The organism is Hyphomonas oceanitis (assembly GCF_036964545.1).
Lineage (GTDB): Bacteria > Pseudomonadota > Alphaproteobacteria > Caulobacterales > Hyphomonadaceae > Hyphomonas > Hyphomonas oceanitis.
The window spans coordinates 111347-221250 of sequence record NZ_JBALTL010000003.1; the positions used below are offsets into that span (position 1 = coordinate 111347).

Annotated in this window: 121 protein-coding genes (2 of these 121 running past the window's edge); 60 read left to right on the forward strand and 61 right to left on the reverse strand. The window is 61.4% G+C overall.

Features of this window, described 5'->3' with window-relative positions; genetic code table 11:
• From V7651_RS09660 to V7651_RS09700, 9 genes are all read left to right on the forward strand, one after another.
• On the forward strand, positions 1 to 205 hold the 3' portion of the coding sequence (locus V7651_RS09660) for a VOC family protein (RefSeq protein WP_335613067.1). It extends 179 nt beyond the left edge of the window; the window shows 205 of its 384 coding nt (coding positions 180–384); its start codon lies beyond the left edge, outside the window; its stop codon occupies positions 203 to 205.
• An 11-nt stretch (positions 206 to 216) separates the two neighbouring features.
• Positions 217 to 705 carry a 5-(carboxyamino)imidazole ribonucleotide mutase gene (gene purE, locus V7651_RS09665; RefSeq protein WP_035536434.1) on the forward strand — a complete coding sequence of 163 codons (489 nt, stop codon included), beginning with the start codon at positions 217 to 219 and terminating at the stop codon, positions 703 to 705.
• Positions 702 to 1781: a 5-(carboxyamino)imidazole ribonucleotide synthase gene (locus tag V7651_RS09670; protein WP_335613068.1), complete on the forward strand. Its 1080-nt coding sequence runs from the start codon at positions 702 to 704 to the stop codon at positions 1779 to 1781. The genes purE and V7651_RS09670 overlap by 4 nt, the downstream gene beginning before the upstream one ends.
• A gap of 4 nt (positions 1782 to 1785) precedes the next feature.
• Positions 1786 to 2541, forward strand: a complete 756-nt coding sequence (locus V7651_RS09675; protein WP_335613069.1) for a creatininase family protein — start codon at positions 1786 to 1788, stop codon at positions 2539 to 2541.
• 92 nt (positions 2542 to 2633) lie between these two features.
• Positions 2634 to 3365 carry an ABC transporter ATP-binding protein gene (locus V7651_RS09680; protein WP_335613070.1) on the forward strand — a complete coding sequence of 244 codons (732 nt, stop codon included), beginning with the start codon at positions 2634 to 2636 and terminating at the stop codon, positions 3363 to 3365.
• Complete coding sequence (locus tag V7651_RS09685; protein WP_335613071.1) at positions 3362 to 4120, forward strand: ABC transporter permease subunit; 759 nt, start codon at positions 3362 to 3364, stop codon at positions 4118 to 4120. Before V7651_RS09680 ends, V7651_RS09685 begins: the two co-directional genes overlap by 4 nt.
• A gap of 1 nt (position 4121) precedes the next feature.
• Positions 4122 to 6020 (forward strand): GldG family protein, encoded by a 1899-nt coding sequence (locus tag V7651_RS09690; RefSeq protein WP_335613072.1) that lies wholly within the window; start codon positions 4122 to 4124, stop codon positions 6018 to 6020.
• Entirely contained in the window at positions 6017 to 7066 is a 1050-nt protein-coding gene (locus V7651_RS09695) for a DUF4340 domain-containing protein (RefSeq protein ID WP_335613073.1), read from the forward strand. Before V7651_RS09690 ends, V7651_RS09695 begins: the two co-directional genes overlap by 4 nt.
• 80 nt (positions 7067 to 7146) lie before the next feature.
• On the forward strand, positions 7147 to 8445 hold the full coding sequence (locus tag V7651_RS09700; protein ID WP_335613074.1) for a sensor histidine kinase: 1299 nt from the start codon (positions 7147 to 7149) through the stop codon (positions 8443 to 8445).
• Here V7651_RS09700 and V7651_RS09705 read toward each other — a convergent pair.
• Together V7651_RS09705 and acnA are read right to left on the reverse strand one after the other, a co-directional pair.
• Complete coding sequence (locus V7651_RS09705; RefSeq protein WP_335590326.1) at positions 8442 to 9119, reverse strand: DUF1223 domain-containing protein; 678 nt, start codon at positions 9117 to 9119, stop codon at positions 8442 to 8444. The two genes, V7651_RS09700 and V7651_RS09705, sit on opposite strands and share 4 nt — an antisense overlap.
• A gap of 120 nt (positions 9120 to 9239) precedes the next feature.
• Positions 9240 to 12011, reverse strand: coding sequence for an aconitate hydratase AcnA (acnA, locus tag V7651_RS09710; RefSeq protein WP_418887237.1), 2772 nt, complete (start codon positions 12009 to 12011; stop codon positions 9240 to 9242).
• Between the two features lie 127 nt (positions 12012 to 12138).
• Here acnA and ccmA point away from each other — a divergent pair, with 127 nt between their 5' ends.
• The 5 genes from ccmA to V7651_RS09735 are packed head-to-tail and all read left to right on the forward strand — an operon-like array spanning position 12139 to position 14796.
• Complete coding sequence (ccmA, locus tag V7651_RS09715) at positions 12139 to 12699, forward strand: heme ABC exporter ATP-binding protein CcmA (RefSeq protein WP_335613076.1); 561 nt, start codon at positions 12139 to 12141, stop codon at positions 12697 to 12699.
• On the forward strand, positions 12696 to 13361 hold the full coding sequence (gene ccmB / locus V7651_RS09720; RefSeq protein WP_335613077.1) for a heme exporter protein CcmB: 666 nt from the start codon (positions 12696 to 12698) through the stop codon (positions 13359 to 13361). The genes ccmA and ccmB overlap by 4 nt, the downstream gene beginning before the upstream one ends.
• Before the next feature lie 21 nt (positions 13362 to 13382).
• Entirely contained in the window at positions 13383 to 14114 is a 732-nt protein-coding gene (gene ccmC, locus V7651_RS09725; RefSeq protein ID WP_418887238.1) for a heme ABC transporter permease CcmC, read from the forward strand.
• Positions 14111 to 14278 (forward strand): heme exporter protein CcmD, encoded by a 168-nt coding sequence (gene ccmD, locus V7651_RS09730; protein WP_335613079.1) that lies wholly within the window; start codon positions 14111 to 14113, stop codon positions 14276 to 14278. Before ccmC ends, ccmD begins: the two co-directional genes overlap by 4 nt.
• Entirely contained in the window at positions 14275 to 14796 is a 522-nt protein-coding gene (locus tag V7651_RS09735; protein WP_035536456.1) for a redoxin family protein, read from the forward strand. The genes ccmD and V7651_RS09735 overlap by 4 nt, the downstream gene beginning before the upstream one ends.
• Before the next feature lie 10 nt (positions 14797 to 14806).
• Here the strand turns inward: V7651_RS09735 and V7651_RS09740 are convergent, their stop codons facing one another.
• The gene (locus V7651_RS09740; RefSeq protein WP_335590319.1) at positions 14807 to 15436 is read right to left on the reverse strand and encodes a MarR family winged helix-turn-helix transcriptional regulator; all 630 of its coding nucleotides are present in this window, start codon (positions 15434 to 15436) and stop codon (positions 14807 to 14809) included.
• A gap of 125 nt (positions 15437 to 15561) precedes the next feature.
• Here V7651_RS09740 and V7651_RS09745 point away from each other — a divergent pair, with 125 nt between their 5' ends.
• On the forward strand, positions 15562 to 16116 hold the full coding sequence (locus V7651_RS09745) for an NUDIX hydrolase (protein WP_335613321.1): 555 nt from the start codon (positions 15562 to 15564) through the stop codon (positions 16114 to 16116).
• Here the strand turns inward: V7651_RS09745 and V7651_RS09750 are convergent.
• Both V7651_RS09750 and V7651_RS09755 read right to left on the reverse strand, forming a co-directional pair.
• Positions 16113 to 16751, reverse strand: a complete 639-nt coding sequence (locus V7651_RS09750) for an inner membrane-spanning protein YciB (RefSeq protein WP_335590317.1) — start codon at positions 16749 to 16751, stop codon at positions 16113 to 16115. The two genes, V7651_RS09745 and V7651_RS09750, sit on opposite strands and share 4 nt — an antisense overlap.
• 80 nt (positions 16752 to 16831) lie before the next feature.
• Positions 16832 to 17692 (reverse strand): DMT family transporter, encoded by an 861-nt coding sequence (locus V7651_RS09755; RefSeq protein WP_335613080.1) that lies wholly within the window; start codon positions 17690 to 17692, stop codon positions 16832 to 16834.
• 109 nt (positions 17693 to 17801) lie between these two features.
• Between V7651_RS09755 and V7651_RS09760 the strand changes: the two genes are divergently transcribed.
• Positions 17802 to 19541 carry an N-acyl-D-amino-acid deacylase family protein gene (locus V7651_RS09760; RefSeq protein WP_035538571.1) on the forward strand — a complete coding sequence of 580 codons (1740 nt, stop codon included), beginning with the start codon at positions 17802 to 17804 and terminating at the stop codon, positions 19539 to 19541.
• Positions 19542 to 19544: 3 nt separating this feature from the next.
• Here the strand turns inward: V7651_RS09760 and ftsY are convergent, their stop codons facing one another.
• From ftsY to V7651_RS09800, 8 genes are all read right to left on the reverse strand, one after another.
• The gene (gene ftsY / locus V7651_RS09765; RefSeq protein ID WP_335613081.1) at positions 19545 to 20933 is read right to left on the reverse strand and encodes a signal recognition particle-docking protein FtsY; all 1389 of its coding nucleotides are present in this window, start codon (positions 20931 to 20933) and stop codon (positions 19545 to 19547) included.
• Positions 20930 to 22204 carry a tRNA (N(6)-L-threonylcarbamoyladenosine(37)-C(2))-methylthiotransferase MtaB gene (gene mtaB, locus V7651_RS09770; RefSeq protein WP_335613082.1) on the reverse strand — a complete coding sequence of 425 codons (1275 nt, stop codon included), beginning with the start codon at positions 22202 to 22204 and terminating at the stop codon, positions 20930 to 20932. Before mtaB ends, ftsY begins: the two co-directional genes overlap by 4 nt.
• 66 nt (positions 22205 to 22270) lie before the next feature.
• Entirely contained in the window at positions 22271 to 23080 is an 810-nt protein-coding gene (gene dapF, locus V7651_RS09775) for a diaminopimelate epimerase (RefSeq protein ID WP_035538566.1), read from the reverse strand.
• Between the two features lie 51 nt (positions 23081 to 23131).
• On the reverse strand, positions 23132 to 23548 hold the full coding sequence (locus tag V7651_RS09780) for a hypothetical protein (protein ID WP_335590312.1): 417 nt from the start codon (positions 23546 to 23548) through the stop codon (positions 23132 to 23134).
• Between the two features lie 46 nt (positions 23549 to 23594).
• Positions 23595 to 24644, reverse strand: coding sequence for a MaoC family dehydratase (locus V7651_RS09785; protein ID WP_335613083.1), 1050 nt, complete (start codon positions 24642 to 24644; stop codon positions 23595 to 23597).
• Positions 24645 to 24687: 43 nt separating this feature from the next.
• Positions 24688 to 24969, reverse strand: a complete 282-nt coding sequence (locus V7651_RS09790; protein ID WP_156950469.1) for a hypothetical protein — start codon at positions 24967 to 24969, stop codon at positions 24688 to 24690.
• Positions 24970 to 25041: 72 nt separating this feature from the next.
• On the reverse strand, positions 25042 to 25389 hold the full coding sequence (locus V7651_RS09795; protein WP_335613084.1) for an ArsC/Spx/MgsR family protein: 348 nt from the start codon (positions 25387 to 25389) through the stop codon (positions 25042 to 25044).
• A complete protein-coding gene (locus tag V7651_RS09800) occupies positions 25389 to 26276 on the reverse strand; it encodes an HpcH/HpaI aldolase/citrate lyase family protein (protein ID WP_335613085.1) in 888 nt (295 codons plus the stop codon). Before V7651_RS09800 ends, V7651_RS09795 begins: the two co-directional genes overlap by 1 nt.
• Before the next feature lie 82 nt (positions 26277 to 26358).
• On the opposite strand from V7651_RS09800, the gene V7651_RS09805 reads away from it, so the two are divergent.
• Both V7651_RS09805 and V7651_RS09810 read left to right on the forward strand, forming a co-directional pair.
• The gene (locus V7651_RS09805; protein WP_335613086.1) at positions 26359 to 27483 is read left to right on the forward strand and encodes a serine hydrolase domain-containing protein; all 1125 of its coding nucleotides are present in this window, start codon (positions 26359 to 26361) and stop codon (positions 27481 to 27483) included.
• 1 nt (position 27484) lies between these two features.
• Positions 27485 to 28099 (forward strand): LysE family translocator, encoded by a 615-nt coding sequence (locus V7651_RS09810; RefSeq protein WP_335613087.1) that lies wholly within the window; start codon positions 27485 to 27487, stop codon positions 28097 to 28099.
• 391 nt (positions 28100 to 28490) lie between these two features.
• Here V7651_RS09810 and rarD read toward each other — a convergent pair whose 3' ends face one another.
• Entirely contained in the window at positions 28491 to 29405 is a 915-nt protein-coding gene (gene rarD / locus V7651_RS09815; protein WP_335613088.1) for an EamA family transporter RarD, read from the reverse strand.
• Positions 29406 to 29758: 353 nt separating this feature from the next.
• On the opposite strand from rarD, the gene V7651_RS09820 reads away from it, so the two are divergent.
• The gene (locus V7651_RS09820; protein ID WP_335613089.1) at positions 29759 to 30664 is read left to right on the forward strand and encodes a hypothetical protein; all 906 of its coding nucleotides are present in this window, start codon (positions 29759 to 29761) and stop codon (positions 30662 to 30664) included.
• A 21-nt stretch (positions 30665 to 30685) separates the two neighbouring features.
• Here the strand turns inward: V7651_RS09820 and V7651_RS09825 are convergent, their stop codons facing one another.
• Positions 30686 to 31729, reverse strand: coding sequence for an aspartate-semialdehyde dehydrogenase (locus tag V7651_RS09825; protein ID WP_335613090.1), 1044 nt, complete (start codon positions 31727 to 31729; stop codon positions 30686 to 30688).
• A 128-nt stretch (positions 31730 to 31857) separates the two neighbouring features.
• Between V7651_RS09825 and V7651_RS09830 the strand changes: the two genes are divergently transcribed.
• A complete protein-coding gene (locus V7651_RS09830; RefSeq protein ID WP_034737783.1) occupies positions 31858 to 32229 on the forward strand; it encodes a nuclear transport factor 2 family protein in 372 nt (123 codons plus the stop codon).
• Here the strand turns inward: V7651_RS09830 and V7651_RS09835 are convergent.
• From V7651_RS09835 to leuC, 8 genes are all read right to left on the reverse strand, one after another.
• A complete protein-coding gene (locus tag V7651_RS09835; RefSeq protein ID WP_335613091.1) occupies positions 32226 to 33416 on the reverse strand; it encodes an amidohydrolase family protein in 1191 nt (396 codons plus the stop codon). The two genes, V7651_RS09830 and V7651_RS09835, sit on opposite strands and share 4 nt — an antisense overlap.
• 75 nt (positions 33417 to 33491) lie before the next feature.
• Complete coding sequence (leuB, locus tag V7651_RS09840) at positions 33492 to 34550, reverse strand: 3-isopropylmalate dehydrogenase (RefSeq protein ID WP_335613092.1); 1059 nt, start codon at positions 34548 to 34550, stop codon at positions 33492 to 33494.
• Between the two features lie 130 nt (positions 34551 to 34680).
• The gene (locus V7651_RS09845; RefSeq protein WP_335590301.1) at positions 34681 to 34977 is read right to left on the reverse strand and encodes a putative quinol monooxygenase; all 297 of its coding nucleotides are present in this window, start codon (positions 34975 to 34977) and stop codon (positions 34681 to 34683) included.
• Positions 34974 to 35141 (reverse strand): hypothetical protein, encoded by a 168-nt coding sequence (locus V7651_RS09850; protein ID WP_335613093.1) that lies wholly within the window; start codon positions 35139 to 35141, stop codon positions 34974 to 34976. Before V7651_RS09850 ends, V7651_RS09845 begins: the two co-directional genes overlap by 4 nt.
• 22 nt (positions 35142 to 35163) lie before the next feature.
• Complete coding sequence (gene leuD, locus V7651_RS09855) at positions 35164 to 35793, reverse strand: 3-isopropylmalate dehydratase small subunit (protein ID WP_335613094.1); 630 nt, start codon at positions 35791 to 35793, stop codon at positions 35164 to 35166.
• Between the two features lie 9 nt (positions 35794 to 35802).
• On the reverse strand, positions 35803 to 36651 hold the full coding sequence (locus V7651_RS09860; protein ID WP_335590298.1) for a VOC family protein: 849 nt from the start codon (positions 36649 to 36651) through the stop codon (positions 35803 to 35805).
• Complete coding sequence (locus V7651_RS09865) at positions 36648 to 37283, reverse strand: glutathione S-transferase family protein (RefSeq protein WP_335613095.1); 636 nt, start codon at positions 37281 to 37283, stop codon at positions 36648 to 36650. Before V7651_RS09865 ends, V7651_RS09860 begins: the two co-directional genes overlap by 4 nt.
• Before the next feature lie 84 nt (positions 37284 to 37367).
• Positions 37368 to 38765 carry a 3-isopropylmalate dehydratase large subunit gene (gene leuC / locus V7651_RS09870; RefSeq protein WP_335613096.1) on the reverse strand — a complete coding sequence of 466 codons (1398 nt, stop codon included), beginning with the start codon at positions 38763 to 38765 and terminating at the stop codon, positions 37368 to 37370.
• Between the two features lie 217 nt (positions 38766 to 38982).
• Between leuC and V7651_RS09875 the strand changes: the two genes are divergently transcribed.
• A complete protein-coding gene (locus V7651_RS09875) occupies positions 38983 to 40134 on the forward strand; it encodes an ATP-grasp domain-containing protein (RefSeq protein ID WP_335613097.1) in 1152 nt (383 codons plus the stop codon).
• Between the two features lie 2 nt (positions 40135 to 40136).
• On the opposite strand, the gene V7651_RS09880 is transcribed toward V7651_RS09875, so the two are convergent.
• Positions 40137 to 41132 carry an NAD-dependent epimerase/dehydratase family protein gene (locus tag V7651_RS09880; protein ID WP_335613098.1) on the reverse strand — a complete coding sequence of 332 codons (996 nt, stop codon included), beginning with the start codon at positions 41130 to 41132 and terminating at the stop codon, positions 40137 to 40139.
• A gap of 91 nt (positions 41133 to 41223) precedes the next feature.
• On the opposite strand from V7651_RS09880, the gene V7651_RS09885 reads away from it, so the two are divergent.
• Positions 41224 to 42132 carry a LysR family transcriptional regulator gene (locus V7651_RS09885; RefSeq protein ID WP_335613099.1) on the forward strand — a complete coding sequence of 303 codons (909 nt, stop codon included), beginning with the start codon at positions 41224 to 41226 and terminating at the stop codon, positions 42130 to 42132.
• A gap of 60 nt (positions 42133 to 42192) precedes the next feature.
• On the opposite strand, the gene rplS is transcribed toward V7651_RS09885, so the two are convergent.
• Complete coding sequence (rplS, locus tag V7651_RS18685) at positions 42193 to 42780, reverse strand: 50S ribosomal protein L19 (protein ID WP_035538521.1); 588 nt, start codon at positions 42778 to 42780, stop codon at positions 42193 to 42195.
• Positions 42767 to 43492, reverse strand: a complete 726-nt coding sequence (gene trmD, locus V7651_RS09895; protein WP_418887239.1) for a tRNA (guanosine(37)-N1)-methyltransferase TrmD — start codon at positions 43490 to 43492, stop codon at positions 42767 to 42769. Before trmD ends, rplS begins: the two co-directional genes overlap by 14 nt.
• A gap of 104 nt (positions 43493 to 43596) precedes the next feature.
• Here trmD and V7651_RS09900 point away from each other — a divergent pair, with 104 nt between their 5' ends.
• Positions 43597 to 44091, forward strand: coding sequence for a hypothetical protein (locus tag V7651_RS09900; protein ID WP_035538519.1), 495 nt, complete (start codon positions 43597 to 43599; stop codon positions 44089 to 44091).
• On the opposite strand, the gene V7651_RS09905 is transcribed toward V7651_RS09900, so the two are convergent.
• Positions 44088 to 44846, reverse strand: a complete 759-nt coding sequence (locus V7651_RS09905) for a GGDEF domain-containing protein (RefSeq protein ID WP_051624786.1) — start codon at positions 44844 to 44846, stop codon at positions 44088 to 44090. The two genes, V7651_RS09900 and V7651_RS09905, sit on opposite strands and share 4 nt — an antisense overlap.
• Before the next feature lie 214 nt (positions 44847 to 45060).
• Here V7651_RS09905 and V7651_RS09910 point away from each other — a divergent pair, with 214 nt between their 5' ends.
• Positions 45061 to 45498 (forward strand): hypothetical protein, encoded by a 438-nt coding sequence (locus V7651_RS09910; RefSeq protein ID WP_335590291.1) that lies wholly within the window; start codon positions 45061 to 45063, stop codon positions 45496 to 45498.
• Positions 45499 to 45554: 56 nt separating this feature from the next.
• Here V7651_RS09910 and V7651_RS09915 read toward each other — a convergent pair whose 3' ends face one another.
• Positions 45555 to 46166 carry a hypothetical protein gene (locus tag V7651_RS09915; RefSeq protein ID WP_335613101.1) on the reverse strand — a complete coding sequence of 204 codons (612 nt, stop codon included), beginning with the start codon at positions 46164 to 46166 and terminating at the stop codon, positions 45555 to 45557.
• Between the two features lie 263 nt (positions 46167 to 46429).
• On the opposite strand from V7651_RS09915, the gene V7651_RS09920 reads away from it, so the two are divergent.
• Entirely contained in the window at positions 46430 to 47179 is a 750-nt protein-coding gene (locus tag V7651_RS09920; protein WP_335613102.1) for a glycosyltransferase family 2 protein, read from the forward strand.
• A gap of 12 nt (positions 47180 to 47191) precedes the next feature.
• Here V7651_RS09920 and V7651_RS09925 read toward each other — a convergent pair whose 3' ends face one another.
• From V7651_RS09925 to V7651_RS09960, 8 genes are all read right to left on the reverse strand, one after another.
• Positions 47192 to 48808, reverse strand: coding sequence for a beta/gamma crystallin-related protein (locus V7651_RS09925; RefSeq protein WP_335613103.1), 1617 nt, complete (start codon positions 48806 to 48808; stop codon positions 47192 to 47194).
• Between the two features lie 77 nt (positions 48809 to 48885).
• Positions 48886 to 49422, reverse strand: a complete 537-nt coding sequence (rimM, locus tag V7651_RS09930; RefSeq protein WP_035538513.1) for a ribosome maturation factor RimM — start codon at positions 49420 to 49422, stop codon at positions 48886 to 48888.
• 42 nt (positions 49423 to 49464) lie between these two features.
• Entirely contained in the window at positions 49465 to 50181 is a 717-nt protein-coding gene (locus V7651_RS09935; RefSeq protein ID WP_335613104.1) for a beta/gamma crystallin-related protein, read from the reverse strand.
• A gap of 161 nt (positions 50182 to 50342) precedes the next feature.
• On the reverse strand, positions 50343 to 50813 hold the full coding sequence (gene rpsP, locus V7651_RS09940) for a 30S ribosomal protein S16 (RefSeq protein ID WP_035538511.1): 471 nt from the start codon (positions 50811 to 50813) through the stop codon (positions 50343 to 50345).
• Between the two features lie 33 nt (positions 50814 to 50846).
• Positions 50847 to 51161 carry a chorismate mutase gene (locus V7651_RS09945; protein WP_034737740.1) on the reverse strand — a complete coding sequence of 105 codons (315 nt, stop codon included), beginning with the start codon at positions 51159 to 51161 and terminating at the stop codon, positions 50847 to 50849.
• Entirely contained in the window at positions 51162 to 52640 is a 1479-nt protein-coding gene (ffh, locus tag V7651_RS09950) for a signal recognition particle protein (RefSeq protein WP_035538508.1), read from the reverse strand.
• 188 nt (positions 52641 to 52828) lie between these two features.
• Positions 52829 to 53419, reverse strand: coding sequence for a GNAT family N-acetyltransferase (locus tag V7651_RS09955; RefSeq protein WP_335613105.1), 591 nt, complete (start codon positions 53417 to 53419; stop codon positions 52829 to 52831).
• Positions 53420 to 53523: 104 nt separating this feature from the next.
• Entirely contained in the window at positions 53524 to 55686 is a 2163-nt protein-coding gene (locus tag V7651_RS09960; RefSeq protein WP_335613106.1) for a prolyl oligopeptidase family serine peptidase, read from the reverse strand.
• Between the two features lie 106 nt (positions 55687 to 55792).
• Here V7651_RS09960 and V7651_RS09965 point away from each other — a divergent pair, with 106 nt between their 5' ends.
• On the forward strand, positions 55793 to 57532 hold the full coding sequence (locus tag V7651_RS09965) for an amidase (protein ID WP_335613107.1): 1740 nt from the start codon (positions 55793 to 55795) through the stop codon (positions 57530 to 57532).
• Here V7651_RS09965 and V7651_RS09970 read toward each other — a convergent pair.
• Positions 57529 to 58125, reverse strand: coding sequence for a hypothetical protein (locus V7651_RS09970; protein WP_335590282.1), 597 nt, complete (start codon positions 58123 to 58125; stop codon positions 57529 to 57531). The two genes, V7651_RS09965 and V7651_RS09970, sit on opposite strands and share 4 nt — an antisense overlap.
• Before the next feature lie 131 nt (positions 58126 to 58256).
• Here V7651_RS09970 and V7651_RS09975 point away from each other — a divergent pair, with 131 nt between their 5' ends.
• The 3 genes from V7651_RS09975 (at position 58257) to V7651_RS09985 (ending at position 60635) form a co-directional block, all read left to right on the forward strand.
• Positions 58257 to 59399, forward strand: coding sequence for an AGE family epimerase/isomerase (locus tag V7651_RS09975; protein WP_335613108.1), 1143 nt, complete (start codon positions 58257 to 58259; stop codon positions 59397 to 59399).
• A gap of 70 nt (positions 59400 to 59469) precedes the next feature.
• The gene (gene gpmA / locus V7651_RS09980; protein ID WP_335613109.1) at positions 59470 to 60183 is read left to right on the forward strand and encodes a 2,3-diphosphoglycerate-dependent phosphoglycerate mutase; all 714 of its coding nucleotides are present in this window, start codon (positions 59470 to 59472) and stop codon (positions 60181 to 60183) included.
• A complete protein-coding gene (locus V7651_RS09985) occupies positions 60180 to 60635 on the forward strand; it encodes a bifunctional diaminohydroxyphosphoribosylaminopyrimidine deaminase/5-amino-6-(5-phosphoribosylamino)uracil reductase RibD (protein ID WP_335613110.1) in 456 nt (151 codons plus the stop codon). The genes gpmA and V7651_RS09985 overlap by 4 nt, the downstream gene beginning before the upstream one ends.
• Here the strand turns inward: V7651_RS09985 and V7651_RS09990 are convergent.
• On the reverse strand, positions 60632 to 61681 hold the full coding sequence (locus tag V7651_RS09990; RefSeq protein WP_335613111.1) for a glycosyltransferase: 1050 nt from the start codon (positions 61679 to 61681) through the stop codon (positions 60632 to 60634). The two genes, V7651_RS09985 and V7651_RS09990, sit on opposite strands and share 4 nt — an antisense overlap.
• 133 nt (positions 61682 to 61814) lie before the next feature.
• Between V7651_RS09990 and V7651_RS09995 the strand changes: the two genes are divergently transcribed.
• Positions 61815 to 62816: a glutathione S-transferase family protein gene (locus tag V7651_RS09995; protein WP_335613112.1), complete on the forward strand. Its 1002-nt coding sequence runs from the start codon at positions 61815 to 61817 to the stop codon at positions 62814 to 62816.
• Positions 62817 to 62870: 54 nt separating this feature from the next.
• On the opposite strand, the gene V7651_RS10000 is transcribed toward V7651_RS09995, so the two are convergent.
• Positions 62871 to 63353, reverse strand: a complete 483-nt coding sequence (locus V7651_RS10000; RefSeq protein ID WP_035538490.1) for an Hsp20 family protein — start codon at positions 63351 to 63353, stop codon at positions 62871 to 62873.
• Between the two features lie 176 nt (positions 63354 to 63529).
• Here V7651_RS10000 and V7651_RS10005 point away from each other — a divergent pair, with 176 nt between their 5' ends.
• The 5 genes from V7651_RS10005 to V7651_RS10025 all read left to right on the forward strand — a co-directional run bounded on the left by V7651_RS10005 (position 63530) and on the right by V7651_RS10025 (position 66736).
• Positions 63530 to 64438 carry a class I SAM-dependent methyltransferase gene (locus V7651_RS10005; protein ID WP_241766984.1) on the forward strand — a complete coding sequence of 303 codons (909 nt, stop codon included), beginning with the start codon at positions 63530 to 63532 and terminating at the stop codon, positions 64436 to 64438.
• A 99-nt stretch (positions 64439 to 64537) separates the two neighbouring features.
• The gene (locus V7651_RS10010) at positions 64538 to 65152 is read left to right on the forward strand and encodes a TIGR02466 family protein (protein WP_335590276.1); all 615 of its coding nucleotides are present in this window, start codon (positions 64538 to 64540) and stop codon (positions 65150 to 65152) included.
• 24 nt (positions 65153 to 65176) lie between these two features.
• Positions 65177 to 65476 carry a putative quinol monooxygenase gene (locus tag V7651_RS10015; protein WP_335613113.1) on the forward strand — a complete coding sequence of 100 codons (300 nt, stop codon included), beginning with the start codon at positions 65177 to 65179 and terminating at the stop codon, positions 65474 to 65476.
• A gap of 114 nt (positions 65477 to 65590) precedes the next feature.
• The gene (ppa, locus tag V7651_RS10020) at positions 65591 to 66121 is read left to right on the forward strand and encodes an inorganic diphosphatase (RefSeq protein WP_035538484.1); all 531 of its coding nucleotides are present in this window, start codon (positions 65591 to 65593) and stop codon (positions 66119 to 66121) included.
• Between the two features lie 21 nt (positions 66122 to 66142).
• Positions 66143 to 66736, forward strand: a complete 594-nt coding sequence (locus tag V7651_RS10025; RefSeq protein ID WP_335613114.1) for a LysE family translocator — start codon at positions 66143 to 66145, stop codon at positions 66734 to 66736.
• A gap of 6 nt (positions 66737 to 66742) precedes the next feature.
• On the opposite strand, the gene V7651_RS10030 is transcribed toward V7651_RS10025, so the two are convergent.
• Positions 66743 to 67369 (reverse strand): carbonic anhydrase, encoded by a 627-nt coding sequence (locus V7651_RS10030; protein ID WP_335590273.1) that lies wholly within the window; start codon positions 67367 to 67369, stop codon positions 66743 to 66745.
• A 149-nt stretch (positions 67370 to 67518) separates the two neighbouring features.
• Between V7651_RS10030 and V7651_RS10035 the strand changes: the two genes are divergently transcribed.
• Entirely contained in the window at positions 67519 to 68118 is a 600-nt protein-coding gene (locus V7651_RS10035) for a TetR/AcrR family transcriptional regulator (RefSeq protein WP_034737708.1), read from the forward strand.
• A 68-nt stretch (positions 68119 to 68186) separates the two neighbouring features.
• Positions 68187 to 69236 carry an acyltransferase family protein gene (locus V7651_RS10040; protein ID WP_335613115.1) on the forward strand — a complete coding sequence of 350 codons (1050 nt, stop codon included), beginning with the start codon at positions 68187 to 68189 and terminating at the stop codon, positions 69234 to 69236.
• 3 nt (positions 69237 to 69239) lie between these two features.
• Here V7651_RS10040 and V7651_RS10045 read toward each other — a convergent pair whose 3' ends face one another.
• Together V7651_RS10045 and V7651_RS10050 are read right to left on the reverse strand one after the other, a co-directional pair.
• Positions 69240 to 69788, reverse strand: a complete 549-nt coding sequence (locus V7651_RS10045) for a DUF1465 family protein (protein ID WP_035538476.1) — start codon at positions 69786 to 69788, stop codon at positions 69240 to 69242.
• Positions 69789 to 69851: 63 nt separating this feature from the next.
• Positions 69852 to 70031: a DUF1192 domain-containing protein gene (locus tag V7651_RS10050; protein WP_034737702.1), complete on the reverse strand. Its 180-nt coding sequence runs from the start codon at positions 70029 to 70031 to the stop codon at positions 69852 to 69854.
• Between the two features lie 101 nt (positions 70032 to 70132).
• On the opposite strand from V7651_RS10050, the gene V7651_RS10055 reads away from it, so the two are divergent.
• Both V7651_RS10055 and V7651_RS10060 read left to right on the forward strand, forming a co-directional pair.
• Positions 70133 to 71107 (forward strand): NAD(P)H-quinone oxidoreductase, encoded by a 975-nt coding sequence (locus tag V7651_RS10055; RefSeq protein ID WP_035538471.1) that lies wholly within the window; start codon positions 70133 to 70135, stop codon positions 71105 to 71107.
• Between the two features lie 136 nt (positions 71108 to 71243).
• Entirely contained in the window at positions 71244 to 71918 is a 675-nt protein-coding gene (locus V7651_RS10060; RefSeq protein WP_335590269.1) for a DUF1013 domain-containing protein, read from the forward strand.
• 12 nt (positions 71919 to 71930) lie between these two features.
• On the opposite strand, the gene V7651_RS10065 is transcribed toward V7651_RS10060, so the two are convergent.
• From V7651_RS10065 to V7651_RS10075, 3 genes are all read right to left on the reverse strand, one after another.
• Positions 71931 to 72479, reverse strand: a complete 549-nt coding sequence (locus tag V7651_RS10065) for a Smr/MutS family protein (RefSeq protein ID WP_035538468.1) — start codon at positions 72477 to 72479, stop codon at positions 71931 to 71933.
• A gap of 9 nt (positions 72480 to 72488) precedes the next feature.
• On the reverse strand, positions 72489 to 73703 hold the full coding sequence (gene mltA / locus V7651_RS10070; protein WP_335613116.1) for a murein transglycosylase A: 1215 nt from the start codon (positions 73701 to 73703) through the stop codon (positions 72489 to 72491).
• 67 nt (positions 73704 to 73770) lie between these two features.
• On the reverse strand, positions 73771 to 74388 hold the full coding sequence (locus V7651_RS10075; protein WP_335613117.1) for a Tim44/TimA family putative adaptor protein: 618 nt from the start codon (positions 74386 to 74388) through the stop codon (positions 73771 to 73773).
• A gap of 133 nt (positions 74389 to 74521) precedes the next feature.
• On the opposite strand from V7651_RS10075, the gene secB reads away from it, so the two are divergent.
• A complete protein-coding gene (gene secB / locus V7651_RS10080) occupies positions 74522 to 75025 on the forward strand; it encodes a protein-export chaperone SecB (RefSeq protein ID WP_335613118.1) in 504 nt (167 codons plus the stop codon).
• 3 nt (positions 75026 to 75028) lie between these two features.
• Here secB and dnaQ read toward each other — a convergent pair whose 3' ends face one another.
• Genes dnaQ through V7651_RS10105 form a run of 5 tightly spaced genes read right to left on the reverse strand, consistent with a single transcriptional unit; the run spans position 75029 to position 78576 of the window.
• Entirely contained in the window at positions 75029 to 75727 is a 699-nt protein-coding gene (gene dnaQ, locus V7651_RS10085) for a DNA polymerase III subunit epsilon (protein ID WP_335613119.1), read from the reverse strand.
• A complete protein-coding gene (coaE, locus tag V7651_RS10090) occupies positions 75724 to 76332 on the reverse strand; it encodes a dephospho-CoA kinase (protein ID WP_035538463.1) in 609 nt (202 codons plus the stop codon). The genes dnaQ and coaE overlap by 4 nt, the downstream gene beginning before the upstream one ends.
• Positions 76329 to 77144, reverse strand: coding sequence for a shikimate dehydrogenase (gene aroE, locus V7651_RS10095; protein ID WP_335613120.1), 816 nt, complete (start codon positions 77142 to 77144; stop codon positions 76329 to 76331). Before aroE ends, coaE begins: the two co-directional genes overlap by 4 nt.
• Positions 77141 to 77737 carry a Maf family protein gene (locus tag V7651_RS10100; protein ID WP_335613121.1) on the reverse strand — a complete coding sequence of 199 codons (597 nt, stop codon included), beginning with the start codon at positions 77735 to 77737 and terminating at the stop codon, positions 77141 to 77143. Before V7651_RS10100 ends, aroE begins: the two co-directional genes overlap by 4 nt.
• Positions 77734 to 78576 (reverse strand): pyruvate, water dikinase regulatory protein, encoded by an 843-nt coding sequence (locus tag V7651_RS10105; RefSeq protein ID WP_035538458.1) that lies wholly within the window; start codon positions 78574 to 78576, stop codon positions 77734 to 77736. Before V7651_RS10105 ends, V7651_RS10100 begins: the two co-directional genes overlap by 4 nt.
• A gap of 326 nt (positions 78577 to 78902) precedes the next feature.
• On the opposite strand from V7651_RS10105, the gene hemE reads away from it, so the two are divergent.
• The 9 genes from hemE to V7651_RS10150 all read left to right on the forward strand — a co-directional run bounded on the left by hemE (position 78903) and on the right by V7651_RS10150 (position 88555).
• Positions 78903 to 79958 carry a uroporphyrinogen decarboxylase gene (gene hemE, locus V7651_RS10110; RefSeq protein ID WP_335613122.1) on the forward strand — a complete coding sequence of 352 codons (1056 nt, stop codon included), beginning with the start codon at positions 78903 to 78905 and terminating at the stop codon, positions 79956 to 79958.
• Positions 79959 to 79964: 6 nt separating this feature from the next.
• Complete coding sequence (hemH, locus tag V7651_RS10115; RefSeq protein WP_335613123.1) at positions 79965 to 81038, forward strand: ferrochelatase; 1074 nt, start codon at positions 79965 to 79967, stop codon at positions 81036 to 81038.
• Positions 81039 to 81049: 11 nt separating this feature from the next.
• Positions 81050 to 81478 (forward strand): CopD family protein, encoded by a 429-nt coding sequence (locus V7651_RS10120; protein WP_335613124.1) that lies wholly within the window; start codon positions 81050 to 81052, stop codon positions 81476 to 81478.
• Positions 81479 to 81641: 163 nt separating this feature from the next.
• Positions 81642 to 82919 carry a transcription termination factor Rho gene (gene rho, locus V7651_RS10125; RefSeq protein WP_034737674.1) on the forward strand — a complete coding sequence of 426 codons (1278 nt, stop codon included), beginning with the start codon at positions 81642 to 81644 and terminating at the stop codon, positions 82917 to 82919.
• Positions 82920 to 82935: 16 nt separating this feature from the next.
• Complete coding sequence (mnmE, locus tag V7651_RS10130; RefSeq protein WP_335613125.1) at positions 82936 to 84270, forward strand: tRNA uridine-5-carboxymethylaminomethyl(34) synthesis GTPase MnmE; 1335 nt, start codon at positions 82936 to 82938, stop codon at positions 84268 to 84270.
• A 76-nt stretch (positions 84271 to 84346) separates the two neighbouring features.
• Positions 84347 to 86206 (forward strand): tRNA uridine-5-carboxymethylaminomethyl(34) synthesis enzyme MnmG, encoded by a 1860-nt coding sequence (gene mnmG, locus V7651_RS10135; protein WP_335613322.1) that lies wholly within the window; start codon positions 84347 to 84349, stop codon positions 86204 to 86206.
• 3 nt (positions 86207 to 86209) lie between these two features.
• The gene (gene rsmG, locus V7651_RS10140; protein WP_335613126.1) at positions 86210 to 86833 is read left to right on the forward strand and encodes a 16S rRNA (guanine(527)-N(7))-methyltransferase RsmG; all 624 of its coding nucleotides are present in this window, start codon (positions 86210 to 86212) and stop codon (positions 86831 to 86833) included.
• Positions 86820 to 87626 (forward strand): ParA family protein, encoded by an 807-nt coding sequence (locus V7651_RS10145; RefSeq protein ID WP_035538452.1) that lies wholly within the window; start codon positions 86820 to 86822, stop codon positions 87624 to 87626. The genes rsmG and V7651_RS10145 overlap by 14 nt, the downstream gene beginning before the upstream one ends.
• Positions 87627 to 87631: 5 nt before the next feature.
• Positions 87632 to 88555 (forward strand): ParB/RepB/Spo0J family partition protein, encoded by a 924-nt coding sequence (locus V7651_RS10150; RefSeq protein ID WP_418887231.1) that lies wholly within the window; start codon positions 87632 to 87634, stop codon positions 88553 to 88555.
• On the opposite strand, the gene holA is transcribed toward V7651_RS10150, so the two are convergent.
• From holA to V7651_RS10170, 4 genes are read right to left on the reverse strand one after another with little or no spacing between them, the layout of a single operon-like run.
• A complete protein-coding gene (holA, locus tag V7651_RS10155) occupies positions 88556 to 89590 on the reverse strand; it encodes a DNA polymerase III subunit delta (protein ID WP_335613129.1) in 1035 nt (344 codons plus the stop codon).
• Complete coding sequence (lptE, locus tag V7651_RS10160; RefSeq protein WP_051624780.1) at positions 89590 to 90063, reverse strand: LPS assembly lipoprotein LptE; 474 nt, start codon at positions 90061 to 90063, stop codon at positions 89590 to 89592. The genes holA and lptE overlap by 1 nt, the downstream gene beginning before the upstream one ends.
• On the reverse strand, positions 90060 to 92627 hold the full coding sequence (leuS, locus tag V7651_RS10165; protein WP_335613130.1) for a leucine--tRNA ligase: 2568 nt from the start codon (positions 92625 to 92627) through the stop codon (positions 90060 to 90062). Before leuS ends, lptE begins: the two co-directional genes overlap by 4 nt.
• 36 nt (positions 92628 to 92663) lie before the next feature.
• On the reverse strand, positions 92664 to 93089 hold the full coding sequence (locus V7651_RS10170; protein WP_084146269.1) for a DUF3576 domain-containing protein: 426 nt from the start codon (positions 93087 to 93089) through the stop codon (positions 92664 to 92666).
• 116 nt (positions 93090 to 93205) lie between these two features.
• Between V7651_RS10170 and V7651_RS10175 the strand changes: the two genes are divergently transcribed.
• The 3 genes from V7651_RS10175 to V7651_RS10185 all read left to right on the forward strand — a co-directional run bounded on the left by V7651_RS10175 (position 93206) and on the right by V7651_RS10185 (position 96252).
• On the forward strand, positions 93206 to 94372 hold the full coding sequence (locus tag V7651_RS10175; protein ID WP_335613131.1) for a porin: 1167 nt from the start codon (positions 93206 to 93208) through the stop codon (positions 94370 to 94372).
• Between the two features lie 78 nt (positions 94373 to 94450).
• Complete coding sequence (locus tag V7651_RS10180) at positions 94451 to 94903, forward strand: NtrZ family periplasmic regulatory protein (RefSeq protein WP_156950466.1); 453 nt, start codon at positions 94451 to 94453, stop codon at positions 94901 to 94903.
• A 143-nt stretch (positions 94904 to 95046) separates the two neighbouring features.
• Complete coding sequence (locus V7651_RS10185) at positions 95047 to 96252, forward strand: APC family permease (protein ID WP_418887232.1); 1206 nt, start codon at positions 95047 to 95049, stop codon at positions 96250 to 96252.
• A gap of 6 nt (positions 96253 to 96258) precedes the next feature.
• Here the strand turns inward: V7651_RS10185 and V7651_RS10190 are convergent, their stop codons facing one another.
• Positions 96259 to 96831: a thiamine phosphate synthase gene (locus V7651_RS10190; RefSeq protein WP_335613133.1), complete on the reverse strand. Its 573-nt coding sequence runs from the start codon at positions 96829 to 96831 to the stop codon at positions 96259 to 96261.
• 43 nt (positions 96832 to 96874) lie between these two features.
• Here V7651_RS10190 and V7651_RS10195 point away from each other — a divergent pair, with 43 nt between their 5' ends.
• Entirely contained in the window at positions 96875 to 97534 is a 660-nt protein-coding gene (locus tag V7651_RS10195; RefSeq protein WP_418887240.1) for a YggS family pyridoxal phosphate-dependent enzyme, read from the forward strand.
• Here V7651_RS10195 and V7651_RS10200 read toward each other — a convergent pair.
• Positions 97531 to 98046: a L,D-transpeptidase family protein gene (locus V7651_RS10200; RefSeq protein ID WP_418887233.1), complete on the reverse strand. Its 516-nt coding sequence runs from the start codon at positions 98044 to 98046 to the stop codon at positions 97531 to 97533. The two genes, V7651_RS10195 and V7651_RS10200, sit on opposite strands and share 4 nt — an antisense overlap.
• A 97-nt stretch (positions 98047 to 98143) precedes the next feature.
• On the opposite strand from V7651_RS10200, the gene V7651_RS10205 reads away from it, so the two are divergent.
• On the forward strand, positions 98144 to 98830 hold the full coding sequence (locus tag V7651_RS10205; protein WP_035538430.1) for a response regulator transcription factor: 687 nt from the start codon (positions 98144 to 98146) through the stop codon (positions 98828 to 98830).
• A gap of 189 nt (positions 98831 to 99019) precedes the next feature.
• Here the strand turns inward: V7651_RS10205 and V7651_RS10210 are convergent, their stop codons facing one another.
• From V7651_RS10210 to V7651_RS10220, 3 genes are all read right to left on the reverse strand, one after another.
• The gene (locus tag V7651_RS10210) at positions 99020 to 99616 is read right to left on the reverse strand and encodes a hypothetical protein (protein ID WP_335613136.1); all 597 of its coding nucleotides are present in this window, start codon (positions 99614 to 99616) and stop codon (positions 99020 to 99022) included.
• Positions 99617 to 99949: 333 nt separating this feature from the next.
• Entirely contained in the window at positions 99950 to 100753 is an 804-nt protein-coding gene (locus tag V7651_RS10215; RefSeq protein ID WP_335613137.1) for an exodeoxyribonuclease III, read from the reverse strand.
• A 304-nt stretch (positions 100754 to 101057) separates the two neighbouring features.
• Positions 101058 to 101720 carry a LolA family protein gene (locus tag V7651_RS10220; protein WP_035538422.1) on the reverse strand — a complete coding sequence of 221 codons (663 nt, stop codon included), beginning with the start codon at positions 101718 to 101720 and terminating at the stop codon, positions 101058 to 101060.
• A gap of 245 nt (positions 101721 to 101965) precedes the next feature.
• Between V7651_RS10220 and trxA the strand changes: the two genes are divergently transcribed.
• The 4 genes from trxA to V7651_RS10240 are packed head-to-tail and all read left to right on the forward strand — an operon-like array spanning position 101966 to position 104104.
• Positions 101966 to 102853: a thioredoxin gene (trxA, locus tag V7651_RS10225; RefSeq protein ID WP_035538421.1), complete on the forward strand. Its 888-nt coding sequence runs from the start codon at positions 101966 to 101968 to the stop codon at positions 102851 to 102853.
• A gap of 51 nt (positions 102854 to 102904) precedes the next feature.
• The gene (locus V7651_RS10230; RefSeq protein WP_035538419.1) at positions 102905 to 103558 is read left to right on the forward strand and encodes an LON peptidase substrate-binding domain-containing protein; all 654 of its coding nucleotides are present in this window, start codon (positions 102905 to 102907) and stop codon (positions 103556 to 103558) included.
• Between the two features lie 10 nt (positions 103559 to 103568).
• On the forward strand, positions 103569 to 103802 hold the full coding sequence (locus tag V7651_RS10235) for a Trm112 family protein (RefSeq protein WP_035538418.1): 234 nt from the start codon (positions 103569 to 103571) through the stop codon (positions 103800 to 103802).
• The gene (locus tag V7651_RS10240; protein WP_035538415.1) at positions 103799 to 104104 is read left to right on the forward strand and encodes a gamma-butyrobetaine hydroxylase family protein; all 306 of its coding nucleotides are present in this window, start codon (positions 103799 to 103801) and stop codon (positions 104102 to 104104) included. Before V7651_RS10235 ends, V7651_RS10240 begins: the two co-directional genes overlap by 4 nt.
• Here V7651_RS10240 and V7651_RS10245 read toward each other — a convergent pair.
• The gene (locus tag V7651_RS10245; protein WP_335613138.1) at positions 104101 to 105339 is read right to left on the reverse strand and encodes an FAD-dependent monooxygenase; all 1239 of its coding nucleotides are present in this window, start codon (positions 105337 to 105339) and stop codon (positions 104101 to 104103) included. The genes V7651_RS10240 and V7651_RS10245 overlap by 4 nt on opposite strands.
• A 213-nt stretch (positions 105340 to 105552) precedes the next feature.
• Here V7651_RS10245 and V7651_RS10250 point away from each other — a divergent pair, with 213 nt between their 5' ends.
• A complete protein-coding gene (locus tag V7651_RS10250) occupies positions 105553 to 106911 on the forward strand; it encodes an ammonium transporter family protein (protein WP_035538413.1) in 1359 nt (452 codons plus the stop codon).
• A 140-nt stretch (positions 106912 to 107051) separates the two neighbouring features.
• Here V7651_RS10250 and V7651_RS10255 read toward each other — a convergent pair whose 3' ends face one another.
• The gene (locus V7651_RS10255) at positions 107052 to 107945 is read right to left on the reverse strand and encodes a fasciclin domain-containing protein (RefSeq protein WP_335613139.1); all 894 of its coding nucleotides are present in this window, start codon (positions 107943 to 107945) and stop codon (positions 107052 to 107054) included.
• 270 nt (positions 107946 to 108215) lie between these two features.
• On the opposite strand from V7651_RS10255, the gene V7651_RS10260 reads away from it, so the two are divergent.
• Positions 108216 to 109904: the 5' portion of a DNA translocase FtsK gene (locus V7651_RS10260; protein ID WP_335613140.1), read on the forward strand. The gene runs 771 nt beyond the window's last position; the window shows 1689 of its 2460 coding nt (coding positions 1–1689); it begins with the start codon at positions 108216 to 108218; its stop codon lies off the right edge, out of view.

The following is a 109904-nucleotide window of genomic DNA, read 5'->3' on the forward strand; positions in this document are numbered from 1 at the left end:
CTCACCCCATACAGGCTTGCATGTAGCGTTCGTCGCGGACAGGCGGATCGACGTGGACGCTTTTTATAAGCGGGCACTTGAAGCAGGTGGCCGTGACAATGGCACACCGGGACTGCGTGCCCATTACCACCCGAACTATTACGCAGCTTTCGTATTCGACCCCGACGGGAACAATGTCGAAGCAGTCTGTCATTTACCGGAGTAACCACGACCAGAATGACCACATCCCCAACAGTCGGTATCATCATGGGCAGTCAGTCGGACTGGCCGGTCATGCGCCATGCCGCCGCCATTCTTGAAGAGATGGGCGTGCCCCATGAGGCGAAGATTGTCTCGGCCCACCGCACACCTGACCGCCTGACGGAATATGCCAAGGCCGCCAAGGCCCGCGGCCTGAAAGTGATCATTGCAGGCGCGGGCGGCGCAGCACACCTGCCCGGCATGACGGCAGCCATGACGCCACTGCCTGTTCTGGGTGTGCCGGTCCAGTCCAAGACCCTGTCGGGTCTCGATAGTCTTCTTTCCATCGTGCAGATGCCGCGCGGCGTGCCGGTCGGTACACTGGCCATTGGCGAGGCTGGCGCAGTGAATGCTGGCCTGATGGCTGCAGCCATCATTGCCCTCAATGATGACGCGGTCGCAGCAAAACTTGACGCCTATCGCGCAGCCCAGACTGATGGCGTCGCCGAGGTTCCCGAGGGATGACTGGCTTGCCACCCGGCGCCGTGATCGGGATTCTTGGGGGCGGACAATTGGGCCGGATGCTGGCCAGTGCGGCCAGCCAGCTCGGTTTTGATGTGCATGTCTTCTGCCCGGAAGACGGTGCGCCTGCTGCGCGCGTTGCCATGAAGCACTGGCAGGCTGACTATGACGACGACGATGCGCTTTCAGGCTTTGCCCGTGCCTGCGATGTGGTCACGCTCGAATTCGAGAATATCCCGGTCAGCGCCGTGGAAGCGATTGCCGCCACCGGCACCCCGCTGCACCCCGGCGCAAAATCGCTCGCCGTGTCGCAGGACAGGGCTGACGAGAAGGCTTTCCTCAACAGTATCGGCATCGCGACGGCGGATTACCGGACGATTGATGCCGAGACTGACATCGCCGCGGCCCTTTCGACACTGGGCGGCAAGGGCGTCCTGAAAACGCGGCGGGATGGCTATGATGGCAAGGGCCAGGCATGGCTCAATGCGGAAAGTGATATCTCAGTCGGATGGCAAGCTGTTGGCGGCGCGCCGTGCGTGCTGGAAGCCGCCGTGGCCTTCGAACGCGAAATCTCTGTCATCGTGGCCCGGTCCAGTAGCGGCGAGACCGCCAGCTGGGCACCGCCCCGCAATGTGCATGAAGAGGGTATCCTGGCCCGCTCAATCGTCCCGTCCGGTCTTTCGCTTGAGGTTGAGGTGGAAGCGCGCCGACAGGCCGTGTCGCTGGTCGATGCGCTGGGTCATGTCGGGGTTCTGGCGCTCGAATTCTTTGTCATGGCGGATGGCAGCCTGATCGCCAATGAGTTTGCCCCGCGCGTTCACAATTCCGGCCACTGGACACCGGAAGCTTGCCAGACGGGCCAGTTCGAACAGCACATACGCGCCATTGCGGGCTGGAAGCTGGGCGACACGCATCGGCTTTTCGATGCGGAGATGCTAAACCTGATCGGTAAGGCAGGCCTGATTGATCCGGCCATGCTGGCCCCGAACGAGACGCTGACACTCTATGGCAAGCGCGAAGCGCGCGCCGGACGCAAGATGGGCCATATCACCACGCGCCTCGGACCGCGAAAGGACTAAGCCCATGCTGCTTCCCGTATCGACCTGGCAGGACATTGAACGCTGGCTCACAAAGTCGCGCACCATTGTCATCCCGATCGGCTCGATGGAACAGCACGGGCCGAACGGCTTTATCGGCACAGATGCCCTTTGCCCCGAAATCATCGCGCGCCATGCCGAAAGCCTCGCGCCGGACGACATACTCGTCGGGCCGACCTTCAATGTGGGCTGCGCGCAGCACCATCTCGGCTTCCCGGGTACGATCACGCTGCGGCCGACGACCATGATCGCAGCCATGACGGACTGGACCGAGAGCCTGATGCGGCATGGCTTCGAGCGCCTCTACTGGTACAATGGTCATGGCGGCAATATCCACACGATCGAGGCGGCGTTCAGCGAGATCCACGCCCGGCGCAGTTTCGACCCGCGCGGGGCGGACAATCGCCCCGGTCTGTCACTGAAGCGGCGCGACTGGTGGGATTTCCGTGACGTGATGGGCCTTTGCAACAAGCTCTATCCCGTCGGCCATGGCAGCCACGCGACGGCATCGGAAGTGTCGGTGACCTACCATGCTTATCCGGATCGGGCCCGGCCTGAGGTCGAAATGAGCCCGAAAATCGCCCCCAATGGCAAGATTGGCGACGCCGTACAGTATCGCCGCGATTTCCCGGATGGCCGGATTGGGTCTGACCCAACGCAGTCCAATGCCGAAGATGGTGGCAAGATTGTCGAGGCCGCCGCCAAGGCCATGCTGGAAGACGTCGCCCGCTTTTCTGCGTAAAATGACACGGCCGACTACAGCAGGGAGACTGGCCACGCGCAGCGAAGGGCGGTATCAAAGTATGCTTCCAGAAAGGCGTGCGAACCAGATACATGCTCGACATTCAGAGGCTGGAAAAATCATTTGGCGCAAAGCATGCTGTGCGTGGGGTGTCCTTCCGGCTTGAGAAGGGCACGGTGCTCGGCTTTCTCGGGCCGAATGGCGCAGGCAAGTCCACGACAATGCGTATGATTGCCGGGGTGCTTGAGCCCGACAGCGGCGACGCACTGATTGATGGCAAATCCATTCTTTCCAATCGGCGCGAGGCGCAGCGGGCGCTCGGCTACCTGCCCGAAGGCGCGCCCCTCTACGAAGACATGACGCCGCCCGAGTTCCTGGTCTTCATGGCATCCGCGCGCGGCATGAACGGCATTGCGCGCAAGAATGGCGTGGAGCGCGCCATCGCAGACGCGCGCATTTCCACGGTGTGCGATCAGCGTATCGGCTCGCTTTCCAAGGGCTATCGCCGCCGCGTGGGCCTTGCCGGGGCTATCCTTCATGATCCGCCGGTCTTGCTGCTGGACGAACCGACTGACGGCCTGGACCCCAATCAGAAACGCGCCGTGCGCGCGCTGATTGCCCGCATGGCCCCTCACAAAGCCATCCTGATCTCGACGCATACGCTGACCGAAGTGCCGGCCATGTGTTCGCGCGCCATCGTTGTCGACCGGGGCTTGGTGATTGCCGATGACACGCCGGAAGCGCTGGCCCGGCAATCCGAGGACGGGACGCTGGAGGGCGCTTTCACCCGCCTGACCGATCAGGCCGAGGCGGAATCGGCATGATGATGTGGCTGCGCGAACAATTCGGGGGGTTCACCGCCACCTATCGACGCGAACTGGGCGCCTATTTCGCGACGCCCATGGCCTATGTCTTCCTCGCTGTTTTCCTGCTCGCATTGGGAGTCTTCACCTGGGAAGCCTCCCGCTTCTTCGATACCGGTTCAGCCGATCTCGCGCCCTTCTTCGTCTGGCATCCGTGGCTCTACATGATCTTCCTGCCCGCCCTCGCCATGCGTCTCTGGGCAGACGAGCGATCGGCCGGCACCGATGAATTGCTGCTCTCCCTACCACTGGGCATGCCGGGGCTCGTGCTCGGCAAACTGCTGGCGGCATGGACCGTTGCCGGTGTCGGCCTCGCGCTGACGGCGCCCATGTGGGTGACAGTCAATGTACTCGGCAGCCCGGACAATGCGGCCATCATGCTGACCTATCTGGTGAGCTTCCTGATGGCCGGCGCGTATCTCTCAATCGGCGCCGCCATATCAGCCCTGACAGGCAGCCAGGTGACCGCCTTCGTGATCAGCGTCGTCATCGCCTTCGTGTTCACGGCAGCTGGCTGGCCGCTCGTCCTGTCAGGCGTGAAGTCCGTATTCGGAGCGGGCGGCGCTGAACTCGTTGCCTCATTCTCCTTCCTGACCCAGTTTGAAGGTGCGCAGCGCGGCGTACTGGAGCTGCGCGCCGTAGTTTTCTTTCTTGGCTTCACAGCCTTCTGGGCCACGCTGAACGGCCTCTGGGCGACGCGGCAGAGGCTCGGATAGGATGAAGGCGAAGCATTACATGTTCGCCGCCACGGCCCTTGCCGCCACGATCTTCGTGTCGGGCAACCTGGTTATGCAAAAGCTGCTGTCCGGCGCCCGCGTGGATTTCACACAGAACAATCTCTACACGCTGTCGCAGGGCACGAAGGACACGCTGAGAGGCGTCGCCGAGCCGGTCGAAATCACCTTTGTCTATACCCGCGGTGTGGGGCAGGAATATCCAGCCGTGCGGGCCTATGCAGCACGCGTGCGCGAATTGCTGGAAGCCTATCGCAGCCAGTCCCATGGTCAGGTGATCGTTCGCGAGATTGATCCTTCGCCTTTTTCCGAGTCTGAAGACGAGGCGCTTGCTGCAGGCATAACGGCGGTGAGCACAACTGGCACCGACCCGCTCTATTTTGGCATTATCGGGCGCAACGCCATAGACGACCAACGCGTCATTCCCTTCCTGGCGCCCGAGCACGAAGTCACACTCGAATATGACCTGACGCGCATGGTCGCGCGTCTGGATGATCCGGATCCGCCGCGTGTAGGCATTCTCTCCTCCCTGCCGGGCATGACGGCGCCTGGCGGCGAAGGTGGCTATACGCTCCTGTCCGACATTGCGAAATCATTCGAAATCGTTCCGATATCGGAAGAGTTCCAGTCCCTGCCGGAGGATCTGGATGTCCTCTTCCTTGCTCACCCACCTGAATTGGCGCCGCGTCAGGAATGGCTGATCGACCAGTATGTCCTGCGTCATGGCCGGGCCGTCATCATGGTGGACCCAGCCGCCAAGACCGCTGTCGGCAGCAGCATGTTCGATAGGGGCAATGATCACCCCCGCTCCGATCTTGGCGTTCTGGGCAAAGCCTGGGGCGTAAGCCTGTCAGAAGGCGCGGTTGCGGATGCGGCAAACGCATTGCCGGTGCCGGTCGATACAGGCAATGGCCGCACTGAAGAACTTGCACACCCCCTGTTCATCGGCGCGCCGTCGGCAGACATGAACCGGGACGACCTCGTAACGGCAGACCTTACGCGGACGGTCAATTTCGGCGCACCGGGCGCATTCGTTACGGGCACGTTGCCGGACGGGGTCAGTTTTTCCCCCCTCATCGAGACCGGACCCAGCCCCTCCTATATGGATGCAGCCAAAGCCGTGCGCGACATGACGCCTGGCGATGTTCTTAAATCCTACAAGACGGCGCCGGAGCCGCTGGTTCTGGCGGGGCGTCTTTCAGGACCACTTGTCACGGCCTTTCCTGCAGGGGCGCCCGCCTTGGACGAACCCTCCGATCCGACACTGGCCGATTTGATGCGCGCAGAGGCGGCCAACGCACCGCCGCATATCAGCGAGAGCGAGACGGATGCAGAGATTGTCCTGATTGCCGATGTCGACACGATTGCGGATGATTTCTACATCGTGCCGGGGCGTGGCACGGTCGTTGCCGATGACGGCGCATTGGTGCTGAATGCGCTTGATGCCCTTTCCGGTGGCGGTGAGCTGTCACGTCTTCGCTCGCGCTCACCGAGCCTGCGCCCGATGACCCGCATCGACAAGATGCGCGAAAGCGCCGAAGCCAAATATTTCCGCCAGCAGTCCGAGCTGGAAAGCCGCCTGGAGACGGCGCAGGCCCGGCTGGAAGAGCTTCAGGAAATTGGCGCTGCAGATGGTTTCTTCTCTGGTGACCTGGAGGCAGATCTCAGCGATTCCGAGCGTGCTGAGCTGACGAAGTTGCGAGCCGACATTATCGAGCTACGCGGCCGCCTGCGCGGAATAGAGCGCGATTATCGCCGCGAGATCGACCGGCTTGAAGGGACACTGAAGGTCATCAATATCTGGGGTGGCCCTCTCTTCGTTGGTCTGATCGGCCTGCTTGTCTGGCGCCGCCAGCGTCATCGTCAGGGGCGCAGCACATGATCGACATTCGCCACGGTCAACGCGTGCGACGGCTTCAGGTGCTCGCCGTACTGGGGGGCCTGCTCACCGTGCTGGCCATCTTTCTGAATATCGGCGGAAACGAAACACCGCAGACGACGGGACGCATGGGCAAGCCGGTCTTGCCTGACTTTGCGGAGGCGCGGGCCGATGCGGCAGAAATACGGATCACCCTGGCAGATGAGTCCTATAGCCTGATCAATGGGCCCGACGGCTGGACGCTCAAAGGGTCGGGCGGCTACCCGGTGCGGGCCGACCGGCTGGCGAGCCTTGCCGGGGGCCTCGGCGATCTCACATGGGGCGAAGGCCGCACGCGCGACCCTGGCAAGATGAACCGGATCGGCCTTGGCGATCCGCGTGACGGGGGTACCGGCGCCCTGATCGAGATCATCAACGAGGCGGGCACTGTTACCGCCTCCCTTATCACGGGCCGCAAGGGTTCGATTGTGTATGCCCGCCTGCCCGGCGAAGAGCAGGCCTTCCGCGTGAATGGCGACCTGCCACCGCTTTACAATCACGACGCTTGGCTGGACCTCGACATAATCGACATCCATTCAGACGCGGTATCGGCCGTCCGCCTGTTTGATGCGCGCGGCAACAGTCTCTACCTGCAACGCTCTGTCGGTAGCAGTGATCGCAGTTTCCGGCCCGCTCCGCCCTATCAGGACTACCGTCTCGTTAGCCGGATTGCAGCCTCTACGCCCGCACTGGCGCTGACGCGCTTTCAGCCCATAGGCGTCAAGCCCGCCAGCAAACTGACAACCCGGCCGGTCGCGCGGCATATCACGGAAACACATGACGGGCTGGAGGTTGACCTACAGGCCTATAGGGAGCCGGACGGGTATTTCGTCACGCTGCGTGCAATCGAAGCCGGCGAAGGCGCACAGCGGGGCAGTACGATCAATCAGAAAGCCTCCGGCTGGGCCTTCGAGCTGACCGAATTTGACTGGAATGAACTCACGCCGAGCATTTCATCCATCGTCAGGCCACCGCAACCAAGCGACCCGGCCTCTCCAGCCCAGCCGTGAAAATCAACTTGAGCAGCTCCATCAAGTAACAGTAATATTTGCGGTGGGCCCAATCCGGTCACGTAAAGAGAAATGGACCCATGGCCATAGATCGCCTTCAGAGCGCCGCCCGGTGGATCCTTCTACTCTTGGGCGCCCTCATCGCGGGCATGATCTTGGTAGGTTATCTTACATTACAGGCCTTCTCGGCCGGCATTGAAAGCCGGGATCAGGCTGTCCTCAGTTCTGAGCGTACGATGCAGATCCGGCGTATCCTGCTGTCGGCTATCAACGCCGAAACAGGTCAGCGCGGCTATCTTCTGACGCAAGACCTCGACTATCTCGAGCCATATATTGAAGGCCACAAGACCTATGGCGCCGCCTTGGCCGCCTATTATGAAGCCAAGGATGGCGAATTGAATGCCTTGCAGGCAGAGCTTTTACCTCAGTTGACGGCATTGCTGGACCAGAAATTTTCTGAGCTTGACCGTACCGTGGATCAAGCCCGAAATGGTGACCGCGAGCTTGCCATAGCGGCACTGGGAACAGATAGGGGGAAGGTCCTCCTTGACGACGCAAGGAAGATCGCCGCGGTTCTCGAGGAAGAAGAAATTCGCATCTTGGCAGATGCGATGGGCCGGGCGGAGGCGACCGAGAAACGCGCGCGGGCTTTGCTCCTGTTTCTCGGACTGGCCGCCTTCGCCGTCGTGCCTGGCATGATTTACCTGTTCTGGCGTGCCATGCGCTCGGAGCGGGCTGAGCGCTCCCTTGCGCTGACCCGGGCCGCCAAGGCGCAGACGGATTTGCTCGCCCATGAACTCAATCATCGCGTCAAAAACCTTTTCACTATCGTGCTGTCACTGGTCCGGCAGTCAGGCCGCACAACGCCGGAACATGCCGCAGCATGTGAAGTCATCCATGACCGCATTCACGCCCTGTCCCTGGCGCATGCCGCTGCGTTGCGTAGTGAAAAGGATAACAGTCCCGTCAAACTGAACGATCTTATCGGCGTGCTTCTTGAGCCCTATGCCATGGGCCAGAATGTCTATGAAATCGAAGGTGCAGACATTGCTCTCGCACCGGCTGTGGTTACGCCGCTCAGCCTTATCATTCATGAACTTGCCACCAATGCCGTAAAATACGGCGCATGGTCGACGGATCAGGCGGGCGTGGTTCGCACGCTCTGGCATACCGAACATGATGCTGAAACTACAGCTGAACGCATTGTACTGAGTTGGGAAGAAATAGGGGGACCCGAGACTGATGCAGCCCATATTGGCAAGGATGGCTTCGGATCCCGCATGATCAATCTCAGCTGCCGCCAGATCAATGGCGAACCATCAAGTGAATGGTTGTCAGGTGGGCTGCATTTCAGGCTGTCATTCGACAACAATTTCTAGCGCGCAGACAGGTCCATCGCAGCAAGGACACGGCCAAATCCGGCTTCCTGAACGACCAGGGCGCAGGTCGATTTACAAACGGATGGATCGATCTCGACCCGGCCACCCAGCCAGGGGCCGATTGAGGTCACATGGGTTACCGGATGAACCATATCGGTCGGATTGGCATCGCCGTCGAGATAATCAATGACGAATATGTCCGTCAGCTCTTTCACATTGCCGGTGAGCTCGATCTTGCCGCCCTTGCGTTTGAGGTGGGCCGGGGACGGCGCGATCCGGTTTGTCCGCTCCAGCGCGGACTCGACCTGCGGCAGCTTGTTACCCGGGCATTGCTCAACGCCATTATAAACGGTCTGGGGCGTATAGGGTCCGCGCAACCGGAAACGGTCGACATAGGCGCGCTGGCGATCCTTGGACTCGGACATGGCCATCGGATCTTTTTCACCGAGGTAATCCCAGTAATCGACAGACCATGTCAGGATCAGCACGTCATCCCGCTGAGAATCCACCTCTGCCAGCGTGCGGTGCGCTTTCGGGCACGCCCGGCAATTATGCGACGCAAACAACTCCACCAGCACCGGCGAGGTATCAGCGACAGACATCGGCTGGCGCGCTGCAGCAGGCAGGGCAGCGAACAGCGAGATGGCGAGGATAAGGATGCGGGCGTGTTTCATGACAGTCTCGTTATAGGCCCATGCCAAATCGCATGACAATCACAGGGGTGTGAGGACTGTTAAAAGCCCCCCGCGTGCGAACGCGGAGGGCTTTTGAAGATCAGATTGTGCAAAACAGGCCTAGAGCGCCTCACGGGCCAGGTTGCGCAACACATAGTGAAGGATGCCGCCATTGCGGTAATAGTCGAGCTCGTTTTCCGTATCGATACGCACACGGCACTCGATGCTCTCGGTCGAACCATCGGCCTTCGTGATGGTCACCGGCAGCATCATGCGCGGCGTGATATCGCTGATACCCGCGATGGAGACCTGCTCGTCGCCTTTCAGGCCAAGCGATTCCCAGGTCGTATCACCGGTGAATTCCAGCGGCAGGACGCCCATGCCGATCAGGTTCGAGCGGTGGATACGCTCGAAACTGCCCGCGATAACCGCGCGAACGCCAAGCAGGATCGTACCCTTGGCAGCCCAGTCACGCGACGAGCCGGTGCCGTATTGCTGGCCAGCAAAGATGACCAGCGGAACACCTTCATCCTTGTACTTCATCGCAGCATCATAAATCGGCAGTTCTTCGCCGCCCGGATAATGCTTGGTCACGCCACCTTCAACGCCCGGCACCATCTGGTTTTTGATGCGGATATTGGCGAACGTGCCGCGCATCATGACCTGGTGGTTACCCCGGCGTGCGCCGTAGGAGTTGAAGTCCAGCACGGGAACCTGATGCTCGCGCAGATAGTCGCCTGCCGGGCCATCCGTCTTGATGTTGCCGGCCGGTGAGATGTGGTCTGTCGTGATCGAGTCGCCGAAGAGGCCGAGGACACGGGCATTCTTCACATCTTCAGGTGCTTCAGGCTCAAGACCCATGCCGTCGAAATAAGGCGGGTTCTGAACATAGGTCGACGCCATTGGCCAGTCATAGGTCTGGCCGCCGGACACCTTGATGCCCTGCCAGTTCTCATCACCCTTGAACACGTCCGCATAACGGCTGCGGAACATTTCCGGCGTCACAGAGGCGCGCATGACTTCGGCGATCTCTTTCGAGCTTGGCCAGATGTCTTTCAGGTAAACCGGGTTGCCGTCCTGATCCATGCCGAGCGGGTCGGTGGTCAGGTTCTTGTGCAGCGAACCGGCGATCGCATAAGCGACGACCAGTGGCGGCGAGGCCAGATAGTTCGCCCGGATGTCCTGGCTGATACGGCCTTCAAAGTTGCGGTTGCCGGAAAGAACCGAGCAGGCCACGAGATCGTTCTCGTTGATCGACTTCGCGATTTCCGGCGGAAGCGGACCCGAGTTACCGATACAGGTTGTGCAGCCATAGCCGACGAGGTTGAAGCCCATGGCATCAAGATCGTCCTGCAGGCCAGCGCGCAGCAGGTAGTCTGTCACAACCTGCGAGCCCGGTGCGAGTGATGTCTTCACCCACGGCTTGGACACGAGGCCCTTTGCGCGCGCATTGCGGGCCAGCAGGCCAGCGGCGAGCATGACGGACGGGTTCGACGTATTGGTGCAGGACGTGATGGCCGCAATGACCACCGAGCCGTCATGCAGGTGATACTCGCTGCCTTCGACGGCAAATGTGGGAACGCCATAATCGTCCGGGATGGTTTTGTTCATCGTGGCGCCTTCGTCGGCGAAACGCGACTCGCCTTCGCTATCTGGCACCTTGTCCTTGTCGACGCCGCCGCCCTTGATGCCGCGCACGTCTTTCTTGAACTGCGCCGCCGCATCCGTCAGCAGAACGCGGTCTTGCGGGCGCTTCGGACCGGCCAGCGAGGGAACAACGTCGCCGAGGTCCAGTTCCAGCGTGTCAGTGAAGACCGGGTCAGCCATGTCAGGACGCCAGTAGCCTTGCGCCTTGGCATAGGCTTCGACAAGCGCCACACGGTCGGGTTCACGACCTGTGTCTGTGAGATAGGTGATTGTCTCATTGTCGACCGGGAAGAAGCCGCAGGTCGCGCCATATTCCGGCGCCATGTTGGAAATCGTCGCTTCATCTTCCAGCGTGAGATTGGCGAGGCCCGGGCCGAAGAATTCGACGAACTTGTCGACAACGCCTTTCTTGCGCAGCATCTGCACCACGGTGAGCACGAGGTCGGTCGCCGTTGCGCCCTCTGCGAGCTTTCCCGTAAACTTGAAACCAACCACCTGCGGGATGAGCATGGAGACAGGCTGGCCCAGCATGGCCGCTTCGGCCTCGATACCGCCGACACCCCAGCCGAGAACAGACAGGCCGTTGATCATGGTCGTGTGGCTGTCCGTGCCAACGCAGGTATCAGGATAGGCAACCGTTTCGCCGTCTTCCTCTTTCGTCCAGACCGTCTGGCCGAGATATTCGAGGTTCACCTGGTGGCAGATGCCCGTGCCCGGTGGCACAACGCGGAAGTTCTTGAAGGCCGACGAGCCCCAGCGCAGGAACTCGTAGCGCTCGCCATTGCGCTCATATTCGCGCTCGACGTTCTTCTCGAAGGAATTGGCGTGGGCAAAGTTGTCGACCATGACCGAGTGGTCGATCACGAGGTCGACAGGTACCTGCGGGTTGATGGCATCCGCCGCAGCGCCGAGTTTCTTGGCAGCGTCGCGCATGGCAGCAAGGTCAACAACGGCCGGAACGCCGGTGAAATCCTGCATCAGGACGCGGGCGGGACGGTAGGCAATCTCGTGGCTTGTGGCGCCCTTGTTGTCGAGCCAGGCCTTGAAGGCCATGATGTCGTCCTTGGTGACCGTCTTGCCATCTTCGAAACGCAGCATGTTCTCGAGGAGAACTTTCAGCGAAGCCGGGAGGCGCGACACATCGCCAAGGCCGTTTTCAGAGGCTGCGGCGAGCGAATAATAAGTGTACGTCTTGCCAGCAGCGGTAAGCGTGCGTTTTGATTTAAAGCTGTCGAGAGACGGCATGCGGGAGACCTCGCGTCTTGATGTGTACATGTGGGTGCCGCGTCGGGCGGCGCGTTGCCTCGTGTCATATAGAGGGTAAGCACCTGATGCAATTGGGACAAAGGGTCTATTCCAAGGGGAATTACTGTTGCTGAGCGCCAACAATCTCGGGATTCTGCGGGGCGAGCGCGTCCTGTTCGAGGGCGTGTCGCTGAGCGTTGCGCCCGGCGAAGCGGTCGTTCTGCGGGGCGCGAACGGGGCAGGAAAGACCACTTTGCTGCGCATTCTGGCCGGTTTGACGCGTCCTGAGGCCGGTCATGTAGACCGCCAGGCCACCCATCACTGGATCGGACACCGCGAAGGACTGAAACCCCACGAGACGCCACGGGCGCACCTGAAACTCTGGGCGCAGGCCTGGGGCTCTGACGCCGATATTGATGCCATTCTCGGGGAAATGGGGCTTTCTCGTCCTTCTGAAGTGGCCGCACGCTATCTCTCCGCCGGCCAAAGACGGCGCACTGCGCTCGCGAGGTTGATGCTGGATCAGCGCCCGCTTTGGCTGCTCGACGAGCCGTTCACGGCACTGGATGCCGAAGGACGTGAGCAATTGCTCGCATTGGTGGCGAACCATCGCCAGAGCGGAGGCGCCGTTATTGCGGCCATCCATGGCGACGCAGGTTTTGCGGCGAGCCGGGAGGTCACTCTGTGAGCCCGAAACCCATCCTCTCTGCTTTCCGGCAAGCGCTCAGCGAATCCTGGGCCGGTGGCGCAGGTGCGCTGCTTCCGCTTGGATTTTTTGCTGGCGCGGCAGTTCTTGTGCCTCTGGGTATCGGAACTGAACCCGGCATGCTGCGCGCCGTCGGCCCCGGCATACTCTGGGTATCATTAGCGCTATCCAGCCTTGTGACTCTGGAGCGCATTTTCCAGTCGGATGTTGAAGACGGCGCACTGGACCTCTGGCTTCAGGCAGGTACGCCCGTCTCAGCGATCGCGGCGGCCAAGACATTTGCGCACTGGCTGACAGCGGGCCTGCCGCTGGCGCTTATGAGCCCGGTCCTGGCCCTGATGTTTCAGGCGGAAGCGGGCATCGGTCTCCTGACAGGTGCTTTGATCTACGGTCTTGGCGGGCTGGCCTTCTTCTTCTGGGGCGGCGTTGGCGCCGCGCTCTCAGCCACGGTACGCCGCGGAGGATTACTTATAGCGCTCATCGCCCTGCCGCTTTATGTGCCAACGGCGATTTTCGGATCAATGGCGATGCGCGGGGCAGCCCTCGGCGATACCGCGCCACTATTGCTGGCCGCATCGACATTGTTTGCGCTGGCGGCGGCGCCATTTGCCATGGCTGCGGCCCTGCGCTTGGCGGCAGATTGAGGGGATAGTATCTGAATGGGCATGTTGTCAGCCTTTGCAAATCCGCACCGCTTTCTCGCCTTGTCGCGCTGGCTCGCCCCGCTCTTCTATGCGGCTGGCGGCGCCTTGATCGCGTGGGGCCTATGGCAGGGGCTCTGGATTGTGCCGAAGGATGACTATCAGGGCGGCGACATCATGCGCGTGATGTTCATCCACGTCCCTGCGGCATGGCTCGCCATGGCGAGCTATTCGGCCATGGCGGCAGCCAGCTTCGTCTGGTTCATCTGGCGCCACGAACTGGCTGACATTGCCGCCAAAGCCATTGCCCCGCTTGGAGCAGTATGGACCGCGCTCTGCCTTGCGACCGGATCGATCTGGGGCAAACCGACCTGGGGAACATGGTGGCAATGGGATGATGCCCGCATGATGAGCGTCTTGTTCCTCTTCTTCCTTTTCCTCGGCTACATGGCCCTGCGCGCGGCGATGGACTCTCGGCAGAAAGCGGCCCGCGCCGGCGCCATCCTTGCCATGGTCGGTGCGCTCAATGTGCCGCTGATCAAGTTCTCGGTCGACATGTTCACCTCGCTTCATCAGGACGCCAGCGTGATAACGGCTGACGGCCCCAAGATGGCCGCCGTCTATCTCTGGCCGCTGATGATGAGTGGCCTTGGCCATTCCCTGCTGTTCGGAGCATTGGTCATGACCCTGATGCGGGCAGAAATCTGGACCCGGCGCGCAGCGCGCCAGCGGGCCCGTTTGTTGGCAGGCGCATGATGGAACTCCTCCCCGACCTCGGAAAGAACGCGGCTTATATCTGGGCCTGCTACGGACTGGGCGCTTTTCTCATCGGCGGCGCCGTTGTCGGCACTGTCCTGAAGGCACGCGCCGCCAAGGCTGCGCTCGACCGAATGCAGGCAAGCGATGAGGACGCAGCATGAAACGCTGGCTCGCCGCCATCCCGGTCGCTCTGCTTGTCCTCTTTGCGGGCCTGGCCCTGTCTCAATTGTTGAGCCCCAAGAAAGGCGAGTTCGAACGTGTGTCCCGGGCAGCGCCTGACCGTCAGTTCGCTGCGCTTGATGGTGGAGACATCGCCTTTGCACCGCCCCCCGGTGATGAAACCATTATCGTGAACCTGTTCGCCAGCTGGTGCGCCCCATGTGAGGCCGAGCACCCGCAGCTGATGGAGCTGTCAGAGCGCTTCCCGGGCCGGGTGTACGGTGTTCTCTACAAGGACACGGCCGAGAATGGCGCTGAATTTCTTCAGCGCATGGGCAATCCTTTCACCAGGGTAGCGGAGGATCCTGATGGGCAGGGCGGACTGGATTTTGGATTGACCGGCGTACCGGAAACATTCGTGATCTCAAGCGATGGCGAGATCCTGTTACATGTCGCAGGGCCACTCGGCCCGGACGATGTGAAAGAGGTGAGCGGGGCGCTGGACGCGCCCCGCAACTGACCCCGAAGTCTTACTTCTTTTTCTTGGCGGCAGGCTTGGCCTTGGCTTTTGGCGCAGGCTTCGACTTGATCACCGGCTTGGATTCAGAAGCGGCCTTGGCTTTCGCTTTTGGCTTGGCTTTTGCCTTCGGCTTGGCTTTCGCTTTTGCTTTCGGCACGATCACAGGCGCTGGCTCAGCCGTTGCCTTGGCGGTCGGCGCAGGCGCTTCAGCATCATCAACCAGTTTGGTGAGACCAGAGAGCAGAGCGTCCTGCTTTGTTTTCGGCATGGCGTCGAACAGTGCAGCATCCGCAGCATCTACAGCCGGCTGGGCTTTTTCGAGCGCCTTGCGGCCCTTTGCCATCAGCGAAACAGACTTGGCGCGGGCATCTGTCTTGGACGCGACGCGCTTGATGAGGCCGGCCTGCTCCATGCGGGCAACCATGTCAGCAAGGGTCGAACGGTCGATGCCGGTGGCGTTGACGAGGTCGGACTGGCTGACGCCTTCATTGCCGGAGAGCGCAGCAAGCACCGAAAACTGGCGCAGCGTGACGCCTGCGGCCTTCAGCGCAGAGGCAGAATGGTTTGCAGCGATCTGCTGCGCGCGGTGCAGCAAATGGCTTGGGGATTTGTTAAGATTGAAACTGGTTGTGGTTGCCATTGGAATGTCTACTTTCAGGGTTTGACGCGGTTTCCCGCTGGAAATGGGTTGGTGGCCCGCTTAAAGCAGCTGGCCCGTGTGCGGATCAACAGTTTTCTCCATAAGAGACATAGGTTGAAGATTTGATGACGGATGAGTTAGCAATTAGTTCCATAACACCTGATTTCAGTACAGCTGTGCCGGATGGCGACGACCGCGAACGGCGCATTTGCAACACGTGCGGTTTCGTAGACTACGTGAATCCGAAAATCGTCGCCGGATCGGTGGTGACCGACAAGGACGGAAAAGTGCTTTTGTGTCGCCGGGCGATCGAACCGCGCAAGGGGTTCTGGACCCTGCCGGCAGGCTTCATGGAAGAGAATGAAACGGTCGAGCAAGCCGCACAGCGCGAGGCAAAGGAAGAGGCCTGCGCCGATATCCGCATTCAGCAAATGCTCGCCGTTTATTCAGTTCCACGCATAAGTCAGGTGCAGATCATGTTCCGTGCCACGCTGGAATCTTCAATAGATTCAGGGCCTGAGAGCCTTGAGGTGGGTATGTTTGACTGGAAAGACATTCCCTGGTCCGAGCTGGCATTCCCAACCGTCATCTGGGCGCTGACACATTATGCCGCTACACGGCACCTGCAGGCTTTCCCACCTTTTACCAATCCACCGGGAACGGAAAAGATAACCCGCTAGGCGGCTTCGTCGGCGTCCTCGGATGGCAGCATGTGCTTGAGTGTGTAAGGCACATTTGCGAGCGCAAAGACAAAGCCGATTGCCATATTGCCAAGCCGCCAATTGGCCCAGGTTTCCTCTGAGAAGAACTGCCACAAAATAATATTCCAGATCGCCAGAGCGACAAAATAAAGACCCCAACGGATCGCAAGCGTCCGCCATGCAAAGTCGGGTAGCTGGAATGCACCATCAAAAAACATCTTCCAGACGTTCCGGCCGACCGCGAGGCCGCCGAAGATCACCCCGGCGAAGAGAAGGTTTATGATTGTCGGCTTGATGAAGAGGAATGTTTTCGACTGCAGCACGATGCCGATCGTGCCGAATGTTCCGATCAGGACAGACGAAACAATCAGGAAAGGCGGGATACGTTCCTTCTTGACCAGCTTCTGCGCGATCACGCCGATCGTCATGACAATCAGCGCCCCAGTCGCCCAATAGAGCGCCGTGTCTTTCGTGAGCAGGCCGTCGCCTTCCGGGAAGCGCAGCAGCACATTGTAGATCAGGACAAAGACGAGCGTCGGGCCGAGCTCGGCCCAGACATTGCCGGCCTTGCGGGTTGCCGCTGGCGCGGTCTTCTGTTCAGGCGTGTCAGTCATGAATATCTATACGCGGCGTGGCCGCTCCCGGATGTTTCTAATTCTGTGGCATACACCGCGCCCCGGGGCCAGACCTGCGTTCAGGCACCCGCCTGCATCAGCAGGAGCCCGCACGCCAGAACAGCGGCGGCAATCGTACGCCTTCGCCCGAATCCTTCGTGGAGAAGAAAAGCACCGAACGCCGCCGCGAACACGACCGATGTCTCCCGTAACGCCGTCACAATCGCCGTGTCGGTCAGCGTGTAGGCGAAGATGGCGAGGCCGTAGGAGAAAGTGCCCAGCACGCCCGCGACAATTCCTCCCCGTATTTGAGGACGGACCGCATTCATGATGGCGCCCTTGCGCTGCCAGAGCGTTACGGTCGTGACGCCAATCCAATCGATGAGAAAAAGCCACACGATGAAGGTCATCGGTGTTGGTATCTCTCTCACCGCGCGTGCATCTGCGACCGCGTAGAGGCCGACCCCCGCCGCCGTCATCACTGACCAGAAAAGCGCAGCCCGGTCGAGCCGGCGGGCATCCAGTGTGGCGCCGGTTGGCATGGCAAAGACGATGATGGATGCGCTGGCAGCGACGAGACCAACGATCTGCCACGGCGACAAGCTCTCGTGCAGAACAAGGCTCGCGATCAACGCCGTCGCCAATGGTCCGAGCCCACGCATGACCGGAAAGACCAGCGAGAGGTCACCGCGATGTAGCGCGCGAATAGCGCTGAACTGATAGAACCAGTGCACCACCATAGAGATGACAAAAAAGGGCAAGGTCTCGCGTGGCGGGAAAGGAACGAAAAACGCGAATGGCAGAACGCTCAGTGCCATCACGATGGACAGCACCATGCGGGCCGTCAGGATATCACCACCGCGCTTCACCAGAACGTTCGACGCTGCCAGCGACACGGCAGACATCAGGCAAATCGCGACGGGAAGGAGCGTGCTGGTCATGGCGGCCGGTGTATGCGCGGGTTTGGCGCGCCGGGGAAGCCCGACGCGGCGTCAGGGTTTGACTATTCACTGCCCGCCTTCATTCTGAATCCAAAAGAGGAAGAAACGCATGGCCACTCACGACATTATCCTGCGCGGCGGGCTCGTATTCGATGGTAGCGGCGCTGCTCCCCGCGAGATGGACGTTGCCGTCGATGGCGGCGTCATTACAGGCATGGGCAAGGTAAACGGAAAGGGGCGAGAAGAAATCGACGCCCGCGGCCAGATCGTGACGCCAGGCTTTGTCGACGTGCATACACATTATGATGGTCAGGCCACATGGGGCAGCGAGATCAGCCCCTCATCCCTCCATGGAATCACGACCGCCGTTATGGGCAATTGCGGTGTCGGCTTTGCGCCCTGCCGCACCGAGGATCATGACCGGCTGATCCGTCTGATGGAAGGCGTGGAGGATATCCCCTTCCCGGTCCTCACCGAGGGCCTGCCCTGGGCTTGGGAAAGCTTCCCGGACTATCTCGACTTTTTAGGCGAGCGCGAATTCGATGTGGACCTTGCCGCCCAGCTCCCCCACGCGGCCCTGCGCGTCTATGTCATGGGCGACCGGGGCGCCAATCGCGAGGATGCGACGCCAGCCGAGATCAAGGAGATGGCGCGCCTCGCCAAAGAGGCCGTCATGGCCGGCGCCATTGGCTTCTCCACATCGCGCACGCTGAACCACCGCACCTCCGACGGCCAGCCAACACCGACCCTGACAGCCAGCGAGGCAGAACTCACCGGCATTGCCATGGGCCTCGCCGAAGCAAAGCGCGGCGTGTTGCAGTTCGTCTCGGACTTCAACGACCCGCGAAAGGAAGCGGCCATGCTGCGCCGGATCGTCGAGGCGTCGGGCCGACCACTCTCTGTCTCCCTCGCGCAGGCCGATGTTGCGCCGGAAGGCTGGCGCGCCTTGCTAGGCGCCATTGAAGAGGCAGTCGATGACGGCCTGCCAATGGCCGCACAGGTCGCCCCCCGCCCGGTGGGCGTATTGCTGGGTCTTGAATTGACACTCAATACATTCAGTGCGCATCCCGTGTTCAGGGAAGTTGCAAACCTGCCTTTTGAAGAAAAAGTGCGCCGCCTGAATGATGCGGACTTCCGCAAACGCCTGCTCGCCGACAAGCCCGACACCGACAATCCGTTCCTGCAGGTCATGCTGCGCAGCTTCGGCAAGATCTTCCAACTCAGCGACCCGGTCGATTACGAGCCAGGTCCGGAGCGCACGATTGAGGCTATCGCGGCGCAGCGCGGCGTCAGTAATGAAGAGGCGGCCCTCGACCTGATGCTGGAACGCGACGGCCACGGCATGCTCTACCTGCCCTTCCTCAATTATGCGCAGGGCAGCCTCGAGCCGATCCGCGCCATGATGGAGAGCACGGCGACCCTGCCCGGCCTCTCCGATGGCGGCGCGCATGTCGGCATGATCTGCGATGGCAGCTTCACCACGACCATGCTGACCCATTGGGCCCGTGATCGTTCACGCGGGCCGAAACTGCCACTGGAATACCTGATTCACCGCCAGACTCAGAAAACGGCCCGCTGGATGGGCTTCAATGATCGCGGCCTTATTGCACCCGGGTATCGCGCTGACCTCAATGTCATCGATGCCAGCAACATGAAGCTCCACCTGCCGGAAGTCATTCATGATCTTCCCGCCGGTGGCAGGCGCCTGATGCAACGTGCGAGCGGCTATACGGCCACGATCCTGGCCGGCCAGGTGACACACCGCGATGGCGATCCAACCGGCGCCAAGCCCGGACGGCTTGTGCGCGGCGCACAAGCCGCGCCCACACGTGCAATGGCGGCGGAATAGAGTTTACTCAATCGCTCCGACCAGCGCCTGCGAAAACGCGTGGGCGCTGAAAGGACGCAGGTCATCGGCGCCTTCGCCAACCCCGATAAAATGGATCGGCAGGTCATGCGCTTCGGCGATGGCAACAAGCACCCCGCCTTTGGCGGTCCCGTCGAGCTTGGTCATCACAAGGCCCGTCACCCCGGCCGTGTGCCGGAAGGCCTCGACCTGGCTAAGCGCATTTTGTCCAACCGTCGCATCGAGAACGAGAATGACATCATGCGGCGCATCGGGATCCATCTTGCGGATGACACGCACCACTTTGGCCAGTTCCGCCATCAGTTCGGCCTTGTTCTGAAGGCGCCCGGCCGTATCGACGAGGACAAGATCGAGGTCTTCCTCACGCGCCCGTTCGATGGCCTCATAGACAAGACCCGCCGCATCAGCGCCTGTCGGCTTGGACATGACCGGAATACCCGCCCGATCGCCCCAGACGGTCAGTTGCTCAATCGCGGCCGCGCGAAACGTGTCCCCCGCCACGAGCAGCGCCTTCGCGCCCTGATCCTTCAGCTTCGAGGCAATCTTGCCAATGGTCGTCGTCTTGCCGGACCCGTTAACGCCGACAAACAGAACAACACGCGGACGAGGCCCATCCGAGAAGTCGACGATCTTCTCGCGCGGGGCCAGAACTTCCTCAATTTCGGTCGCGAGGGCCTGTTTGATCTCGTTTTCTGTGATTTCCCTGTCGAACCGCTCTTTCGACAGGTTCTTCGTCACCCGGCGCGCTACGGCGGCGCCGAGGTCTGACGTGATCAACAGGTCTTCGAGATCTTCAAGCGTTTCATCATCAAGCTTGCGCTTGTTGAACGCCGCAAGGCCCGAACCGAGCCGCGACGAGGAGCGCGCAAGACCGGAACCGAGCTTGGCCACAAAACCCGGATCATTGGCTTCCGCCTCCAGCGCAGCGCGCGCAGCCGCTTCGCGTTCTTCGCGCAGACGGACCGCTTCGCGCCGGTCTTCCAGAATTTTAAGTTCGGCAGCCGCCTTGGCGCGAGCAATCTCCCGCTCTTCGCGGGCACGCCGTGCCGCTTCCGCCTCAGCTTCAAGACGCTTGGCCTCTTCGGCATCAGCCCGGGCAAGCGCCTCGGCCCGCGCGGCGTCCGCCTTCCGGGCTTCTTCCTCAAGGCGAGCAGATTCAGAAGCGGCTTCACGCGCTTCACGTGCCTGACGATCTTCCCAGGCCTTGTTCGCTTCGGCAACAACACGCTCGATTTCGGCCTTTTCAGCCTCTTTCGCCGCGATTTCAGCATCGCGGGCGGCCATTTCGTCAGCTGAGAGTTCCGGCGCGTCCATCGCCGCGCCAGCCGCCTTCGCCTCGTCCTGCTTCTTCTTTTTCCCGAACCACAGGATCATGCCAAAGTCCCAACCAGATGCGTATTATTGTGCCCGGTTATATGGGTACGCGCGATGCGTCCAGCAGGCGGCAAGTCGCCCTCAATCTGCAAAGGCGTAAAGTCGGGCAGGCGGGCGATCTCGCCGCGCTCTACCAACGCGTCTGCGACTGTCCCGACATGGCGGGCGAGATGGGCCGCGAGCGCCGCCTCCCCAGCCGCACGCAGCCTCGCTGCACGCGCCTTGATCTCAGCCTTCGCCACCTGCGGCATGCGCGCAGCAGGCGTTCCAGGCCGTGGGCTATAGGGAAAGGCATGCAGGAAACTGATGCCGCACTCTTCCACAAGGCGCAGCGAATTCTCGAAATGCGTTTCAGTCTCGGTCGGGAAACCGGCAATCAGGTCCGCGCCGAAGGCCATGTCGGGCCGCGCGTCTCGCAGGCGCTGCGTCAGCGCAATCGCCTGATCGCGCGAATGACGCCGCTTCATGCGCTTGAGGATCAGGTCATCGCCGTGTTGCAGCGAGAGATGCATGTAGGGCGCCAGCCGCACATCCGACAATGCCTCGACAAGCGCGTCGTCAATCTCGATCGCGTCGATGGAGGAAATGCGCAGCTGCGCCAGATCCGGCACCAGTTTCAGGATACGCTGCACCAGATTTCCCAGTTGCGGCGCGCCCGGCAGGTCTGCGCCCCAACTTGTCAGGTCAACACCGGTCAACACGACCTCATGATGGCCCGTCTCCACGAGCCGACGCACCTGCGCCACGACCTCGCCAGCGGGCACCGAGCGTGAATTCCCCCGGCCATAGGGAATGATGCAGAATGTGCAGCGATGGTCACACCCGTTCTGCACCTGAACATAGGCGCGCGCACGGCCTTCCATCCCGTCGATCAGGTGGGCCGCCGTCTCGCGCACCGACATGATGTCATTGACGCGAACCTTTTCGTGACCACCCAGGAGCGTCGCCGGTTTCCAGGTCTCGGCCTGCATCTTCTCATGATTGCCGATCACACGGGTCACTTCCGGCATGGCCGCAAACATCGCCGGGTCCACCTGGGCGGCACACCCCGTCACGAGGATCGGCGCGCCCGGATGGTCCTTCGCCGCGCGCCGGATGGCCTGGCGGGCCGAGCGAACGGCTTCTGACGTCACAGCGCACGTATTGATGATGACAGCATCGTTCAGCCCCGCCTCTGAGGCATGGCTGCGCATCACCTCCGATTCATAGGTGTTGAGGCGGCATCCGAGCGTTATCAGCGTCGGGCTGGGAGGCGTGGTTGCGTCAGTCATGGCAGGTTCGATGGGCCACATCGCGCCGTCTGGACACAGAATCAAGCCCAATGGGCCAGTGAACGGTCAGATAACGGTCTCGAATTCCATCTCGACTGGTCCGGTCATGTACACATGGTCGTCGCTTTCGCGCCAGTCGATGATCAGCGTGCCGCCATCGAGCACAAGCCGTGCCTTGCGCCCGGTGAGCTTTGCCCGCGCCGCGCACACAAGCGCCGCGCAGGCCCCGGTGCCGCAGGCCTTGGTCAGGCCAGCGCCGCGTTCCCACACCCGCAGGCGGATGGTTTCGGTGTCGATTACCTGCGCAAAGCCGACATTGGTGCCTTCCGGAAATAGCGGATGCCATTCCACGAGCGGGCCCAGCGCCGGAATGTCATAGGCATCGACATCCTTCACGAAGAAAACCGCGTGCGGGTTGCCCATGGAGACAACGGCCGGGCGGGACAGGGTCGGATTGTCCATCGGGCCGACTTTCACATCCACACCGCGCACATCCATTTTCTCGGCCAGCGGAATGTCTTCCCAGCCCATCAGGGGTGAGCCCATGTCGACGGTGACGAGGCCGCCCTCGGCCTTGTAGCCCTTCAGCATGTCGGCCTCGGTCTGGATCGTGACCATCGGCTTACCGGTTTCCTCAAGGATGAGATGCGCCACCGCGCGGGCGCCATTGCCGCAGGCCGCCACTTCCCCGCCATCGGAATTCCAGATGCGCATGAACACATCCTTGGTGGCATCGCGCTCCAACGCGATCACCTGGTCGGCCTGCAGGTCCGCCGCGATCTGACGCACCTGATCTGCCGTCGGCGCAAAGGGCGTCGAGCGGGCATCGAACACGGCAAACGCATTGCCGGCGCCATTCATCTTCCAGACTCTCATCGCGCGTGTGTATTCCGTTTTTGGCCGGCGGCAAAGCTGGCGATTGAAAGCCTATTTCGGCAGCCGGGTGGAGACGACCCAGCCACCGATCTGCACGCACAGCGCAAACAGCAATGCCCCGTACACAAGCGGGTGCGACACGAAAAACGCAAGCACGGCAACCCCGGCGCAGCCGTAATCCACAAGATCGCTCGACATGAGCCACCCCTGCGGCTGGCGGGCCTTGCGCACGTCCAGGAGCGTGACCGTGCGCCAGACGCGCCCCATGTCGGGCGGACCAAAGGCGGCCAGCAATTGTTTGGGGTCGATAATGCCGGTCATTTCGGCCAGATCCTCGGCCTTCGCCTCGCCGAGCGCGACTGTGCGCTTGCGCGCGGATGTGCCGATCAGGCTCACCAATGCTGACAAGATGACGGCCACCGAAATGGCCGCAATCGTGAAACCGTCAAAGGGGCCATATCCGCTCATACCGCCTATATAAGCATGGCGCGCGCGGACGGAAGCGGCGATCGTCTCAGCGCTTGGGGATGGCGGCCCAATAGTCGAAGTCCAGCAGGACGCCAGCAGCATATTTGCCTGCATCGTCCTTGTAGGCGAAGGCGCCGGGGTCCTGGTCCTTCACGGCGACAAGGCGCAAGCGCAATGCCCCGCACGTGTCAGACAGCTCGGCCTTGTCCAGCACTTCGCTCCAGGCATAGATCGTGTCGCCTGCGAACAGCGGGCTGGCATGCGTGCCGGCATTGATCGCGAGCATCTGGCCTGCATTGGCGAGGCCGTTAAAAGCCAGAGACCGGGCAATCGAGATCACGACACCGCCATAGATCAGGCGCTTGCCGAACCGGCTGTCCTTCTGGCCGTGTGCATCGAAGTGTACCTTGGCTGTGTTCTGGTAGAGGCGTGTGGCAATCTGATGCTCGGCCTCTTCAACGGTCATCCCGTCGACATGGTTGATCTTCTCGCCAACCGCATAGTCGTCAAACGTATAGGGGCTGCCCGCCAGCGCCATGTCCCAAGCCTTCATGTCGGGATAGCCGACCAGTTCGGCGGCTGGCACGGCCTCGGGCAAGTCCGGCACGACTGGCTCGGGCGCCGGATTGTCCATCTCGTATTTGTTGACCATGACCCAGCGCACGAAAGACATCACCGTCTCGCCGCGCTGGTTGAAGCCGGTCGTGCGCACCCATACGACGCCCGTCTTGCCGTTCGAGTTCTCTTTGACGCCGATCACTTCCGATACCGTGTTCAGCGTATCGCCCGGCATGACCGGCAGGAAGAAGCGACCATCGGCATAGCCAAGGTTGGCCACGGCATTGAGGGAAATATCGGGCACCGATTTGCCGAACACGACATGAAACGCGTGCACCGGATCAATGCAGAGGCCCGGAAAGCCCGCTGCCTTTGCAAACTCCGACGAGGAATATTGCGCGAACCGGTTGCCCGTCATTGCCCGATAGAGGGCGACATCGCCCTCGGTCAGCGTTTGCGGCGTCGCGTGAATGATTTCCATGCCGACATGGAAGTCTTCGAAATAATTTCCGGGATTGGATTTCTGTACGCTCGCCATTTGCCGCCTCGCTCAATGAGGCTCCAGCGGCGGCGCAGAGGTATCAGGCGCGGTCGATGAAGCCAGTCAGGGTTTCGGCCATCACCTGCACGCGGCCTGCATCCGAAATCAAGCCAGTAGCGAAAAAAGGCGCCAGAACGAGCGAAATCGCCGCAGCCAGCAAGAGGCCCGCCATAAGTTGCTGTTCCCGTCGTTCAGCCAGCTGGTCAAACACGCGCGGCCCCATCAGCATGTAGGGCAGGCCAAACATGCAGAAGGTGGCAAAAGCCAGAAACAGGGCAGCAAGGGTGAACAGGATCAAAATCATGATCCGCTTATCACCCATCAAGGCTGATATTCCGTCGCCTGAATCGATGAAATTCAATCGAATCGGCGCGTTTGGCGCCGATTTCAGTGTTCAGGCCAGAGCAAGCATCAGGTCGATGGGGCGGCCCAACACAGCCTTGCTCCCCTTGATGAGGATTGGGCGCTGGATGATCTTCGGGTTCTCCGCCATGGCGGCATAGACGGCCTCATCCCCGGCATCCTCGGCGAGGCCCGCCTCAGCCGCATTCTTCTCCCGCAGGAAGGCGCGCGGGCTGACACCGCCCATCTTCTTCGCAATATCCTTCAACTCCGCCACGCTGAGCTGTTCGGAAGCATTCATGTACTTGCGCACGTCAGGCTTGATGCCCTTGGACTCAAGCAGTTCGAGTCCTTTCCGCGATGTGCTGCAGCCCGGATTATGAAGATAGGTATGGGTCATCACGCGGCCTCGAATGCCTTGATCGCGTCATGCATGGCGACTGTGCGGCGCGCTTCATCCAGATGCAGCAGCTCGGTCATCTTGCCATTCACCTTGAGCACGCCTTTTCCGGCATTTTCAGGATCAGCGAACGCCTCGATCACGGCTTGTGCCTGTTCAACCTCATGCGGGCTGGGCGCGAAGATGCGATTGGTGGATTCAAGTTGCGATGGATGGATCAGCGTCTTGCCGTCAAATCCCAGCGTGCGGCCCTGTTCGCACTCATCGATCAGGCCATGCTCGTTCTTGATATCATTATAGACGCCATCAATTGCGATCAGGCCGTAGGCTCGTGCCGCCGCAATGCTGAAGCCCAGCGCTGTCTGGAAGGCCAGCCGATCTGGCGTTGGGCGCGCGCGATATTCCTTGGCCAGGTCATTCGTGCCCATGACGAATGTCGTGAGCCGCGTGCGATGGGCCGCCTCGGCAATTTCCTGAATGTTGAGAATCGCGAGCGGCATTTCGATCATCACCCAAAGGCCGAAATCATCGGACGCACCGGCCGCCGTCAGCGCCTTGTCCAGACGGTCAATGTCTGCGCCGGAGACCACTTTCGGCGCGAGAATGGCATTTGCGCCAGACTTTGCCGCCATTTTCAGGTCATCCGCGCCCCATTCCGTGTCCAGCCCGTTGATCCGCACGACGATCTCTCGCGGGCCATAGCCGCCACCCTGCACGGCGCTGAGGATGGCGTCGCGTGCCTCGGCCTTGGCCTCAGGGGCAACGGCATCTTCCAGATCGAAGATCAGCGTATCGGCGGCCAGGCCCTTGGCCTTTTCCAGCGCGCGGGTATTTGCGCCCGGCATGTAGAGGCATGAGCGGCGCGGACGATGGGCTTGGGCTGACATGGACGGTCCTTGACGGTTGACTTGCGATTGGGGAAGGGGTGGCCTCATTGTTCCAAAAGATCAAGATGACCAAAGGGCCGCCATGACAGAGTTTCCGCTATCAGGACATGTTGCCACCGGTTTCGAGCCGGTTCGCGACGCTTTCGAAGCGAATTTCGACGGTGATGGCGAGCTTGGCGCCGGTTTCGCTGTGCTTCTGGATGGCGAACCAATTGTTGACCTGCTCGGCGGCTGGGCTGACCGGAAGATGGAGAAACGCTGGGATGAGCGCACGCTGGTGCCTGTCTACTCAACGACAAAAGGCATTTCCGCGCTCGTGCTTGCTGCTGCCATTGCAGGTCTCGATGACGGATATGAAACACCGATCTCCGAATTCTGGCCGGAATTCGCCGCCGAAGGCAAAGGCGCCGTCACGATCGGCCAGTTTGTCAGCCACCAGGCAGGCCTGCCCGGCTTCATCAACGAAATCGACCCGGAAATCTGGCTCGATCCGCCCGCCTGCGCCGCCGCACTGGCCGCCCTGCCCCCCATGTGGCCACCCGGAACCGCCCACGGATATCATCCGACGACCTGGGGCTATGTCGTCGGCGAGATGTTCCGGCGCATCAGCGGCGTAACGCTCGGCACATGGCTGCGTGATAACGTGTGCTCACCTGCCAACATTGATTTCCATATCGGCCTTCCGGCCAGCGAACATGATCGCTGCGCCGATATAAAACGGCCAACAGCGCTTCCCGCGATCGGTGAGATGACGGACCCCAAGAAAGCCGCCTTCGGTACCAAATGGTCCTCGCCCAATCGCGGCGGCGCCATCTGGCGCGAGATCGAGATTCCCTCGGCCAACGGCCACGGAACCGCTGCCAGCGTCGCTGCGCTCTATGACGCCTATGCCCATCGCGGCGCAGTGGCCGGCAAGGCGCTGATGCCCGACGATGCCTTTGCCAGTCTCATTCGCTCGCGCGTCGACGGCCCTGACCTTGTTCTCAACATGTCGACCAGTTTCGGCGCCGGCATCATGCGCAACACGCATGGATTCTTCGGGCCAAACCCGGACACTATCGGTCATTGCGGTTGGGGTGGCTCCATGGCTATCGGTGACCCCGACCGGCGCCTCACCTGCGCCTATGTCATGAACAAGCAGTCCAACGTGCTTGTCGGCGATCCTCGCGCCGTCGCGCTGGTCAACGCCGTCTACGGTTGCCTCTGACATGCTCGGGCACGTTAACTGGCCCGCTTTCCTCATCGCCATGGCGGCTGTCGAACTGACACCCGGTCCCAATATGGGCTGGCTTGCGGCGCTATCCGCCCGGCTCGGCTGGCGGGCAGGATTGATGGCCGTCGCTGGTGTAACACTCGGCCTGCTCATCCAGCTGATTGCGGCGGCCACAGGCGCCTCCGCGCTTCTGGCGGAATCGCCTCTTCTCTATGAATCCCTGCGGTGGGCCGGCGTTGCCTTCATGCTCTATCTCGCCTGGGAAGCCTTTGCCGATACCGGATCAGCGTCCGCCGTGAGGGGTGGAGGCAAGGAAGGCTTTCGCCGGGGCCTCATCGCGAACATCCTGAACCCCAAGGCCCTGCTGTTTTACATCATAGTCGTCGGCCAGTTCGTCGATCCGACCTCCGGCGCCATCTGGAGCCAGATCGTCCTGCTCGGCCTCATTCATCTGACTGTCGCCATACTCGTCCATGTCGGGATCGTCTTTCTCGGCGCAAGTCTCGGCGCCGCTCTGGAACGGTGGCGCACGTCGCTTCTGGCCAGAATCGGGTTTGCCCTGACACTCGCCGCAATCGCGGTCTGGATTGGCGTATCCACGCATCGGTGAACAGGCCGCCATCTGGCACAAGCATTGCAGGATGCAGGTGGGGCACTCGCGTGCTCCCACATGCAAATCCTGCCCCGGCGCCTGTTTGGCGCTCGGGGCTTTTTTGTCTGTGCCGCTTTGAGGCACTCATTCCAATTTCATTTTGACCCTGAGCGGCGCATTTACGGTCGCTATGTCTGTCACTGACACAGGATGAGACAGGCGCTACGGCCTCCGCCCTGAACCAGCACCATATATCTCACTGAATTATAACGGCTTTTCAAATTACCCCACACAGGCGAGTTAATTCGCAGGCAAACGGCACGGAAGTTGCATAATCTGTGCCAGGTGCTTTTGCACCTCCTAGTGAACAATACCACTTCCCCGGCAGCCTTTGGCTGTCGGGGTTTTTTCAGGCGGGCCGCGCCGTCCGAGCAAGGCGACGCGCCTTGGCCTCACCCAGAACGCTATCCGTCGTGAAAATCGCCAGTGCCGCCCAGATACATCCGAAGGCCACCGCATGCGTCCATCCGAACGCCTCGCGGAAGACCAGCGTCGCAATCAGGAACTGAAGTGTCGGCCCGATATATTGCATCATGCCGATGGTGGAGAGCTTCAGCCGCTTTGCCGCGAGCCCGAACAGGATCAGCGGCGTCGCCGTGATCGGCCCGGCGAGAACCAACAGCAGATTGTCCCAGCCGCCTTCGCCCATCAACCGGCCGTCCGGCTGTTGCAGGAACCATGCGAACCAGGCGAGCGCGAGCGGCGCAAGCACCACGACCTCGACCAGAAAGCCCGCCCGGCTGTCGATCGCCACCTTCTTCCGGATCACCGAATAGAAGGCGAACGAGAAGCACAGGCCCAGCGCGACCCAGGGAATATGACCAAAAGCCACGGCCATCACGCCAACCCCAATCGCCGCGATCACGACGGCCACCCACTGCGCGGGCCGCAGGCGCTCAGAGAAAATCAGCATGCCGAACAGCACATTGACCAGTAGGTTGATGTAATAGCCGAGCGAGGCTTCCATCGTCCGGCCCTGGTTCACCGCCCAGATATAGATCAGCCAGTTCACACCGATCAGGATGCCCGACAGGGCCAGCCATTTCAGGTTCTGCCATTTGAACGCCGTGCGAATGTCGCGCCAATTGGCGGCGACCGCGATCAACAGGATGGCTGTCGGGATCGACCAGATGATCCGGTGCGCCAGCAGCTCCACCGCGCCGACATGGCTCATCGCGCGGATATAAAGCGGCAGCGACCCCCAGATGACATAGGCACCAAGGGCAGCCGGAAATCCGAGGCGAAGGGAGGAGGAAGTGCTCATGCGCCGCGATGTACGCGCAGCCGCCATGCCGCGCCACCCAAATCTTGCTGAGCGCCCTGCCTCCACAAATTCGGACCTCTGATTGGATGGCCCATATCTCGTAAAATAAAATTCTACCCTAGGGAGAAACCCGATGGAAAGGACTGCGTGCGATACCGGGCTTGGACAAGGAGCTGACCATGAACCGATCTTACGCGCTACGGGCGCTCATCGCATCTTCCATGCTCGCGGCCTGCACTAAGCCATCTGGCCCGCTTGTCCCTCCGCTCGGAATGACTGTGCCCGTTCAAACAGCAGAAGACGCCCTTCCGCGTGGCCGTATGCTCATCTCCCGTAGCTCAGCATCATGCAACATGCCGATTCCAAGCCCAGATGCCGAGGTTCTCGCGATCATCGGTGGCCGAGGAAAAGCCGCCACCAATATTGCCGTGACCGGGGTGGACAATGAAACAACGGCTGCAACCATATTCATCGAACCCGGCGACGCACCGGTCTACGTGTTCGCGTTGAGCAGCGGTGCAATCGTCTGGAACGTCGTTGGAGCGACTGAACGGGTTGAGCATCTCGTGGTCCAGCCCGCCTCAGAACGGGAAGGTCCAGGTGTCGCCGTCGCCGGATTGCAGACAAAACAGGTCCGCGCCTTGACAGAAAATGCCTGCGGATCCGCTTACACCTACACCCGAGACGAGACGCACGCACTGATCAAGAAACTGCTCTCCGCCCTGAGGCGCTCCGAGCTTCGCGTGGTCGACATCGATTCTATGGGTACCGCAAACGTCCCCTCCGGGAAGGGGGGACCGCCCGACCGAACTGCCGGAGGCGGCATGATCACAGGTCCCGAAGGCACTTTCATTATCGAGAATGGCAAGCCGAAGCGAGTCAATACGCGTGCGCGCAATTATCCCGAGCGCCAGTTCAAGCACTTCTATCCAGCTGGCGTCGTCATGCTTGATCCGGCGACCGTCATCTCGACCCGCCCTGTCGCCGTCTATGACGTTCTTCCGAGCAAGGCGGGACTCCTCCAGCTACTCGGAGCGGGCCTGATAAGCTTCACGGCAGACGGAAACTATCTAATCGAAGGCTCGATACCGCGCATACCCGCAAGCCTTTCTGGCGCACATAGCGTTAACTTCGTCCTTAAAGAGGGCGTCTCCCGGCCGAAGGGCGACCTCGGCCATTCGAATCTGTTCGACCAAAGGACCGGGAATTGTCTCGAAGGCATATGCAAGACGCTGGAAGAAATGTCGAAGATGAGGTGACCCCGGGGGGCAGAACCCCGATCAGCCGGTCGTGACGGGCTGTTTCTCGGCTTTCAGCACGCCGCGGTTCAGCAATTCTTCCGCAATCTGAACAGCGTTGAGCGCTGCGCCCTTGCGAAGGTTGTCTGAAACGCACCAGAACGCGAGGCCGTTCTCGACGGTCGGGTCCTTGCGCACACGGCTGATGAAGGTCGCCCAGTCACCGACGCATTCCTTCGGCGTGATGTAGAGCTCTTCCTTCGGATCATCGACCAGCATGATGCCGGGGCTTTCGCGGAGCAGGCGCTTGGCCTCGGCGGCGCTCATCGGGCCAGCCATCTCGATATGAACCGCTTCGGAATGGCCCACAAAGACAGGCACGCGCACGCAGGTCGCGACGAGTTCAATGGCGGGATCGAGGATCTTTTTCGTCTCCTCACGCATCTTCCACTCTTCCTTGGTGAAACCGTCATCCATGAAGACGTCGATCTGCGGGATCACGTTGAAGGCGATATCCTTCTGGAATACCTGCGGCGTCGGCTCGTCATTGACGAAGATGCCCTTGGTCTGGTTCCAGAGTTCGTCCATGCCATCCTTGCCGGCGCCGGACACCGACTGATAGGTCGCAACCACGACACGCGTGATGCCAACTGCATCATGGATGGGCTTCAGCGCCACAACCAGCTGCGCCGTTGAGCAATTCGGGTTGGCGATGATGTTTTTCTTGGCATAGCCCATGACCGCATCGGCGTTCACTTCCGGCACGACCAGCGGCACGTCCTTGTCCATGCGCCAGGCAGACGAGTTATCGATCACGATGGCACCGGCCGCCGCAATTTTCGGCGCCCATAGTTTCGAGATCGTGCCACCGGCCGACATGAGCACGAGGTCAACGCGCTTAAAGTCAAAAGATTCAAGGTCGTGGCACTTCAGAGTCTTGTCGCCATAGCTGACTTCCTTGCCAATCGAGCGCCGGGACGCGACAGCAAAGACTTCATCTGCGGGGAAGAGGCGCTCATCCAGAATGTTCAGAAGTTCGCGTCCGACATTCCCTGTTGCACCGACAACTGCAATCCGCGTGGCCATGATATTAAACTCCGTTGTGTAAGCCGCAGGCTTATGACGCATTCTTGTCCCATGTGCAAAGCCTGTTGCCATCGTGTTATGTGTTATGCAGCACTTTATCCCTGCCCCAGGCCCAAGGAGACCCATGCGTGCTTGACGACATAATCGCCCGCTACATTGCCAGCTACAACGCCCGCGACATTGACGGCATGATCGACTGCGTGACCGATGATGTCGTGTTCGAGAACATTTCGAACTCGGGCCAGTCCATGCGGCTCGATGGAAAGGACATGATGCGTCAGGTGGCAGACCTGTCGGGCAATGCCTTTTCCTATCGCCGCCAGCGTCTGGTCAATGTTGTCACCGGGGCCGGCAAGGCCGCCGCCGAGATCGAGTTCGAAGGCAAGGCCGCCGTCGACCTGCCCAACGGCGTGCGCGCTGGCGAAACGGTCAAGATCCGCGGCGCGAGCTTCTTCGAATTCCGCGGCAACCTGCTCTGCCGCATAGCCGACTATAGCTAGCCGGCTTGCTGGTAGGTTTCCCGACGCAGGTCCGGCGCGAGGCCTTCGCCCATCAGGTCGATGAAATTGCCCGAATAGAAGGCCTCGACAGCGCGTGTGGAGGCGCCCTTCAGGCTCTCGTCAAAACGCTTCAGCGGATTGCGGCCCCCTTCAACATGCGGATAGTCCGACGAAAAGAGACAAACCTCCTCGCCTGCATTCGCAATGATCCAGCCAGCATCCTCATGCGGATAGGGCGTTACACGCAATTGCCTGCGTACAATCTCTGACGGTTTCGCCGACAGGTTCTGCAGCCGCGTTTCGTTTCGCATAAAGGCGTGGGCCGCCGAATCCATCGACCGCATCCACCCCGGCACCCAGGCCGCGCCAAGCTCGATCGCGCCAAATTTCAGGTTCGGGAAACGGTCGAACACGCCGTCAAAGATCATCGTGGCGAGTGTCTGCATCACGGCCGACGGGATCGGCATGTAACTGACAGACGTGAAATTATCATCGCCGCCATGGAAATCCGGCACCGGCGGCAGGCCGTTCTCCTTGTAGACCGGGTTCAGCTTGTCCTCACCGCCAACATGGAAAAGGATCGGCAGGCCCGCCTCCTCCGCCATCGCCCAGACCGGATCGAGCCCGACATGGCTCGGCGCATGATGCTGCGGGCATTTTGACGGAACCATCAAGGCCTTCGCCCCCATCTCGATGGCATTGCGCGCCGTCTGAACCGCCCGCTCGATATCCTCAAGCGGCACATAGGCCGTGGCCAGCAGGCGCCGGTCGACCGCGCAGAAATCGGTCATCATCCGGTTGTGCGCCTCGGCGGCCGCATAGCAGAGCTCCATATCGTCGCCCTCATCCAGCCCGAAATTGCCGAGGCAGAATGTGGTGAATACAAGCTGGCTGGCAAAGCCGAGAAGATCGAGCACATCGGGGCGGTCTTCCCGGCGAAAGGCGCCGTGCGCCTCATAATTCTTCCGCAGGAGAATGTTCTCCGCAACACCGGCGCGAAAAGCAGCATCATCATGCGCGGCCAGCTGGCCATTGACGAACTTGTCGAAGGATTTCTTCGCTTTGTAGACCGGAAGGTCGTGATAGCGCGCCAGCAGCTTGCGATCAAAATAGGGATCGAGACAGTTGCTCGGCTCCATCAAATGGCTGTCAGCATCATGTACAAGGCGGCTGCCTGCATAGGTCATCGTGTTTCCTCCAAGTCTTCTTTTTGGAGGAAGATGTCACAGCCGCAGGTCAGCGGCAATTGCGATGGCAGGCCCTTAAAGCGCCGCGATGATCGCGTCGGCCATGCCCTCGGTGCTGAGATTGCCGCCGAGATCCTTGGTTCGCGCGCCATTTTCCAGCGCCTTGCCAACCGCCGCGAACAGCACGTCTGCCGCCTTCTCGCGGTCCAGCGACCAGCGCAGCGCCATTTCCAGCGACAGGATCATGGCGCACGGGTTGGCAATGCCTTGCCCCGCAATATCCGGCGCGGACCCATGAACAGGCTCGTAAAGCCCCGGCGTGCCGGGGCCGCCCAGCGAGGCAGATGGCAGCATGCCGATCGAGCCCGTCAGCATCGAGGCCTCGTCCGACAGGATGTCGCCGAACAGGTTGCCTGCAAGGATCACGTCGAACTGTTTCGGCGCGCGCACCAGTTCCATCGCGCAGGCGTCCGCATACATGTGTTTGAGCTCAATTCCCGCGCCGAATTCCGCATGCGCGAGCGTCACTTCCTGACGCCAGAACAGGCCGGATTCCATCACGTTCGACTTCTCGACCGAACAGACCTGCCCCTTGCGGCCGCGTGCAATGTCAAACGCCACGCGCGTCACCCGCTCGATTTCCGGATGCGTATAGAGCGCCGTGTCATAGCCGCGACGATAGCCGTTTGCGTCGGTATCAATGCCACGCGGCTCGCCAAAATAGACGTCGCCGGTCAGCTCGCGAACGATCATCAGGTCGAGGCCTTCAATGATCTCGCGCTTCAGGCTGGAGGCATCGACCAGCGCCGGGAAGCAATAGGCCGGCCGCAGGTTCGCAAACACGTCGAGCCCCTTGCGAATGGCCAGCAATCCCGCCTCGGGCCGCTTGTCGCGCGCAACATTGTTCCACTTCGGTCCGCCAACCGCGCCGAGCAGGACGGCATCAACATGCCGCGCTTTATCAAGCGTCTCGTCGGCCATCGGCGTGCCGTGCATGTCAAAGGAAGCGCCGCCGACAAGGCCCGTCTCGAACTTGAGATCGGGGACGAGAATCTCGGCCACGCGGCGCGCCTGCGCCATCACTTCGGGGCCAATACCGTCTCCGGGCAGAAGCAAGACTGTTTGCGATGACATGGGCGCGGGTCTCCTGGATATGCGTCTTTGCCGCGCGGGCGCAGCAGAAGACACGCCTCTAACGCCCCGGACCCGGTCACGCAATCAGCAGATTGCCCATGAATGGTCCCGGACTGGGCCGGGAATGGTCTCAGATGGGTTCGGCATCGGCCTCGTAAAGACGCAAGGAACGGTCCGTAATGCCCAGCTCCGGGAAGAAGGCGCGCCATGCCGCCATGTGCGCCGTCTTGAAATGCGCCGCCAGCGCGTCCCGGCTTTCCCAGCGCTCATTGACGCGGATCAGGCCGGGATCCAGCACATCGACACTATAGGCATAATCGAGACACCCGGCCTCGGCCCGGCTCGCCCGGATCATCTGCTCCATCACGGCCTGCGCCTTGTCCAGATTGGCTGGCGGGATGCGAACAGTCCCTTCGATCACGATCATTGGGGCGCCTCGGAATCCTGCGTGTCATCAACAGGCTCGACCGGCGGCGCCTTCTTCGGCAGCGTCGCGTTCGTCTCGGGTTTCATGCTGAACGGGTCATTGTGACAGCCGCCGAGCATGGTCAGGCATGCCGCAGACAGAAGAACCAATTTCCAGCGCGCCATGACTTTCTCCTGTTCGCTCGTGTCAGCTCGCGCGTTCGAGCCAGGGCGTCATGTGACGCCGCTTGGCCTCAAACGCATCAATCTCTGCCGCTGATGTCAGCGACGCGCCAATCTCGTCGAGACCCGCCATCAGGTTCGACTTCCGGCCCGGATCGACATCAAATTTATGCACCACGCCATCCGGCGTCGTCACCGTCTGCGTCTCAAGGTCGACCGTGAACACATGGTTCGCCCCGCCGGCCTGCGCCGCAAGTTGCGCACATACGTCCACCGGCAGGCGGACGGGCAGGATGCCGTTCTTGTAGCAGTTATTGTGGAAGATATCGGCAAAGCTCGGCGCGATGACACAGGTGATGCCCTGGTCCAGCAGCGCCCAAGGCGCATGCTCACGTGACGAGCCGCAGCCGAAATTCTCGCCCGTAATCAGGATGTTCGCCTTGGCATATTGCGGCTTGTTGAGCACGAAATCCGGGTTTTCCGACCCATCCGCCTTGGTTTTCAACTCGTGGAACAGGCCTTTCGACAGGCCGGTGCGGGTCGTGGTCTTCAGGAACTGTTTCGGAATGATCATGTCGGTGTCGACATTCGACATCAGCTTGCCCTTCTCCATGAGAGGAGCGGCAGTTCCGGTGAGGGTCTGGAAGGCTTTCATCTTGATATCCTAATGCGGGTCATGCGCGATGAACAGGGTCGGCACATTCAGCGTGCCATTGCGAAGGGTGAAGACAGTGCTGCCCGGCTTGCGGCCCTTGCGCTGTTCGGACACGTCAAAGCCCGCATCCAGCAGGCGCTCATGGGCGGCGGCCAGATCCGCCACTTCCCATGTCAGGCCCCAGATGGAATCCGGACCGGCAGGGTCTGGTGTCTCGCCAAGCCGGTTGATCACCTCGAAGGTCAGCCCGCCGGTGCGGAAGAACAGGAAGCGCGTCTTCCATTCGGGCGCCGTGCGATCAAGCGCCAGATCGAGTCCCAAGCGCGCGCCATAGAGCGCTGCCGCCCGGTCGGGATTGGGCGTGTTGATGACGATATGGTCCAGCCCCGACACGGCATCATCCGGCGCATCCATGGGCTCCAGCTCGCCGGTCTGATGCTCGATCAGGAACGTGCGTATGCCGCCTGTCTCATCATCGGAACACCGAAACCGCCGCCAGTTGCGCGTTTTGCCTGCAATGTCGCTCGTGCTGTCGCCCGGCATGATCTCGTGCGGCTTCAGTCCGCGCCGGGTCAGGCGGTGATGGGCATGCTCGATATCGCCGGTGCGGAAGGCAAGGCTCTTCAGGCCCGGCCCGTCGTCGGAAATGATTTCACCGAGCCGCTGCGCCAGTGGCCCGTCGCCATGCGGCGCCATCAATTCCAGCGCCGTATTGTTTACGCGGAAGATCGCCGTCGCCGCCCCATCTGCAGAGACCGCCTCCCAATCCGGCGCGCGGCCAAGCAGCGCCGTATAGACGGCGGCGCCCGACGCAATCTCCGGGCAGACCAGAACAATATGGTCCAGCCCCGTGATCATGCCTTGGCGCTTTCCTTCGGCAGGGCCGCGTCAACGCTCTTGAAACGGGGCAGGGCCTCAACGCGCGACATCCAGCGGCGCACGTGCGGATAGGCGCCGAGATCGATTTGCGCCTGCGGTGCATAGGCGACAATGCCGTAGATATCGAGGTCCGCGATGGTCACGCCGCCGCCAACCAGCCAATCGCGTCCGTCCAGCAGGCCGTTCAATTCCTTCAGCGCACCATTGGCCGCGTTGAGATTCGCTTCGGCGACCTGCTCGGGGAAGGTGAAGAAGCCGAGCTTCATGGCGCGCGTGCGGTAGATGCCGGTCGTCAGCTGGCCTGCGCCCCAAAGCTGCCACTCGCGGGCGCGCAGGCGCTCTGCCCGGTCCTTGCCACCGAACTGGCCCGTTTCGTCGGCCAGATAGTCTAGAATGACGGATGACTGGCAAAGGCACATATCCTTCTCGTGATCTTCCAGAACCGGCACCTGACCGTAGCGATTCTTCGCAAGAAAAGCGTCGGCCTTGTGGGCGCCGGAGCGCAGGTCGACATGGACATAATCATAGGGCGTACCCGTCAGGTTCAGCATCAGGCCGACTTTATAGGTCGGGCCGGAGGCGAAGATGCCGTGCAATGTGTATCGGGTCATGTCGCGTTTCCTCGCTTGAGTGGCCTCATTATGTGCGAGGACCGTGCACTTTGAAATCGCATTATCCGGGTGTTGCCCGAGCGTTTAGCCGAGCACGCCATTGATCGCAGCCCGCGCCGCCAGCGCCGGACTCATCAAATGCGTCCGACCACCTCGGCCCTGACGGCCTTCGAAATTGCGATTCGAGGTCGATGCGCAGCGCTCGCCCGGCGACAGGATATCCGGGTTCATGCCGAGGCACATGGAACAGCCCGGCTCACGCCATTCAAATCCGGCTTCCATCAGGATAATATCAAGCCCTTCGGCTTCGGCCTGTGCCCGCACGAGACCAGAGCCTGGCACGACCATGGCGCGCACGCCCTCGGCCACATGATGGCCCTTGGCGACATCGGCCGCCGCGCGCAGGTCTTCGATCCGGCTATTCGTGCACGAGCCGATGAAGACACGCTGCACCGGCGTCCCGGCAATCGGCACGCCCGCCTCAAGGCCCATATAATCCAGCGCCCGCTCGGCGGCAGCCCGCTTCACAGGATCAGCAATCTCTTCCGGCACAGGTGTCTTGCCTGACAGAGGAATCGCCTGTTCCGGGCTCGTGCCCCAGGTAATCGTGGGCTCAACCGACGCGCCATCAATCCGGATCACTGTGTCCCAGGTCGCATCATCATCGGAATGGAGCGTCTTCCAGTAGCTTTCGGCCACGTCCCACGCGCCAGCTTTCGGGCTCGCCGGGCGGCCCTTCATGTAGTCGAATGTCTTTTCATCCGGCGCGATCAGGCCGGCGCGCGCGCCGCCTTCAATGGCCAGGTTGCACAGCGTCATCCGCGCTTCCATCGACAGGGCCTTGATCGCCTCGCCGCGATACTCGATCACATAGCCTGTGCCACCGGCTGTACCGGTCTGCGCAATAATGTGCAGCGCGAGATCCTTCGCCGTTACGCCATCGCGCAGCTTGCCCGTCACTTCCACGGCCATGTTCTGCATCTTGCGGGCCCGCAACGTCTGCGTGGCCAGTACGTGTTCGACTTCAGACGTACCAATGCCGTGCGCCAGCGCACCGAAGGCGCCGTGCGTGGATGTATGGCTGTCACCGCACACGATGGTCATGCCGGGCTGCGTGCGCCCCTGCTCAGGGCCAACAACATGGACGATACCATTGCGGATATCGCCCATGGGAAAATATTCGATGCCATATTCGGCCACGTTCCGCGTCAGCGTCTCCAGCTGGTTGCGCGCTTCGGGGTCTTTCACGCCGGCAAGACCCGCCGCCTGGTTCTCGGTCGGCGTATTGTGGTCGGCCACGGCCAGCGTCAGGTCGGTCCGGCGCACCTTGCGGCCAGCGAGCTTCAGCCCGTCAAAAGCCTGCGGGGTGGTCACTTCATGAATAAGGTGCAGGTCGATATAGAGCATGCTCTCGCCCGACGCTGCATCCGTGTGGACGACATGCGCGTCCCAAATCTTGTCATAAAGTGTCTTGCCGGCCATTGATCCTGCCTATCCTCGTGTTCGCGGCGCACCATAGCGATAGATATGTACGATGGAAGCCCGGTCTACTGCCGGGCTGAGCCTGATATATCCCCAAACGCGAAAAATTCGCCGAATCTGTAGTATTGGCACGCAGTTTGTAGAGACAGCCGGGAGCGCTTTGTCCTTTGTCTCGAATTGGACCTAAGCAAATTCAGTCTGATCCCGAGGCCAAAGCATGCCGTCTACCCACACGCCCGCCAGCAACGTCCTGTCCCTTCGTGCGAAGGCCCCTGCATCACCGTGCAAGATCGTTTTTGTCACACATGGCGAAGGGCGCGGCCGCACTGTCGCGACAGACATGGCCTTCATGGACCGCCTGCGCGAGAACGACCCCGAAATGGTCAGCCAGATCCGCACCCACCGGACAGGCAGCGGCCCTTTTGACTTCCGGGACGTCGGCCTGATCGTGTTCTGGCTGGGTGACCCGCTGCGCCAGAAATACCCGCAATGCTATGCCGAAGCTGTCCAGATCGAAGCGACCGCCAGCATTTACGGCATCCGCGTCATCAACTCGCCCTTCGGGCTCAGCAACACATCCAAAGCCGACCAGGCCCGGATCTGGAACCCCGCTGGCTTGCCCAGCGCCAAGGCAGAGCGGGCCGACTGCGCCGAAGACCTGCCTGCCACAGCCAGCAAAGTCGGGTTTCCGTGCATCATCCGGTCAGACGATGTCCATTGCCAGCGCGGCGTCGCGATCGCCCATTGCGCGGAAGACGTCGCCCGCGTCGCCGCCACGATCTCATTCCCGGCCGCCGTGATCGCTTTTATTGACGTGCAAGCCAGCTGGCGCGCGACAGGCGATGAAACCAGCCTGTTCAGCCGCTACCATCACAAGGCCCGCGCCATCGTTTTTGGCGGTGAGGTCAAAGCGAGCCATCTCTTCTTCTCGACTGACCGCATTGTCGGCCTCTCGAACTCGGTCTTTGCCCGCGAGGATACACTGCGCCGCAATTTCGCCCGCCGTTTCGGTCTTGGCGCCCGCGTCGTCAGTGAAATGATCGATGCAGACCTCGCGCATTTCGACGCGCCAGTCGCCCACGCCGACCAGCTTGTCAAAGCCGTCGCCGCACTGGGCCTCGATTTTGCGGCCGTCGATTACAGCATCATGCCGGATGGTCAGCCCGTCATCTGGGAGGCAAACCCCTATTTCTACCTCCCCTCAGGCCAGCAAAGTGTCTTTTCCGCCGAACGCCAGGCCGTGCGACGCGTCGATGAGACATTCGACTGGATGGCCGCCCGCCTGAAAGCCGAATTCGAAGGCGCCCTCAGCGCAGGTGACAAATCCTATGCGGAGCCTGAGATGGTCCTGCTCAGCGCCGCCAACTGACATCAACCCGCGGCCAGGCTCACAGCCTGCGAGGGGGCGGCAGGCAGACATTTCAAGCCCCGCAACGTCTCCCGCAGCGCCTCATCCAGAGGCGTGTGAGGTTCGCTGCCAAGCCGGCTGACCAGCTTTGAATTGTCGAGCCGGACCGGGACAGTCCAGAGATACTGCATCTCGGCCATTTCCCGGAGCAGTGACACGAATGGCTTCAGCAAATGCAGCACCGGCCATGGGAAACGCTTGATCGGCGCATCCGGCACGCCCGCGACAATCCTCAAACGTTCCGCCATCTCACGTCCATCCTCGAACCAGTGACCGTTGAAGTGGAAGGCTTCGAATGCGGCTAGTTCGCCACCTCGGTCGACAAGGCGAGCCACCGTCTCTGCGAAATCGGGCAGGTAGGCCCAGGCATGGCCGACCCCCGGCTTGCCGGGCTGGGTAATTGAACGGACGGGCTGTCCCGGCTTGATCATGCCCTGGGCGAGCCAGGAATTGCCGGTATTGGGTCCAAAAAAGTCCCCGGCACGCACCACAAGGACATTCACACCGGTCTCACCCGCCCGGCGAAGGCGCGCCTCCATCTCCACACGTATCGCCCCTTTGCGGGTTTTCGGATTCTGCGGGGACATTTCGCGAAGCAGCGGGAAAGCATCAGGCCCGTAATTATAGACCGTGCCTGGCAGCACGATCCGCGCATTGTTCGCCCGGGCGGCCGCGATCGTATTATCAATCATGGGCAGGACAAGCTTACCCCAATTGCGATATCCCGGCGGGTTCACTGCATGCACGATCAGGTCGGCATTTGTTGCCGCCATCATCACGTCTTCCGCCTTCATGGCATCGCCCTGGATCCAGTCGGCATCCGGAATGAGCGAGGACACATCGTCCGGGCGGCGATGCATTGCGCGTATCTGCCAGCCATGCGCCCTTAGCGCGCGGGCAATTTCAAATCCGGCGCCACCCGTTGCGCCAAGTATCAGGGCTGTTCGTGTGTGGGTCATGTCGATCTCCTGTTCTGGTGTCAGTCAGAAGATGAGGCCACGCTGCACTAAAAGAAATTGCGGTAATATCTATAGTCGCTAAACATTATTTATGGATCAGGCTTCTCTCTCGTGGGATCATTGCCGCTCCCTGCTCAGCGTGTACCGCACAGGCAGCCTGTCAGCGGCCGCCCGCACCTTGGGCGTGACGCAGCCAACGATTGCCCGCCATATCGAACAGCTCGAAAGCGTGCTTGGCGGCGCCGCCCTGTTCACCCGGTCGCCACAGGGTCTTGCCCCGACAGATGCAGTTGAAGCCCTGATGCCCCATGCGCTCTCCATGGAAGCCTCTGCCGCCGCCATGGTCCGCGCCGCGTCGGGTCCGGATGACGCCCTGACAGGCGCAATCCGGATCACCGCGAGTGAAGTAATCGGCATTGAAGTCCTGCCACCGATCCTTGCCACTATCGGCGCCGAGCACCCCGGGCTTGCCTTCGAGCTGGTGGCCTCAAATGAAACGGCTGACCTGCTGCGCCGCGACGCCGACATTGCCGTGCGCATGGTGCAGCCGAGCCAGGGCGCGCTGATCGCGCGCAAGATTGGCGATATCGAACTCGGCATGTTTGCCCGCCGCGACTATCTGGAACGGCGCGGCACACCCGCTTCCCTGAATGACCTATCTGACCATGCGCTGATCGGCTTTGACCATGAAACAACCGGCGTCCAGAGCCTGCGCGCCAAAGGACTGGCCCTCCATCGCGACATGTTTTCCCTGCGCACCGACAGCGACGTCGCCCAGTTCACTTCCCTTCGCGCCGGGCTCGGCATCGGTATTTGCCAGGTCGGGCTGATCGCGCATGATACGCGCTTTGTCCGCCTGTTTCAGGGCGACATGACATTCTCACTCGAAACCTGGGTCACCATGCATGAGGACCTGCGCGGCAGCAGGCGCATACGTCTCGTCTTCGATCATCTTGTCGAAGGGCTCACCCGCTACATGAAGCACGGGGCAGGGGCCTGAACGAAAAACGCCCCTGCCGGAAGGCAAGGGCGTTTTTGAAATCGTGAAAAGACGAGAAGCCTATTCTTCCGGAGCGGCCTCTGGAGCTTCAGCAGCAGCGGCAGCTTCTTCAGCGGCCTTGGCTTCGGCTTCTGCGGCAGCAGCAGCGGCCTTTTCGGCCTCAAGCTTTGCCTTGGCAGTGGCTTCGCGCTCGGCAGCAGCGGCTTCCTTGCGGGCAACCTTTTCTGCGTCCTTCTGACGGCGGCGCTCGGTTTTCGAGACAGCGATCTCGACAGCCTCGATGCCGTGACCGGTTGTACGCTCGGCAATACGGGCCGATTTACCGCGACGGTCGCGCAGGTAGTAAAGTTTCGCACGGCGCACGCGGCCCTTGCGCTTCACTTCGATCGACTCGATCAGTGGCGAGACCAGCGGGAAAACCCGCTCGACGCCTTCACCGAAGGAAATCTTGCGAACCGTGAAGCTTTCGCTCAGGCTGCCGCCCGAACGGGCAATGCAGACGCCTTCGAAGCGCTGGACGCGCTCGCGGTCGCCTTCCTTGATCTTTACGTTCACGGCAAGCGTGTCGCCTGGCGAGAAAGCCGGGATTTTTTTGTCACCGAGGACGCGGACGCGTTCTTCCGCCTCAAGCTGCTCAATCATGTTCATCGCCATTCTCCGGCGGTTGGAATTCGGGGGTCTTGGAGTAAGCGGCGTATAAATCGGGACGGCGCTGCTTTGTCAACGCCTTTGCGCTGTTGCGACGCCATTCTTCTATACGTTTATGATCGCCAGACAGGAGAACTTCCGGCGTAGGGCGTCCTTCCCACTCGCGCGGCATTGTATAGTGCGGGTGTTCCAGCAGGCCGTGCTCGAAGGATTCCTCCGTCAGCGACGCTTCATTCCCCGCCACACCGGGCAGCAAACGCACCGTCGCCTCGATGAAAGCCATGGCCGCAACCTCGCCCCCGGCCAGGACAAAATCGCCGAGCGACACTTCTTCCATGCCGCGCGCTTCAATCACGCGCTCATCCAGGCCTTCAAACCGTCCGCAGAAAAACACGACGCCGGGCCCCCTCGCCCATTCATGCGCCTTTGTCTGGTCAAACGGCTTGCCGCGCGGCGAGAGATAAACCAGCGGCCGCCCCTCCAGCGCTACGCTGTCGATCGCTGCGGCGGCGACATCCGGCCGGAGCACCATGCCGGCCCCGCCGCCCGCCGGCGTATCATCCACATTCCGGTGCTTGCCGACGCCAAAACTGCGCAGGTCTACCGTCTCGTGCGCCCACAGGCCCTTCTCCTCGGCGCGCCCCAGAATGGAGACGCCGAGCGGCCCGGGAAAGGCATCCGGTACAAGCGTGATGAGCGTGGCTTTGAACATGGGCCGCATCTAGCCCACTCCCGCCACCCAAGTCACCCCGCTTGGCCCGTTGACGCACGCACCCGCCCGGCGCTTGATGCCACTCAAATAACGGGGGGATACAGATGACACTCGACACCATCGCCACCATTGCCAACATCATGGCCTCCTGCGCCGTGGTCCTGACACTGGTATTCATCGGCCTGCAGCTGAACCAGAATGCACATCTGACGCGCATGGCCGCAGCGCAGACCTCCGCCCAGCTCCTGTCAGCCAATATGGGCCGCGTCACCGAAAGCGCCGACCTTGCCGAACTGCTCACGCGCGAGGATACCCCGGAAAGCTGGAGCCGCCCGGAATTCCTGCGGGTATCCAACTTCCTCAGCATTTCCTTCCGCCATTTCGAAGTCCTCCACACCCATCGCCGCTTCGGCGTCTTCGAGGATGAATTGTGGGAAGGCTCGGAGGCCCGCCTCAGGGAATCGCTAAGCGATGCGGGCATCCGCGCGTGGTGGGCCGAAAGCCGTATCGTTTATGCCCGCAGTTTCGTAAAATATGTCGACAGGCTCGCCGCAGAGCTCGAGGTCGCGCAGGCCATGTCCACAATGGGCCAGGACTAGGCCGCCAGCTCCACCGCGCGGCGGGACGTCACCTTGTTGCGACCGCCATTCTTTGACTGGAAGAGCGCCGCATCGGCGGTTTCAAGCACCATGTCGATCTGCGCGCCGGGTTTCATCAGGCAGGTCCCGAAGCTCGCCGTGATCGAGAAGGCTTCGCCCTTGCACTCCAGGTGGAGCGACGCGATACGCTCGCGGATGCGCTCACACACAAGAGCGGACTGTTCCAGTGTCACATTGCTGAGCAGGATCACGAATTCCTCCCCGCCCCAGCGCCCCAGCCGGTCGAAAGGCCCGCGCAGTTCAGCGAAAGCCGCCGCCGCAACTTCCTGCAGGACCAGATCGCCCGACTTGTGGCCGAACCTGTCATTGACGCGCTTGAAGTGGTCGAGATCGAACAGGACCAGGCCGGCCGTCTCATGTGTACGCCGCATGCGCTGGATCTCGTCTTCCAGCGCCTGCTTGAAGAAACGCCGATTATACAGGCCGGTCAGCGGATCGGTCGCCGCCAGCGCCTCAAGCCGCCGCTGATAATGCTTCAGGCGAAACTCATGCTGAGAGGCGATAACGCCGGTTGGAAGCGCCACGCAGGCTGAGATGAGAAGGTTGGTTAAAACGAACGCACGTGGATTGGTCGGCACGCCCAACTGGTACATAAGCATCGAGAACGTGAACGACAGACACAGGGCCGTAATTGCGACGAACGCAAAAAACAGCAATGAATCAAAGACGTCGCGTGAACGATTTGAGATGGGCATACTGACCTCCTCGTTTACATGCTTCTACATGTTACAAGCGAACATCCCGCGAATCCGGGCCCCGGATTTGCCGCTGCGGCGTTTACCATCTGGAAATCTTTGGCGCGCGATCTTGATCGCTCAACGGAAATCGGGGGAACCTGATGCGGGTTGAGGGCTTACGCGTCCAGCCGCCGCATATTCTTTGTCAGGCTGGCTTTCAGGAGAATACGAAATGGATACGACGAAGCGACACTTGCTGATGGGTGGCTCTGCCGCCATCCTCGCAACCGCGCTCAGCGGCTGCGGCACCCTTCTTTACCCGGAACGCAAGGGACAGAGCGGCGGTCGGATCGACCCTGCCGTGGCCATCCTGGACGGCGTCGGCCTGCTCCTGTTCCTCATCCCGGGCCTGATCGCCTTCGCCGTCGACTTCTCGAACGGCACGATCTACCTGCCGGGTGGTCGCCGCGCCGAAAAGGCCGATGATCTCTCGGAAGTGAAAGTGACCGCCGCGCTGACCAAGCCGGAAGTCGACCGAATCTGGACCGAAACCTATGGCCACGCCGCGCCCTTCGAGCTGTCCGAGCTTGAGCGCCGCCGCCTCAGCGACAAGTCGATGACCCTCGACACGGTCGCCAGCCTCGCCCGCAACGATTTCGCGCGCATCTGATCTGGTCAGGAAGCTGCGGATTCGTCTGCAGCTTCCGCCGCCCCCCAGCCATCCGCTCAGTCGCCCAGGGGCTCGCCGGGTTCCTGCGCCTTGCGGATGTCGGCCTGCAAGGCCTTGAGCCGCTCGTGATAGTGCTCGCCTTCCCCGAATTCCTCGAACCCGGCATAGCGTGCATGCGCGCCGATCACGCGCCGCGCCTGCTTGATCGGGCACCAGTATTGTTCCGTGCGGGATCCGACCTCGCGGACATAGGCGATGACGCCGTTCACATAGGAACAATAAGCGCAGTTCAGCTTTTCGATCATGTTCAGGTAGGCGAGGCCGCTTCGGTCGAACACGAGGTAGCGGTGGCGCCTAACCTGCGGGATGCCGTAAATACGAAAGCAGATGGCCTGGTAGATCGACACCCAGAGGTCGACGATCACAAACGGCACGATCAGGGAATAGATCACCGGCGCTGACAGCCAGACCAGCGGCCGCGCACTGAACAGGTAGCGCGCCACATGCGTGCGCAGCTCGCGATGGCGCCGCACCACTTCCTGTTCGAACAAGACCTTCCCGCGCTCAAGGCCGTACTGCAGCCCCGCCCGTTTCTTGGCCATTTCGGCTTCCAGCTCGATTTCGAGCGCGTGAAGTTTCGCGGAGATCTGCTCTATCGGGTTTGTCATGCCCACTTCGTTGCGCTCATCCCGCGATACTGACAAGCACAGGCTTGGCGCATTTGAATGCGGCCAGTCGCGAAACAGGCCGAACTTCCCATTCGTCACCATCGCATTCCCCCTGAAGTGCAGTGTGGTCGTCTCGCCTTTCGGGCTGTTCGGGTTGGCTACGTAGTGTCACCGGGGTGTTTACGGGCATTTTCCGGACTTTTATCCGTGCATTCTGAGGGCGTAAATTGCGCTGGAAGGACATGTTCTATACGTGAGGAGAGATGGCAAACACTCCGGCACTTTCTGTCCTGATTCCCTTCTTCAATGAGGAAGGCAACGTGCATCCCGTGATCGACGAGATTCACGCGGCGCTGGCCGGAATCGATTTCGAGATCATCTGCGTCAATGACTGTTCCGCTGACGCAACCAGCATGGAACTCGCCGAAGCCAAAGCCCGCCACCCGCATACGGTCGTGGTGCTCAATCATGTCGCCCGGCGCGGCAAGTCTGCCGCCCTCTTCAGCGGCCTGAGATCGGCACGCGGCGAATGGGTCCAGCTGCTGGATGGCGACGGTCAGAACGACCCGCACGACACGGCCCGCCTCTGGGCCGAGATTATCGCGCCCGGCGCCCCGGCGCGGCTCGGCATCATTGCCGGCAAGCGTAACAGCCGCAACGATTCAGGCTTCAAGTGGCTACAGTCGCGTGTGGCCAATGGCGTGCGCCGTTTCGTGCTGCGCGACGATGCGACAGACACAGGCTGTGGCTGGAAGCTGATCCGCACGCGGGCCTTCCGCGACCTGCCGTTTTTTGCCTCCATGCACCGTTTCCTGCCGGCCCTCATCAAGCGCGCCGGATGGGATGTCCGCGAGGAACTGGTCAATGACCGCGAGCGCCTGGCCGGCGTATCGAAATACGGATTTCTCGGCCGTCTCGGCGCAGGCGTGTTCGACCTTATCGGCATGTTCTGGCTGACGCGGCGCGGTGGCTACGGCATCCCGGCCGAATGGAACGACCCGCGCGCCAACTAGCCCATCAACGCCTTAGCGCTTGTCACCGCGCAGGGCCTTGTCGCGCGCCTTGATTCCAGCTGGCGAACGCGGATCGGCCCGTGGCTGTGACCGCTGCTGCCGCTGGACCGGCGCGGCCTGAACCTGTGGCCGCGGCTGGGGCGCCGCCCTGACAGGCGTCTGCACAGGGGCGGCGCGGGCAGGGGCCCGAACTTGCGGCGTAGGCGTCCTGACTTGCGGGGCAACCTTCACCGGTGCCCTCACGGGCTGGCGGGACTGCATCGCGGGCGTTTGTGGCAATACGCGCGGGCGTTCCTGGCTTTGCGGCTGGGGTCTGCGCTCAACCTGCCGGTCAGGCCGGGCCCGTTGTTGATCACTGCCGCGCCGGTCGCCTGCGTCACGGATGCGCGGCACGTCACGCCGGGTCGCATCGCCTCGCGGGCGTTCCTGCCGTGGGGGCTGTACCGTCTTGCTGATTGGATCTGGCGGCACGAAACCACGCTGTTCACGCGGCTGACGATTTCCCAATGTCGTGTCAGGCAGGGAAGGGACAACGCCGGGTGCGCCGGCAAGCGTGTCAGAAGCACGACCGCCGCCCGGGCGGCCCGGCCCGCCTTGGCCGCGATCACCGCGTTCGCCCCTGTCAGCCCGTGGCTGGTCGCCTCGGCCACCCCTGTCACGCCCGGCGGAATCATTGCCCCCGCGATGATCATTGTCGCCGCGGTGTCCGCGATCGCGTCCGTCGCCGCGATTGTCCCGGTCACCACCGACGGGGCGGATCGATGAAATATTGTCGTTGAGGCGGATGCCGTTCAGCTTGCCGGTCGAGGCGTCGATGATTTCGCAGCGGCCCTTGAAATTTGCGTGCTCGCAGACTTCCCATTTGCCGGACTTGATGTTCAGCGACGAGACATTGTCATTGAACCGGTAGCGGCTGAGATCGCTGACGCCGTGATTGATGCCAAGGGACGCGCCCCGGCCTTTGGAATCGACATACAGCGTCGCGTCCGCATCGCGCGCACCATAGTGTCCGCGCAGGGGCCTGGGCTTCCGGTGATAGGGGCGATAGGTGTTGTAACCACCGCGCGAATAGCCAAAGCCATATGGCCCGAAACCGGCCAGCGGGTCATAATATCCGTAAGACCTGTAAGCCGGTGAATAGCCGTAATGGTAGACCTGCACCCGCGTCGTCGCGCCATAACCGTGGGAATAGTTATCATACCCATACTGTGCGTCGTCTGCGTACCGGATATACCCGTTCTCATCCCGCACGAACATCAGCCCGTTCTCGGCATCAGTATACTCATAAATAGGCCTCACCGACGACACTTCGCCATCAAGGCCGAAATAGCGAAGGTCCGGCACGTCCTCGCGCAGGAACACGCAGCGCCCGGTAAAATCGCTATGTTCGCAAAGCTCCCAGGCGCCCGACAGCACGGCCACTGAGCGGGCACGGTCATTGAACTGGATATCCGGCAGGGAATAGATCGGGTCGAAAACGTTGACGGCGGGTCCGGTGTAATTCTCGCCGCCGAAGAGGATCAGCGCCGCCTCGTCCTGGACATCGTCGCCATACTGCGCCGCCGCCACACCAGTGATGGCGAAGGGAAGGGCGATCAGGGCGCCAAAGCGCAGGAGCGTGGCAAGCATGGCCAAAACCTCTCAGTTACAGATCGTAACATGGGGCATGACACCTGAACCATTCACAACATGCGCCGCGCGGGCTGTTATTGATCAGGCTCCGGCTCGCTCCAGCTGGCCAGATCGGGGATGCTTACGCGCCGCGTCTCAAAATCGATTTCAGGCACATCCGCCAGCGTGAACGGCACGAAGACACTGTGCCCACCCGTCAGCAGCTGCACTTCCAACAGATCATCCGCGCCGAAATTCTGCACCGATTTCACGCGCCCTGCGACGGCATCTCCCTCAGAGACAACATCAAGCCCGACAAGATCCTCAATATAGAACTCGTCCTCTTCCGCTTCGGGCAGCTGCGCGCGGGCGACATGCAGGAGGGCGCCTTTAAGCGCGTCCCATTCTTCCTTCTGCTTCTGCTCGCGTGTGGCGACGATGAAATGGTCATTGCCGGGCCGCGCCGACAGCGGCGTCAGCAGGACGCGGCCTGCGGCGTCAGTCAGCGGCCCATAGGTGAACAGGTCTTCCGGCTCGGCCGTGAAACTCTTCACGCGCACTTCACCGCGCACGCCATGGGCGCCCTTCAGGGCGCCCACAACGATCAGCTTGTCTTGAGATTTCGACGTCATGCCGCCTCTCTAGCCGCACTCTGCGCTGGAGAGAACAGCTGTTTACCGCCGCCAGCCGTCATGATGGCCATAATCGTTCCGCGCCCCGTAGCGGGTATCATAGCGACGGATCGACGAGATATTGTCGTTGAGACCAATCGGTCGCAAATCGCCCGACCCTTGGGAGATCACTTCGCAACGGCCCCTGTAATTGGCATGTTCGCACGCGAGCCACGTTCCGCGGGTCACAAGGATTGAACTCGCCTTGTCATTGAAGCGATAGGCCGACAGGTCAGCCACGTCCCGGTTAATTTCCACCGGGTCGCCGCGCAGTCCGCCACTCGAGAACAGAACAACATCTGCCGAGCCCCGACCATAATTTCCATTCCATCGGCGGCCATGATCACCGCGTCCACGGTCATAACCGGCCGGGCGGATGGACGAGATATTGTCGTTCAGGCGCAGGTCAGCGAGCCTCGAAACACTTGTATCGACTGTAGCGCAGCGGCCCTTGAAGTTCGCGTCAGAGCAGATTTCCCAGACACCTGAGCCGATGCTGATCGACGAGACACGGTCGTTGAAGCGAACGCGGGAGAGGTCTGGCACAGCGCCATTCACTTCCATGGCGTCGCCCCGGAAGTTTCCGTCGGCGTGAAGAACAGCGCCGCCGTGTCCGCCGCGATAAGCGTCACGATGCGGCGAGGCCTGCGCCGGCATGGCAAGGGCAGCAATTGTTGCGGCGACGAGCGCGCCATTTCGGTAGTGGGTCAACCTGTTCATAGCGGTCTCCTTTCGGTCAGCCTCATGTCTAGGCTAAGCGAACTGAACCGGGACAAGGTTCCCTGTTGCCCCTCGTTCAGGCCGCAAACGTGCGCCGGCCCAAACAGAAAAGGCCAGTGCGATCTGCACTGGCCCCTTCAGATACGATACAGGCGGAAAGCCTATTCCGAAGCTGTCTCTTCAGCAGCAGCTTCTTCAGCCGGTGCTTCCTCAGCAGGCGCGGCAGCCGCAGCCGCAGCGGCTTCAGCAGCGGCAGCAGCCGCTTCAGACGCAGCCGTCGCCTTGTCGGCGCGCTCTTTCACGCGGTCTTGGGCTTTCTTGCCTGGCTCGCCTTTTTTCGGGTTGCTGCCAGCGGTCCATGTGTAGATCGGTGCGGATTCGCCTTCGAGCGTGATCTGCGACAGGAAGCGGCCAACACGGTCAGTCGGCTGGGCGCCCTTCTTTAGCCATTCGGCAGCTTTCACGCCGTCAATCTTGACGCGCTCACCGGAATCTTTCGCAAGACGCGGGTCATAGACGCCGATTTTCTCGATGAAGCGACCGTCGCGTGGTGCGCGGGCGTCAGCGATGACAACCGAATAGAAAGGGCGTTTCTTGGACCCGCCACGGGCGAGTCGGATCTTGAGGGACATTGGGGTTACTCCTGTAAAGTGTCGTCTCTGGAATTAAAGTTCAGCTTCGTCGCTGCGGATCTGCTCATGGTGGCGGATCACTTCCGCCACGATGAAGGATAGGAATTTCTCGGCGAAGGCCGGGTCGAGGCCTGCGTCATTGGCGAGGCGCCGGAGGCGCTCGATCTGCTGGGCTTCCCGCGACTTGTCAGCGGGCGGCATATTGTGAAGCGCCTTCAGCTTGCCGACCTCCTTCGTGGCCTTGAAGCGCTCGGCCAGCGTGTGAACGAGGATCGCGTCCATATTGTCGATACTGGCGCGCAGCTGGTTCAGCTGGAACAGGGCAAGCGTGTTGTCTGCGTTCGTCATCTATTTCTTCTTTCCCCCTAGGCCCGGAAGGCCCCCCCCAAGACCGGGCAGTCCGCCCGGCATGCCGCCTGAGCCCATGCCCGGCGGCAATTGCCCACCACCCATGCGCGCAAGATCAGCCGGTGACATGCCAGCCTGAGAGGCCGCACCCATCATCGCTTTCATGCCGCCTTTGGTGCGCATCTTCTTCATCATGCCGGCCATCTGCTGGTGCATCTTCAGCAGCTTGTTCACTTCCTGAACCGATGTGCCCGAGCCTGCGGCGATCCGCTTGCGGCGCGACGCATTGAGAACCGCCGGCTTGCGGCGTTCCTGCTTGGTCATCGACAGGATGATCGCTTCCTGGCGCTTCAGCACATTGTCATCGAGATTGGCGCCGGCCATGGCTTCCTTGGCTTTGCGCGCACCGGGCATCATGCCCATGATGCCGCCAAGGCCGCCCATACGCTGCATCTGGCGCAGCTGGTCGGCCATGTCTTCGAGGTCGAATTCGCCTTTCTTGAGCTTCGCGGCCATGCGCTCGGCTTTTTCGGCGTCCATCTGCTCGGAGGCTTTTTCGACAAGGCTGACAATGTCGCCCTGACCGAGGATGCGGCCTGCCACGCGGCTCGCATCGAATGCATCGAGCCCGTCGAGCTTTTCGCCCACGCCGAGGAACTTGATCGGCAGGCCGGTAACCGCGCGCATGGAAAGCGCCGCGCCGCCGCGACCGTCGCCGTCCATCCGTGTCAGCACAAGGCCGGTCAGCGGCAGGCGCTCATGGAAACGGCGTGCGGTTTCCACGGCATCCTGACCCGTCAGGGCGTCAGCGACCAGAAGCGTCTCGGACGGCTTGGCGATGTCGGCAATCTCGGCCGCTTCGCTCATCATCTGCTCGTCGATTGTCGTGCGGCCGGCAGTATCGAGGATCAGGACATCATAACCGCCGATCTTCGCGGCCTGTACGGCGCGGCGGGCAATATCCGCCGGCAGCTGGCCTTCGATGATCGGCAGGGAGGAAACATTCTCGCCACACTGGTCGGCAAGGATCGCCAGCTGCTGCATGGCCGCGGGGCGGCGCACGTCGAGCGAGGCGAGCAACACGCGCTTGCGCTGTTTTTCCGACAGGCGTTTCGCGATCTTGGCCGTCGTGGTCGTCTTACCCGAGCCCTGAAGGCCAGCCATCATGATCGTCGCGGGCGGGTTGTCGACGCGCAGGCCGGTTTCAGCCTCCGTCCCACCCAGCATTTCGACCAGACCGTCATAGACGATCTTGACCACTTGCTGGCCAGGCTTCACCGAGCGGACGACTTCCTCGCCAACGGCGCGGGTGCGCACGCTGTCGATGAAATCCTTGACCACGGGCAGGGCAACGTCGGCCTCGAGCAAGGCCACACGGATTTCACGCAGCGCGGCATTCACGTCCTTTTCGGACAGCGCGCCGCGGCCGGTCAGGCCGTCGAAAATACCGCCAAGACGATCGCTCAAAGCGTCGAACATGTGCCACTCCTTTACCATTTGTCTGTGAGGACAGACATAGGCGCTCAAACCGAACGCACAAAGCATGAAGCCCCGCTGAGCGAACCTTCGCCGGGCGGGGGGCCTCGCTGACCTCATGGATCAGTCAAAGCGCGCTTCTGTATTTTGCGCGGATGTAGCGGCGCCTAAAGCATGAGGGGCCCGCTAGGTCAAGCCAGCTGCATCTCTGCGACCCGGTCCTTCAGGAGGTCGATGGCCCCGCGGATCTCGGCATCCACGAGCGAAAGCACCGCCAGGTCGCCCCAGGATCCGTCCGCGAGGCGCACATACCGGCGCAATACGCCTTCCTTACGAGCCCCCAGCCGCTCAAGCGCCCTGATCGCGCGTTCATTGGCCGCCGCAATCGGGAACTCAATCCGGCGCATACGGGCACCGAACGCCCGGCCAATCATCGCCATTTGTGTCGCCACAGGCACGACCGTGCCCCGCATATCCGGCGGGTGCCATATATAGCCTACACCGACACGTCGATGTGTGCGCGATACGTCGAGATACGCAATGACCCCAGCAAACGCGCCGTCAGACTGCCGGGTAACAGAAAAGGGAATAATGGTTCCCTGTTGCTTCAGCGCCAGCATGAAATCGAAATAGGCGTGGAAGCTCGTGCCCGTGGGTATAACGGGCATCCAGTCCCACATGGATTTCACCGCACCGGACGCTTCGAGCCGCGCACGGTCGCTCTCCTCCAGCAGATCCAGCCGGACCACGTCGTTGTGAAAGTCCTTTTCGTCGAGGCGCATGCCCCAAAGGTCTCACGGATTGAGAAACTGGCAAGCCCCTCGCGAAAGAATGGTTATACGTTCTGATTTGGAACTCGACACGTCAATTAGTTCCGAAACAAGACTTATTTCGTCTCAAACAGACGCTCCGACAAATAGGTGAATTCCAAAGCGGTACGCTTGGCCCGTTCCGTCTGGTTCGCCGCCGCCGAGTGGCCCCCATCAATGTTCTCGTAATAGAGGAAGGGCAGGCCTGCCTCCTCGAACAGTTTCGCCATCTTGCGTGCATGGCCAGGATGCACCCGGTCATCCTTGGTCGAGGTGACGAAGAAGGGTTCCGGATAGGGCTTGGACGCATCGAAATTCTGGTAGGGCGAGATCGTCTCCAGGAAGGCGCGCTCCTCAGGCACATCCGGCGAGCCATATTCATCGACCCACGATGCCCCCGCCAGCAGCAGGTGATAGCGCATCATGTCGAGCAGCGGCACCTGCACCACGACTGCATTCCAGAGGTCCGGCCGCTGGTTCAGCATCACGCCCATCAAGAGGCCGCCATTGGAACCGCCCATGATGCCGAGATGCTCAGGGCTGGTCACCTTGCGGGAAATCAGGTCCTCACCGACCGCGATGAAGTCGTCAAAGACGCGCTGGCGTTGCAGCTTCAGGCCCGCCTGGTGCCAGGCGGGGCCAAACTCGCCGCCACCGCGGATATTCGCCAGCACATAAGCGCCGCCCTGTTCCAGCCAGAGCCGGCCCGTAACCGGGCTGTAGGACGGGTTCATCGACACCTGAAACCCGCCATAGCCATAAAGCAGCGTCGGCGTGCTGCCATCCAGCGTCATCCCGGCCTTGTGCACGATGAAATAGGGCACCTTCGTTCCGTCCTTCGACACCGCAAAGAACTGCTCCACTTCAAGCCCCGACGCATCGAACTTGCCCGGCAGGCTCTTCACGGTCGAGACTTCGCCAGTGGCGATGTCATAGCCGAGCAGGGAATCCGGCGTCAGGAAGTCCTGATAGGTCAGGAACACGGTCTCTTCATGCTCATTCGCGAACACGATTCCCGCCTGGCCCGCACCCGGCAGCTCCAGCGCATCCGTCGTCCAGCCATCTGCGCCGGGCTCCAGACGCAGCACACGGCTCGCCACATTATCATTGATCGACAGCAGCGCCGCGCCCTTGGCCACAGCAACACCATTCACCGCCTGCGCCGCATTCGGCCGGAACACGAGGCTGACCTCCGGCAAGACGCGCGTCTCGAGGAACGCATTCACGTCAAAGGCCACAAGGTCGCCCGTCTTGAACGCCGTGTCCTGTCCCTCCGGCGCCCAGTCTTCCTCCAGCGACAGCAGGAACTGCCCCTTGTAGATGCCTTCCGGCGAGGATTTCAGCGGGATCGGCCAGCGCACAGGCGTCGTCTCGCCTTCCGGCAACCACCAGAAGGAATGGGTGAAGAAAGTCTCTGACTTTACCGCCCCCTGCAGAACCCGCCCGTCTTCAAGCTCCATTACCGATGGCCACACGCCGACATGCTCCCGCGTTCCGCGGATCACTTCCTCGGCCTCAGACAGCGGCGTTCCCCGCTTCCAGCGCTTTACGACAAATGGATAACCCGATGCCGTGACCGTACCTTCGCCCCAGTCCGAAGCGATCAGCAGCGTGTCCGCATCGACCCATGAGATGCCCTGCTTGGCCTCAGGCGTAACGAAACCGTCCTCGACGAACGTCTTGGTCTCAAGGTCGAACTCGCGATTGATCACCGCATCCTTGCCGCCATCCGACAGCGACACGAGGCAATGGCGCACGGGCTTGCCCTTTTGGCGCAGGCAATTGGCGCCCGTATAGACCCAGTTGCGATCCTCGTCGGCGGCCAGCCTGTCAAAATCGACAACCGTCTCCCACTCCGGCGCGTCTGTCGCGTAGCTCTCAAGCGTCGTCCGCCGCCACAGGCCGCGCACGTTCACATCATCCTGCCAGAAATTGTACACCATGCCATCGCGCACCGTGCCGTAAGGGATGCGTGCATCGGAGGTCAGAACATCCAGCGCTGCGGCTTCATATTTCGCATAGCGCGGGTCTGCCTGCAGCTTCGCGAGGCTGCGCTCATTCTGGGCGCGCACCCATGCCAGCGCTTTCTCGCCTTCGACGTTTTCCAGCCAGAGGTTTGGATCGGTCTCGGCGGCTTTCGGGCTTTCGGCGGGGGCGTCTGGCAAGGCAGTCTCCATTTCAGGCGTATGTGTACAGGCGGCGATCATCAGGGTCAGCAGCGGAATAAAACGGCGCAGCATGGCTCGGCTCCTCGGAAATTCGGCTTCGTTCAAGTTTTGACTCGTCGCCTGACGGGAATGCACGACATAATAGGGCGCTTGAGCGATGGCAAACTGGGGACGACATATGGACAGGATATTCGATAAGAACGCACCGTCACGGCGCAACCTCCTCCTCGGCGCAGGCGCTGGCCTCGCCGGGCTGGCCGCCGCTGCCTGCTCCCGCAAACCCGAGCCCGCGCCAGGGCCGGAAGGTATCACCGCCACAACGATCCGCGACGCCGAGGCGCTCACAGGCATAACCTACACAGATGCCGAACGCGCCCAGATGGTGGCCGATCTCGAAGCGCGCCTCGGCGCCCTCCAGCAATTGCGGGAGGTCGACAAACCAAACAGCCTCGCCCCGGCAACCGTGTTCGATCCCCGCCTGCCCGGCATGGACTATGGCCTGACCGAAACCTCCAGCGTCAGCGTCATGCCCTTTGTGAGCGCTGCCATGCCGGGCGAAGAAGATGTCGCCTTTGCCTCGCTGACCCAGCTGCGCACATGGCTGTCAGCCGGTGCTATCTCCAGCCGGGAGCTGACGCATCTCTACCTGAAGCGCATTGAGATCATCGCCCCCAGGCTCGAATGCTTTGTGACCGTCATGGCTGAACGGGCCCGGCGCGAAGCGGACGCCATGGATGCCGAGCGCGCGGTCGGCAAGGTGCGCGGGCCCCTGCATGGCATTCCCTACGCCTTGAAAGACCTGTTCGATGCCGAGGGCGCGCCCACAACCTGGGGCGCGGCGCCCTACAAGACACGCGCCTCTGAAGGCGACAGCGCCATTGTACGCAAACTGTCTGATGCCGGCGCCATCCTGCTTGGAAAAACGACATGCGGCGCGCTGGCCTATGGCGATGTCTGGTTTGGCGGTGTGACGCGCAACCCGTTCGATACCCGCGAGGGATCGTCCGGCTCCAGTGCAGGCTCGGCCAGCGCCACGGCAGCAGGCCTGTGCGGTTTTGCGATCGGCACTGAAACCCTCGGCTCGCTTGTCTCGCCCTCGATGCGCTGCGGAACGACAGCGCTCCGGCCCACCTTCGGCCGGGTCAGCCGGGCAGGGGGCATGGCGCTTTGCTGGTCACTCGACAAATGCGGGCCGATTGCCCGCTCGGTCGAAGACTGCGCGCTGGTTCTGGAGGCGATCAATGGTTTCGATCCTGCCGATGCAGGCTCCATCGCCGCCGGCTTCACCTATGACTTTCGCACGCCCATCACCGGCCTGCGCCTCGGGTTTGATCCTGCCTGGCTGACGGAGGCCACCGAGTCGGAGAAGAATGCGATCGAGACGGCAAAAGGTCTCGGCGCCACACTCGTCCCCTTCACAGTGCCGAACCTGCCCTCCGAACCGCTCTCGCTGCAATTGACGGCTGAGGCGGCAGCCGCCTTTGAAAGCCTCACGCTGTCAGGCCGCGATGACGAACTGACGTGGCAGGATCCGGAAGCCTGGCCGAACAGCTTTCGTGGCGCCCGGTTCATCAGCGCGGTAGACCTGATCCAGACGGACCGCCTGCGCCGTCTCTGGATGCAGGCCATGCATGAGGCCTTCGCAGATGTGGATGTCGTGATTGGCCCCAGCTATTCGAGCGGCATGCTCACGCCAACCAATTTTACCGGGCATCCCTGCCTCGTCCTGCGCTGCGGCTTTGAGATGACCAAACCAAGGACACTGTTCGATACAGAGGCGAACCCCGACGCACCGCAGGCCCGCACACCGGTCGCCATTTCGCTCTGGGCGCCCCTCTTCAGGGAAGGGCCGATGCTGGCTTTCGGGCGCGCGCTTGAACAGGCGCTGGGTGTATCCACCGAGAGACCTGTATTTTAGTCAGTCTTCCATCTTCCGATCCGCTCGAATGTCACGCGCTCAATGACGATTGCGCGGCTCTTCTCGGGAACAACGGGCCGAAGACCCAGATAGTCCACACCCTGATCGCCCTCGATCATGGGAACGTCATAGTCGAAACTGAAATCCTCGAAGCCGGGTTTGAGATCGAATATTTTCCAGCCCGATTCCCCCACGCGTCCGGCTGAATAATTCACCGCGAGTTGCATGGCGCCCTTGTCGTCGGCCGGGCGCGCACGCACGATCGTGCGGATGGTCTGGCCCGCAAACTGGATTTCAATATCGGCCGCGAGCCGAAAATGCGGGCCGAGTTCCGGCTCATCGCGCAACGCGCCTGTATCCGCCTGTATCAGTAGCAGGCGTTCCCCATCCGGGCCGTCGATCAATTCCGTCTTGGCATTTCCGCCCGCATAGATCTTGTGAAGATAGTCTCCCTCGACGACGATCTTGTCATAATGCGCGCCGTCGCCGGTCACCGTGCCGCTCGGCAAGGCGCCAATAGCCGGACGGATGGCAAAGAAGACCATCAGGCCCACAACAACCAGCGCAGCCGGGAAGAATAACCTGTCTCGCATGCGAAGCGTCCTTTGCTACCGGCAATGCGCGCAAGGGCGCTGGCCAATCATAGCATCTGCTGATAGCAGGTGCGCAATCGGTTTGGCGAGCCGTATGCTCGGCTTCACATGCATTTCGAGGACCCGTCCCAATGTCCAGGTCAGCCTTGAAGCGTCGGGCCAAGGAAGCCCGCACATGGCTTGCGGATGCCTGTTTTCCTCTCTGGGCCGAGCGTGGCGTGAACAGTTACGGCCTGTTCCGCGAGGGGCTTGAGCTTGACCATAATATCACCGATGCCCGTGAGAACCGTGTCCGCGTCCAGGCCCGGCAGACCTATGTCTTCGCAGAAGCCCTGCGGCTCGGTTGGCGCCCGGACGTGTCATGCGACCGGGTTGAGCTCGGCCTCGGTATCCTGACGGGCCTCGCCCGCCGCGATGACGGCCTTGTCGGCCGCACGCTCCAGCCTGATGGCAGCGGCCTTCTGGATGAAACGCCCGATCTCTATGACATTGCCTTCACACTCTTTGCCATCGCCGAATCCGCCGATGCGCTTGGCGGCACGGGCGAAACCCGCGCGAGTGCCGGCGCCCTGCTCGATGCCGTCGACCGGCAGATGCGTGACCGCCTGAATGGCGGATATGCCGAAATCCTGCCCCGCCCCGGCATCCGCGAGCAAAACCCGCACATGCACCTGCTGGAGGCCTGTCTTTCCCTTCACAAGGTCGATCCTGACGGCGATCATCTCGCCCGCGCTGCCGAACTGATCGCCCTTTTCGAAACGCGCTTCACGGCAGGGCCGGGCGGCTTACTGGGCGAACGCTTTGCGCCGGACTGGTCCACGCCAGAAGGCCGCGACGCCGATATTGTCGAGCCGGGCCACCAGTTCGAATGGGTCTGGCTGCTCCATGCCTATGCGGCGGCGACCGATACGCCGGTCCTTCCGGCGGCAGCCACGCTCTACGACTTTGCCTGTGCCACGCTTGATGATGATGGAAGGGCCTGCGTGGAAGTAACCCGCGAGGGCCAGCCTTTCGATGGCTCCCGTCGCACATGGTCCCAGACCGAGGCCCTAAAGGCGCATCTCAGCATGCTGGAATCCACCGGGGACGAGCGTCACGCCGCAGCCGCCTGCACCAGTTTTGACGTCATCATGGACGAATTCCTGACGCCCGATGGCGGCTGGATCGATCACTATGGCGCCGAGGGCGACATCCTCTCGACATTCATGCCCGCCTCCACGACCTACCACGTCGTTCTTGCCTTCGCCGAGCTCATCCGGGTCATGAAAGCTTGAATCTTTGATGTTTTACCCCGAAAAGGGCGCCAGTCGCCTGAAGTGATGCCGTTTTGAGGAAAGCCGACCGATGACCAAACTCGCCCTTGTCCGCCACGGACAATCCGCCTGGAACCTTGAGAACCGCTTCACCGGCTGGTGGGATGCAGACCTCACCGAAAAAGGCGAGGCCGAGGCCCGCCATTCCGGCACGCTGCTCAAGGGCGTCGATGCCGACTTCCGCGCAGCTTTCACCAGCGTCCAGACCCGCGCCATCCGCACGCTCTGGATGGCGCTCACTGAAATGGGCCGCGTCTGGGTACCGGTCGAGAAGAACTGGCAGCTCAACGAGCGCCATTACGGCGGACTGACAGGTCTCGACAAGGCCGAAACCGCCGCCAAGCACGGCGACGAACAAGTGCACGTATGGCGCCGCTCCTATGATGTGCCACCGCCCCCCATCGACGAAGACAGCCAGTACAATCCGGCGAAAGACCCGCGCTACAAGGGCATTGATGTCCCGGCCACGGAAAGCCTGAAGTCCACGCTTGAGCGCGTGCTGCCCTATTGGACCAGCGAAATCGCGCCTGTCCTGAGCGCCGGAACAGACACGGTGATCGCCGCCCATGGCAATTCGCTGCGTGCCCTCGTGAAACACCTCTTCAACGTGCCCGATGAGTCCATTACCGGGATCGAGATTCCGACCGGCAATCCGCTCCTGATCGATCTGGACGCCAATCTGAAACCTGTTTCGGTTCGCTATCTGGATCCTGCGCGCGCCACGCCGCTGCCCGAGCTGCCATGAGCAAACGCCGCGACCGGCGCATGATGGGCCGGGCCCTCGGCCTTGCGCGCCTCAATCAGGGCCTGACCGGACCAAACCCCTCGGTGGGCTGCGTGATCCTTGACGCCGACGGCCACATCATTGGCGACGGCGTCACCGGATTGGGCGGACGCCCCCATGCCGAAGAGATTGCCCTCGACGAAGCCGGCCCGCGCGCCCTCGGCGGCACGGCTTATGTCACGCTGGAACCCTGCCGCGAGCGCTCAAGCGGCACCCCGTCCTGCTCCACCAGGCTGAAAGACGCCGGCGTGGCCCGCGTGGTCTGCGCGATTAGCGATCCCCATCCGCTGGCTGAAGGCGGAATCACTGCCCTCCGCCAGGCCGGCACCCGCGTCGAGATCGGCCTCGGCGAGCGCGTTGCAGCGCGTCTCTACCGGGGCTTCTTCCAGACGGTCCATGCCGCCAAGGCCTAGCCCGCGAACGGCCCTGCATGGGCAGCGATCTTTTCATAGAGCGCAATTGAATCCCGCTGGAAGACAGCCTTGGTAAACTGCGCCTCATAGGAGGCGCGGCCGCCAGCCACCAGCTTCGCCGCCAGATCCTTGTCCGTCACAACCTTGCGCAAGGCGTCAGCCAGGGCATCAACATCATTCTTCGGAATGAGCAGGCCATTGACGCCGTCCTTCACATAGGCCGCCGGACCAACCGCATCCGCGGCGACCAGCGGGCGTGACCCCGCCCAGGCATCCACCGTCACGGTGCCGAAGGGTTCATAGCGCGACGGGAAGGCGACAACATCGCAGGCCGCCAGCAGCGCGCCGCGATCATTGCGCCAGCCAAGGAAGCGCACGCGGTCATCAAGGCCAAGCCGCGTGCAATGCGCCTTCAGTTCCTGTTCGAGCGGGCCTTCGCCCGCGATCCAGACATAGAGCCCGTCAATCTTCGCCGTCGCATCGAGCAGCGTATCAAGGCCCTTCTTTTCGTGCAGGCGCGCCAGTGCGAGCGCGACCGGTGCATCCTCTGGCGTGTTCAGCGCCTTGCGGCTCGCCGGGTCTGCGCCGGTAAAATCGGCATATGTATGCACGATGGCCGAGCGCTCATCGCTGACGCCTTGTTCGCGGATATGGCGCAGCAGGTCGATCGTCAGGCCGACATGCCATTCGCAATTCTTGAAACGCGCCAGCTTGTAATAGCCGCCATACCAGCCGATGGACCGTGTGCGGTATTGTTTTGGCGCAAACTGTCCGGCCCGGCCCATCCAGTATTCGATTACGTCCGGCTCGAATTGCTTGATGGCGTCCGCGATCACGCGCTGCGTCGGGAAGGGCCAGCTATTGTTGAACGCGGCCACATCGACGCCGATGCCAGCCTCGCGAAATTTCTGAATCCGGAACGCATTGTCAGGCCGCGTCACGACGTGCTGCGCAAGATTGGTCTCGGCAAGTGCCAGCACCGATTCCAGCATGATGTTTTCCGCGCCGCCTTCTGCCGCGCCTGCCATGACATGCATTACACGCATTTCATTCGTCCTTTATTTCCTGCCACCCCAGCATTTGATGGAGCGCATACCCATTATCGGCGCAGGCGGCAAACGCTGCTTGGCAGTTCGGGGTGAAGTCCCTAGAGAGGGGCCAGACTTGAAGGGTAGCGTTATGACCAATTATCGTCTGTTTGGCGCAGACACGTCTCCATACTCGCTCAAGGTGAAAGCCTTCCTCACCTACAAGGAATTACCCTTCGAATGGGTCACGCGTTCGCGCAGCAATGAGGCCGATTTCCAGGCGAATGCGCAGACCATCGCGACCGTTCCCCTCCTCGTTTCACCGACACGGCCCGTCAGCCAGGATTCAACAGCCATGCTGGCAGCGATCGAGGCTGACCATCCAGAGCCCTCTTCGGTTCCTGATGAACCAGCCTGCGCAATGCTCGCGCTGATCCTTGAGGATTTTGCCGACGAATGGCTGAACAAATGCATGTTCCAACAGCGCTGGGGCCAGTCGCCAGACCGCGAGGCCGCCGCCTTGCGCGTCCTCGCCCAGCTCTATGACGGCAAGCCGCCGCGCGCCCGCAAGGCGCCGCAGAAGCAGATTGTCGAGCGCATGACCGCGCGGCTTTCACTGGTCGGCGCCGAGGCAGACAATACCGCAACCCTCGACGCCTCCTGGCGCCGCTTTGCCCTTTGCTTGAATGACCATCTGACGAATCATCTCTGCCTCTTCGGCACGCGTCCCTCCGTGGCAGACTTTGCCCTTGCTGCACAATTCCAGCAGATGTTGCTGGACCCGACGCCTGGTAACTGGCTCCGCGATCGCGCGCCCTTCGTGGCCGCTTGGTGCGCCTTTATGGAAGCCCCACAGGCAGGCGGTCCGTTCGCAGATCTCGGCGCACTGGAAGAAACGCTCGCCCCGCTTTTCGAGAGCGAACTCAGCGTCACTTACCTGCCATGGGCAAGTGCCAACGCGGCCAGCGCGTCGCGCAATCGCAAGCGCTTTTCCGTCACGCTCACAGACGGCGCTTTTGAACAGGGCACGCAGCGTTATGCGGCGCGTTCCTTCAAATCCCTGCGCGCGGCTGTGTCGACCACCGCCGGGGATGAGAGCCTCAATAAATTCCTTGAGCGGACGGGTGCGCGCAAACACCTTGCCAAGGCATAAAAAACGGCGCGCCCCGTGGGACGCGCCGCTCTTCATTTCATGAAAGCTGCAGAATCAGGCGGCGCTGCCTGCCGCTTTTTTGCTGATCAGCTTCGGCTCAGACCGGGCTTCGTCCGTGCCAATCGAAATCTTGCGGGGCTTCTTTTCTTCAGGAAGCTCGCGCACCAGATCGATGCGAAGGACACCATGGTGGAGCGCGGCGCCGGTCACGATCACGTGATCGGCGAGTTGGAAGCGACGAATGAAACTGCGCTGCGCAATGCCGCGATGCAGGAATTCGCGTCCGTCGCCATCCTCGTTTTCGCCTTTCTTGCCGGCGACCGTCAGCTGGCCTTCCTTGGTCTCGATGTCGAGATCCGCCTCGGTAAATCCGGCAACGGCAATTTCGATGGCGAAGGCATTCTCGCCTGAACGCTCAATATTATAAGGGGGATAGCCCTGTGTACCGTCGAGACGCGATGCGGTGTCGATCATCGTGGCCATGCGGTCAAAGCCAACCATCGTGCGGTAAAGGGGGGTCAAATCGATATTGCTCATGGAAACAGTCCTCTAGTCTGAAGCAACTGTGAGGGACCTGCAGCAAACAGGCCCTCGGTTCGTCTCGGGCCATGTGAACACCCAGCCCGTCATCGGCGCTGGCACATTTCCCGGTCCCGGCCCGCATTGCGGCACCGTGACAATTAGTATTTGGGTAGCGTAAGGGGGTGTTCAAGATGTCAATGAAGGAGAAGGCGATGAAGAATTTCCTGTTGGCGGGTGCCGCGTTTGGCTTGCTCGCTGCGTGTGGGCAACCGGAGACACCGGCCCCCGTCGAAACACCGCCGGCCGAGGCCCCCGAAGTCGCTGCGCTCAGCCCGCTCCAGGAAGCGGTCAATGATGCAGGCCGGTCCGACGCTGAAAAGGCGCGCGACGTTTGGCGTCACCCTGTCGAAACTCTCGAATTCTTCGACGTTGAACCAACTGACACCGTGGTCGAAATCTGGCCCGGCGGTGGCTGGTACACCAATATCCTCGCGCCCTATCTCGCGGCCGGTGGCGGCAAGCTCGTCGCAGCAGGCTTCGATCCGGCTGCAGCACCGGACGAGGAGCGCAAGCAACGCACGATTGACCGTCTCGCCGAGTTCAAATCCAATTATACCGATCCGCATTACGGCACGATTGAATACAGCGTCTTTTCCGGCGTCAGCGGCCCGCTGACCGAAGCCGGTACGGCTGATGCCGTGCTGACCTTCCGCAATGTGCATAACTGGATGTCGGGCGGTTATACCGAGAAGTTCTTCACCGATGCCTTTGCAGCCCTGAAACCGGGCGGCGTACTCGGCGTCGTCGAGCACCGCCTGCCGTCCACCGCGACGCAGGATCCGACCGGCTCGACCGGCTATGTGCACGAAGACTTCATCAAGGCGCGCGCCATTGCGGCGGGCTTCGAATTTGTCGGCTCGAGCGAAATCAACGCCAACCCGGCTGATACGACAGACCACCCCTTTGGCGTCTGGACGCTGCCTCCGGTCAGCACAACGACCGATTCCGATGGCAATACACCGGAAGGCTTTGACCCAACGCTTTATGCCGATATCGGCGAGAGCGACCGGATGACGCTCAAATTCGTCAAACCGGAATAGGAAGACACGCTTCGCGGACCGGGAACGGTCCGCGAAGTCCCATGCGGCGCACCCCGAATAACCCGTGAAGCCCACGCAACGACCCTAGAATACCCTTCAATGCCCCTGCAGACGCTCTTCCCGACCCTCATCCGCCATGCCGCAATCGGGGATGATCCGCTGCGGGCGTCCCTCGAGAAAGTGTGCTGGCTGCTCGAAGATGAGGACGAGGCCGGCAATGACTGGTGCGACAGCGAAGGCTATGACGGTTACACATCCTATGCCTCGCTCGATGACCTGCCGGAGCGCTTTCCGGAGATCGCAGAACTCAAGGCATTCCTCGATTCAGAAGCAGAGGCTTATGCCCGTGATCTGCACTGGGATATGCAGGATCAGACACTTGAGCTGAACGGACTATGGGTCAATATCCTCGGCGAAAGCGGCAGCCATTCCGGCCATATCCACCCTGGCAGCGTCATCTCCGGCACCTATTATGTCTCCATTCCGGAAGGGGCCGGACAGCTCAAATTCGAAGACCCCCGTCTCGCCTTCATGATGGCCGCCCCGCAGCCCGAAGACGACGCCCCGGAAGCCGCCCGCCGATTCGTCTACGTAACTCCCACCCAGGGACACGCCATGTTCTGGGAAAGCTGGCTGCGCCACGAAGTGATGCCAAACCGGAGCGACATTCCCCGGATTTCCATCAGTTTCAACTATGCCGTCAAACGGGATTAGCCCCGCAAACACTGGATATTTCAGATGATCATTGTCACAGGCGGCGTCACGACGACACCAGACAACCATGATGCCATCCTCGCCTTGTCACTTGAGCACGTTAAGCGCTCTCGCACTGAGCCAGGCTGCATGGCGCATAATGTCCATGTGGATTGCGAAAACCCAAATCGCCTTGTTTTTCTTGAATATTGGCTGGATGCCGCTGCGTTGAAGACCCATTTCGCCGTTCCGGCCAGCCGGGACTTTGTGGAAAACGTGCGCCAGTTAGCGTCCGGGACGATCGAAATGGCCATATTCGATTCTCAGCCCTGGCCGGTGTCGTGAATGCACGGTTAACCCTCTGGGACACTGCGAACTCTTGACCTGAGCGCTGCGACAGGCCATCCGGCTCGCCAGCAAAATCAATTCCTCCCTGATCAGACAAGCGAGCTTCGTCCCATGGACCTTTCCAAGATCACAACCGGCCAGAACCCACCTGATGACCTGAACGTCCTGATCGAAGTGCCGCTGGGCGGCGATCCGATCAAGTACGAGATCGACAAGGCCTCCGGCGCCATGTTCGTCGACCGCTATCTCTACACCGAGATGCGCTACCCCTGTAATTACGGCTTCGTGCCCCATACGCTGAGCCTTGATGGCGATCCGATTGACGTGATGGTTGTTGGCAATCGCCCGCTGGTTCCGGGTAGTGTCGTGCGCGCACGCCCTGTCGGCGTCCTGATGATGACTGATGACAAGGGCCCCGATGAGAAAATCCTCGCCGTGCCGCACAACAAGCTGACCTCCTATTACGACAAGATCGCCACCTATCACGACCTGCCACAAACGCTGATCGACAAGACGGCGCACTTCTTCGAGCACTACAAGGATCTCGAAAAAGGTAAGTGGACGCGCATCGAAGGCTGGTATGGCATCGAAAAAGCGCGCGAGCTGATTTCGCTCGCCGTAGAGCGCGGTAAAAAAAGCTAAAGCCAGACGGCGGTCGCATTCATGGACTTAACCGTCTGGCTTGCACTGCTGGCCTTGTTCTTTGCAGGCGGCCTGACGCCCGGCCCCGCTGTGATGATGGTGATGAGTACGTCCCTGCGCTACGGCGCAGTGACGGCGCTTATTCCCGCCGTCGGTATATCCACTACCAATCTTGTCTGGATCACGCTTGCGGCGACGGGCCTTGCGACTTTTGCCGCGAGTGCTCCCACCATTCTCTTGGCGCTGAAACTTGCCGGACTGGTATTCATCGCCTGGCTTGCCTGGACCATGGCGACGGGTGATCCAACCCAGCCACGCGCCAGCGCCGCGCAAGCCCCACCGAAAGCGAGCCTCTTTGGCCGGGGCATCGGCCTGCAATTGCTCAATCCCAACGCGCTTGTGTTCTTTGGCCTGCTGCTACCCAGCTATTTCGATGCCGATCACCCGGTCTTCATGCAGGCAGCGATTATCATGGCCACTGTAACGGCGACAGAAATGCTGGGGCTCACAGTCTATGCCTGGGCCGCCGATGCCAGAACCCGGCTTTTGCGCTCTGGTTCAACCGCGCGGCCGCTGCTGCGATGCTCGCTTCAGCCGGCTTCGCCGCTTTCCTGACAACGGCTAAGTAGCAGAAATTACTTCAAAACGACCCGTTTTTGCATTGCGCCAGTGCAGCTCGCCATGAACGATGGCAAACCACGCGCCGTGAAGCGAAAGCTCTCCCGCCTCCACAGCCTTTGCAACGAACGGGAAGGTCATAAGGTTGGCAATCGAGACCTCGACACCTTCGAGCTCCAGGGCAAACTGGGGGTTCACCGAGCCACTCTCGACAACCCGCTCACGGGCCTTTTCGAGAAGACGGACCCACGGCGTCACGAATTCGCCGATGGCCGGATTGCCCGCACCATCCAATGATGCCGCAATGCCGCCACAGCCGCCGTGGCCCATAACGACGATATGCTCAACCTTCAGCACATTCACCGCATATTCCAGCGCCGCACTGACACCGTGAAGACCGCCATCAGGCTGATAGGGAGGCACAAGATTGGCGACGTTACGGACAACAAACAACTGGCCCGGCGCGGCATTGAAGATATCTGACGGCTCTGCGCGACTGTCAGCGCAGGCGATCAGCATGATATTCGGATCCTGCCCCTGGCCGAGCTCACGATAGAGATTTGCCTGTTGGGCATAATCACCTGCGCGGAACCGCCTGTAGCCTGAAATCAGGTCATCAATCGATTTCATCTGACTTATTCCTGTGTCTGCGCGGCTTGCGTAATCGATATTGAGCAATCAGCAAGCGGAATTGGGACAAATTGTTAGCGATATGTCTATAATAACAAAATAGGCATCATGAGACCCATCACCATTCCTCGCCTTTCCAGGAGACTTCAATGGCGACTACGACCGACGGCTCCAAGACCTCCCGCAAGGGCCCGACGCGCAGCGAAGAATCGAAAGCCGCGATCCTTGAGGCCACACGTGTTGAAATGGCCGAAACGGGTTGGCGCGGCTTCAGCGTGGACAGCGTTGCCAAACGGGCAAGCGCTTCAAAACAGACAATCTACCGCTGGTGGCCTTCGATTGGCGCCATGTGTGTCGATGCCGCGCTGGCACTGATCCCTGACAGCCCGGATGGCGGCCGCGACCCGCAGGAGCGTGTCACGGCGCTGATCGTGCCGCTGGAGGCGACGGCACGCACCGGGCAGGGACATGCCGTCTTGCGCGTGGCACTGCTCGCCGCCGTCGACGACAAGGAGGCCGGTGAAGTCTGGCGTGCCTGGATAGGCCGCGACATCCGCCAACCGTTGCGCATGCTGCTCGCTGAACTCGCTGGCAAGAAGGTGATCCGCCGCGATTTTGACCTTGATGAAGTGCTGGAACTTCTGCTCGGCCCGCTTTGGCACCGCCTGATGATCATGAGGGCGCCTGTCCGCGAAGGCTTTTGTGCCGAACAGGCGGGTAATTTCCTCAGGGTCTACGCCACCTTCTGAGCCAATCGCGCCGCGAGTCTGCATGAATCTTGCACGGCTATCCCCAAAAACGACGGGGAGTGCAGGAAATGCCACTAGGACGTGTAAATTGGGTCGATCACGCAAAAGGCGCGTGCATCATTCTCATCGTCGCCCTGTTTACGACACAGGCGTTCAGCGCGTCGGGCCTGCATACTGGCTGGATGGACCTGGTGATGCGCTGGGCGCAACCCTTCCTGATGCCGGCATTTTTCTTCCTTGCGGCGCTCTTTCTCAACAGGACGCTCTTCGGGCCTTCACGGCACTATATTGACCGCAAGATCCTTCACTTCGCCTATTTCTACATTGTCTGGCTTGTCTTGCAGGATGCGGTGCTGAACAGCGAACTGGTGCTCACCGCACCGCACATCTTTCTGGGCAACCTGCTAAGTGCACTGGTCGAGCCGCGCGATAGCCTGCTCCTTGTCTACATGCTGACCGTTTTTCACGGCGCGACCTGGCTTCTAAGACGCATGCCTGCGCGCAAAGTCTTCGCTGTGGCGGCCTTTTTACAGATGGGCTTTGCGACAGGCTGGATAGACACTGGATCGCTTGTCCTCAACGAATTCGGCCGCTGGTATGTCTTCTTCTTTGCCGGTTTCGTCGCTGCACCGGTCATCTTTGAAATGGCTGAACGCGTCGCCGGGCATACTGCGCAAACATGGCGTGTCCTTATCGGATGGGTGGTCGCCAACGCGGCCTTCGTCGGCCTCCACGTCGCGGGCCTGCCGCTGATCAGCCTGGCTCTGGGCTTTGCCGGCTCCGGAGCGATGATTGCGTTTGGCCTGATGCTGTCACATGTCAAATGGTTGTCCATCATTGGATATGCCGGGCGGCATTGCCTGATTATCTATCTGACATGCGCCATACCCGTCACGTTGCTGCAGCGCGGCCTGATTGCGAAAGGCGAGATTGACAACACAGGTCTGACAGTTCTGGCGACGGCTTTGGTGGCCGTGGCCCTGTCGCTCGCGTTCCATAGACTGGTCCGCGGGACGCCCCTGAATGTGCTGTATCGCAGGCCCATGCGGCTGCGCATCAAATCGGCCAGATTCAGCCGCTCATCAGCCCTGCTGCCCCCGCCACCGACAGCTGCCTGACCGCTACTTGGCGCGGTGCCAGACCATCAAGGGATCGAAAGCGCCGGTTTCGGCCGCCCTTTGGAGCTGTGCAATCTGGTCTGAAACGACATTCTTGGCCTGGCCGGGCATTGGCGCATTGTAGAGCGCCTGATCGAGACGGCAGATCTGCTCGAACAGGGCTTCCGAACGTGCGACGAGTTCCAGGAAGCGGTGCGGCAGGCCCTTGTCGCGCTGCGCATCGGCATCAAGCGGCGGATCATCCCGGTTGACGCGATACTTGCGTGCCGAAGCATCCTCGCGCCGCATTTCGCCATCGCGCACGGCTTTTTGCATCACTAGCCAGCTTGCAGCCTGCATCAGGCGCGTTGTCAGCTCCATGCTCCATGCGGAATAGGTCAGTCCTGCCTCTCGCGGCAATGTGCGGGCGTGATCACGGCCGGGGCCGTCGAGATAGGAAGCTGTTTCCTCAACCAGCGCCATGCCCTTCGCGAACACAGTGTCGAAAAGTTTACCGCCGGTGAAAGAGTTGAGGCTGTCGGAGCCGTTTTCGGGTGACCCGTTTGCCGCCATCTTCAAGACCTCAGAACACAAAATGCAATCTCGATACTTAAGTCATAACCCGTTTCCGAGGCCTTAACTCTTTCCGCCAAACAGGGCGTCGGCCGCAGATTTCTGGGCCTCTTTCTTTGCGATTTCAGCCTCGCATGCCGCGATCTGGTCGCGCAAGGTGCTGATACGTGCGTGCAGCTCGTCGATCGACATCTGATCCAGTGTCTGGCCGCGATTTGTCAGGATCGGTTCTTCTTCAAACACGGGGCCTCTCCTTCTCTGCATACGCCGGTAGGCTTTCATAAAAACAGAAAGGCGGGCTAGAAGCGACTCCCTGACCGCCATTTTCATGAAGGAACGACGCCATGACCGAGATGATGAAAGCCGTAATCGTGGAGGATGGCGCGCCGCTCCGTCTTGGTGACGTCGAAGTGCCCACGCTGAAACAGGGTGAAGTCCTCGTGAAGGTCGCCGCCGCCGGTCTCAACCGCGCAGACCTGATCCAGCGCAAGGGCGCCTATCCGCCGCCGCCGGGTGCGTCCAACATCATGGGCCTCGAAATCGCTGGCCATATCGAGGCCCTGGGCGAAGGCGTGACGCGCTGGAAGGTCGGCGACGCTGTTTGCGGCCTGCTGGCTGGCGGTGGCTATGCTGAGCGCGCAGCCGTAGACCAGGGCTCGCTCCTGCCCATTCCTGAAGGCATGGACATGGCACATGCTGCCTGTTTCCCGGAAGCCCTCTTCACCGCATGGGCCAATGTGTTTGATCGGGTCGGTCTTAAGACTGGCGAGGATTTCCTCTGCCATGGCGGCACCAGCGGGATTGGCGTCATGGCGATCCAGATGGCGCGTGTTGCAGGCGCGGGAAAGATTTTCGCCACGGCCGGTAGCGACGAGAAATGCGCACTTGCTGCAGAACTGGGCGCTGATCGGGCGATCAATTACAAGACCGAGGACTTTGAGGCTGTCGTGCGCGAGGCGGGCGGCGTGGACGTCACGCTCGACATGGTCGGCGGTGATTACGTTCAGAAAAATATCGGCGCGGCGAAAGTGGACGGCCGCATCGTCAATATCGCCTACCAGAATGGTTTTACGGCGGAGGTCAACTTCGCGCCCGTGCTGATGAAGCGGCTGACGCTGGCTGCGACCACGCTGCGGGCGCGGCCCGTGCCGGAGAAGCAGCGCATCCGCGACGCGGTGGAAAAGGACTTCTGGCCGCATGTCGTGTCTGGCCGTATCAAGCCCGTTCTGGACAAGACGTTCGCCATGTCGGAGGCCGAGGCGGCGCAGGCCTACATGGGGAAAGGCGCTCATTCGGGCAAGATCATTCTCACCCTCTGAGACGTATGCCTTTTCATTCAGCATCGCATGATCTATAATGTTTTCAGGTTCCAAGCTTGCCTGAAACCTTGACCGCCCGGCACGATGTGTCGGGCGGCTGCATTTCAGGCCCCAACGTGCTCCAAGGAGACATCCCATGTCCGAGATTCTGATGCCCAAGGCGACAGCCGTCTGGCTGCTGGACAATACGACCCTGACCTTCACGCAAATCGCAGCTTTCTCTGGCCTGCACCACCTTGAGGTCAAAGGCATCGCCGATGGGGACGTCGCCGAGAACATGCGCGGCGTTGACCCGATCGCTGGCGGTATCCTGTCGCGCGAGGAAATCGCGCGCGGCGAAGAGAACCCTGATTATGTTCTGAAAGTTGCCGCATCCAAGATCGCGCACATCCCGCAGCCGCCGCGCAAGGGCAGCCGCTACACGCCGGTCATTCGCCGTCAGGACAAGCCGGACGCCGTGGCGTGGTTCATCCGTAACCACCCGGAAGTGTCGGACGCGCAGATTTCCAAGACGATCGGCACGACCAAGTCGACGATCAACAATGTGCGGGACAAGTCGCACTGGAATTCGCAGAACATCCGTCCGGTTGACCCTGTGACGCTGGGCCTTTGCACCCAGATCGAACTGGATGAAGTGATCGCGAAATCGGCGGATAAGCGCCGCCGTATTGAAGCTGAAAAGAGCCTCAATACGGAAGGTCCGGGCCTTGTGCCGACGCAAGACGATGCGGCTGCATACGAAGCGGAGAAGGAAGAGGATCGTCAGAAGAAGGACGTGTCTGCGGCCGACGTCTTCCGCGACTTCAGCTAGTCGGATCTGCAGTCAGGACTGCAGTTTACGAAGAAACACATAGAACGCACCGGCGCCGCCATGGCGCTGGTGCGCTTCGGCATAGCCTGACACGAGCGTGCGGGCATGATCCGTGTCGAGCCAGGCGAGGAAATTGCGCTTCAGCACGCCTTCGCCCAATCGACCCTTACCTGTAATAACCAATACACAACGCGACCCGTCTGCCTGGGCATTTGACAGGAAGCCGGGCAGGGCACGGGCTGCTGTGGCTTGTGTATGTCCGTGCAGGTCGAACGTCGCTGAAACGACGAGTTTGCCCCGCTTCACGCGCTTTTCCTTGCCGCGATTTGCCGGACCACCGACGGGTATTCCCGGACCGTTCGCGGGTACTTCACGGGGCGTTGCGGGGCGCCGGGTGGGTATTCCCGGACCATTCGCGGGGGCTTTCTGGTCCGGTTCGCCCGCTTCGAGGGCCGAAATCAGCGCGCCGAAGTCTTCGGGCGCCGGGCCGATGGGTTTGATGGATTTCGCGACGCGCGACCAGGCCTTGGCTTCTTCAGGGGTCAGGGGGCGCTTCGACATGAGGCCCGTCTAGGGCGCTGCGGGCGGATCGCCAAGACCCGGGGCTTCAGACACCATCATGTTGCGCAGGAGCCTGTCAGCCACCGCCCGAGGCAGGAGGACCCAAAGGCGGCCCGGCGCGTTCATGGTGCCGGCGCGCGAACCGGCATCGGTCCCCGTACCGAAATAGAGGTCACCGCGCACAGCCCCCTTGATGGCGCCGCCCGTGTCTTGCGAGATGAGGAGGCCTGACCAATGCCCGCCCAGACCGGGCGCGCTGGTCTCGACGAACATGGGCATGCCGAGCGGCTGGATGTCGGTGTCCACCGCCATTGAGGCGAGCGGCGTGAGTGGCACGCCCTGGGCACCTACGGGTCCGAGCGTGGGGTCGCCTTCAGGCTCGGCGCGGAAGAAGACATAGCGCGGGTTCTGGTTCATCGCGAGGCGCGCCTCGGCAGGGCCGGCGCGGTCCATCCAGGCACGGATGCCCTGCATGCTGGCCTCACCCCGTGTGATACGGCCGGTTTCCATGAGCCAGTTGGCGGTCGACTTGAACCTGTGCCCATTATGCGCGGCGTAGACAGCCCGCGTTGTGGACCCATCCGGGAAGGTCAGCCGGCCGGAACCCTGAATCTGCAGGAAGAAGACATCTGATGGATGCGCATAGGCAATCGGTGCGACGCCTGCGCGGCTGATTTCCTCACGCGAGGGATAAGGGCGGGTGCGGCCATCCGGCAGACGCTGTAGCGGCGACGCGCCGTTCGGAATGAGGTCTGCCGGCATGGCGGGGACTGGCTCTGTGAAGGGCGGCACAGGTGTGCGGCGCGCTTCATAGGTCGGCTCGAAATAGCCGGTGAAGCGGCTGTTGCCATCGGGCGAGAGCGCCTCGATGGGCGTGAAAAGGCTCTGATAGGCGGCGCGGGCGCTGGCTTCGTCGCGGATACGGGCCATGGCGGCGCAGGCCGGGAGCCATTCGCCGACCTGACCGGCCCATGTGGCCTTTGCGGAGAGACCGGCATTCCTGGGCCGCGCCTGCAGCTTGGTGCAGCTGCGCTGGAAAGCCTGGACGCTGTCCATCAGCCTGACACCTGACCAGCCGGGTAGATCCCCATAGGCCCCGGATGCAACGCCAACGGGCGGCAACAGGACGGGCCCCGCCTGTGATGGCACGGATCGGGGCGCCTGCGTGCTCTGGCACGAGACAAGCGCGAGCGACAGGAAAGCAATAGCCAGTGTGCGAAGCATAGGCGTTTTATGGCCCGCTTTGCGCGCAGCTGTCATCCAAAACTGTCAGGAAATACTGATCGGCCGTTCAGGCGACCGTATCGACGTCATCGAGGATCCAGTTCGGATCCGTGCCGCGGACATTGCGCATGAAGGTCCAGTGTTCCTTGGCCGTGCGGGTGATCTCGCCATCGCCGAGTTCGGCTTCATAGCGCACCACGATACGGGCCATATCACCATCCAGCTCAGCGCTTTCGATCTCAGCCCGTCTAACGCGGAGGAGTTCGAACGTTTTCTCGCCGCTTGTCTGGCGGGCCGTGATGGCCTCGTCCCAGGCTTCGTAGACATCATCGTCCAGCATCGGCCGCAGCGCCGCGCGATCACCCTTGGCAAAGGCCGCGACGATCATCGTATAGGCGGACTTGGCACCCTGCAGGAAACTGGAGACGGTAAAGCTGTTATCGGCATTGTAGATGTCTTCGAGACCGCCAGCTGCCGGGCCTGTGAAGATGGGGCGCTCTGCCATCACACGCCGCTCGCGACGCTCGGCCAGCTCCGCGACATTGCTTTCAGCGGGCGTGGATGAAGTGGTTGGGCGCTGCACAGGCCGGTCATTGCCACCACGCCCGAGCGCCATGTACAGGCGCGACAGGACGATCAGCGCCACGGCTGCCAAAACTAAAACCTCGATCACTGGGTCGAACATGTCTTATGGAATTCCTTCAAGTATCCGGCCTCTTCCCCCTAGATAGGCACGCGCGGCCACAAACGCCAGTGAACGTTGCGCCTTTGGAGGCCGCATGCTAGGCGCGCGGTGCGATCCAGGTAGAGGAAACATCATGACAGACACGAGCGCACCGGGAAACCCCAATCCCCCGCAAGACCCTAATGACCAGAAGCCCGCGGCACCCGTGATGCGCGTCCTGGGTCAATATGTGAAGGACCTGTCCTTCGAAAACCCGGGTCATGCGCCTGTTCAGTCGCAACCGAATATCGATCTGGGCATCGATGTGGGCGCGACGCCCCATGCGGACGGCAATGGCCTTTTCGAGGTTTCGCTGAAGCTTTCCGCCAAGGCGCTGGCCGACGGCAAGGTCATGTTCATTTCAGAACTGGACTATGCCGGCCTCTTCCAGCTGCAAAATGTTGCGCAGGACCAATTGGAGCCGATGCTGCTGATCGAAGCGCCACGCCTTCTGTTCCCGTTTGCCCGCCGCATCATCGCAGAGATAACGCGCGAAGGTGGCTTCCCGCCGCTGCTGATCGACCCGGTCGACTTCGTGGCGCTGTACCAGGCACAGGTGCGCCGCGCCAACACCGCCGGAACACCGACCCAGCAATAGGCCTCAGGCCTGTTTCCACAGACAGTCGGGACCGAGTGTCTCGATGAAGGCCGCGTGAGCGGCCTTCTCTGATTCTGTCAGCAGAGATGGCAGCTTGTGTGGCCGCTGGCGGGCCGTGCGGCGTTCGCCGGCAGCCAGCTCGGTTTCCGGCGTATCGAAGGAGAAGGCGCGCGCGCGGCCGCCGAGCAGTTCCAGATAGACGCTGGCCAGCAGCTGGCTGTCGAGCAGGGCGCCGTGCAGCGTGCGGCTTTCGAGCGAGATGTCGAAACGCTTGCAGAGCGCGTCGAGGCTGGCCGGGGCGCCCGGATATTTCTTGCGCGCAAGGGCGGCCGTATCGAGCCAGCGATCATCGGGGATGGGGTCTCGCCCGCAGAGGGCAAGTTCCATGTTCAGGAAGCCACGGTCAAAGCCGGCATTGTGGGCAACGAGCGTGGCATCGCCGACAAATTCCAGAAAGGCGCCAACGACATGTTCTTCCTCGAAGAAGGGCGCATCCTTGAGATGATCGTCCGTCAGGCCAGTGATACGGATGGTCGCCTCGGACACGGCGCGGCGCGGATTGATGCGGGTGTGGAATGTCTTGCCGGTCGGGATGTGGTTGATCATCTCGACGGCGCCCATTTCGATCACCCGGTCGCCTTCGTTCGGGTTGAGCCCGGTGGTTTCCGTATCGAAGGCAATCTCGCGGATGAGCGGGGTCATGAACGGGCTTCCTCTTCCTTGCGATTCATCAGGCCGATTATGGCCCGGACATGGTCGCGCGCAAACTCGAAACCATGGCCCGTGGAGATCACAAAGTCAGCGCGGGCGCGTTTCTCTGCATCGGGCACCTGACGCGCGAGGATGGATTCAAAGGTTTCGACCGTCATGTCGGGCCGCGAGAGGACGCGCTCGCGCTGGACCTCCGCCGGGGCGCTGACCACCACGACATAGTCGCAGAGCTGCCAGCCGCCTGTCTCATAGAGGAGGGGAATGTCGATGACGACGAAAGGCGCGCCGGCCTCTCGCGCCTCTTGGCGGAAATCATGCTGGGCCTTGCCGGCGAGCGGATGGACGATGGATTCGAGGCGCTTCATGGCCTCGGCATCATTGAGCACACGTTCGCGCAGGCGCAGGCGGTCTATGGCGCCATCGACGGCCACGCCGGGAAACGCGGCTTCGACAGGCGCCACGGCTGCGCCGCCCTTGCCGTAAAGTTCGTGGACGGCGGCATCGGCGTCATAGACGGGCACGCCTTCATCGCGGAAGAGCTGGGCGGTGGCGGATTTTCCCATGCCGATGGAACCTGTCAGCCCAAGGATTATCATGATGTGGCCTCCACCACCTTGCGGCATTTGCGCTCGGCGGCCTCTATGTCCGGCACGATGCCGAACCAGTGTTCGAAGGCGAAGGCCGCCTGGGCGACAAGCATGCCGAGGCCATCCATGATGGTCCAGTCCTTCTCGGCAGCAGCAGACAGTGTTTTGCTGGCGGCGGCGCCATAGCTGATATCGTAGAAAGTGCGACCGTGACCGGGGGGCAGCTCAAGCGATTGGCCGGAATGGCCGAGACTGAGCGTATTGATGACGATTTCAGCTGTAGGCAGACGATTCATGCCGTCTTCGAGTGAGCAGACTTCGGGCGTGTCCAGCAGGTCAGCGGCGATGGCTTCTGCGCGTGAGACGGTCCGGTTGCTGATTGTCAGTTTGGCGCGCATGTCCGTCAGGACAAAGGCGAGGGCGCGGGCAGAACCGCCGGCACCGAGAAGGAGCACGTTCTTCCCGGCAATATCTATGCCGGCCTGATCGAGCGTGTGAAGGAAGCCGGGCGCATCTGTGTTCTCGGCGCGCCAGCCACCTGCATCTGTACGGATCAATGTGTTGGCTGCGCCAATGCGGCGGGCGAGATCACCTGCCTCTTCGGCGAGGGCGAGGGCCGTGTGCTTGTGGGGCAGGGTGATGTTGAGGCCGCGGGCACCCTGGCGGGTGAGCGTATCAAGCGCCGATTCCAGTTCGCCGTCAGGCACCTGCATCGCTTCATAGGTCGCGTCGATGCCGTGCTCGCGCAGCCAGGCATTGTGGATGAGGGGCGATAGCGAATGAGAGATCGGGTCGCCGATAACGCCGTAGAGCTGTGTCATGTGGCGAGGGCTCCCCGGATGCGGAGGTAGTCGAGCAGCGGCAGGAGCGGCAGGCCGAGGATCGAGAAATAGTCGCCTTCGATCTGCGTGAAGAGCTGCGCGCCGAGGCCTTCGAGCTGGTAGGCGCCGACCGTGGAGAGGAGCGGTTCGCCGACGCGGTCGACATAGTCATTGATGAAAGCTTCGCTGAGCGGGCGCATGGTGAGTTTCGGGCGGGCAAGGTGGCGCCAGACGGGCGTGCCGTTTTCGCAGATGACGATGGCGGTTTCGAGCGTGTGCGATTTGCCGGAGAGCTTGCGCAGGTGATCGCGGGCCCCTTCGAGATCGACCGGCTTGTCAAAGGCTTCGCGGTCGAGCGAGAGCATCTGGTCTCCGCCGATGACGAGGCCTTCGGTGCGGTTGGAAACTTTGACCGCTTTCAGCTCGGCGAGCTGCATGGCCTGGTCGCGGACGGACATGCCTTCGGCGCGCATGGCGGCCTTGGCTGAGTCTTCGTCGACATTCGGTTTGATACTGGCAGCTTCAACGCCAGCGCCGGCAAGCAGCGCCCGCCGGCTGGCGCTGCCCGAGGCAAGGGTGATGGCGAGGCTCATATCTGGCCGCGCCGTTCGTTCAGGAGGTTGAGGATGGCCGCAGCTGTTTCTTCCACAGACCGGCGGGAGACATCGATTGTCTTCCACTTATTGCGCTGGAAGAGGCGGTTGGCCTGTGTGACCTCATCGCGCACGGCGTCCTCGTCGGCATAGATCGTGTGTTCGTCCTGGTTGAGCGAGATCAGGCGCTGGCGGCGGATCTGGACGAGGCGTTCGGCGCTGATCTTAAGGCCGACCACCATCGGGCCTTTCTCGCCGAGCTTTTCCATGAAGTCAGGCAGCGCAACGCCGGGCACGAGCGGAATGTTACCGGCGCGGACTTTGCGGTTGGCGAGATAGACACAGGTTGGCGTCTTGGATGTGCGGCTGACGCCGAGCAGGATCACGTCGGCACCGATCAACCCGTCGACATTCTGGCCATCATCATGGGCGAGCGTGAAATTGATCGCTTCCATCCGGTCGAAATAATCCTGATCGAGCGCGTGCTGGCCGGCGACCTTGTGGTTGGCTGCAATCCCCAGATGGCGACCGAGCATGGCGATGGACGCGTCGAGAACTGGCAGGGTGGCGACACCGCGCTCGCGGCAGAAGGCTTCCAGCCGCGCCCGCAGGGCTTCATCGGAAATCGTATACCAGACGACGCCCGGCGCGGCCTCGATCTCGCGCATCACGCGCTCCAGCTGGCGTTCCGAGCGGACGAGGTAGTAGTTGTGCTCGAGCGGCTGTACATTCTCGAACTGCGCACAGGCGGCCCGCTGAACGGCATTGAGGGTTTCGCCCGTACTGTCTGAGACAAGGTGGACGTTGAAATAGATGCTGGGGCGCTGCGGTGGGGTCATGGCTTCCTCTCTTGCCGATGGCCGGGCGTTTTCACAAGACCTGTGTAGTTCCTGTGCATAGATGATTCCTCACACCGGGAGTCACAATCCATCCACATGCGGCGGAATCTGACTCCCAGGGAATCCCCCTATGTTCCATCCTGTGACTCCAGAAGGGGTGTTAACGGGTCATTAACCAGCGCCGCCATTGAAGGTTAAGCAAGTCTTAACGGGGTGCGACACCCTGTGACTCCCATGTGGAATTTGCTGGACAAATCCTGTGAGTAGCCTTTCTCCCCTGATATCACCGGGTAGTAATAATAAGCGCCCTGACGGGCTTTTGAGAGATGAGAGATTTGAGAGTCATGGGGCAAGCGAGCACACCAAAACTGATATCGGTTCTCGGCGGAGAAGCTGCCAAGGTGCCTCCGGTATGGATGATGCGGCAAGCCGGGCGTCACCTACCCGAATATCTCGAGCTGAGATCACGGGCCAAAGACTTTCTCGATTTTTGCTACACACCTTCCATGGCAACAGAAGCGACGCTTCAGCCTGTTCGCCGTTACGGCATGGACGCAGCGATCCTGTTTGCCGATATCCTCCTGATCCTCGACGCGATGGGCCTTGGTGTGGAGTTCGAAAAGGGCGTTGGCCCTCTGGTGCAGCAGATCGATTCCGCTGCCGACCTAGGCAAGGTGCCTGCGAAGAAAGCGGCGGATCGTTTGGCGCCTGTCTATGAAACGGTGTCGCGCGTGAAAGCTGAGTTGTCGGCTGAAACGGCCCTCATCGGTTTTGCCGGTTCCCCCTGGACGGTTAGCCTTTATGCCATCGAAGGCCGCGGCAAGACGGACAAGTCGCTCGCCTGGCGCTGGGCGCATGGCAGACCGGATGAGCTGGCCGCCGTCATGGACCATGTGATTGAGGCGACAGCCCATTATTTGCTGAAACAGGTGGAGGCGGGCGCCGATGCGCTGATGCTGTTCGACAGCTGGGCTGAAGGCCTGCCGAACAATATTTTCCGCGAAGTGATCATCGCGCCGACGAAGAAACTCGTGACGCGGCTGCGGGAGATGGGCGTGACCGTGCCGATTATCGGTTTCCCGCGTGGAGCGGCCGCCATGTTGCCGGAATATGCCCGCGAGACAGGTGTGACCGCGATCGGCCTCGATACGGCCGCTGTGCCGTCTTTCGTGAATGCTGAAATTGTCGCTGGCATGCCTGTGCAGGGCCATCTGGATCCGCTGCTGCTGATCGAAGGGGGTTCGCGTATGGACGCACGCGTCCGCGAACTTGTGGAAGCTTATTCCGGGCGCCCCCATATCTTTAACCTCGGCCATGGTATCCGGCCGGAAACACCTATCGGGAACGTGGAGCGCGTCCTGAAAATCATTCGGGAAGGCTGACCGATCATGGGTCGCAAGATTGCTGTTGTACTTTTCAATTTGGGTGGGCCTGATGGGCCCGACTCTGTGCAACCCTTCCTGCGTAACCTGTTCGATGACCCGGCGATCATTCAGGCGCCCTTGCCGATCCGCTGGGCACTGGCTCGTTTCATTTCCAAGACGCGTGCGCCCTCTGCGAAGAAGAATTATGCGATGATGGGAGCTGGCGGTGGTTCGCCCCTGCTGCCGGAAACCGAGAAACAGGCCGAAGCCCTGCAGATTGAGCTCGCGGCGTCATTGCCCGGCGATGAAGTGAGAACCTTCATTGCGATGCGCTACTGGCATCCTTTCACCCGGGATGTTGCCCGCCAGGTGAAAGACTGGGGCGCTGATGAAGTTGTGCTGCTGCCGCTCTATCCGCAATTCTCCACGACAACGACGGGTTCCTCGCTGAAGGAATGGAAGAAGCATTATCCCGGCCCGACGCGGACCGTGTGTTGCTATCCGTTTGAAGAGAGCTTCATCGCCGCGCATGTGGACCAGATCATGGCGGCATTTGATCAGGCTGGCCGTCCGGAGAATGTATCGCTGCTGCTCTCGGCGCATGGCTTGCCCGAAAAAATCGTTGAGGCGGGCGACCCCTATCAGTGGCAATGTGAAACGCTGGTCGCGATGATTTCAGCGCGCGTGCCGCAGGACTGGGAAGTCGTCGGTTGTTACCAGTCACGTGTGGGGCCGCTGAAATGGATTGGGCCGTCAACCGATCTGGAAGTCGAGCGCACATCGAAAGAGAAGCGCAACATTCTGATCGCGCCGATTGCCTTTGTTTCGGAGCATATCGAAACGCTGGTCGAACTCGGTGAGGAATATAAATTGCTGGCCGAGCAGCACGGCGCCGCGAGCTATACGCGGGTTGAAGCGCTGGGCACGCATCCGGGCTTTATCCGGACGCTGGTGGGCGAAACCATCGCTGCGCTTGAAATGAACGATACGATCCGGTCGTGTGCCGGGAGCCGCCTTTGCCCGACGGGCGCGTCGGGCTGCCCGCATGCCGATGTCGCGCGCCGCGCTGGCCAGGCCGTGGCCGTTCAGGCCGAGTAGGAGACCGCCCAATGCTCTATTTGTACGTGAAGGCGTTTCACATCATTTTCGTAGTCTCGCTGATGGCGAGCCTGCTTGTCTATCCGCGCTACAAGATTCACCAATTGTCGAGCGCGCCCGGCGAGCCGCTTTTCGAGACGATGAAGAAGTCGTCGCAGCAATTGCGGATGATCATCATGAACCCCAGCCTGATCCTGGTCTGGGTGTTCGGCCTCACCATGCTATGGATGAACCCTGCGCTGCTCTCGCAAGGCTGGCTGCACGTAAAACTGCTGCTGGTTCTGATCCTTTCAGGGCTGCACGGCTATTTCATTGGTCTCGGCAAGAAAGTGGATCGTGGTGGGGATGGCGTGCCGGTCAAGCGGCTGCGCATGCTCAACGAAGTGCCGTTCCTGCTGATGATCGTGATTGTCATCCTGGTGGCCGTGAAGCCCTTCTGAGGGCCATAAGGCATTGAAGACTTGACGAAACGGGCGTCCGAGGCCCATATGTCCTGCAACCGGCGCACAGTCCTTGTGCAGCGCGATGTCCTATTCGCCCGGTCCCCCACATTTCAGTCCGACCCAGATCACACCCGGATTCCACCTTTAATTGGCCTCATCCATGCTCGATAACGTTACCAGCGTCACCCTCCGCGAACTCAAAGCAAAATCCCCTGAAGAACTTCTCGCCTATGCCGAGGAACTTGAAGTCGAGAACGCCTCGGCGCTGCGTACGCAGGACATGCTGTTCGCGATCCTCAAGGAGCTGGCCGACAGCGAAGTCGAAATCACGGGCCAGGGCGTTCTGGAAGTGCTGACGGATGGCTTCGGCTTTCTGCGCTCGCCGGAATCCAACTATTTGCCCGGCCCGGACGACATTTATGTCAGCCCGGAAGTGCTGAAAAAGGCGAATATCCGGACCGGTGACACGGTTGAGGGCCCGATCACGGCGCCGCAGGACAATGAGCGCTATTTTGCGCTGACCGACGTGTCGAAGATCAATTTCGAGGAGCCTGAAAAGGCCCGCCAGAAGGTGCACTTCGATAACCTGACGCCGCTTTATCCAGAAGAGCGGATGAAGATGGAAAGCCGCGACCCCACGAAGAAAGATCGCTCGGGCCGCGTGATCGATATCGTATCTCCGATTGGTAAAGGCCAGCGCGCCCTGATTGTTGCGCCGCCACGGACCGGTAAGACCGTGCTGCTGCAGAATATTGCGGCCGCGATCGAAGAGAACCATCCGGAATGCTACCTGATCGTGCTGTTGATCGACGAGCGCCCGGAAGAAGTGACCGACATGCGCCGCACGGTGAAGGGCGAAGTTGTTGCCTCGACGTTCGATGAGCCAGCGACACGCCACGTGCAGGTCGCCGAAATGGTGATCGAGAAGGCGAAACGCCTGGTCGAACACAAGCGCGACGTTGTTATCCTGCTGGACTCCATTACGCGTCTTGGCCGCGCCTATAACACGACCGTGCCGAGCTCCGGCAAGGTGCTGACCGGCGGTGTGGACGCGAATGCACTGCAACGTCCGAAGCGCTTCTTCGGTGCGGCGCGGAACGTGGAAAACGGGGGCTCACTCACAATCGTCGCAACGGCGCTGATCGATACGGGCAGCCGGATGGACGAAGTGATCTTCGAGGAATTCAAAGGTACGGGTAACTCGGAAGTCGTGCTCGACCGGAAGATTGCCGACAAGCGCACCTTCCCTGCCATCGACATCATGAAGTCCGGCACGCGGAAAGAAGAGCTGATCACGCCAGCTGACCAGCTGTCCAAGATCTATATCCTGCGCCGTATCCTCGGCCCGATGGGCACGAACGATGCGATCGACTTCCTGATCGACAAGCTGCGCCAGACGAAGACGAACGACGAGTTCTTCGAGGCCATGAAGAACTAGGCATGATGGAGCGCACATGAGCGAGCGCGACACAATCTGCGCCCTCGCTTCGGGTGCGCCGCCGGCTGCGATCGCGATCCTGCGCTTGTCGGGGCCGCATGTGCGCGCGTTGGCCGAGCGCCATCTCGCTAGCGGTCTGCCCGCGGCGCGGCATGCAAGTCTGACGGACATGACAGATAATGACGGCGCCCTGATTGATCGGGGCCTCGCGCTCTTCATGCCGGGCCCTGGCAGCTATACGGGCGAGGACACGCTTGAGCTTTACCTGCATGGTGGCGCGGCCGTGATCGCGCATGCGCTGGACACACTGACCGCGCATGAGGGCGTTCGCATGGCTGAGCCGGGCGAATATACACGCCGGGCCTTCGAGGCAGGCAAATTGGACCTGACCGAAGCTGAAGGTGTTGCGGATATCATCGAGGCCGAGACAGTTGCGCAAAAGGCGCAGGCGTTACGGCAGCTGGGCGGCGGCCTGTCGCAGACCTATGACCAATGGCGTGCTGAACTGACAGGTGTGCTGGCGCTGGTCGAAGTGGCGATTGATTTTCCGGATGAGGGCGACGCGCCGCAGGATACGACGGCGCCGATCCTGGCAAAGCTTGGCCGCGTGATTGGCGAGATTGAAACGGCGCTTGGCGATCGCGGGATTGGTGAGCGCATCCGTGACGGGTTTCGTGTGGCCATTATCGGCGCGCCAAACGCCGGCAAGTCGACCCTGCTCAATCGTCTCGCGCGGCGTGAAGCAGCTATCGTGACAGCCAAGGCCGGGACGACACGCGACGTGATTGAAGTGCGCCGCGTGCTCGGCGGGCATGTGGTGTGGATTGCCGATACAGCTGGCCTGCGTGTGACGGAAGACGAGATTGAGGCCGAGGGCGTGCGGCGGGCGGAAGTGGCTGCGCGTGAGGCAGACTTGCGGCTGTTTGTGCTGGATGCGTCGTCGCCGGACATAGACCATCTGTCTACGGATTACCGTCTGGATACGGATCTTGTTGTCGTCAACAAGAGCGACCTCGGTGCGGCGCCGGATGGCATCAGCGCTAACCATGTGATCTCGGCAAGGGATGGTTCGGGCGTTGATGCGCTGGAACAAGCGATCGCCCGGTTCGTTGATCAATATGCGGCTTCAGTTGAGGCGCCGGTGATAACACGCCAGCGCCACAGGGAGCGGCTGACCCAAGGGTTGAGCAGTTTGGAGGCCGCCCGTGACGCACTTGAACAGGATGTCGGGGCTGAACTTGCGGCTGAAGACATCCGCATGGCTCTCCGCCAGCTTGGGTCAATTATCGGCGTAGTGGGCGTCGAGGATGTGCTCGGCGCAGTGTTCTCCGAGTTTTGCATCGGCAAATGACCCCTAGGGTTTGAGGCCCCGCGCGGTTATATAGCCGCCAGAACACCCCCTATTCCAAGGTACTTTATTGATGGCGATGCCAGACCAATTTGATGTGATTGTAATCGGCGGCGGACACGCTGGCTGCGAAGCGGCTGCGGCTGCGGCACGCTTTGGCGCGCGCACGGCCCTCGTGACGCACAAGCGATCAACCATTGGCGAGATGAGTTGCAACCCGGCGATTGGGGGCCTCGGCAAAGGTCATCTCGTGCGCGAGATCGACGCGCTTGATGGCTTGATGGGCCGTATGGCGGACAAGGCCGGCATCCAGTTTCGCATGCTCAATCGCTCCAAAGGCCCGGCTGTCTGGGGGCCGCGCGCGCAGATAGACCGCGCGCTTTATCGCCAGGCGATGCAGGCTGAACTGGCTGATTATCCCAATCTCACAATCATCGAAGACGGCGCTGAAGACCTGATCATCGAGGATGATATTCTCACGGGAGTCGTTGGTCTTTCCGGAACGGTCTATCATGCGCGATCTGTAGTTATCACTACAGGAACGTTCCTTAAGGGCATGATCCATATTGGCGACAAACGGATACCTGCTGGCCGGGTTGGCGAGGCGCCCGCGATAGGGCTGTCCGACCGTCTTTATGGCATGGGGCTGCCCATGGGGCGGTTGAAGACCGGGACACCCGCGCGTCTCGATGGAAGTACGATTGCATGGGACCAATTGGAGATGCAGGCGGCAGACGAATTGCCGGTGCCGTTTTCCTATATGACGGATCGAATAGAAGTTCCCCAAGTCGCGTGCGGTATCACGTGGACGACGGCGGAGACGCACGCGATCATCGCCGATAATATCAATCAGTCGGCCGTCTATTCCGGCGCGATTGCCGGACGCGGCCCGCGCTATTGCCCGTCCATCGAAGACAAGGTTCACCGTTTTGCTGATCGGGACCGCCACCAGATCTTCCTGGAGCCGGAAGGCCTTGATGACGACACGGTCTATCCGAATGGCATTTCCACGTCGCTTCCGGAAACCGTGCAGGATCAATTCATCCGGACCATTCCGGGCCTCGAAAACGTGGTTATCCGACAATATGCCTACGCGATCGAATATGACTATGTCGATCCGCGCGCATTGACGCCAGCCTTGGAAGTCCGTGCCCAGGCGGGCCTCTATTTGGCCGGTCAGATCAATGGCACCACGGGATATGAAGAGGCGGGCGCACAGGGACTTGTGGCGGGCCTGAATGCGGCGCGGGCGTCTGCGGGCAAAGAACCCGTCATGTTTGACCGGGCCGAGGCCTATATCGGCGTCCTCATTGACGACCTCGTCACGCGTGGCGTGACGGAGCCATATCGTATGTTTACATCGCGCGCCGAATATCGTCTGGCCCTCCGTGCGGACAATGCGGATCAGCGTTTGACACGAAAAGGCCTCGAAATGGGCTGTGTAGGCCCAATTCGGGCCAAAGTGTTTCACGTGAAACAAGATGCATTAACCCGCGCGCGTGAAATGCTCCAGGCCCTGACGCTCTCACCGGCCAAAGCGGCGCAGGCTGGGTGGGAAATCAATCAGGATGGCCGGGTGCGATCCGCCTGGGAATATCTCGCCTACAAGAATATCGGTTTTGCGGAACTTTCCATGGTCTGGCCGGAATTGTCTGACGTATCCTCGGAGATTGCGGCTCAATTGGAAATCGAGGCCCTCTATTCCGGATATCTCGAACGCCAGTCGGCGGACGTGGCCGCGCTTCGCCGTGACGAGGGTCTGACGCTTCCACGTGATCTGGATTATGCGTCGGTTGGGGGGCTTTCCAACGAAGTCCGTCAGAAGCTCGAATTGATCCGGCCGACAACACTGGGTCAGGCGGGCCGTATTGAAGGCGTGACGCCTGGTGCTTTGACGGCATTGCTCAGCCACGTGAAACGTCGCGCGAAGGGGGTCTGACCGATGACGAGTGAGAATGACCGCGCGGTATTTCTGGCCGCTCATAATGTTTCACGTGAAACGCTTAACCGTTTGGACCGGGTGATCGACACGCTCGATTCCTGGCGGAAGAAGTCAAATCTGATCGGGCCACGCGAGTGGCCGAATATCTGGCAAAGGCATGTCTGCGATAGTCTCCAATTGCTTGACCACATTCCCGAGACGGCCCGCGTGGTGGATCTTGGATCAGGCGCAGGGTTTCCCGGTCTTATTATCGCGGCGGCCCGGCCAGAGGGCCACGTGACCATGATGGAAAGCGTGGGCAAGAAAACGGCCTTCCTGAACGCGGCGATTGATGCAGCCGGATTATCGGCGGATGTGTATCAGGGACGGGTGGAATCGGCACCGGCAAGCCGCGCTGATTTCGTCACCGCGCGGGCCTTTGCGCCGCTGCCCAAACTTCTGGATTACGCCTCTCCCTGGATGAAAAACGGTGCAACAGGGCTGTTCCTCAAGGGCGAACGCTGGGAAGAAGAATTGACGGAAGCCCGACAAAGGTGGAGATTCGCTCATAAGGCGATTCCGAGCCGAAGCGGTGGGTCGGGAGTCGTGTTGATCGTAAGGGAGCTACAAGGTGGCGAAGCCTAGGATTTTTGCTGTGGTGAATCAGAAGGGCGGGGTCGGTAAGACCACGACTTCGATTAACCTTGGAACTGCATTGGCGGCTGTAGGTCGACGCGTTCTGATCGTCGATTTCGACGCGCAGGGTAATGCCTCAACAGGCCTTGGTATTTCCCGGGCAGACCGGGAGTTGACCAGTTATGATCTGGTCGTTGACCGCGTAGACATGGAACAAACGGTCCTGTCGACCATCGTTCCGCGGCTCGATATCGTTCCCGGAGATGAGAACCTTTCCGGCGTCGAAACGGAACTGGCCGGGGACGCCCGTCGCTCGTATCGCCTACGCGAAGCGCTGATGAATTATGTCGATCGGGCCGAAATGGGCGGCCTCGTCAAATACGATTATATCCTGATCGATTGCCCGCCATCCCTGTCGGCATTGACATTGAACGCCATGACGGCGGCCAATGCGCTGCTTGTGCCGCTTCAGTGTGAGTTTCTGGCGCTGGAAGGCCTTTCGCAACTTATGCGGACAGTTGAACTCGTGCGTCAGGGCCTTAATCCCGCCCTTGAAATACAGGGCGTGGTGCTGACCATGTATGACCGGCGCAACAATTTGTCGGACGAAGTGGCCGACCAGGTTCGCGCCTATTTCGGCAATAAGGTCTATAACACGGTCATACCGCGGAATGTCCGTCTGTCCGAGGCGCCATCCTTCGGTAAGCCCGCGCTACTTTACGATTATCGGTGTCCTGGCAGCGAGGCCTATATCCGCCTCGCCTCCGAAGTCCTGCAACGCGAAAAAGCGAGAGCGGCCTGATTACGATGAGCGAAGAGGGAAAGAGCAAACCCGCACGGCTAGGCCGTGGATTGTCCGCCCTGATGGGGGAGGTCGATGCTGTTGGTGCCGGTAGCGGTTCCGACAAGGAATTGTCTTCCAAGCCGGGTGTGGCGTCGAATGAGATCGATATTGAGCTTATTCGACGGAATCCGGCCCAGCCGCGCCGCACCTTTGATGAAAGCGCGCTGAACGAGCTCGCGGAGTCGCTGAAGAGCAAGGGCGTCCTGCAGGCTATCCTCGTGCGGCCGGATCCGAAAGATAAGGGCAAGTTTCAGATCATCGCGGGTGAACGTCGCTGGCGTGCGGCCAAGATAGCGGGCCTGAAGTCGATCCCGGCTTTGGTGCGCGATATTGATGAGCTCGAGCTTCTCGAGATCGGCATCATCGAGAACGTTCAGCGCGCAGACCTCAACCCGATTGAAGAGGCCGAAGCCTATGAGGCGCTGATGAAGCGTTTCGGGCGGACACAGGACAGCCTCGCCAATAGCGTCGGCAAGAGCCGTGTTCATATCGCCAATACACTGCGCCTGCTGCAATTGCCCGAAAGCGCGCGGGCGTTTGTGCGCGACGGGAAACTGAGCGCCGGTCATGCCCGCGCTGCGCTTGGCGCACCGGACCCTGAGGCGCTCGTCAAGCTGGCGGCGGAGAAAGGCCTGAGTGTTCGGGAAGTTGAGGCCAAAGCGAAAGAGGCGCGCGAGGGCGGACCTGTCGAGACCAAGTCAGCCAAGCAGATGGCTGATGAGAAGGATGTCGACACAGAAGCGCTCGAGGCGGACCTGACGCGTACGCTGGGCCTCGCCGTGGATATTCGTCATGGCAAGAATGGCGGCGAGCTGCGGATTCAGTATCGCGACCTGGAGCAGCTGGATGATGTCTGCCGGCGGCTGACCGCCAAGCGCGGTAGCTGATCAGGCCGCGCTGGCCGCAGCCTTGCCAAGCTCATTCATCAGCACACGCACAACAGGATCGGCGCTACCTGATCCGGACTTCGCCTGCTGCTCGGCTTCATAGATACGCTCCATGATCCGCATCAGCCGTTTCTGTGGCCACTTGCCGAGACGCGCGCGAAAGGCTGGCCAATCGCTCTGCCATACAGGTGGGCGCAGTTTCATGCCGGGCGCACCTTCGCCTGCGGCTATCCGCTTGTGGGCGTCGAGCATGCGCAAGGTTTCGCTTTGCAGGGCCCGCAGGATCGAGATGGCGGATGTGCCAGCAACTTCGAGGCGCTGAAGGGCGACATTGGCCGCGACGATATTTCCGTCCAGCGATGCGCGAATAGCGGCAGAGAGGTTGTGGTCGATATCCGTTGCAGACAGCGAGCGGATGTCATTGAGCGAAACGTCGCGACCCAGCCCGCGCGCATAAAGCGCGAGCTTCTCGATCTCGGCATTTGCAATACCGCGATGGCCGGGCAGGTCGCCCGTAAAGGCATGGAGCGCAGCTGTATCAATTGTTGCGCCGACTTCCAGAAGAGCCGTTTTTACGCGCTCTTCAATATCGCCAGCCTCATCTGCGAACAGCTGGAGGCAGGCCGCGTTCTTGGCGCTGCTCGCTGTTGCGCGGAGCTTTGATTTAGACGCAAGTGAACCGGCCTCGATGACGAGCCGTGCCGCATAGCGATCGGGATGCTTGTCGCCCTCGGCAAAGGCCTCGGCCAGGAGTGCCGCGATCTTGTCCCCATTAGTCCGTATACGGATTGCGCGTGGGTCGCCGAGGAGGGACACAGCTTCCAGATTGTCGAACAGGAGGGAGGGATATTTCTTGATGGCGTCGTCGTCGAGGACGGTCACTTCCAGCTCGCCGGCTTTGGGCCTCCACGCCTTGATCAGGCTGCTGGCAGCATCGCTTGCGAGGCCTTCGTCCTCACCGAATGCCAGAACGGCCCAAATGGCGGGATCAGGCCTGCGAGCGAAAGCGACGGCTTGCTTGCCCTTTAGCAGCATCAGTCAGCCATGAGCTGGAGACGCAAATCCTGGACGATACGTTTGGCCAGCTCGCGCATCGTACGGTCCGCAGCGCTCGTTTGAGCGGCGATGTCGCCATAGGGCTGCGCCGGTACGGAAAAGTCTGTCACCGCATCCGTGGAGCCTGAAATGGCTGAGTTGTCACGTGCGAGGACGTATCGCGCCCCGGCTGAGAGGCTGGATCGTGAGGCCGCCCCATCAGGTTTGAAAGCCAGGCGCGTGAGGTTTTCGGTCAAGACCACATTGAGGGTCGCTGGCTCCGTTACGCCGGGCAGGCCGATGGCCAGCTCTTGCTGAAGCGCGCGGCGCAATATGTATCCGGAACGCCCGTTGATCGGCTCGACCGTAATGGGCCCACCGGCTGCCAGAGCACTATTGCCCGGTGCATAGACCGGCTGGAAGCCACAGGCGCTCAGGCTGAGCAGGGCGAAGGCAGCGAGGAAGTGTTTCATGCCACCACGATATTCACGATGCGGCCGGGAACGACAATGGTTTTCTTGACGTCCTTGCCATCGAGGAAGGCAGCAACCTCGGGATCCGCGAAGGCTGCAGCCTCGACGGCTTCCTTGGCGAGGTCCCTGGAAACAGTGATTTCACCGCGGCGTTTGCCATTTACCTGCACGGCCATTGTCACACTGTCGTCCACCAGCAGGGCCGGGTCAGGCTCAGGCCAGGCCGCTGCAGAGACGAAGCCTTCGCCGCCAATGCGTTCCCAGCACGTTTCGGCCAGGTGCGGCATGAACAATGTCAGGCAGCGCGCCAGCATCGAAGCGCCTTCCATGCGCGCACCGACCAGCTCATCCGAACCCGTCTCAGCCTTTTTCAGCGCGGTGACCCATTCATAGATCGTCGCGACGGCCGAGTTGAACCGGAACTCGGAGATCGCCTTGTCGATGGAGGCGACGGCCTTGTGCGATGTCTTGCGCAGGGCGACCGAGCCATCGTCTGCGCCAATAGTGGCCGACTCCGTTTGGGGCAGGGCATCGAAGACGCTCCAGATGCGCTGGGCAAAGCGGGCTGCACCTTCGGCGCCGGACTGTGTCCATTCGACGTCGCGCTCGGGCGGGGAGTCCGAGAGGACGAACCAGCGCGCGATATCGGCGCCAAAGGCCCCGATGATCGCGTCGGGGTCGACCGTGTTCTTCTTCGACTTGGACATTTTCTCAATCGGGCCAACGCTTGCAGGCGCGCCGGTCGAAATCTCGATCCAGTTCCCGTCGCGCTGTTCGACTTCGGAAGGCTCCAGCCAGACGCCGCTGTCTGACTTGTAGGTTTCGTGGGTCACCATGCCTTGTGTGAACAGGCCGGCAAAGGGCTCGCCGCTTGGCAGGTCCAGCTCACCGACATCGCGCATCGCGCGGGCAAAGAAGCGGGCATAGAGCAGGTGGAGCACGGCATGCTCAACGCCGCCGACATATTGATCGACCGGCAACCAATAGGCGCGCTCTTCCATGTCGTCGGGGCTGGCGAAGCGGGCATAGTACCAGGAGCTGTCTACGAACGTATCCAGCGTGTCCGTTTCGCGGCGGGCCTTGCCGTTACAGCTCGGGCAGGTCTTGTGCTTCCAGGTCGGATGGCGCTCCAGCGGGTTGCCGGGCACGTCGAAGGTAACGTCATCGGGCAGGCGGATCGGCAAGTCAGCTGCCGGAACGGGAACGATACCGCAGGTTTCGCAATGCACGACCGGGATCGGGCAGCCCCAATAGCGCTGGCGCGAGACGCCCCAGTCGCGCAGGCGATAGTTCAACTTGCCCTCGCCGAGGCCCATGGATTCGATCTTGGCGATTGCCATGCGCTTGGCGTCGTCGATGGATTGGCCATCGAGGAAGCCGGAATGGAAGATCGTGCCGGGGCCCGTATAAGCATCCTCTTCGACGTCGAACGTAACGGCGTCTGCGTTTGGCGGCAGGACAACCGGCGTGACGGTGAGGCCATACTTGCGGGCAAATTCAATGTCGCGCTGGTCATGCGCCGGGCAGCCGAAAATGGCGCCCGTGCCGTATCCCATCAGCACGAAGTTCGCGACCCAGACCGGAAGTGTGCGGCAGGGCTCAAACGGATGCTGCACGGTGAGGCCTGTATCGAAGCCGAGCTTCGGGGCCTTCTCGATGGCTTCTTCGCTTGTGCCGACAGCAGCGCACTCGGCGCGGAAGGCCGTGAGCGCTTCATTGCCTTCAGCCAGTTGCAGCACGAGCGGGTGATCAGGGGAGAGCGCAATGAAGCTCGCACCGAACAATGTGTCCGGCCGTGTGGTGAAAATCTCGACGCCTTTTTCATAGTTCGCTGGCGCATTGCCTGCGAACTCGAACCGCATCTGCAGGCCTTCCGACCGGCCGATCCAGTTGGCCTGCATCGTGCGGACCTTCTCGGGCCAGCGCTCGAGCTTCTGGACTTCCGCCAGCAGGTCCTCGGCATAATGCGTGATGCGGAAAAACCATTGGGTCAGTTCGCGCTGCTCGACCACGGCGCCGGAGCGCCAGCCGCGACCGTCAACGACCTGCTCGTTGGCCAGGACAGTATTATCGACCGGATCCCAGTTCACCTTGCTGGCCTTGCGGTAGACGAGGCCTTTTTCCAGCATCTTCAGGAAGAGGCCCTGCTGGGCGCCATAATATTCCGGGTCGCATGTCGCGAACTCGCGGCTCCAGTCGAGCGACAGGCCGAGCTTTTTCAGCTGGGCGCGCATCGCATCAATGTTCTGGTAGGTCCATTTACCGGGATGGACGCCGCGCTGCATGGCGGCGTTCTCGGCCGGCATGCCGAACGCATCCCAACCCATCGGGTGGAGCACGTTGTAGCCCTTGGCGCGGCGGTGGCGGGCAACGACATCGCCCATGGCATAGTTGCGCACATGGCCCATGTGCAGGCGGCCCGACGGGTAGGGGAACATCTCGAGGATGTATGCCTTGGGGGCGTCCCCGGCCTCAGCCGGTGATTTCGCCTTGAACAGGTTTGCTGCGTCCCACTCGGCACGCCATCTGCTTTCCGCGGCCTGCGGATCATAACGGGTGGCCATGTCCCGCTCCTTTAAAGACGTATGATTGGTGGCTTTCTAGCCGATCTGTGAAGCCTTGAGCGTGCGCGCACGTTGAAGGATCTTGTTCTCAAGCTGGATTCCGGTTTCCGGGTCGACGGTCGCGTCGGTCCAGGTGCCGTCTGTATTGGTCTGGCGGAAAACCGAAACCTTCACGCCATCGGCGCGTAGCCGCGTGTCGAGAATGTAGACTGTGGCCTTGATGCGCTCGTCCGGCGAGTCCGGGAAGGACTTCCAGTCATAGTTGACGATGCCGCCGACGGGATCAGCGCTGTCGACCGGCATGTTCTCGAACGTGTCCAGGGTCGCGCGCCAGAGATAAGGGTTCACAGTGCCGACATTTTTCTGGGTGATGTTGGCATCGTTGGACTTGCTGCCGCCGAACTGGCAGCCGGAAACGATCAGCATGCCAGCCATGGCGGCGGTGAGGATGTGTTTGACCATGAAGATTGTTCCTGAGTGCAAGACCTTGTTGACGTGCGTTTGTATAACAAGGGGAGTCCGGGCTCGCCAGTGCTGATATGCCGAAGAGGGCGCGAGGGGTTTGCAGGAGAGAAACCATGTGGAAACCACTGACACTGCTGGCCTTGTTGGGCCCATTGGCCGGACAGGCCATTGCCCAGGAAGACTGGGAGGTCTGGGAAACCGAAAGCGGGGCCGAAGTTGCCGTCGCTGCATCGACTGCTGATGGCGCGCCGGTGACCTGGGCGACAGCGCTGAACCTCTCGACCAACCGCATTCTGGATAATGGGCTGGAGATCGGCGCCGTTGGCCGGTTTGAACTCCAACAGGACAATCCCCACAGGGCGGGCTTCAGCGGCGCGACAGGCAGCGATTTCGGGCTCGGGCAGGGGGCTTTCAGCGGACTTGCCCCCGGGACTGGCCATGAACATGTCGGGACGCGGGCGCAGCTGGAACAGGCCTATGTCTATGCTGAAGGGGGCTATGGCGAGGTGCGGCTTGGTCGCGACAAGGGCGTTGCCGCGCGCTTTTACGAAGGCGCGCCGAGCCTATTCCTGAAGGCCAGTACAGCCAATCCGGTGCTCGACCCGACCGGGCGAGCCTATATACGCACCGACAATGACCTGACGGGACCTGCGCTGAAGGTCAGCTATGCCAGCCCGCGAATCCTTGGCGTGCGCGCGGGCGTTTCGTATACACCGACGGCCGATGTGCGCGGACTGGACCGCGATCCGGAGCGACGTGTGGTGGGTAATTCGCAGCTGAGCGTGGATTCGGCGGCTGAGGCGGCCATTAATGTGTCGCGCCGGTTGCGGGAGAGCGGCGTGCGTGTGCGCGGGGCCTTGGCCTATAGCCGCGCCGATGTCAGCTCGGTGCTGCGACCGGATATCTATGGAACCGTCGAGACCTGGTCTGCTGGCGCATCGGCGGAGTTCGACACGATCACGCTGGGTGCCAGCGTGCTGGGCAGCAACAATGGCCTCGATTCCGGCAGCGGCGACTATTCCGCCTGGACGATTGGCGCCACCAAGCAGGCCTTTTCGATGGAATTCGGTGTCGACTATGGCGAGGCCACGGACGACCTGACAGGGCTCAAAAGCGAATCGTGGAGCATTGGAGCGGCAAAGGAACTTACCGACAGCCTGCGTGTTGCAGGAGGATACCGTAGCCAGACAACCCGCTTCAGGCGAGTCCTGCCCCTCGGAGTGCCTCAAAATGAGGATTCGGCGGACGGTATTGTGTTAGAAATCACACTATCGCTTTAATTTGGCCGCCTCAACGAATGTTAATCTTCTATTTACTGGGGCCGCTGACTATTCTCTTTACGGGTAAGGTGCAGAATTATGAAATCGGGCTTGGTCCTCTCTCTCATGCTGTTCTCGGCTGTGCTGGCAATGCCAGCCATGGCCGATCCGGCTATGGCAGAAACCGCCATGAACGTGGATGCGCCATCCCTTTCCGAAAGCAAGGCCGCAGAAGCTGACTGGTATCGCCAGTTTGCCCGCCCAAAGCCTGCGGACACCAAGCCGGTCTGGCAACCGGAACCGACCGATGATTTCTCTGTCCAGTTCGGCCGCAATGCCCGCTGGCAGCTCAATCTCGATATGCTGACCCGTCCGAATTCGTCTCCCTTGCCGCGCGAGCAGATGCAGGCAGGCGCGACATTCCGCGTGACACCGCGCTTCTCGGTTGGTGGTGAAGTCAGCCTTGGCGCTGAGCGCCTGAATGATTCTACCCAGTGGGAAGAAAGTCAGGTCGAGACGGGTATCCGGCTCAAGTCCGCCTTCAAGTTCTAGTTTATCCAATTTTCGATTTGGCCATCGCGTGGCAGGCGGCTTTTTGCGTGTTGCCTGACGCTTGCGACTGGGGTTAGGCCTATTGCTATTCAGGCGCTGTCATTCGGTCGGGCGCGCAATCGGGAATCACAATCGGTGGCGCCATGTTTGTGAGTGGCTTGATCCTTGTCGTCACGCTGATAGCGGGCGCTGTCCTGCTGTGGCCACGCGTGGCGAATGTGAAGTTGTGGCGCGCCACCATGACACCGCTGGCGTCGATCATCGGCAGTGGCTTCCTGGTTCTCGGGCCGATCCTAGATTTCCAATATGGAAAGTATGCGCCGCTGGTCATGCTGGCGCTCTGTGTCGGGGCCTACCTGTTTGGCGGGGCGATACGGCACAATATCCGTTTACGCGGCGCGCATGACGAAGACCCGGACAAGTTCGTGGCGCGGCTCGAAGTGGGCGGTTCGTGGACCCTTGCCCTGGCTTACGTGATTTCGGTTGCCTATTACCTGAACCTGTTCGGCGCCTTTGGGGTCAGTCTCACCCCGTGGGACACCCAATTCGCAGCCCGCATTCTGACCAGTGCGATCTTGGTGCTGATCCTGGCAGTTGGCTGGTTCAAGGGCTTTCGCGCGCTCGAGCGGATGGAGCAGGTCTCGGTCAGCGTGAAGCTGGCAATCATCCTCGGCCTGCTGGTTGGCCTCGCCATCTTCTTCGGCAAGGAAGCGAGCGCGGACAAGCTTGTTTTTCTGGAGCCGAAATCATCTGGCTGGGCGGCGATCTCGCTGGCGTTCGGTTTGATCGTGACGGTTCAGGGCTTTGAGACATCGCGCTATCTTGGCGCTACTTACGATCACGTCACACGGATACGCTCGATGAAGCTCGCGCAGGTGGTCTCCTCGGCCATCTACATGATCTATATCGGCTTTGTCGCCTATGTGTTTCAGGGCAATGAGCTTCACCTCGAAGAGACGGCAATCATCGACATGATGAAAGTCGTTGCGCCGATCCTGCCTTTGCTGCTCGTCGCGGCTGCCCTGACCGCTCAGTTCAGCGCGGCGATAGCGGATACGAGCGGGTCGGGCGGGCTGGTGGCGGAGCTGACGGGCGGATTGGTCAGCGAGCGGCAAGCCTATGCGATCCTTGTCGGGATTGCCCTTGTGTTTACGTGGACGGTCGACCTGTTCGAGATCATCTCCTACGCGTCACGGGCCTTCGCGATCTATTATGGCGTCCAGTCGGCGATTGCGGCCGCTTCAGCCCACCGGGTGCTGGGCCACAAGGGAAAGACTGCGCTCTATGCCAGCCTCGCCGTCCTCGGCTTCATGATCGCCATTCTGGGAACACCCGCTGAAGGCGGATGACGGGTCCTATCGCATGAGCCCATCGACAGCCGCGAGTCCTGCGAAGGGCGCGACCTCAGCGGCATTCCCTGCAGTGACGCCGCCAAGGGCATAGACGGGGCAGGGCGCGCTCAGGGCAAGGCGGCGAAACGCTGGCACGCCCAGCGGCTTGCCAGCAGACGGGCTGGCTGACGGGAAGATGGCCGAAACGAGCGCTGCATCGATCGGAAAGCCAGCAATGGCGCGTAGCTCTGCGGGCGAATGAGCGCTGGCGGTCATGAGGCCCATGCGGTCCTTCCATTGGCGGGATTGGCTTAGACGGGCGTGCGGCCAGTGCACGCCATCGGCGCCGACCTGAAGAGCCAGATGCGGATCAGCCGCGATGAGCAGGCGCAGGCGGCGTTGGCGGGAGATGTCTGCGAGTTTTGCGGCGCCGACTGCCGCGTCTGCGGCACCGAAGTGGCGATGGATGATGCCCCAGCCCTCAGGCAGGTGTCGCGCAATGCTAGCCGGGTCGGGTGTTCTTTGCGGATCGGTGAGGAAAAAGACCGGTGGCAAGCCGGCCGGCAGGTGCGCTGCGGCAATGCGGGCAGCTGTCATGAGCTTGCGCTTTGGCGAGGATTGGCGTTTCAACGTCATCAGCATGACTGATACGGTTTCCCTCACACTTGCCAAGCGGCGCAGCGAGATTCTGGCGGAGCTTTCGGCGGCGGCTGATCCCGCGCCGGTGCTGGTCGCCGTTTCGAAAACCCAGCCTGACGAAAAGCTCGAGGCGATGCTGGCGGCCGGCCAGCGCGTGTTCGGCGAGAACAAGGTTCAGGAGGCGCAGGCCCATTGGGCGGACCGTCGCGCGAAATATCCGGATCTTGAGCTGCGCCTGATCGGGCCGCTGCAGACTAACAAATCGGAAGATGCGGTCGCCCTGTTCGATGTGATCGAGACGCTGGACCGCGAGAAACTGGCGCGGACGCTTGCCAAGGCGATGGACAAGCTTGATCGGCGTGTGCCGGTGTTCATTCAGGTGAACACGGGCGAGGAGCCGCAGAAGGCAGGCGTGTTGCCGGATGATCTCGAAGCGCTGCTGGCCTGTGCGCGAGAGGAATGCGGGCTCGATGTGCAGGGCCTGATGTGCATTCCGCCGGTCGATGAACCGGCAGGGCCGCATTTTGCGTTGCTGGCGAAGCTGGCCAAACGTCATGGCCTGACAGGGCTGTCCATGGGGATGAGCAGCGATTATGCTGTCGCCGCGAGCTTTGGCGCGACGCATGTGCGCGTGGGGACGGCGCTTTTCGGGGCGCGCTAGATCGCGATCTCGATGACGGAGTCCGGTGTGAGGAAACGCAGGACATTGCGCAGGTCTGGTTCGGCGAGCGCGATGCAGCCTTCGGTCGGCTGGTAGGCTTCGCGGGCGAGATGCAGGAAAATAGCGCTGCCACGGCCGGGGGCAGGTGGATCGTCATTGTACCCAAGCTCGACGATCAGGTTGTAGACATGATCGGGGCGCCAGAGTTTCTCCGCGGAGGCGGGATAGGGCAAGGCGACGGGACGGTTATAGAGCGGATCGCCTGGCGCGTCACACCAGCCATCATGGGCGCGGAGCGGAACTTTGGGCAGGCGCGTTTCGGGCGGCTGGGTGCGATCTGGCCGGTAGAACAGGCGCCGCGTCTGCCAGATGCCGATGGGCGAGGCGCCATCGCCTTCGCGCTTGAGGTCGGCGCCAATGACGCCGCCAACACCCAGCGCGCAGCGGCAGGACATGTCCATGCCGAAAAAACTGCCATCTGACCGGGCTATGAAGTGGCTGTTCACGCGCATCTCCCTGTGTTGTGATCGCCTTTCCGGCACATTCTTATGACATCCTTGCGTGTCTTGGATATGTGCAAGACGAATTTGGAGCGAATGGAGCGCCATAATGTCTGCAAAAAAGACAATCCTGCTTGTTGATGATGATTCTGACCTGCGCGAAGCGCTGGCGGAGCAATTTGAGTTGCATGACGGGTTCGAGACGTTGCAGGCGGCCAATGCCCGCGAGGGGATCGACCTGGCCGTGAACGAGCGGCTCGACCTCATCTTGCTCGATGTCGACATGCCGGACCTTGATGGCCGCGAGGCCTGCAAGGTGATGCGACAGAAGGGCGTGCGCGCGCCGATCATCATGCTGACAGGGCAGGATGGCGATGCCGATACGATCCTGGGGCTCGAATCCGGCGCCAATGATTATGTTACCAAGCCGTTCAAGTTTTCCGTGCTGCTGGCGCGGGTGCGGGCGCATCTGCGCAGTTTCGAACAGTCGGAAGACGCGACCTTCCAGGTGGGGCCCTATGATTTCCGCCCCTCGATGAAGCTGCTGGTGACTGCCGAGGGCCGCAAGGTGCGCCTGACGGAGAAGGAAACCAATATCCTGAAATACCTCTACCGCGCGGGCGGCAAGTCGGTTGCGCGCGAAGAGCTTCTCTCGGAAGTCTGGGGCTATAATGCCGCCGTGACAACACACACGCTGGAAACCCATATCTACCGCCTGCGGCAGAAAGTGGAGCCTGACCCGGCCCATGCGCGCCTGTTGCTGACGGACGCGGGCGGCTATCGGCTGCAGCCTTAGGGCTTCTTGCCCCCTTCTCCCTCGGGAGAAGGGTTGGGGATGAGGGGCAGCGGCGTTGCGGCAGGTGCTTGTGTTTGCTTTGCGTTTTGTGACCCCTCACCCCCGGCCCCTCTCCCAGAGGGAGAGGGGTGCGCGCTTAACCGGAAACATCCTGCGATGCCCGGCAAACTGGTCTGATTATGCGGGGATTCAGCCTGAGCTTTCCCAGCTTTTGAAGGCGTCCCGTAGCAATTCCGGAAGCGCTGTGGCGATGGCGCCAAGTTCGGGCGGCATGCGGTGCGTGCGGGTCATGGGCAGCGCCATGGGGGCGGCTTCGCCAGCCTTGCGCTGGCGTTCGAGGGTTCGGGCGAGGCGTTTGGCGTGGGCTTCGGGCGAAGCGAGCAGTTCTTGTAAAGCCGCGAGGCGGGCGAGGATCGGGGCGGCTTGAACGGGTCCGCAGGCGCGTGTCGCGGTCGCTAACCCGTCCCTGTCCATGTCCGGGCCCAAGACGCGGGGCGACAGGCCCGTGAGGCGGCCCGAGGCCTTGGTTTCGACGCGCTCGGTATCCGGATGATGCCCGGACGATGCCCGAACAGGGACCGGCGGCAGCACGAGACCAAGGGCCATGAGCACGAGCAGGCGCCGGATGATGATTTCGAGCCGGGCGAGTTCAGCGCGGGCGCGCTGAGCCAGTGTGCGTTTCAGTGTGGAGGGGTTGAGGTGCGCTTCCGTTATCACGGCAACACTCGCCAAGGCGCGTTGCGCCTGGGCGATGCCATGGGTGACGAAGGTGGAGGTGTTTGTCATGGCGGCCAGTATAGGCCGGGTGGGATTAGGGTTGGATAAGGTGGGGTGAAACTTGGCCGCATCCCCGGCGAAAGCCGGGGTCTCTCGCGGGTGAAAACTTTCTTCAATTGCATGAGGTCCCGGCTTTCGCCGGGAACACGGCGGTGGGGTGGGTTTTAATAAGCGCTCAGCCTGGGCCCTTTGAGAATCTCGCTCTCGGGCCGGGGATACCTGCGCAGGCAGGTATCCATGGAGCGGACTTTGCCAAAGCGCAGTGAGGTGAGGCAAGTGCATGGACCCCTGCCTTCGCAGGGGTCGGCGGGGATGCGACTTCCTTCTTCCCTTGGGGAAAGCTTAGACGCTCACCTTCACGCTGATGGGGGCGTGGTCGGAGGGTTTCCAGCCGCCGCGCCAGGCGAGGTGGATGCGGTAGGTGTCGACTTTCGTGTCGGGCAGGGCTGCGGGATTGGCCCAGATATGGTCGAGGCGGCGGCCCTTGTTGGAGGCGGCCCAGTCCTTGGCGCGATAGCTCCACCAGGAATAAAGCTTCTGCTCGTCAGGCACCGACATGCGGGCAATGTCGGCAAAGCCCGCAGTCTGGCGGGAATGTTCGAGGGACTCGGTTTCGACGGGGGTGTGCGAGACGATTTTCAGGAGCTGTTTGTGCGACCAGACATCGTTCTCGTGCGGGGCGACATTGAGGTCGCCGACGAGGATGCGCGGGGCCTTCTTCAGTGTCTTGTAGCCGGGGCCGAGCTTTTCGAGGAAGTCGAGCTTGTGGGCGAACTTGTCGTTCTTGACCGGGTCTGGCTCGTCGCCGCCGGCGGGCAGGTAGATATTGTGGATTTCGATGCCTTTGATCCGGGCGGCAATGGCGCGGGCATGGCCGTGGCGGCAGAGGTCCGGCACGTCAGCGCGCTCAAGCGGGAAGCGCGAGGCGATGGCGACGCCGTGATGGCCGCCTTTCTGTCCGTTCAGCACGAGATGGGGCAGGCCCATTTCGCGGAACTGCTTTTCCGGGAATTCGCCATCCTGGCACTTGGTTTCCTGCAGGCAGATGACATCGGGCGCTTCGGCGGCAACGAATTCAGCGACATTCGGCGCGCGCAGGCGGACCGAGTTGATGTTCCAGCTGACGATCTTGAGAGGCTTTGACATGGGATCTGCCTAGCACTGATCCCTGAAACGTCAACGCGCCCGAACGCGGGGGAGTTCGGGCGCGCCTGACGCGGGTCTTAACGTCTCGCCGGCAAGGGAATTCCGGCGGCGATGTCGCGGATTGGTTCACAGCGGGGGGTCAAGTGCTGCGCGGGGTATTTCCGTTTCATCGACAGTTGCAAAGATGTCACTCCTTCAGATATTTTCAAGTAAAATAAATGTTAGAGACTTGCTTTTTTAGTTCATGAAATTTTTGCGACGGCTCCGACGTCATCCGAGCCGCTTTAATGGCTGCAGAAAACGCCTAGTCGTCTTCGAAATCCTTCATGATGAAGAGGCGCGGATTGAGCTTCTTGCCATATTCCACGTCGGACAATTGCACCGAGGTGATGTTGCCGCCGGAATCTTCCGTACGCCAGCCGATCAGCTCCTTGGTGACGTCCGACATGACTAGCGTGAGCGTGCCGTCCATCTCGCCTGAGCGGTCACGCAGCGTGACACCGATGCGGCCATTGGTGCGGATCACGTCGAGCACCTGGGCTTCACGTTCGAAGTCGAGATTGTCATCGAGGAGCAGGGACAGGGGCGTGGAGCTGAGCGGCACGCGGTCGGTGGTTTCCAGATCGCTGTCCTGCATGGCGACGGTGGCGCCGTCGCTGACGATCAGGATCGGTGTTGGATCGTTATAGTCGAAGCGGACCTTGCCGGGGCGCGAGATCGCGAATGTGCCGGTGGATTCGGAATAGTCTGGCGCGACCTGTTCGAATTTGCCCTTGGCCGTTTTCACGTCGGAGAGGGCCTTGGCAACCTCTTTCAGGATGGCGCTGCGCTCGGCCGCCGAGAGGGCGCCGGTTGTGGCAGGTGCGGCGATGGCCGGCGCAGCCGGGGCGGCGCCCTGCAGGGATACGGCAAGCGGCGCAGTGGCCAGCGCCGTGATTGCGCCCAGGGTTGTCAACAAGTTCATCATCGTTTCGGCCTCCTTATGACCATGGGCTTAAACTTAAGGGCCTGAACCCCACCTAAACAGGGCGGGATAAAGGTATTTCGGCCGCTTTTCGTTGGGCCCTGTTCATGCTGGCGGGCCATGCAGGCCAAACCGACCGCAGTATGAACACGGGGTGTTTAGGCCCGGTTCCGGACTTCGCACAGTGTCTGCTTGCGGAATCGGCCTCAGGGGCCCATCTTTGGCCGGTATATAAAGGAACCCAAGCGATGACCGATATTGCCGCGCTCAATACCAAGGACAGCACCGACCAGGATTTCATGGCGGACGTGGTCGAAGCCTCGAACACGCAGCCGGTGATCGTTGATTTCTGGGCGCCGTGGTGCGGGCCGTGCAAACAGCTTGGCCCGGTGATCGAGCGCGTCGTCGAGGGCAAGAAGGGCGCGGTCAAACTGGTGAAGATCAATATCGACGAGAACCCGGCCTATGCGGGCCAGCTTGGCGTGCGGTCTATCCCGGCGGTCTATGCTTTTGACAAGGGCCGCCCGGTCGATGCGTTCATGGGCGCGTTGCCGGAAAGCCAGGTGAAGGGTTTCATCGACAAACTACTGAGCGGCACGGATAGCGCGCAGGTGATTGCAGAAGCGCTGGCGCAGGCCGAAACGGCAAGCCAGGCGGGCGATATCAGCACGGCGGCGCAGATCTATGCCAGCGTGATCCAGGAAGATCCGGAGAATGTGACGGCGATCGCGGGCCTCGCGCGCTGCTACCTCGCCAATGGCGACAAGGAACGCGCTTCGGCGACGCTGGACATGGTACCGGAGTCGAAGAAGCATGATTCCGGCGTGAAGGGTGTGCGGATGGCCATCGAGATGATGGAGGATGCACCCGCGCCGGGCGAGTTTGACGAAGCGCTTGAAGCGGTGACTGCCGCGCCGAACGATCATGCCAAACGGTTCGAGCTGGCGGAGAAATTTGCCGGCGCGACGCGCTACAAGGATGCGATCGATCACCTGTTGATCATTCTCGGTGCGAAGCTCGACTGGGAAGGCGGCAAGGCGAAGGAAAAGCTGCTGCAAGTGTTCGAGGCCGCGGGCCCGACAGACCCGGCAACTGTTGAAGGTCGGCGGCGTTTGGCATCGCTGATGTTTGCCTGATCGGCCTTTCGGGCCATCTTGTAGAGAATGATGGAGTCAAAACCTGGACCGATGAGCGCTGGTGACTACAGGAAGACAAGCGACCTGCCGGGTACGCTGGCGGTGTTTCCGTTGCCGGGCGCGCTGTTATTCCCACGCTGGCCGCTGCCGCTGAACATATTCGAGCCGCGCTATCTCAACATGGTGGACGATGCGATGTCGGGCACGCGCCTGATCGGCATGGTTCAGGCCATGGGTGGGGACAAGGCGCGGCCTGACATTGCGATGGTCGGGTGTGCGGGCCGGATCACCTCCTACTCAGAAACGGATGACGGTCGTTACCTGATCACGCTGACGGGAATTGCCCGCTTTGCGATTGCGCAGGAACTGGACGTGATGACGCCCTATCGGCAGGTGACGCCGGACTGGGAGCCGTTTGCGGGCGATCTGGTCAGCGCGACGAACGTATCGCTGCCAAGCCGCGAGAAATTGCTCGGTGCCCTGCGCGCCTATGTCGAGATCAACCAGATGCACGCGGACTGGTCGGCCGTGGAAGAAGCGCCCATCGAGACGCTGGTGAATGCGCTTTGCTCTGGCTGCCCCTTCACGACGATGGAGAAACAGGCGCTGATCGAAGCACCGACCTTGAAAGCGCGGGCTGAAACGCTCATCACGCTGCTGAAGATGGATGTCCCCGGCAACGATGCCGGCGGGACGATGCAATAGGATACGCGCCATGAGCGACGAGACCCCGGTCAATCCTGAACGCGCCTCGGGCGTCGATCCGCGCCTGCTGGAAATCCTGATCTGTCCGGTCTCGCGTCAACCGCTGAGCTATGACCGTGCCGCGGGAGAGCTGATCTCGAAGAAGGCGGGCCTTGCCTATCCGATCCGCGGCGGCATTCCGATCATGCTGGCGGATGAGGCGCGCGATCTGAATGCAGACGACCATGGCGGGGATGCGGCATGAGCCAGCCTGCATGGCCTGTGCGGCTGACTTTCCGGCGCGGTGCGGGCGAACTCAGCGCCGCGTTTGACGATGGCACGTCTGGCACGGTGGACTATGTGCGCCTGCGCGAGGAAAGCCCGTCAGCCGAAGTGCAGGGGCATGGCTCCGGACCGAAACCTGTTCAGGCGCCCGTACCCGCCGATATCAAGGTGGAGCGGGCCGAACCCGTCGGGCGCTACGCATTGCGCATCTTCTTTTCCGATGGGCATTCGAGTGGGCTTTATACGTGGGACCTGCTGCGGCGGCTGACCGTCGGCGCCTAGCGCATCAGGCTGGGCAGGGATGGCTGGTCGGCGCTGGCCTGACGGGCCATCGCGCGGCGGATGGGTCCGATACGGCTGGCCGCAGTCAGCGCAAGCCCGCGCAGCGGTTTCAGGATCGCGTTATCGTTCGAGAAGGCGCGGTCGACAACATCCATGAACATGGCCGCAGTGGCCGCATCGAAGCGGCGCCATTGCTGGTAGCGCTGAAGTGATGTGTCTGAGCCCGGATCAAGCCCGACCGAACGGGACTCAGTCATCACGTCGATAAGGGCGCCGACATCCTTGAAGCCGAGATTGAGGCCCTGGCCAGCCAGCGGATTGATCCGGTGGGCAGCGTCACCCAGCAGCGCGCCGCGCTGAGCGACAAGTCTGGTCGCCAACTTGAGGTGGAGTGGATAGGCGAGGGGCGGACCATCAAGGGTCACCGGACCCGCAAAGTTCGAGAACCTTGCATTCAGTTCGGCTTCGATGGCTTCCACGGGCTGTTTCGCCATGGCTTCGGCGGCACCCGTCTTCATGTACCAGGCGAGGTTTGCACGATTTCCGGGCAGCGGCAGGGTGGCGAAGGGGCCTTCGGGCGTGAACAATTGCCGGGCAAGGCCCTCATGCGGGCGGGAAAGCTTAACATCTGCCGCGAAAACCGACTTGCCGTAGGCGCGTCCCTCGGTGGTGATACCGAGCGCCTTGCGAACGCCGGAATTGACGCCGTCGCAGGCGGCAACGAGGCCTGCCGTGACGGTGCGGCCGTCTTCCATGTTGATGAGCGCATGGGCCGGGCCCGTTGTGAGACCGGCAAAGCGGGTGTTGCGCCACCAGGTGAGGTTTGGCTCATCCGCGGCAACCGTATCGAGCGCTGCCTGAAGGGCGGCAGCGGGGACCATCTGGCCGAGCGGTTCACCCTGATCATCCTCGGGAAGGTCCACTGTATCAAACAGGACAGAGGGCGCGCCGAACCAATGACGGCCGCCATCGGTTGCTTCCAGTCCCAGCAATGGCTCGGTTTGTCCGGCCAGCGCCTGATGGACGCCCGTCGCGCCGAGCAGGCGCCAGCTGCCGCGCACAATGGCAAAATTCCGTGTGTCCTGCGGCGGCGCGGCATCGGGATCGCGTGCATCCACCAGTAGGGTGGCGAATCCGGCACGCGTAGCCAGAATGGCCAGCGATGTTCCGACAGGGCCGGCACCGATAATGGCCAATTCAACCTTCAGGGATGAGGAGTCAGATATTTCAGTCATGCTCCCTAGTTAGGGTGGAGTAACCAAGCCGTCCAGCGATGACCTAGTTTTGGGCGATTGGCCGCAACACTGCACATCAATTGACCACCCAAGCTCAGAATCCGGCCTGACCCCCGTGCGGCAAGCGACTTTCAGTCAACGCCCTAATCATATCACATTTGGGAGAGCGCGGGGGGTCCCGAGCTCCAGTGTCATTGACGAAGGAGGGGCCTGATGGGTCAGTCGATTGGAAGATGGATACGCGGCGCGGCATTGCTGCCGGTCGCGCTTACGGCGGGGGTCCTCGCCTACGCCCAGGAGGACGATGTCGCAACACGGCTTGCGGCGCTTGAGGAAACCGTCAACGGCAGCGCAAGCGCCTATGTCGACAACAGCTACCTGTTCCTCATTGGCGGCATCATTGTCATGTTCATGGCGGCCGGCTTCTGCATGCTCGAAGCGGGCCTCGTGCGGTCGAAGAACGCTGCCATGCAGTCCACCAAAAACGTACTTCTTTATGCTGTTGCCGGCCTGATGTTCTGGGTTGTCGGCTACAACATGGCCTATCCGGGCACGACCATCCTGAATGGTCTTCTCGGTGTGACGCCCGGACCATGGTCCGGCGGCGACCTCAGCGTGATGAGCGAAGCAGGCTACGCGCCGGCTTCCGACTGGTTCTTCCAGATGGTGTTCGTTGCAACGGCTGCCTCGATCGTTTCGGGCACTGTGGCCGAGCGCGTCAAAATCTGGCCTTTCCTGATCTTCACGGCAATCCTGACCGCCGTGATCTATCCAATCGTCGTGTCCTGGGAATGGGGCGGCGGTTACCTTGATACGGTCTGGTCATTCTCCGACTTTGCCGGTTCAACACTGGTCCACTCGGTTGGTGGCTGGGCAGCACTTGTCGGCGCTATCATCATCGGTCCACGTACCGGCAAATATATCGGCAATGTCGTTCACCCGATGCCGGGTTCGAACATTCCGCTCGCTGCCCTTGGTACATTCATCCTTTGGTTCGGCTGGTTCGGCTTCAACGGCGCCTCGCAGCTTGCTGCCGGCACTGTGGCCGACATCAACTCGGTCGCGCAGATCTTTGCCAACACGAACATGGCCGCTGTCGGTGGCACGCTGTTCGCGATGGTCACAACGGCTGTCCTTTATAAAGGCAAGGTCGATGCAACCATGGTGTTCAACGGCGCCCTTGCCGGTCTTGTGTCGATCACCGCTGAGCCGCTGACCCCGACCATGGGCCAGGCTGTTCTGATCGGTGGTGTGGGCGGTGTGCTCGCCGTGCTGACGGTTCCGCTGCTCGACAAGTTCAAGATCGATGACGTTGTCGGCGCCATCCCTGTCCACCTCGTGTGCGGCATCTGGGGCACGCTGATCGTTGCGGCTACCAATGATGGCGCGACCTACCTCGGCCAGGCTGTCGGTGTTGGTCTCACGGGTGTCTTCGTTGTTCTGGCTTCGACCGTTGTCTGGCTGGCCCTGAAGTTCACCATCGGCGTTCGCTGCAGCCTTGAGGCCGAAGAAATGGGTCTCGACAAGGCAGAGATCGGTCTCGAAGCCTATCCGGAATTCTCTCGGGGCTGAGGGGGCCTTCCAGAGAATATCGACCCCGGCGGACCATGCGTTCGCCGGGGTTTTTCTTTGCCGCAATGAAAACATCCCGCAGCGTGTGCTGCGGGATGTTTGCGTTTTCAGCCTCAGTCTATGGACTTGGCCTGTTGGCCTTACATGTCGGCGCTGGTGCTCATCTCTTCGGTGGATGTTGCATCGACATCAGCTGGTTCCATGATGACCGTATCGATGGCGTGGATGACACCGTTCGAGGCCTTGATGTCGGTTGCCACAACATCAACGTTGTCAGCTGTAACCATGTCGCCTGCGCGTTCGATGTCCATCGTGGTGCTGGCAAGCGTCGTCAGGTCGGTTTCGCCCTGGGCAATGTCGGCAGCTTTATACTTGCCGTCGATCAAATGGCCTTTCAGGAGGGCCACAAGCTCGGGCTTGCCTTCTTCGGACGTCAAGTGGGCGACAACGGACGGATCAAGCTTGTCGAACGCATCATTTGTCGGCGCGAAAAGCGTGTAGGGACCGTCATTCGTGAGTGTGTCGTCAAGACCGGCCAGCTTGACCAGCGAGACAAGCGTCGTGAAGCGGGCGTCGTCCATGGCGACCTGTGCCAGCGTGCCGGGCATGTCAGCATCTGTCGAGGCGTCAGCTTCAGACTTGTAGTCTGGCCCGCCCATCTCGGTCGTTTCCGTGTCGGCGTAAGGCGTCACGGTTTCCGTCGACATGGTGGCCGCCATGTCTGCTTCGCTATCGGCCGTGGCATTCAGGTCCATAGGCGACGTATCAGCGTCGGCTGATGAGGTGGAAGCTTCGGCCACCTGAAATGTGGACTCATTGTCTGCGGTGGTTGTCGCGCCGGTCTGCAAGCGTTCAAGCTGAATCGCGTTCAGCTGCTCAATGGTCATGCCGTCAAGCGAAGCCTGGTCATTTGACTCAGCCATGACAGGGGCGGGAGTCTTAACGGCGTCTGCGTTTTCGTTAGACTCCTGCGCAGTGGCCGTCAGACCTGTTAACAGGGCAACTGTGGCGGGAATGATGAGTAGGCGTTTCATGGTCGTCTCCTTGATCGTTTCTTATGCGCAAACAACGGGCCGCAGGGGCCTCATGTTCCCTGATTACGTGCATTAAATTCATGTTAGAGCGCCGTTTCGGGGTGATTTATGCCTTCGATGGAGGCGCGCGGGGAGCGTAAACGGGATGCTAAAATCGCCCTCAAATCGTTAACCAAGCTACAGAATTGCGACATTCCATGTTTGCGCGGTGTTAAGGCTGACCCGGCAAAGTGGGCACTTCCTTCTCGAGACGCGGAGTTGCCCCCACACATGACTGACTACGCCTATACAGACGACGATGCCCCGAGCCTGAGCGATCCTGTATGGCGGATCCTGACGGGTGCCGCGGCTTTCGGTGCAGGCGTCTTCGTGTGCGGTAGCGTGGGTTCCTATGTGCCGAGCGATCCGAGCTGGAATGCCGCGACCGATGCAGCTGTGCAGAACCTGTTTGGCGGACCGGGTGCGATCTTTGCGGACTTTGCACGCCAGGGGTTTGGCTGGTCGAGCTGGACCGCCGGCCTGGCACTGATGATTGGTGGGGCGATGCGGGCCGTGTTGATCGGCGCGCCGAGCGTGCGCCGCTGGCTGCTGGGCGCAGCCTTTGTGCCGCTGTCGGCGGCCTGTTTCGCCGGATGGCCTGTTCCGCAATCCTGGCCATTGAGCGCGGGGCTTGGCGGTATCGTGGGCGATGCGCTCTTCTATTATGCGCAAATGCCGTTCAAGGCGTTGCTCCTGCCATCACCTGGCACATGGGCGGGTCTGGTTCTCGGCGCTGTGGCAATCTGGGCCGCCCTGTCGGCTCTCGGTTTCCGCCGCAGGGATGCGCATCTGCTACAGGAGGCTGCGACCTCTTCCGGCCTGCGCGCTGCGCGCCGGGCACAGGGCGCCGTGGGCCTGCTTGCCTCGCTTGGCCGTTTCCTGAAGCCGAAGCGCCGGCCTGAGGACATCAATGACCGCGCCCGCGTCGTGAAGGGCGATGATGAACTCTCCGGCGAAGCGCGCCGCTTCCTTCGCATACCGAAGAAGACGCCTGTCGATTATGACGAGGACGAGGAAGATCTCGAGGAGATCTACGACGAGGATATCGAGGAAGAAGATCTCGACGAGGATGATCTCGACGAGGTCGAGGAAGTGCCGATCCGTGCCCCGCGCATGACGGCGCCAAAGCCTTCTGCAAAACCGAAAGTGACAAAGTCGTCGCGCCGCACCAAGGCAACGCGCCTGCCGTCGATCGACCTGCTTCAGATGCCTGAAGAGCGCGGCGATACGGTCGACGAGGAAGCGTTGATCGCCAAGGCGGCGCGGCTTTCCGAAGTGCTGAAGGAGTTCGGCGTGCGCGGCCGGATCAAGGAAGTGCGTCCTGGCCCCGTGATCACGCTTTTCGAAATGGAGCCTGCACCGGGCGTGAAATCATCCCGCGTGATTTCGCTGGCCGATGACATCGCCCGCTCGATGAGCGCCGTGTCTGCGCGTGTGGCTGTTGTGCCGGGCAAGAACGCGATTGGTATCGAACTGCCGAACGATGACCGCGATACGGTTTACCTGCGCACGCTGCTGCAGGCCGACCCTTATACCGCGACACGGGCCAGCCTGCCCATGGCGCTGGGCGAAGACATTGGCGGCATTCCGACCGTTGTTGATCTCGCGAAGATGCCTCACCTGCTGATCGCCGGTACGACCGGTTCGGGTAAGTCGGTGGGCGTCAACGCGATGATCCTGTCACTGCTTTACCGGCACACGCCGGAACAGTGCCGGTTCATCATGATCGACCCGAAAATGCTCGAACTCTCGATCTATGAAGGTATCCCGCACCTTCTGGCGCCGGTCGTGACCGATCCGAAGAAGGCCGTGAACGCACTGCAATGGACCGTGCGCGAGATGGAAGGCCGTTACGAGCTGATGTCGAAAGCTGGCGTGCGGAACCTGGCCGGCTTCAATGACAAGGCAGCGAAATACCGT

Bases quoted from the DNA above. Each gene is read 5' to 3' on its own strand.
- V7651_RS10015 (WP_335613113.1), top strand. From the start codon at position 65,177: ATGATCATTGTCACAGGCGGCGTCACGACGACACCAGACAACCATGAT.
- V7651_RS09905 (WP_051624786.1), bottom strand. From the start codon at position 44,846: ATGCCCATCTCAAATCGTTCACGCGACGTCTTTGATTCATTGCTGTTT.
- ccmC (WP_418887238.1), top strand. From the start codon at position 13,383: ATGTTGTCAGCCTTTGCAAATCCGCACCGCTTTCTCGCCTTGTCGCGC.
- V7651_RS09975 (WP_335613108.1), top strand. From the start codon at position 58,257: ATGTCCAGGTCAGCCTTGAAGCGTCGGGCCAAGGAAGCCCGCACATGG.
- V7651_RS09705 (WP_335590326.1), bottom strand. From the start codon at position 9,119: ATGAAACACGCCCGCATCCTTATCCTCGCCATCTCGCTGTTCGCTGCC.
- V7651_RS10055 (WP_035538471.1), top strand. From the start codon at position 70,133: ATGACCGAGATGATGAAAGCCGTAATCGTGGAGGATGGCGCGCCGCTC.
- rsmG (WP_335613126.1), top strand. From the start codon at position 86,210: ATGACGAGTGAGAATGACCGCGCGGTATTTCTGGCCGCTCATAATGTT.
- V7651_RS09740 (WP_335590319.1), bottom strand. From the start codon at position 15,436: ATGGCAACCACAACCAGTTTCAATCTTAACAAATCCCCAAGCCATTTG.
- V7651_RS09915 (WP_335613101.1), bottom strand. From the start codon at position 46,166: ATGACAAACCCGATAGAGCAGATCTCCGCGAAACTTCACGCGCTCGAA.
- acnA (WP_418887237.1), bottom strand. From the start codon at position 12,011: ATGCCGTCTCTCGACAGCTTTAAATCAAAACGCACGCTTACCGCTGCT.
- leuB (WP_335613092.1), bottom strand. From the start codon at position 34,550: ATGTCATCGCAAACAGTCTTGCTTCTGCCCGGAGACGGTATTGGCCCC.
- V7651_RS09805 (WP_335613086.1), top strand. From the start codon at position 26,359: ATGACAGAGTTTCCGCTATCAGGACATGTTGCCACCGGTTTCGAGCCG.
- trmD (WP_418887239.1), bottom strand. From the start codon at position 43,492: ATGTTCAAAGCCACGCTCATCACGCTTGTACCGGATGCCTTTCCCGGG.
- aroE (WP_335613120.1), bottom strand. From the start codon at position 77,144: ATGACACAGCTCTACGGCGTTATCGGCGACCCGATCTCTCATTCGCTA.
- V7651_RS10150 (WP_418887231.1), top strand. From the start codon at position 87,632: ATGAGCGAAGAGGGAAAGAGCAAACCCGCACGGCTAGGCCGTGGATTG.
- V7651_RS10045 (WP_035538476.1), bottom strand. From the start codon at position 69,788: ATGGCGGCAAACGGGTCACCCGAAAACGGCTCCGACAGCCTCAACTCT.
- dnaQ (WP_335613119.1), bottom strand. From the start codon at position 75,727: ATGACCCCGCTCATCCGCGAGATTGCCTTCGATACGGAAACCACCGGG.
- leuC (WP_335613096.1), bottom strand. From the start codon at position 38,765: ATGGCCGGCAAGACACTTTATGACAAGATTTGGGACGCGCATGTCGTC.
- dapF (WP_035538566.1), bottom strand. From the start codon at position 23,080: ATGAGAGTCTGGAAGATGAATGGCGCCGGCAATGCGTTTGCCGTGTTC.
- V7651_RS09860 (WP_335590298.1), bottom strand. From the start codon at position 36,651: ATGATCACGGGGCTGGACCATATTGTTCTGGTCTGCCCGGAGATTGCG.
- V7651_RS10250 (WP_035538413.1), top strand. From the start codon at position 105,553: ATGGGTCAGTCGATTGGAAGATGGATACGCGGCGCGGCATTGCTGCCG.
- V7651_RS10005 (WP_241766984.1), top strand. From the start codon at position 63,530: ATGTCAATGAAGGAGAAGGCGATGAAGAATTTCCTGTTGGCGGGTGCC.
- V7651_RS09750 (WP_335590317.1), bottom strand. From the start codon at position 16,751: ATGACTGACACGCCTGAACAGAAGACCGCGCCAGCGGCAACCCGCAAG.
- V7651_RS09960 (WP_335613106.1), bottom strand. From the start codon at position 55,686: ATGCTGCGCCGTTTTATTCCGCTGCTGACCCTGATGATCGCCGCCTGT.
- V7651_RS10010 (WP_335590276.1), top strand. From the start codon at position 64,538: ATGCCCCTGCAGACGCTCTTCCCGACCCTCATCCGCCATGCCGCAATC.
- V7651_RS09825 (WP_335613090.1), bottom strand. From the start codon at position 31,729: ATGGCCACGCGGATTGCAGTTGTCGGTGCAACAGGGAATGTCGGACGC.
- V7651_RS10105 (WP_035538458.1), bottom strand. From the start codon at position 78,576: ATGACCCCACCGCAGCGCCCCAGCATCTATTTCAACGTCCACCTTGTC.
- V7651_RS10075 (WP_335613117.1), bottom strand. From the start codon at position 74,388: ATGTTCGACCCAGTGATCGAGGTTTTAGTTTTGGCAGCCGTGGCGCTG.
- V7651_RS09800 (WP_335613085.1), bottom strand. From the start codon at position 26,276: ATGTCAGCCCAAGCCCATCGTCCGCGCCGCTCATGCCTCTACATGCCG.
- V7651_RS09790 (WP_156950469.1), bottom strand. From the start codon at position 24,969: ATGGGTGATAAGCGGATCATGATTTTGATCCTGTTCACCCTTGCTGCC.
- secB (WP_335613118.1), top strand. From the start codon at position 74,522: ATGACAGACACGAGCGCACCGGGAAACCCCAATCCCCCGCAAGACCCT.
- V7651_RS10210 (WP_335613136.1), bottom strand. From the start codon at position 99,616: ATGACAAACACCTCCACCTTCGTCACCCATGGCATCGCCCAGGCGCAA.
- V7651_RS10065 (WP_035538468.1), bottom strand. From the start codon at position 72,479: ATGTCGAAGCGCCCCCTGACCCCTGAAGAAGCCAAGGCCTGGTCGCGC.
- V7651_RS10100 (WP_335613121.1), bottom strand. From the start codon at position 77,737: ATGAGCCTCGCCATCACCCTTGCCTCGGGCAGCGCCAGCCGGCGGGCG.
- V7651_RS09970 (WP_335590282.1), bottom strand. From the start codon at position 58,125: ATGCGAGACAGGTTATTCTTCCCGGCTGCGCTGGTTGTTGTGGGCCTG.
- mnmE (WP_335613125.1), top strand. From the start codon at position 82,936: ATGAGCGAGCGCGACACAATCTGCGCCCTCGCTTCGGGTGCGCCGCCG.
- V7651_RS09700 (WP_335613074.1), top strand. From the start codon at position 7,147: ATGGCCATAGATCGCCTTCAGAGCGCCGCCCGGTGGATCCTTCTACTC.
- gpmA (WP_335613109.1), top strand. From the start codon at position 59,470: ATGACCAAACTCGCCCTTGTCCGCCACGGACAATCCGCCTGGAACCTT.
- V7651_RS09745 (WP_335613321.1), top strand. From the start codon at position 15,562: ATGACGGATGAGTTAGCAATTAGTTCCATAACACCTGATTTCAGTACA.
- V7651_RS10190 (WP_335613133.1), bottom strand. From the start codon at position 96,831: ATGACAGCTGCCCGCATTGCCGCAGCGCACCTGCCGGCCGGCTTGCCA.
- rpsP (WP_035538511.1), bottom strand. From the start codon at position 50,813: ATGTCCCTCAAGATCCGACTCGCCCGTGGCGGGTCCAAGAAACGCCCT.
- V7651_RS10180 (WP_156950466.1), top strand. From the start codon at position 94,451: ATGAAATCGGGCTTGGTCCTCTCTCTCATGCTGTTCTCGGCTGTGCTG.
- V7651_RS09880 (WP_335613098.1), bottom strand. From the start codon at position 41,132: ATGACCCACACACGAACAGCCCTGATACTTGGCGCAACGGGTGGCGCC.
- V7651_RS10040 (WP_335613115.1), top strand. From the start codon at position 68,187: ATGCCACTAGGACGTGTAAATTGGGTCGATCACGCAAAAGGCGCGTGC.
- purE (WP_035536434.1), top strand. From the start codon at position 217: ATGACCACATCCCCAACAGTCGGTATCATCATGGGCAGTCAGTCGGAC.
- V7651_RS09995 (WP_335613112.1), top strand. From the start codon at position 61,815: ATGACCAATTATCGTCTGTTTGGCGCAGACACGTCTCCATACTCGCTC.
- leuS (WP_335613130.1), bottom strand. From the start codon at position 92,627: ATGGCCACCCGTTATGATCCGCAGGCCGCGGAAAGCAGATGGCGTGCC.
- V7651_RS09690 (WP_335613072.1), top strand. From the start codon at position 4,122: ATGAAGGCGAAGCATTACATGTTCGCCGCCACGGCCCTTGCCGCCACG.
- V7651_RS09985 (WP_335613110.1), top strand. From the start codon at position 60,180: ATGAGCAAACGCCGCGACCGGCGCATGATGGGCCGGGCCCTCGGCCTT.
- V7651_RS10035 (WP_034737708.1), top strand. From the start codon at position 67,519: ATGGCGACTACGACCGACGGCTCCAAGACCTCCCGCAAGGGCCCGACG.
- V7651_RS10030 (WP_335590273.1), bottom strand. From the start codon at position 67,369: ATGAAATCGATTGATGACCTGATTTCAGGCTACAGGCGGTTCCGCGCA.
- V7651_RS09990 (WP_335613111.1), bottom strand. From the start codon at position 61,681: ATGCGTGTAATGCATGTCATGGCAGGCGCGGCAGAAGGCGGCGCGGAA.
- lptE (WP_051624780.1), bottom strand. From the start codon at position 90,063: ATGAAACACTTCCTCGCTGCCTTCGCCCTGCTCAGCCTGAGCGCCTGT.
- V7651_RS10205 (WP_035538430.1), top strand. From the start codon at position 98,144: ATGTCTGCAAAAAAGACAATCCTGCTTGTTGATGATGATTCTGACCTG.
- hemE (WP_335613122.1), top strand. From the start codon at position 78,903: ATGAGAGATTTGAGAGTCATGGGGCAAGCGAGCACACCAAAACTGATA.
- V7651_RS09865 (WP_335613095.1), bottom strand. From the start codon at position 37,283: ATGACCCGATACACATTGCACGGCATCTTCGCCTCCGGCCCGACCTAT.
- V7651_RS09685 (WP_335613071.1), top strand. From the start codon at position 3,362: ATGATGATGTGGCTGCGCGAACAATTCGGGGGGTTCACCGCCACCTAT.
- V7651_RS10025 (WP_335613114.1), top strand. From the start codon at position 66,143: ATGGACTTAACCGTCTGGCTTGCACTGCTGGCCTTGTTCTTTGCAGGC.
- V7651_RS09785 (WP_335613083.1), bottom strand. From the start codon at position 24,644: ATGGCGAGCGTACAGAAATCCAATCCCGGAAATTATTTCGAAGACTTC.
- ccmD (WP_335613079.1), top strand. From the start codon at position 14,111: ATGATGGAACTCCTCCCCGACCTCGGAAAGAACGCGGCTTATATCTGG.
- V7651_RS10215 (WP_335613137.1), bottom strand. From the start codon at position 100,753: ATGTCAAAGCCTCTCAAGATCGTCAGCTGGAACATCAACTCGGTCCGC.
- V7651_RS09885 (WP_335613099.1), top strand. From the start codon at position 41,224: ATGGATCAGGCTTCTCTCTCGTGGGATCATTGCCGCTCCCTGCTCAGC.
- V7651_RS10170 (WP_084146269.1), bottom strand. From the start codon at position 93,089: ATGGTCAAACACATCCTCACCGCCGCCATGGCTGGCATGCTGATCGTT.
- V7651_RS10200 (WP_418887233.1), bottom strand. From the start codon at position 98,046: ATGCGCGTGAACAGCCACTTCATAGCCCGGTCAGATGGCAGTTTTTTC.
- mtaB (WP_335613082.1), bottom strand. From the start codon at position 22,204: ATGACTGACGCAACCACGCCTCCCAGCCCGACGCTGATAACGCTCGGA.
- ftsY (WP_335613081.1), bottom strand. From the start codon at position 20,933: ATGATCCTGTGGTTCGGGAAAAAGAAGAAGCAGGACGAGGCGAAGGCG.
- V7651_RS10000 (WP_035538490.1), bottom strand. From the start codon at position 63,353: ATGAGCAATATCGATTTGACCCCCCTTTACCGCACGATGGTTGGCTTT.
- V7651_RS09910 (WP_335590291.1), top strand. From the start codon at position 45,061: ATGGATACGACGAAGCGACACTTGCTGATGGGTGGCTCTGCCGCCATC.
- V7651_RS10060 (WP_335590269.1), top strand. From the start codon at position 71,244: ATGTCCGAGATTCTGATGCCCAAGGCGACAGCCGTCTGGCTGCTGGAC.
- V7651_RS10230 (WP_035538419.1), top strand. From the start codon at position 102,905: ATGAGCGCTGGTGACTACAGGAAGACAAGCGACCTGCCGGGTACGCTG.
- V7651_RS09935 (WP_335613104.1), bottom strand. From the start codon at position 50,181: ATGAACAGGTTGACCCACTACCGAAATGGCGCGCTCGTCGCCGCAACA.
- V7651_RS10195 (WP_418887240.1), top strand. From the start codon at position 96,875: ATGACTGATACGGTTTCCCTCACACTTGCCAAGCGGCGCAGCGAGATT.
- V7651_RS09675 (WP_335613069.1), top strand. From the start codon at position 1,786: ATGCTGCTTCCCGTATCGACCTGGCAGGACATTGAACGCTGGCTCACA.
- V7651_RS09850 (WP_335613093.1), bottom strand. From the start codon at position 35,141: ATGGCGCGCTGGAAATTGGTTCTTCTGTCTGCGGCATGCCTGACCATG.
- V7651_RS09695 (WP_335613073.1), top strand. From the start codon at position 6,017: ATGATCGACATTCGCCACGGTCAACGCGTGCGACGGCTTCAGGTGCTC.
- V7651_RS09795 (WP_335613084.1), bottom strand. From the start codon at position 25,389: ATGACCCATACCTATCTTCATAATCCGGGCTGCAGCACATCGCGGAAA.
- V7651_RS09920 (WP_335613102.1), top strand. From the start codon at position 46,430: ATGGCAAACACTCCGGCACTTTCTGTCCTGATTCCCTTCTTCAATGAG.
- V7651_RS10185 (WP_418887232.1), top strand. From the start codon at position 95,047: ATGTTTGTGAGTGGCTTGATCCTTGTCGTCACGCTGATAGCGGGCGCT.
- rplS (WP_035538521.1), bottom strand. From the start codon at position 42,780: ATGAACATGATTGAGCAGCTTGAGGCGGAAGAACGCGTCCGCGTCCTC.
- V7651_RS10220 (WP_035538422.1), bottom strand. From the start codon at position 101,720: ATGATGAACTTGTTGACAACCCTGGGCGCAATCACGGCGCTGGCCACT.
- V7651_RS09670 (WP_335613068.1), top strand. From the start codon at position 702: ATGACTGGCTTGCCACCCGGCGCCGTGATCGGGATTCTTGGGGGCGGA.
- mnmG (WP_335613322.1), top strand. From the start codon at position 84,347: ATGCCAGACCAATTTGATGTGATTGTAATCGGCGGCGGACACGCTGGC.
- V7651_RS09845 (WP_335590301.1), bottom strand. From the start codon at position 34,977: ATGATCGTGATCGAAGGGACTGTTCGCATCCCGCCAGCCAATCTGGAC.
- V7651_RS09810 (WP_335613087.1), top strand. From the start codon at position 27,485: ATGCTCGGGCACGTTAACTGGCCCGCTTTCCTCATCGCCATGGCGGCT.
- V7651_RS09955 (WP_335613105.1), bottom strand. From the start codon at position 53,419: ATGCGCCTCGACGAAAAGGACTTTCACAACGACGTGGTCCGGCTGGAT.
- mltA (WP_335613116.1), bottom strand. From the start codon at position 73,703: ATGCTTCGCACACTGGCTATTGCTTTCCTGTCGCTCGCGCTTGTCTCG.
- V7651_RS09945 (WP_034737740.1), bottom strand. From the start codon at position 51,161: ATGACGAACGCAGACAACACGCTTGCCCTGTTCCAGCTGAACCAGCTG.
- coaE (WP_035538463.1), bottom strand. From the start codon at position 76,332: ATGATAATCCTTGGGCTGACAGGTTCCATCGGCATGGGAAAATCCGCC.
- rimM (WP_035538513.1), bottom strand. From the start codon at position 49,422: ATGACGTCGAAATCTCAAGACAAGCTGATCGTTGTGGGCGCCCTGAAG.
- V7651_RS09965 (WP_335613107.1), top strand. From the start codon at position 55,793: ATGGACAGGATATTCGATAAGAACGCACCGTCACGGCGCAACCTCCTC.
- V7651_RS09875 (WP_335613097.1), top strand. From the start codon at position 38,983: ATGCCGTCTACCCACACGCCCGCCAGCAACGTCCTGTCCCTTCGTGCG.
- leuD (WP_335613094.1), bottom strand. From the start codon at position 35,793: ATGAAAGCCTTCCAGACCCTCACCGGAACTGCCGCTCCTCTCATGGAG.
- V7651_RS09820 (WP_335613089.1), top strand. From the start codon at position 29,759: ATGCCGATTCCAAGCCCAGATGCCGAGGTTCTCGCGATCATCGGTGGC.
- V7651_RS09780 (WP_335590312.1), bottom strand. From the start codon at position 23,548: ATGAGCGGATATGGCCCCTTTGACGGTTTCACGATTGCGGCCATTTCG.
- rarD (WP_335613088.1), bottom strand. From the start codon at position 29,405: ATGAGCACTTCCTCCTCCCTTCGCCTCGGATTTCCGGCTGCCCTTGGT.
- V7651_RS09735 (WP_035536456.1), top strand. From the start codon at position 14,275: ATGAAACGCTGGCTCGCCGCCATCCCGGTCGCTCTGCTTGTCCTCTTT.
- V7651_RS10240 (WP_035538415.1), top strand. From the start codon at position 103,799: ATGAGCCAGCCTGCATGGCCTGTGCGGCTGACTTTCCGGCGCGGTGCG.
- V7651_RS09835 (WP_335613091.1), bottom strand. From the start codon at position 33,416: ATGACCTATGCAGGCAGCCGCCTTGTACATGATGCTGACAGCCATTTG.
- V7651_RS10255 (WP_335613139.1), bottom strand. From the start codon at position 107,945: ATGAAACGCCTACTCATCATTCCCGCCACAGTTGCCCTGTTAACAGGT.
- V7651_RS10245 (WP_335613138.1), bottom strand. From the start codon at position 105,339: ATGACTGAAATATCTGACTCCTCATCCCTGAAGGTTGAATTGGCCATT.
- V7651_RS09760 (WP_035538571.1), top strand. From the start codon at position 17,802: ATGGCCACTCACGACATTATCCTGCGCGGCGGGCTCGTATTCGATGGT.
- V7651_RS10175 (WP_335613131.1), top strand. From the start codon at position 93,206: ATGTGGAAACCACTGACACTGCTGGCCTTGTTGGGCCCATTGGCCGGA.
- V7651_RS09755 (WP_335613080.1), bottom strand. From the start codon at position 17,692: ATGACCAGCACGCTCCTTCCCGTCGCGATTTGCCTGATGTCTGCCGTG.
- rho (WP_034737674.1), top strand. From the start codon at position 81,642: ATGCTCGATAACGTTACCAGCGTCACCCTCCGCGAACTCAAAGCAAAA.
- ppa (WP_035538484.1), top strand. From the start codon at position 65,591: ATGGACCTTTCCAAGATCACAACCGGCCAGAACCCACCTGATGACCTG.
- V7651_RS10120 (WP_335613124.1), top strand. From the start codon at position 81,050: ATGCTCTATTTGTACGTGAAGGCGTTTCACATCATTTTCGTAGTCTCG.
- trxA (WP_035538421.1), top strand. From the start codon at position 101,966: ATGACCGATATTGCCGCGCTCAATACCAAGGACAGCACCGACCAGGAT.
- V7651_RS09680 (WP_335613070.1), top strand. From the start codon at position 2,634: ATGCTCGACATTCAGAGGCTGGAAAAATCATTTGGCGCAAAGCATGCT.
- ffh (WP_035538508.1), bottom strand. From the start codon at position 52,640: ATGTTCGACGCTTTGAGCGATCGTCTTGGCGGTATTTTCGACGGCCTG.
- holA (WP_335613129.1), bottom strand. From the start codon at position 89,590: ATGCTGCTAAAGGGCAAGCAAGCCGTCGCTTTCGCTCGCAGGCCTGAT.
- V7651_RS09925 (WP_335613103.1), bottom strand. From the start codon at position 48,808: ATGCTTGCCACGCTCCTGCGCTTTGGCGCCCTGATCGCCCTTCCCTTC.
- V7651_RS10235 (WP_035538418.1), top strand. From the start codon at position 103,569: ATGAGCGACGAGACCCCGGTCAATCCTGAACGCGCCTCGGGCGTCGAT.
- V7651_RS09900 (WP_035538519.1), top strand. From the start codon at position 43,597: ATGACACTCGACACCATCGCCACCATTGCCAACATCATGGCCTCCTGC.
- hemH (WP_335613123.1), top strand. From the start codon at position 79,965: ATGGGTCGCAAGATTGCTGTTGTACTTTTCAATTTGGGTGGGCCTGAT.